This is a genomic window from Micromonospora sp. NPDC004540 (assembly GCF_040610095.1).
GTDB lineage: Bacteria > Actinomycetota > Actinomycetes > Mycobacteriales > Micromonosporaceae > Micromonospora.
This window is the reverse complement of record NZ_JBEXLR010000015.1, coordinates 1-91,354: the sequence shown is the minus strand read 5'-3', so window position 1 is coordinate 91,354 and position 91,354 is coordinate 1. Positions and strand designations below refer to the sequence as shown.

At 74.6% G+C, this 91,354-nt stretch carries 87 protein-coding genes, 1 pseudogene and 1 riboswitch; of the genes and pseudogenes, 52 read left to right on the top strand and 36 right to left on the bottom strand.

What is annotated here, in order from left to right:
• Positions 1 to 93: 93 nt before the first annotated feature.
• Positions 94 to 1,437 carry a glycoside hydrolase family 18 protein gene (locus tag ABZV78_RS08170; RefSeq protein WP_355636489.1) on the bottom strand — a complete coding sequence of 448 codons (1,344 nt, stop codon included), beginning with the start codon at positions 1,435 to 1,437 and terminating at the stop codon, positions 94 to 96.
• Between the two features lie 267 nt (positions 1,438 to 1,704).
• Here ABZV78_RS08170 and abc-f point away from each other — a divergent pair, with 267 nt between their 5' ends.
• Entirely contained in the window at positions 1,705 to 3,342 is a 1,638-nt protein-coding gene (abc-f, locus tag ABZV78_RS08165) for a ribosomal protection-like ABC-F family protein (protein ID WP_355636487.1), read from the top strand.
• 18 nt (positions 3,343 to 3,360) lie between these two features.
• Here the strand turns inward: abc-f and ABZV78_RS08160 are convergent, their stop codons facing one another.
• The 3 genes from ABZV78_RS08160 to ABZV78_RS08150 all read right to left on the bottom strand — a co-directional run bounded on the left by ABZV78_RS08160 (position 3,361) and on the right by ABZV78_RS08150 (position 8,401).
• The gene (locus tag ABZV78_RS08160) at positions 3,361 to 3,735 is read right to left on the bottom strand and encodes a transcriptional regulator (RefSeq protein ID WP_355636486.1); all 375 of its coding nucleotides are present in this window, start codon (positions 3,733 to 3,735) and stop codon (positions 3,361 to 3,363) included.
• On the bottom strand, positions 3,728 to 4,507 hold the full coding sequence (locus ABZV78_RS08155) for a hypothetical protein (protein ID WP_355636484.1): 780 nt from the start codon (positions 4,505 to 4,507) through the stop codon (positions 3,728 to 3,730). The genes ABZV78_RS08160 and ABZV78_RS08155 overlap by 8 nt, the downstream gene beginning before the upstream one ends.
• A gap of 126 nt (positions 4,508 to 4,633) precedes the next feature.
• Positions 4,634 to 8,401 carry a CHAT domain-containing protein gene (locus ABZV78_RS08150; protein ID WP_355636482.1) on the bottom strand — a complete coding sequence of 1,256 codons (3,768 nt, stop codon included), beginning with the start codon at positions 8,399 to 8,401 and terminating at the stop codon, positions 4,634 to 4,636.
• A 167-nt stretch (positions 8,402 to 8,568) separates the two neighbouring features.
• On the opposite strand from ABZV78_RS08150, the gene ABZV78_RS08145 reads away from it, so the two are divergent.
• Both ABZV78_RS08145 and ABZV78_RS08140 read left to right on the top strand, forming a co-directional pair.
• Positions 8,569 to 8,949, top strand: coding sequence for a hypothetical protein (locus ABZV78_RS08145; protein WP_355636480.1), 381 nt, complete (start codon positions 8,569 to 8,571; stop codon positions 8,947 to 8,949).
• A complete protein-coding gene (locus ABZV78_RS08140) occupies positions 8,946 to 9,893 on the top strand; it encodes a hypothetical protein (RefSeq protein WP_355636478.1) in 948 nt (315 codons plus the stop codon). Before ABZV78_RS08145 ends, ABZV78_RS08140 begins: the two co-directional genes overlap by 4 nt.
• Before the next feature lie 4 nt (positions 9,894 to 9,897).
• Here the strand turns inward: ABZV78_RS08140 and ABZV78_RS08135 are convergent, their stop codons facing one another.
• From ABZV78_RS08135 to ABZV78_RS08120, 4 genes are all read right to left on the bottom strand, one after another.
• On the bottom strand, positions 9,898 to 10,923 hold the full coding sequence (locus tag ABZV78_RS08135) for a tetratricopeptide repeat protein (RefSeq protein WP_355636476.1): 1,026 nt from the start codon (positions 10,921 to 10,923) through the stop codon (positions 9,898 to 9,900).
• 76 nt (positions 10,924 to 10,999) lie between these two features.
• Positions 11,000 to 12,586 (bottom strand): MDR family MFS transporter, encoded by a 1,587-nt coding sequence (locus tag ABZV78_RS08130; protein ID WP_355636474.1) that lies wholly within the window; start codon positions 12,584 to 12,586, stop codon positions 11,000 to 11,002.
• An 8-nt stretch (positions 12,587 to 12,594) separates the two neighbouring features.
• Complete coding sequence (locus ABZV78_RS08125; RefSeq protein WP_355636473.1) at positions 12,595 to 13,242, bottom strand: TetR family transcriptional regulator; 648 nt, start codon at positions 13,240 to 13,242, stop codon at positions 12,595 to 12,597.
• Positions 13,243 to 13,357: 115 nt separating this feature from the next.
• Positions 13,358 to 14,734, bottom strand: a complete 1,377-nt coding sequence (locus ABZV78_RS08120) for a DNRLRE domain-containing protein (protein WP_355636471.1) — start codon at positions 14,732 to 14,734, stop codon at positions 13,358 to 13,360.
• Positions 14,735 to 14,985: 251 nt separating this feature from the next.
• Between ABZV78_RS08120 and ABZV78_RS08115 the strand changes: the two genes are divergently transcribed.
• Positions 14,986 to 16,242 carry an MFS transporter gene (locus ABZV78_RS08115; protein WP_355636497.1) on the top strand — a complete coding sequence of 419 codons (1,257 nt, stop codon included), beginning with the start codon at positions 14,986 to 14,988 and terminating at the stop codon, positions 16,240 to 16,242.
• Positions 16,239 to 17,219: a hypothetical protein gene (locus tag ABZV78_RS08110; protein ID WP_355636469.1), complete on the top strand. Its 981-nt coding sequence runs from the start codon at positions 16,239 to 16,241 to the stop codon at positions 17,217 to 17,219. Before ABZV78_RS08115 ends, ABZV78_RS08110 begins: the two co-directional genes overlap by 4 nt.
• A 10-nt stretch (positions 17,220 to 17,229) precedes the next feature.
• Here ABZV78_RS08110 and ABZV78_RS08105 read toward each other — a convergent pair whose 3' ends face one another.
• A complete protein-coding gene (locus tag ABZV78_RS08105; RefSeq protein ID WP_355636467.1) occupies positions 17,230 to 18,405 on the bottom strand; it encodes a zinc-dependent alcohol dehydrogenase in 1,176 nt (391 codons plus the stop codon).
• Positions 18,406 to 18,673: 268 nt separating this feature from the next.
• Here ABZV78_RS08105 and ABZV78_RS08100 point away from each other — a divergent pair, with 268 nt between their 5' ends.
• The 5 genes from ABZV78_RS08100 to ABZV78_RS08080 all read left to right on the top strand — a co-directional run bounded on the left by ABZV78_RS08100 (position 18,674) and on the right by ABZV78_RS08080 (position 25,653).
• Positions 18,674 to 20,161 (top strand): glycosyltransferase family 39 protein, encoded by a 1,488-nt coding sequence (locus ABZV78_RS08100; RefSeq protein WP_355636465.1) that lies wholly within the window; start codon positions 18,674 to 18,676, stop codon positions 20,159 to 20,161.
• Positions 20,162 to 20,247: 86 nt separating this feature from the next.
• Positions 20,248 to 22,176, top strand: coding sequence for a glycosyltransferase family 2 protein (locus ABZV78_RS08095; protein WP_355636464.1), 1,929 nt, complete (start codon positions 20,248 to 20,250; stop codon positions 22,174 to 22,176).
• The gene (locus ABZV78_RS08090; RefSeq protein ID WP_355636462.1) at positions 22,173 to 23,285 is read left to right on the top strand and encodes a glycosyl hydrolase; all 1,113 of its coding nucleotides are present in this window, start codon (positions 22,173 to 22,175) and stop codon (positions 23,283 to 23,285) included. The genes ABZV78_RS08095 and ABZV78_RS08090 overlap by 4 nt, the downstream gene beginning before the upstream one ends.
• Complete coding sequence (locus tag ABZV78_RS08085; RefSeq protein WP_355636460.1) at positions 23,285 to 24,415, top strand: glycosyl hydrolase; 1,131 nt, start codon at positions 23,285 to 23,287, stop codon at positions 24,413 to 24,415. The genes ABZV78_RS08090 and ABZV78_RS08085 overlap by 1 nt, the downstream gene beginning before the upstream one ends.
• A gap of 74 nt (positions 24,416 to 24,489) precedes the next feature.
• Positions 24,490 to 25,653: a glycosyl hydrolase gene (locus tag ABZV78_RS08080; protein ID WP_355636458.1), complete on the top strand. Its 1,164-nt coding sequence runs from the start codon at positions 24,490 to 24,492 to the stop codon at positions 25,651 to 25,653.
• Position 25,654: 1 nt separating this feature from the next.
• Here the strand turns inward: ABZV78_RS08080 and ABZV78_RS08075 are convergent, their stop codons facing one another.
• Positions 25,655 to 26,293, bottom strand: coding sequence for a hypothetical protein (locus ABZV78_RS08075; RefSeq protein WP_355636456.1), 639 nt, complete (start codon positions 26,291 to 26,293; stop codon positions 25,655 to 25,657).
• A gap of 86 nt (positions 26,294 to 26,379) precedes the next feature.
• Positions 26,380 to 27,690 carry an aminotransferase class V-fold PLP-dependent enzyme gene (locus ABZV78_RS08070; protein WP_355636454.1) on the bottom strand — a complete coding sequence of 437 codons (1,311 nt, stop codon included), beginning with the start codon at positions 27,688 to 27,690 and terminating at the stop codon, positions 26,380 to 26,382.
• A gap of 123 nt (positions 27,691 to 27,813) precedes the next feature.
• Here ABZV78_RS08070 and ABZV78_RS08065 point away from each other — a divergent pair, with 123 nt between their 5' ends.
• A complete protein-coding gene (locus tag ABZV78_RS08065) occupies positions 27,814 to 28,470 on the top strand; it encodes a class I SAM-dependent methyltransferase (protein WP_355636452.1) in 657 nt (218 codons plus the stop codon).
• Between the two features lie 11 nt (positions 28,471 to 28,481).
• Here the strand turns inward: ABZV78_RS08065 and ABZV78_RS08060 are convergent, their stop codons facing one another.
• Positions 28,482 to 29,138 (bottom strand): response regulator transcription factor, encoded by a 657-nt coding sequence (locus tag ABZV78_RS08060; protein ID WP_355636450.1) that lies wholly within the window; start codon positions 29,136 to 29,138, stop codon positions 28,482 to 28,484.
• Positions 29,135 to 30,277, bottom strand: a complete 1,143-nt coding sequence (locus ABZV78_RS08055) for a sensor histidine kinase (protein WP_355636448.1) — start codon at positions 30,275 to 30,277, stop codon at positions 29,135 to 29,137. Before ABZV78_RS08055 ends, ABZV78_RS08060 begins: the two co-directional genes overlap by 4 nt.
• Positions 30,278 to 30,499: 222 nt before the next feature.
• On the opposite strand from ABZV78_RS08055, the gene ABZV78_RS08050 reads away from it, so the two are divergent.
• From ABZV78_RS08050 to ABZV78_RS08030, 5 genes are all read left to right on the top strand, one after another.
• Entirely contained in the window at positions 30,500 to 32,779 is a 2,280-nt protein-coding gene (locus ABZV78_RS08050; RefSeq protein ID WP_355636446.1) for an FAD-dependent monooxygenase, read from the top strand.
• Between the two features lie 5 nt (positions 32,780 to 32,784).
• The gene (locus ABZV78_RS08045; RefSeq protein ID WP_355636444.1) at positions 32,785 to 33,096 is read left to right on the top strand and encodes an antibiotic biosynthesis monooxygenase family protein; all 312 of its coding nucleotides are present in this window, start codon (positions 32,785 to 32,787) and stop codon (positions 33,094 to 33,096) included.
• Entirely contained in the window at positions 33,093 to 34,319 is a 1,227-nt protein-coding gene (locus ABZV78_RS08040) for a cytochrome P450 (RefSeq protein WP_355636442.1), read from the top strand. Before ABZV78_RS08045 ends, ABZV78_RS08040 begins: the two co-directional genes overlap by 4 nt.
• A 38-nt stretch (positions 34,320 to 34,357) precedes the next feature.
• On the top strand, positions 34,358 to 35,023 hold the full coding sequence (locus tag ABZV78_RS08035; protein ID WP_355636440.1) for a TcmI family type II polyketide cyclase: 666 nt from the start codon (positions 34,358 to 34,360) through the stop codon (positions 35,021 to 35,023).
• Between the two features lie 104 nt (positions 35,024 to 35,127).
• Positions 35,128 to 35,796: a DUF2238 domain-containing protein gene (locus ABZV78_RS08030; protein WP_355636438.1), complete on the top strand. Its 669-nt coding sequence runs from the start codon at positions 35,128 to 35,130 to the stop codon at positions 35,794 to 35,796.
• A 9-nt stretch (positions 35,797 to 35,805) separates the two neighbouring features.
• Here ABZV78_RS08030 and ABZV78_RS08025 read toward each other — a convergent pair whose 3' ends face one another.
• Entirely contained in the window at positions 35,806 to 35,973 is a 168-nt protein-coding gene (locus ABZV78_RS08025; RefSeq protein ID WP_355636436.1) for a hypothetical protein, read from the bottom strand.
• Between the two features lie 222 nt (positions 35,974 to 36,195).
• On the opposite strand from ABZV78_RS08025, the gene ABZV78_RS08020 reads away from it, so the two are divergent.
• Complete coding sequence (locus ABZV78_RS08020; RefSeq protein WP_355636434.1) at positions 36,196 to 36,579, top strand: DUF1622 domain-containing protein; 384 nt, start codon at positions 36,196 to 36,198, stop codon at positions 36,577 to 36,579.
• A gap of 119 nt (positions 36,580 to 36,698) precedes the next feature.
• Here ABZV78_RS08020 and ygiD read toward each other — a convergent pair whose 3' ends face one another.
• Entirely contained in the window at positions 36,699 to 37,568 is an 870-nt protein-coding gene (gene ygiD, locus ABZV78_RS08015; protein ID WP_355636432.1) for a 4,5-DOPA dioxygenase extradiol, read from the bottom strand.
• Positions 37,569 to 37,702: 134 nt separating this feature from the next.
• Here ygiD and ABZV78_RS08010 point away from each other — a divergent pair, with 134 nt between their 5' ends.
• The 6 genes from ABZV78_RS08010 (at position 37,703) to ABZV78_RS07985 (ending at position 43,288) form a co-directional block, all read left to right on the top strand.
• Positions 37,703 to 39,787, top strand: a complete 2,085-nt coding sequence (locus ABZV78_RS08010; RefSeq protein WP_355636430.1) for a heavy metal translocating P-type ATPase — start codon at positions 37,703 to 37,705, stop codon at positions 39,785 to 39,787.
• A 97-nt stretch (positions 39,788 to 39,884) separates the two neighbouring features.
• Positions 39,885 to 40,286, top strand: a complete 402-nt coding sequence (locus ABZV78_RS08005; RefSeq protein WP_091259071.1) for a MerR family DNA-binding transcriptional regulator — start codon at positions 39,885 to 39,887, stop codon at positions 40,284 to 40,286.
• A gap of 11 nt (positions 40,287 to 40,297) precedes the next feature.
• Positions 40,298 to 41,059 carry a molybdate ABC transporter substrate-binding protein gene (modA, locus tag ABZV78_RS08000; RefSeq protein ID WP_355636495.1) on the top strand — a complete coding sequence of 254 codons (762 nt, stop codon included), beginning with the start codon at positions 40,298 to 40,300 and terminating at the stop codon, positions 41,057 to 41,059.
• On the top strand, positions 41,056 to 41,856 hold the full coding sequence (locus ABZV78_RS07995) for an ABC transporter permease (RefSeq protein ID WP_355636428.1): 801 nt from the start codon (positions 41,056 to 41,058) through the stop codon (positions 41,854 to 41,856). Before modA ends, ABZV78_RS07995 begins: the two co-directional genes overlap by 4 nt.
• The gene (locus ABZV78_RS07990; RefSeq protein WP_355636493.1) at positions 41,838 to 42,914 is read left to right on the top strand and encodes an ABC transporter ATP-binding protein; all 1,077 of its coding nucleotides are present in this window, start codon (positions 41,838 to 41,840) and stop codon (positions 42,912 to 42,914) included. Before ABZV78_RS07995 ends, ABZV78_RS07990 begins: the two co-directional genes overlap by 19 nt.
• A gap of 95 nt (positions 42,915 to 43,009) precedes the next feature.
• On the top strand, positions 43,010 to 43,288 hold the full coding sequence (locus ABZV78_RS07985; protein WP_355636426.1) for a hypothetical protein: 279 nt from the start codon (positions 43,010 to 43,012) through the stop codon (positions 43,286 to 43,288).
• A gap of 24 nt (positions 43,289 to 43,312) precedes the next feature.
• Here ABZV78_RS07985 and ABZV78_RS07980 read toward each other — a convergent pair whose 3' ends face one another.
• Both ABZV78_RS07980 and ABZV78_RS07975 read right to left on the bottom strand, forming a co-directional pair.
• Positions 43,313 to 45,076: a sulfatase gene (locus tag ABZV78_RS07980; protein WP_355636424.1), complete on the bottom strand. Its 1,764-nt coding sequence runs from the start codon at positions 45,074 to 45,076 to the stop codon at positions 43,313 to 43,315.
• 195 nt (positions 45,077 to 45,271) lie between these two features.
• Positions 45,272 to 45,988, bottom strand: a pseudogene (locus tag ABZV78_RS07975) (CDP-alcohol phosphatidyltransferase family protein); the annotation flags it as partial.
• Positions 45,989 to 46,041: 53 nt separating this feature from the next.
• On the opposite strand from ABZV78_RS07975, the gene ABZV78_RS07970 reads away from it, so the two are divergent.
• From ABZV78_RS07970 to ABZV78_RS07940, 7 genes are all read left to right on the top strand, one after another.
• Entirely contained in the window at positions 46,042 to 47,019 is a 978-nt protein-coding gene (locus ABZV78_RS07970; RefSeq protein ID WP_355636422.1) for a zinc-binding alcohol dehydrogenase, read from the top strand.
• A gap of 4 nt (positions 47,020 to 47,023) precedes the next feature.
• Positions 47,024 to 47,422: a 6-carboxytetrahydropterin synthase gene (locus ABZV78_RS07965; RefSeq protein WP_355636420.1), complete on the top strand. Its 399-nt coding sequence runs from the start codon at positions 47,024 to 47,026 to the stop codon at positions 47,420 to 47,422.
• Between the two features lie 4 nt (positions 47,423 to 47,426).
• The gene (locus ABZV78_RS07960; protein WP_355636418.1) at positions 47,427 to 48,464 is read left to right on the top strand and encodes a glycosyltransferase family 4 protein; all 1,038 of its coding nucleotides are present in this window, start codon (positions 47,427 to 47,429) and stop codon (positions 48,462 to 48,464) included.
• Positions 48,461 to 49,273, top strand: a complete 813-nt coding sequence (locus ABZV78_RS07955; RefSeq protein ID WP_355636416.1) for an SAM-dependent methyltransferase — start codon at positions 48,461 to 48,463, stop codon at positions 49,271 to 49,273. The genes ABZV78_RS07960 and ABZV78_RS07955 overlap by 4 nt, the downstream gene beginning before the upstream one ends.
• A 52-nt stretch (positions 49,274 to 49,325) precedes the next feature.
• Positions 49,326 to 50,303 (top strand): lysylphosphatidylglycerol synthase transmembrane domain-containing protein, encoded by a 978-nt coding sequence (locus ABZV78_RS07950; RefSeq protein ID WP_355636414.1) that lies wholly within the window; start codon positions 49,326 to 49,328, stop codon positions 50,301 to 50,303.
• 69 nt (positions 50,304 to 50,372) lie between these two features.
• Positions 50,373 to 51,008, top strand: a complete 636-nt coding sequence (gene ribA / locus ABZV78_RS07945) for a GTP cyclohydrolase II (protein ID WP_355636412.1) — start codon at positions 50,373 to 50,375, stop codon at positions 51,006 to 51,008.
• Positions 51,005 to 51,694 (top strand): dihydrofolate reductase family protein, encoded by a 690-nt coding sequence (locus ABZV78_RS07940; protein ID WP_355636410.1) that lies wholly within the window; start codon positions 51,005 to 51,007, stop codon positions 51,692 to 51,694. Before ribA ends, ABZV78_RS07940 begins: the two co-directional genes overlap by 4 nt.
• 31 nt (positions 51,695 to 51,725) lie before the next feature.
• Here ABZV78_RS07940 and ABZV78_RS07935 read toward each other — a convergent pair whose 3' ends face one another.
• From ABZV78_RS07935 to ABZV78_RS07910, 6 genes are all read right to left on the bottom strand, one after another.
• The gene (locus ABZV78_RS07935) at positions 51,726 to 52,838 is read right to left on the bottom strand and encodes an FUSC family protein (RefSeq protein ID WP_355636408.1); all 1,113 of its coding nucleotides are present in this window, start codon (positions 52,836 to 52,838) and stop codon (positions 51,726 to 51,728) included.
• 628 nt (positions 52,839 to 53,466) lie between these two features.
• A complete protein-coding gene (locus ABZV78_RS07930; RefSeq protein ID WP_355636406.1) occupies positions 53,467 to 54,210 on the bottom strand; it encodes an amino acid ABC transporter ATP-binding protein in 744 nt (247 codons plus the stop codon).
• On the bottom strand, positions 54,207 to 54,986 hold the full coding sequence (locus tag ABZV78_RS07925) for an amino acid ABC transporter permease (RefSeq protein WP_107078063.1): 780 nt from the start codon (positions 54,984 to 54,986) through the stop codon (positions 54,207 to 54,209). Before ABZV78_RS07925 ends, ABZV78_RS07930 begins: the two co-directional genes overlap by 4 nt.
• Before the next feature lie 36 nt (positions 54,987 to 55,022).
• The gene (locus tag ABZV78_RS07920; protein ID WP_355636404.1) at positions 55,023 to 55,880 is read right to left on the bottom strand and encodes an ABC transporter substrate-binding protein; all 858 of its coding nucleotides are present in this window, start codon (positions 55,878 to 55,880) and stop codon (positions 55,023 to 55,025) included.
• A gap of 116 nt (positions 55,881 to 55,996) precedes the next feature.
• Complete coding sequence (locus ABZV78_RS07915; protein ID WP_255509826.1) at positions 55,997 to 56,128, bottom strand: hypothetical protein; 132 nt, start codon at positions 56,126 to 56,128, stop codon at positions 55,997 to 55,999.
• Positions 56,129 to 56,160: 32 nt separating this feature from the next.
• Positions 56,161 to 56,271, bottom strand: a riboswitch (SAM riboswitch).
• Between the two features lie 68 nt (positions 56,272 to 56,339).
• Entirely contained in the window at positions 56,340 to 57,815 is a 1,476-nt protein-coding gene (locus ABZV78_RS07910; RefSeq protein WP_355636402.1) for an NAD(P)/FAD-dependent oxidoreductase, read from the bottom strand.
• A 200-nt stretch (positions 57,816 to 58,015) separates the two neighbouring features.
• Here ABZV78_RS07910 and ABZV78_RS07905 point away from each other — a divergent pair, with 200 nt between their 5' ends.
• Genes ABZV78_RS07905 through ABZV78_RS07880 form a run of 6 tightly spaced genes read left to right on the top strand, consistent with a single transcriptional unit; the run spans position 58,016 to position 62,985 of the window.
• Positions 58,016 to 59,287, top strand: coding sequence for a hypothetical protein (locus ABZV78_RS07905; protein ID WP_355636400.1), 1,272 nt, complete (start codon positions 58,016 to 58,018; stop codon positions 59,285 to 59,287).
• Positions 59,288 to 59,330: 43 nt separating this feature from the next.
• Positions 59,331 to 59,462, top strand: a complete 132-nt coding sequence (locus tag ABZV78_RS07900) for a hypothetical protein (protein ID WP_355636398.1) — start codon at positions 59,331 to 59,333, stop codon at positions 59,460 to 59,462.
• Between the two features lie 31 nt (positions 59,463 to 59,493).
• Positions 59,494 to 60,030 carry a hypothetical protein gene (locus ABZV78_RS07895; protein ID WP_355636396.1) on the top strand — a complete coding sequence of 179 codons (537 nt, stop codon included), beginning with the start codon at positions 59,494 to 59,496 and terminating at the stop codon, positions 60,028 to 60,030.
• Positions 60,027 to 60,641 (top strand): GTPase HflX, encoded by a 615-nt coding sequence (hflX, locus tag ABZV78_RS07890; RefSeq protein ID WP_355636394.1) that lies wholly within the window; start codon positions 60,027 to 60,029, stop codon positions 60,639 to 60,641. The genes ABZV78_RS07895 and hflX overlap by 4 nt, the downstream gene beginning before the upstream one ends.
• Before the next feature lie 50 nt (positions 60,642 to 60,691).
• Positions 60,692 to 61,267, top strand: coding sequence for a PadR family transcriptional regulator (locus tag ABZV78_RS07885; RefSeq protein WP_355636392.1), 576 nt, complete (start codon positions 60,692 to 60,694; stop codon positions 61,265 to 61,267).
• Entirely contained in the window at positions 61,264 to 62,985 is a 1,722-nt protein-coding gene (locus ABZV78_RS07880; RefSeq protein WP_355636390.1) for an acyl-CoA dehydrogenase family protein, read from the top strand. The genes ABZV78_RS07885 and ABZV78_RS07880 overlap by 4 nt, the downstream gene beginning before the upstream one ends.
• Before the next feature lie 54 nt (positions 62,986 to 63,039).
• Here the strand turns inward: ABZV78_RS07880 and ABZV78_RS07875 are convergent, their stop codons facing one another.
• Positions 63,040 to 65,586 (bottom strand): hypothetical protein, encoded by a 2,547-nt coding sequence (locus ABZV78_RS07875; protein WP_355636388.1) that lies wholly within the window; start codon positions 65,584 to 65,586, stop codon positions 63,040 to 63,042.
• Positions 65,583 to 66,917, bottom strand: coding sequence for an SWIM zinc finger family protein (locus ABZV78_RS07870; protein WP_355636386.1), 1,335 nt, complete (start codon positions 66,915 to 66,917; stop codon positions 65,583 to 65,585). Before ABZV78_RS07870 ends, ABZV78_RS07875 begins: the two co-directional genes overlap by 4 nt.
• Positions 66,918 to 67,163: 246 nt before the next feature.
• On the opposite strand from ABZV78_RS07870, the gene ABZV78_RS07865 reads away from it, so the two are divergent.
• The 3 genes from ABZV78_RS07865 to ABZV78_RS07855 are packed head-to-tail and all read left to right on the top strand — an operon-like array spanning position 67,164 to position 69,500.
• Complete coding sequence (locus ABZV78_RS07865; RefSeq protein ID WP_355636384.1) at positions 67,164 to 68,441, top strand: carboxypeptidase-like regulatory domain-containing protein; 1,278 nt, start codon at positions 67,164 to 67,166, stop codon at positions 68,439 to 68,441.
• Positions 68,442 to 68,495: 54 nt separating this feature from the next.
• Positions 68,496 to 69,038, top strand: coding sequence for a GNAT family protein (locus tag ABZV78_RS07860; RefSeq protein WP_355636382.1), 543 nt, complete (start codon positions 68,496 to 68,498; stop codon positions 69,036 to 69,038).
• 51 nt (positions 69,039 to 69,089) lie between these two features.
• Complete coding sequence (locus ABZV78_RS07855; RefSeq protein WP_355636380.1) at positions 69,090 to 69,500, top strand: type II toxin-antitoxin system Phd/YefM family antitoxin; 411 nt, start codon at positions 69,090 to 69,092, stop codon at positions 69,498 to 69,500.
• Positions 69,501 to 69,546: 46 nt separating this feature from the next.
• On the opposite strand, the gene pgi is transcribed toward ABZV78_RS07855, so the two are convergent.
• A complete protein-coding gene (pgi, locus tag ABZV78_RS07850) occupies positions 69,547 to 71,181 on the bottom strand; it encodes a glucose-6-phosphate isomerase (protein ID WP_355636491.1) in 1,635 nt (544 codons plus the stop codon).
• Positions 71,182 to 71,430: 249 nt separating this feature from the next.
• On the opposite strand from pgi, the gene ABZV78_RS07845 reads away from it, so the two are divergent.
• From ABZV78_RS07845 to ABZV78_RS07830, 4 genes are all read left to right on the top strand, one after another.
• Positions 71,431 to 73,374 carry an ABC transporter ATP-binding protein gene (locus tag ABZV78_RS07845; protein WP_355636378.1) on the top strand — a complete coding sequence of 648 codons (1,944 nt, stop codon included), beginning with the start codon at positions 71,431 to 71,433 and terminating at the stop codon, positions 73,372 to 73,374.
• 78 nt (positions 73,375 to 73,452) lie between these two features.
• Entirely contained in the window at positions 73,453 to 74,502 is a 1,050-nt protein-coding gene (locus ABZV78_RS07840; RefSeq protein WP_355636376.1) for an aldo/keto reductase, read from the top strand.
• A gap of 102 nt (positions 74,503 to 74,604) precedes the next feature.
• On the top strand, positions 74,605 to 75,672 hold the full coding sequence (locus tag ABZV78_RS07835) for a hypothetical protein (protein ID WP_355636374.1): 1,068 nt from the start codon (positions 74,605 to 74,607) through the stop codon (positions 75,670 to 75,672).
• A gap of 41 nt (positions 75,673 to 75,713) precedes the next feature.
• Positions 75,714 to 76,253 carry an RNA 2'-phosphotransferase gene (locus tag ABZV78_RS07830; RefSeq protein ID WP_355636373.1) on the top strand — a complete coding sequence of 180 codons (540 nt, stop codon included), beginning with the start codon at positions 75,714 to 75,716 and terminating at the stop codon, positions 76,251 to 76,253.
• 11 nt (positions 76,254 to 76,264) lie between these two features.
• On the opposite strand, the gene ABZV78_RS07825 is transcribed toward ABZV78_RS07830, so the two are convergent.
• The 5 genes from ABZV78_RS07825 to ABZV78_RS07805 form a co-directional block, all read right to left on the bottom strand.
• Positions 76,265 to 77,536, bottom strand: coding sequence for a sulfite oxidase (locus tag ABZV78_RS07825; protein ID WP_355636371.1), 1,272 nt, complete (start codon positions 77,534 to 77,536; stop codon positions 76,265 to 76,267).
• Positions 77,537 to 77,659: 123 nt separating this feature from the next.
• Positions 77,660 to 78,163: an NUDIX domain-containing protein gene (locus ABZV78_RS07820; RefSeq protein WP_355636369.1), complete on the bottom strand. Its 504-nt coding sequence runs from the start codon at positions 78,161 to 78,163 to the stop codon at positions 77,660 to 77,662.
• 39 nt (positions 78,164 to 78,202) lie between these two features.
• Positions 78,203 to 78,730 carry a DUF2199 domain-containing protein gene (locus ABZV78_RS07815; RefSeq protein ID WP_355636367.1) on the bottom strand — a complete coding sequence of 176 codons (528 nt, stop codon included), beginning with the start codon at positions 78,728 to 78,730 and terminating at the stop codon, positions 78,203 to 78,205.
• Between the two features lie 10 nt (positions 78,731 to 78,740).
• Entirely contained in the window at positions 78,741 to 79,313 is a 573-nt protein-coding gene (locus tag ABZV78_RS07810) for an NADAR family protein (protein ID WP_355636365.1), read from the bottom strand.
• A gap of 66 nt (positions 79,314 to 79,379) precedes the next feature.
• Positions 79,380 to 79,709: a nucleoside triphosphate pyrophosphohydrolase family protein gene (locus tag ABZV78_RS07805; protein ID WP_355636363.1), complete on the bottom strand. Its 330-nt coding sequence runs from the start codon at positions 79,707 to 79,709 to the stop codon at positions 79,380 to 79,382.
• 83 nt (positions 79,710 to 79,792) lie between these two features.
• On the opposite strand from ABZV78_RS07805, the gene ABZV78_RS07800 reads away from it, so the two are divergent.
• Positions 79,793 to 80,158 (top strand): ADP-ribosylation/crystallin J1, encoded by a 366-nt coding sequence (locus tag ABZV78_RS07800; protein ID WP_355636362.1) that lies wholly within the window; start codon positions 79,793 to 79,795, stop codon positions 80,156 to 80,158.
• A gap of 56 nt (positions 80,159 to 80,214) precedes the next feature.
• On the opposite strand, the gene ABZV78_RS07795 is transcribed toward ABZV78_RS07800, so the two are convergent.
• The 5 genes from ABZV78_RS07795 to ABZV78_RS07775 form a co-directional block, all read right to left on the bottom strand.
• Entirely contained in the window at positions 80,215 to 80,856 is a 642-nt protein-coding gene (locus ABZV78_RS07795; protein WP_355636360.1) for an SRPBCC family protein, read from the bottom strand.
• Positions 80,853 to 81,215, bottom strand: coding sequence for a metalloregulator ArsR/SmtB family transcription factor (locus tag ABZV78_RS07790; protein ID WP_355636358.1), 363 nt, complete (start codon positions 81,213 to 81,215; stop codon positions 80,853 to 80,855). Before ABZV78_RS07790 ends, ABZV78_RS07795 begins: the two co-directional genes overlap by 4 nt.
• A gap of 109 nt (positions 81,216 to 81,324) precedes the next feature.
• The gene (locus ABZV78_RS07785) at positions 81,325 to 81,999 is read right to left on the bottom strand and encodes a peptidoglycan recognition family protein (protein ID WP_355636356.1); all 675 of its coding nucleotides are present in this window, start codon (positions 81,997 to 81,999) and stop codon (positions 81,325 to 81,327) included.
• A 97-nt stretch (positions 82,000 to 82,096) separates the two neighbouring features.
• Complete coding sequence (locus ABZV78_RS07780) at positions 82,097 to 82,843, bottom strand: lysozyme (RefSeq protein ID WP_355636354.1); 747 nt, start codon at positions 82,841 to 82,843, stop codon at positions 82,097 to 82,099.
• A 153-nt stretch (positions 82,844 to 82,996) separates the two neighbouring features.
• Entirely contained in the window at positions 82,997 to 83,707 is a 711-nt protein-coding gene (locus ABZV78_RS07775; protein ID WP_355636352.1) for an MBL fold metallo-hydrolase, read from the bottom strand.
• A 145-nt stretch (positions 83,708 to 83,852) separates the two neighbouring features.
• Between ABZV78_RS07775 and ABZV78_RS07770 the strand changes: the two genes are divergently transcribed.
• The 8 genes from ABZV78_RS07770 to ABZV78_RS07735 form a co-directional block, all read left to right on the top strand.
• A complete protein-coding gene (locus tag ABZV78_RS07770) occupies positions 83,853 to 84,203 on the top strand; it encodes a YciI family protein (protein WP_355636350.1) in 351 nt (116 codons plus the stop codon).
• Positions 84,200 to 85,420, top strand: coding sequence for a sigma-70 family RNA polymerase sigma factor (locus ABZV78_RS07765; RefSeq protein ID WP_355636348.1), 1,221 nt, complete (start codon positions 84,200 to 84,202; stop codon positions 85,418 to 85,420). The genes ABZV78_RS07770 and ABZV78_RS07765 overlap by 4 nt, the downstream gene beginning before the upstream one ends.
• The gene (locus tag ABZV78_RS07760; RefSeq protein ID WP_355636346.1) at positions 85,417 to 86,253 is read left to right on the top strand and encodes an SMP-30/gluconolactonase/LRE family protein; all 837 of its coding nucleotides are present in this window, start codon (positions 85,417 to 85,419) and stop codon (positions 86,251 to 86,253) included. The genes ABZV78_RS07765 and ABZV78_RS07760 overlap by 4 nt, the downstream gene beginning before the upstream one ends.
• A gap of 190 nt (positions 86,254 to 86,443) precedes the next feature.
• Positions 86,444 to 87,265: an ABC transporter ATP-binding protein gene (locus ABZV78_RS07755; RefSeq protein WP_355636344.1), complete on the top strand. Its 822-nt coding sequence runs from the start codon at positions 86,444 to 86,446 to the stop codon at positions 87,263 to 87,265.
• Positions 87,262 to 87,978 carry an ABC transporter ATP-binding protein gene (locus ABZV78_RS07750; RefSeq protein ID WP_355636343.1) on the top strand — a complete coding sequence of 239 codons (717 nt, stop codon included), beginning with the start codon at positions 87,262 to 87,264 and terminating at the stop codon, positions 87,976 to 87,978. Before ABZV78_RS07755 ends, ABZV78_RS07750 begins: the two co-directional genes overlap by 4 nt.
• A 28-nt stretch (positions 87,979 to 88,006) precedes the next feature.
• Positions 88,007 to 88,885, top strand: coding sequence for a branched-chain amino acid ABC transporter permease (locus ABZV78_RS07745; RefSeq protein WP_091258987.1), 879 nt, complete (start codon positions 88,007 to 88,009; stop codon positions 88,883 to 88,885).
• Positions 88,882 to 90,021 (top strand): branched-chain amino acid ABC transporter permease, encoded by a 1,140-nt coding sequence (locus ABZV78_RS07740; RefSeq protein WP_355636342.1) that lies wholly within the window; start codon positions 88,882 to 88,884, stop codon positions 90,019 to 90,021. Before ABZV78_RS07745 ends, ABZV78_RS07740 begins: the two co-directional genes overlap by 4 nt.
• A gap of 51 nt (positions 90,022 to 90,072) precedes the next feature.
• Positions 90,073 to 91,354 (top strand): ABC transporter substrate-binding protein (locus tag ABZV78_RS07735; protein ID WP_355636340.1); only part of this gene is annotated, 1,282 nt, incomplete at its 3' end.

The following is a 91,354-nucleotide window of genomic DNA, read 5'->3' as shown; positions in this document are numbered from 1 at the left end:
CCAGGCCCGTCCGCGCGCCGGGTGGGGACATCCGCAACCTACGCCCGGCGGCGGGGGGCGGGGACGGCCGGCGGCGGAGGCGGCGACGTGCCGCTAGGGCGTCGCGAGACCCGCGCTGATCGTCCGGGTCAGCGTGGCGTTGTCGTCGTCACCGTCCAGCGACCAGACCATCGCCCCGGCCAGGCCGGCCCGCCGGACGTAGAGCGTCTTCTGGAACACGACCACCGGATCGTCGTACGTCCAGAGGGTCGTGCCGTCGAACAACCAGGCGTGCCCGGCGCGCAGGTCGCGGTGGACGGTGTAACCCTTGCCGGGCAGGGTCTTGAGCTGCCGGTAGTCCTCGGAGCCGGCCTCGAAGGTGGCCGGCGCGGGCCCGGCCGCGGGCTGGAACAGCCCGTCCCCGCCCCCGGTCACGCCGGTCCAGCCGCGACCGTAGTAGGGGATGCCGAGGACCAGCTTGCCGCGCGGCGCGCCCCGGGCCAGCCAACCGTCGATCGCCACCTCGGCGGAGAAGTCCGGGCTGTCCGGCGCGCCCGCCGGCACGCGCAGCGCCGACTGCTGGTTGGTGACCGCGTCCCAGGAGCCGTGGAAGTCGTATCCCTGCACCGTGGCGAAGTCCAGGTACCGGAAGATCTTCCGGCCCTCGTAGCCGGCGTCCATGGCCGCCGGGTTGGCCGGCAGGAACGCGGTCAAAGCGTAGTGCTTCCGGGTCTGCCGGCCGTACGCGTCGAGTTGCCGGCGGAACTCGGCGAGCAGCCGGGTGAAGTTCTCCCGGTCCTCGGCGCGGACCACGTTGCCCGGCTCGCCCGGCCAGTTCGGCCACTCCCAGTCCAGGTCGATGCCGTCGAAGACATCGGCGGCGGCGCCCGGGCCGCCGCTGCCGCCGTCCAGGACCGGCAGGTTGCCCTTCAGGTAGAGGTCGATGCAGGAGGCGACGAACGCCCGGCGGGACGCGTCGGTGCGGGCGGCGTTGGAGAAGTACGTCGACCAGCTCCAGCCGCCCAGCGAGATCATCACCTTGAGGTCGGGGTGCCGGGCCTTGAGCTTGGCCAGCTGGCCGAAGTTGCCGTTGAGCGGCTCGCCCCAGGCGTCGGCCACGCCGTCGACGCTCTCCTCGGCCGGGACGGGGCGCTGGTAGTCGGCCCAGGCGTCGCCCTCGCCCGGCCTGCCGTCCACATAGCAGCGCCCGTCCTCGCTGACGTTGCCGAACGCGTAGTTGACGTGTGTGAGGCGGCTCGCCGCCCCGGAGGTGTCGAGCTTCTTCACCGGGAAGGCCCGGCCGTAGATGCCCCACTGGGTGAAGTAGCCGACCCGGTGGTATCCGGTCCGGCGGGACGAGCCGTCCGCGGCGCTCGCGGCGCTCGGCGGGGCGGCGGTGACCAGCATGGTCGACAGGGCGACGAGGGCGGTGAGACGGCGGTGGCGGAATGGTCGCATCGGCACTCCCACGAGGGACGGAGCGGGATTAGTTAAGAGACCTTTCTGATCGATGAAGCTAAGCCGGTCGCGATTCACGGTCAAGTTCCCGCGCCGGAGTTGCTAGGCTGGCGGGAGCGCGTCGAGAGACCGCGCTGCGACTCGAAGGAGACAGACATGACGGGCGACGACGACATCTCCGGGTGATCCCGGCCCACCTCGTCGCATCCCTGTCTCGTCATCCGGGCGGCCGTGCCGTGCCCGGCGCAACCCCTGAGGGTCTTCTCGATGTCCGACACCTGTGTCGTTTGCAGCAACCTCTCCTTCTCCTGGCCGGACGACACCCCGGTCTTCCAGAACCTGTCCTTCACCGTGCCGCCCGGCCGCACCGGCCTGGTCGCGCCGAACGGCGCCGGCAAGACCACCCTGCTGCGGCTGATCGCCGGTGAGCTCACCCCGACCGGCGGCGCCGTGACGGTGGACGGCGTGCTCGGCTACCTGCCGCAGAACCTGCCGCTGGACGGCGACCTGACGGTGGCCCAGGTGCTGGGCGTCGACGCGGTCCTCCGGGCGCTGCACGCCATCGAGGCCGGAGACGCCCGCGAGGAGCACTTCACCACCGTCGGCGACGACTGGGACGTGGAGGAGCGCAGCCGGGCCGAACTCGACCGGCTGGGCCTGGGGGACGTTCCGCTGGACCGGCGGCTGGCCACGCTCAGCGGCGGGCAGGTCGTCTCGCTCGGCCTCGCCGCGCAACTGCTCCGTCGCCCCGACGTGCTGCTGCTCGACGAGCCGACCAACAACCTCGACCTCGACGCGCGGCACCGCCTCTACGGGGTGCTCCAGGAGTGGTCCGGCTGCCTGCTGCTGGTCAGCCACGACCGGGCCCTGCTGGACCGGATGGACCGCATCGCCGAACTCGACCGCGGGGAGGTGCGGCTGTTCGGCGGCAACTTCACCGCGTACGAGGAGGCCGCCCGGGCGGCCCAGGAGGCGGCCGAGCGCACCGTGCGCGGCGCCGAGCAGGAGGTGAAGCGAGAGAAGCGCGAGATGCAGCAGGCCCGGGAGCGGGCCGAGCGGCGGGCCGGCAACGCCGCCCGCAACCTGGACAGCGCCGGCCTGGCCCGGATCGTGGCCGGCGGGCTCAAGCGCAGCGCCCAGGAGTCGGCCGGCCGGTCCCGGCAGTTGCATGCCAACCGGGTCAGCGAGGCCCAGTCCCGGCTCGACGAGGCCAGCAGGGCGCTGCGCGAGGACCAGACGCTGACCCTGGACCTGCCGGACACCACCGTCCCCGCCGGCCGGACCGTGGTGGCGGGGGAGCGGATGCAGGTGCACCACGACGGCCGGGCGGTCTTCGCCGGGGCCGGTGTGGACCTGAGCATCCGGGGGCCCGAGCGGATCGCGCTGACCGGCCCCAACGGCGCCGGCAAGTCCACCCTGCTCCGGCTGCTGCGCGGTGACCTCGACCCGGAGGGCGGCGAGGTGCGCCGGGGCGAGGGCCGGGTCGCGTACCTGTCGCAGCGGCTGGACCTGCTCGACCCGGACCGCACGGTGGCGGAGAACTTCGCCGCGTACGCCCCGGACCGGCCGCCGGCCGAGCGGATGAACCTGCTGGCCCGGTTCCTCTTCCGCGGCGCGCGCGCCCACCTGCCGGTCGGCGTGCTCTCCGGCGGCGAACGGCTGCGGGCCACCCTCGCCTGTGTCCTGTACGCGCAGCCGGCGCCTCACCTGCTCCTGCTGGACGAGCCGACCAACAACCTCGACCTGGTCAGCGCGGGGCAGTTGGAGAACGCCCTGGGCGCCTACCGGGGAGCGTTCGTGGTGGTGAGCCACGACGAGCGGTTCCTCGCCGAGATCGGCGTGCGGCGGTGGCTCCGCCTCGACGGCGGCCGGCTCCGGGAGGTGCCCGCACCCGACCTCGCCTGAGGCCTCCACCCGAGCCGGTCAGGTGACGCTGTCGCCGTCGGCATGGTCGGCGTTGGCGGCCCGCAGTCGGGCCACCAGCTGCTCCAGGGCGGCAACCTCGGCGCGGAGGGCCGCGCGGCCCTGTCGCGTGAGCCGCAGCCAGGTGCTGGGGCGGCGACCGTCGTAGGCCTTGATCACTCGGAGCAGCCCGGCCTGTTCCAGGACCCGCAGATGGCGGTTGAGGTTGCCGTCGGTCAGGCTCAACTCGTCACGGAGCGTGGAGAACCTGCACTCCTGCGTCTCGCTCAGCACGGTGAGGATGGCGAGTCGTACGCGCTGGTGCACAACGTCGTCAAGGGCCAACGCCGGGTGAGGTGGCGGCGGCGGCTCGGTTGGCAACGGTGAGTCAGCCATACCTGGACACCCGCCAGCTCTGCCAGCCGCGCGCCGCCGCGAACGCGACCAGCGGCACGGACATCAGGATCAGCCAGATCCCCGGGCGCCAGGCGATCTGGCCGCCCAATGTGTTCGGGACTCCGTCCAGCGGGCCGGTCAGGTCGCCACCGAGCAGGTCGGTGGCCCAGCCCGGCAGGTATCCCATCGGGGCCCAGCCGCACAGCCAGACCGTGAGGACGGCGATCCAGCCGCCCGCGACCGTCAGGGCCCGGCTGCGCTCCGCCCAGCCGAGGACCAGCACGGCCGCGGCGATCGGCACCAGTGGCGTCAGCAACCCGGGCAGCCAGAAGTGACCCCCGCTGGAATTCAGGGCGTCCAGTTGCTGCGGTTGCTGCTGCGGTACCGCCGCCAGCACGGCGAGCAGGAGCAGAATGCCGAGTCCGGTGCTGACGAACAGCGGCCAGGCCACCCGGAGGCCCGACGACCGGGACCGCCAGCGGTACCAGAGGCCGACGGCGGCGAACAGCAGGGGCGTGCCGAGGAACCAGAACAGGTACGACGCGAGCGGATCGCGCTGTTCGTCGGGCAGGCCCGCCCAGTACGGGGAGTCGACCGAGATGCCGTACGTCGAGGCGAACGGGCGGCGGTAGAGCGCGCTGCTCGCGAGCAGCAGCACGGCGATACCCAGGGCGGGCAGCCACGCCCCGCCGTGCGCCCGCACGCGGGTCCGCCGGCGAAGCCATCTCAGCTCGGTCAACGTCTGCGTCGCGTGTCCGTGGTCCGGGTTCACGGCGCTCCCCACTTTGCGTCAGCACAGCACTTTGCAATGCAAAGAGAGTAACGGTTGGCGGATCGCCGGCCAAGAGGCTCGGCCACATCACCCGTAGGAGTGTGCGATCACCGACGGCCGGGGTGCTCACAGCGGCCGGTTCAGTCCGACGTGGAGGTGGCCGGCCCACCGGGTCGGCGTCGCCGGGAACTCGTCGCGGACGGCCCGCATCGTGTCGGCGAGCACCCGGGCCGCCGCGGCGGTGTCCGGCGGCCGGGTGCCGCCGTCGGTCAGTCCGGCGTAGAACGCGGCGGCGACCCGCGCGCTGTCCGGGGTGCGCCACGTCGTGCCGATCACGCCCCGGAAGCCGGCGAGCTGGAACGCCGCGGCCAGGTGCAGCGGCTCGTCGGTGAACGTCGGGTGCGTCTCGGCGGAGCCGCACGCGGACAGGAAGGCCAGTTCGGCCCGCTCCAGCTGGTACGAGCCCACCCGGTGCGGGCTGAGCGTGCCACCGGCGCCGAGGCGCAGCCCGCCGGTCAGCATCGCGGCGACGCCGGGATCCGCCTCGCCGTGGCAGGCGAAGTGCGCGATCGGGTGCTCCCGCAGCGCCTCCGCGACCACGTCGAGCGCCACCTCGGTTCCGGCGAGCACCGTCGAACCGGGCATCAGCCGGGCGACCTGCTCGACCTCGGCGCGTACCTGGGACAGCGCCGGCAGGTCCCGGGCGGTCGGCACGCCGACGACGGCGGCCGTGGCGGTCGTCGGCCGTGGCGGCCGGTCCGCCCCCGCGTGGGCCAGGGCGGTGAGGGTCGGCGTCCAGGACGACACCGCACGGTCGAGGACGGTACGCCGGCGGCCCGGCTCGCGGTGGTGGCCGGCCGCGTGCAGCGGGAGTCGGGCCAGCGCGCCGACCGGGCACCACCAGATCCGCGGCGCCGGGTCGTCCACGGGGGCCAGCAGGTCGAGCACCGGCCCGGCGACGGCGTCCCACAGCCAGGCGAGGATGCCGTGCAACTCCTCCTGGGCGGCGGCGCGCCGGTCGAACGGCACCGCCGGGTCGGTCGCCTCGGCCACCGCCGCGTACCAGCGGACCACGTGCCGCTGGACCACGGTCGCGCGCAGGTCGGGCAGGCGCACCGGCCGCACCGGCCGCTCCGGGTCCGCCGGGACGACCAGGGCGTCGCCCCGGTCGCCGTGCGTGGTGACGACGACGACCGGCATTCCGGCCAGCCGCCGGCGCAGCAGCGGCATCGACGGCGGACGGAGGAAGTCGGCGAACCCGGGCAGCCGGCGGATCCGCTCGACCACCCGGTCCCGCTCGGCGGCGAGCTGCCGGGTCCGGGCCAGCCAGACCGGTCGGGGATCCCAGTCCCTGCTGGAGCTGGCCAGCACCTCGCCGGCCGCCGTCCGGCGTTCCACCTCGATGGTGAACTTCCGGACCTGCGTGTAGGCGTCCGCCTCCGCCAGTTCCCGGTCGACCCGGTCGAGCTCCGTGGCGAGCCGGGCGTCGATCGCGCGCAGCTCCAGCCGGCCGCCGCGGATCCCGAGGGCCTCGTGGAACAGCAGGCCCCGGCCGCGTTCCAGGAGTTCGACGGCGCGCTCGGCGTCGCCCGCCGCGAGCGCCGCGGCGGCGGCCTCGGTCGCCACCCCGCCCAGCGCGGCGACCGTGCCGAGCCGGCGGCGCCCGGACGACGACCGGTCGACGGAGGCCGGCAGCTGTCGCACCGCCCGCTCCAGGGCGGCCAGTCGGGCCGCGGGATCGCCGGCCTCCCGGGCCATCTCGGCCTGCTGGCGTTCCGCGTCGACCCGGGTCGCCGAGTCCACCCCGGACGACGCGGCGATGGCCGCGTACGCCGCGATGGCCTCGCTCCGCGCCGGCTCGGCGTCCGGGCCTGCCGACCGGGCCAGCTCGGCCGCGGCCCGGGCGAGCAGCCTGGCCCGCAGCGGCCACCAGTGGTGCCCGGTCGGGGTCTGCGCCAGTGCCTGGCGGGCCAGCCGGACGGCGTCGGCCAGCACGTCGAGGTCACCGCCGACCCGGTACCGCTGGTAGCGGGTGTCGGCGATCGCGCTGCCGATCCGGGGCTGGTCCGGGTGGTCCGGCGGCACCAGGGCGAGCGCCTCGCGGTACGTGCGTTCGGCTGCCAGCAGGCCGTCCTCGTCGGCCTGGCGCACGGCGAGGAGGGACCGGCTGCTCGCGTGGTTGTAGAGGAAGCCGACCCGGCGGGAATCGCCGGCGGGCAGCGCGTCGGCGGCCCGACGGCTGGTCTCCACGGCCTCGGCGAGCAGCGTGTCGTCGGGCGCCAGCGCCGCCCGGCGGGACAGCATGCTGGCGAGCCGCATGAGCCGCAGCGGATAGGTCTCGTGCCGCGCGGGCGTGTGCTCCAGCGCCTCCCGCTGGTGGCGCAGCGCCTCGTCCACCAGCTCCGGGTCCTCGGCCAGCCAGCCGGCGTGGGACAGGGTGCCGGCGAGCACCACGAGCTGCTGCGGACGCAGGTCCGGCTGCCCGTCGACCAGGTCCAGCGCCGCGCGCGCGGCCGAGACGGCGATCTCGACCAGCCCCTCGGCCCGCCCGTGCACCCCCGCCTGGGCGGCGGCGCCGGCCAGCAGGTTGAGCGCCGACCGCCGCAGCGGATGCCCCGGCCCGGTGGCGTCCAGCGCGAGCTGTGCCCAGGTCGCCGCCCGCGCCGCCCCGTTCAGGTCGCCACCGTGTTCCCAGCGGTCCAGCTCCGCCTCGGCCAGCAGGAGCAGGGCCCGGGGCCGCTCCGGATGGTCGCCGGGCACCGCGGCGACCAGCACGACGGCCGACTCGTGCCGCTCGGCCAGCGCCGGGGGAGCGGCGTCCACGGTGACCCGTCCGGCCCGATCCTCGGCCCGCCGCAGCAGCCGGTCGAGCACCTCCGGCTGGTCGGCCGCGGTGACGATCGCACCCGCCAGGTCGGGGCCGACCTCGCGGGCCAGCAGGTTGGCGACGGTGTTCAGCTGCTGGAGGGCCGGCGCCGCCGCCGGCCGGTCGGGCGCCGTGGCCCGGACCGCGTCGCGCCAGGCGGCGGTCGCCTCGAGCAGGAGCGCCACCGACGCCTGCTCCGGCACCTCGTGCAGCCGGCACAGCGCCGCGCCGAGCGTCGTCACCACCCCCGGATCGGTGGGTCGGCGTCCCCAGGCGAGCTGGGCCGCCCGGCGGTGGTCACCGACGGCGAGTTCCAGGGCCCGCGGGCCGGCGCCCCGGTCGAAGTAGCGTTCGAACAGGCGGCCGCGGCGCAGCAGCCGGTGCGGCCGGTGCGGGTCCCGCGCCGAGGTCGCCCCCACGGCCTGCGTCGCGGCGTCCAGGGCCTCGTCGTAGCTCCGGCCGTCCCCGGTCTCCTCGGCCAGCGCCGCCAGCGCCTCGGCGAGATCGGTGAGCAGCGCGGCACGGAGCAGGTCGGCCGCTTCGTCGCGCTCCCGGGACAGGTACGGCAGCCACTCCTGATACAGCGTGACGAGCATCCGGAGGGCCTTCCCGGAACCGGCCCGGTGCCGCTGTCGGAGACCCGCGATCCGGTCGGCCTGCTGCTGGGTGAGCAGGACGTCGGACAGGCGCGGCGCGCCGGCCCGGTCGCTCTCCCGGTAGTCGTCCCGGATCAGCTCGGGCACCCGGTCGGGGTCGTCGCGGCAGCCCTGCCGGAACAGCGTGACGGCCGCCCGGCGCTCCCGCAGGCCGGCCAGACCGGGCAGGTCGAGGTAGCGGTACCAGTGGAGCCGGGCGAGCACCTGCGCGGCGGTGCGGCCGGCGCCCCGGTCACCGGCCGCGGCGGCGAGCAGGTCCGTGTCCGGCCACAGGTCCGGTCCGGTGAGGACGGACGGGTCACCGGTGCGCTCGTACTCCGCGGTCACCGCCGCGACCCGCCGTACGGCGGCGCTGGTGGTCCGTCTCGACATCGCTACTCGATTCCGGTGCGCCGGCGTCGGCCTACGAGCTCCGTCGCCCATCCTGCCCGCCCCGGCCGGTGGGCGGAAGCGGGCCCACGACCCACCTCTGGGGACGGTGGGGCTTGCCCCGGTCGCTAATCTGGCAGCGGAAGCCAACCGGTGCCCGGGGAGCGGCCTTGGAACTCGTTGCGGAGCGCGTCGGCCGGTTGTGCCATCAGGCCGTCGGCGAGCAACTACGCGAGCATGCCGAGCGGTACGGCGTCGCCGAGGTGCTCGACCGGATCGCCGACGCCGTCGGCCAGGGCCGCCTGGACGACCGGCTCGCGGAGGACCTCGACCGGCTCGACGACGCCTTCGCCCGGCACGGCATCGACGGCCTGACCACCGGCGTACGCGGGTTCGAACCGTGGCTCGGCGGGGGCGGTCATCCCACGGTCGTCGCCTGGGGCTGCCCGAGCCCGCTGCCGTGCCCCCGCGTCGTCCCCGACGGCGACGGTGACCGGCCGGTGTGCGGGCTGACCGGCGTGCCGTTCGGGCAGCGCCGGATCGTGCTGTGAACGCCTTCCTCGCCGAGCTGGGCAAGCAGCTGCTGACCCGGTGGACGGCGGCGCTGCTGCTGCCGGGGGCGCTGTTCGCCGGCGCGGTGGTGCTGGCCCACGTTCTCGGCCAGCGGCACGCCGTGGATCAGCGGGCCCTGGCCACCTGGTGGGACGGGCTGACCGCCGGGCCGGCCGGTGGATCCGGAGCGACCCTGCTGATCGGCGCGATCGCGTTCCTGCTCGGCGCGGCGGCGGCCGGGCTCGTCGCGCACTCGGTGGGTGTGCTGGTCTCCTGGACGTGGAGCCTGACCGGGTCCGGGCCGGTGCTGTGCCGGCTCGCCGCCCGGCGTCGCCGCCGGTGGGAGCGGGCCGACACCGCGGTGCTGGCCGCGGAACGCGCGCTGCTCGCGGACACCGGCGACCCCGCGCTGCGCGACCGGACGCGCCGGGCCATCGCCCGCCGCGCGGCGATCTGCCTGGTGGAGCCGGCGCGGCCCACCTGGGTCGGCGATCGGCTGCACGCGACCGACGTCCGGGTGCACCGCAGCTACGGCATCGACCTGGCGAGCGGGTGGCCGCGCCTGTGGTTGCTGCTCCCGGACGAGGCGCGGGGTGAGCTGGCGGCCGCGCAGGACCGGTGCGGGGCGGCCGCCCGGCTGGTCGGCTGGGGCCTGCTCTACGCCGGCCTCGGGGTGTTCTGGTGGCCGGCCCTGGTCGTCGGGCTGGTGGCGCTGCTGGCCGCCCGGTATCGCGCCCGCCTGGCCGTGGCGGTCTACGCCGACCTGGCCGAGGCCACCGTCGACCTGTACGGCCGGGACCTGGCGGTCCAGCTCGGACTGCCCTGCCCGGACCGGCTCACCCGCGAGGTCGGCGAGCAGGTGACCGCGATCGTCCGCAAGGACGACGTCGTGCCGCGCGCCCGGCGGGCCGGTGCCGCCGACCGCTCGCCGCGCCGCCCGTGACCGGTCACGGTTGCCAGGACGGGTTGTGCAGGATGGCCAGGTTCTGCCGGGCGGTGACCGCCAGCGGGTCGTGGTGGGCGTCGGCCGACAGCGCGTCGAGGACCTCCCAGTAGCGCTCGATCGCCCGCCGCCGGTAGCCGGCCAGCGCCAGGGTCGCGGCCAGGTTGTTGCGCCGGCCCACCGTCTGCCGGCTCCGCGGCCCGTGCTTGCGCTCGCTGTGCCGGAGGTTCCGTTCGTGCAGCTCGATGGCCTGCGCGTAGTGGCCGGCGTGCTGGTAACCGATCGCCAGGTTGTTCCGGACGACGAGGGTGAGGTCGCCGTCGGCGCCCTGCGCGTGCTCGGCGGCGGCCGCCACCTCCCGCAGCACGTCCAGCCCGTCGTCGACCTGGCCGGCGGCCAGGTGAGCCTGACCGAGCGCGTTGCGGACGGCGAGGGCGTCGGTGTCGAGCGGCCCGAAGGCCGCCGCCGCCCCGGCGGCCAGGGGTTCGAGCAGGGCGACGGCCTCGGCGAACCGGCCACCGAGGCGATGGTCCTCGGCGACGCTGAGCCGGTATGCCAGCGTGCTCCGGTCGGGGACCGACTCGCGGCCGGCGCCGGCGGCCCGCCAGATGTCGAGGGAGATCCGCACCACGTCGACCGGATCGCGCACCTCGCGCGGCGGCGGCGGGGGCATGGCGGGCAGCGGCTCGGGTGGGCCCGCCTCGTCCGCCGCCCACGCCGCCAGCCGTTCCCGCAGCTCCGGTCCCGGCGTGCCCGGGACGTGCAACCGGCACACGCCGTGGTCGAGGTGCAGGTCGAGGTAGGCGCCGTCGTCGCGCAGGCCGTGCCCGTCGAGCGCCATGGTGAGCAGGCTCGGGGTGCGGATGTCCAGCCCGCGCAGGGTGGGCCAGGGTAGGCGCAGGAACCGGCGGATCGGCCGGCGCAGCTCGATGCCGGAGCGGTCGAGGACGGCGGTCAGGCCGGACGTCTCGCTCGTGCGACGCGGATGTCCACCGAGGAAGGTCACGTGCGGTAGCGCGAGCGACGACACCCGGTCATCCTCCCATCCGGAGCGGGTCCGCGCTGCCCCGGAACCGGTGGCTGCGCGGACCCGTCCGGACCGCTCGTCAGTGGGTGACGCCGGCGGCCTGTGCGGCCTCCTCCTGCGCCCGCCGCTCGTCGCCGCTGAGCGTGTGCAGCGGCTTCTCCTTGATGAAGAGGACCACGACCATCGCGAGCAGGGCCAGCGGCGCGCCGACCAGGAACAGCTCGGCCGTGGCGCTGCCGTAGACGTCCTGCACGATGCGCAGCACCGGCTCGGGCAGCGCGGAGAGGTCCGGCACGGCGGCGGAGGAGCCGCCACCGGCCGCGGCCGGGCCGAGCCGTTCGGTCATCAGGTCGGTGACCCGGTTGGCCAGGACGGCGCCGAGGGCGCTGACCCCGATGGCGCCGCCCATGCTGCGGAAGAACGTCAGCACGGAGGTGGCCGCGCCGAGCTCGTGTGCGGGCACGTCGTTCTGGGCCGCCAGCACCAGGTTCTGCATCAGCATGCCGACGCCGACGCCGAGCACCGCCATGTAGACCGAGAGGACGACGACGCTGGTGCCGGCGCCGATGGTGCCGAGCAGCAGCATCCCGGCCGTCATGACGGCGCCGCCGGCGACCAGGAAGATCTTCCAGCGGCCGTACCTGGTGATGAGCTGGCCGGCCACGGTCGAGGAGACCAGCAGCCCGAAGATCATCGGCAGGCTCATGAGACCGGCCACGGTCGGCGACTTGCCCAGGGAGACCTGGAAGTACTGCGACAGGAACACGGTGCCGCCGAACATCGCCACGCCGACCAGGACGCTGGCCACGGTGGCCAGCGAGACGGTCCGGTTGCGGAAGATGTCCAGCGGGACGATCGGCTCGGCGGCCCGGGACTCGACGAACACCGCCACGGCCAGCACCGCGACGCCGCCGGCGACCATCAGCGCCGTCCAGCCGGACGCCCAGGCGAACTTCTGCCCGGCCAGCGACGACCAGACCAGCAGCAGCGAGACACCCGTCGTGATGAGGGCGGCGCCGAGCCAGTCGATCCGCACCTCCCGGCGGACGACCGGCAGGTGCAGCGTCCGCTGGAGCAGGAAGATCGACAGGAGGGTGAACGGGACGCCGATCAGGAAGCACCAGCGCCAGCCGAGCCAGGAGGTGTCGACCAGGACCCCGCCGATCAGCGGCCCGGCGATGGTGCCGACGCCGAAGACGGCGCCGAAGATGCCCGCGTACCGGCCGAGTTCGCGTGGCGGGATCATGGCGGCCATCACGATGGTGGCCAGCGCGGTCATGCCACCGGCGCCGACGCCCTGCACGATCCGGCTGAGCAGCAGCACCTCGACGTTCGGGGTGAGGCCGGCGATCAGCGAGCCGATCACGAACAGGCCCAGCGACGACTGGATGAGCAGCTTCTTGCTGTAGAGGTCGGCCAGCTTGCCCCAGAGCGGCACGGTCGCCGTCATGGCCAGCAGCTCGGTGGTGACGATCCAGGTGTAGACGGTCTGGCTGCCGTTCAGGTCGGCGATGATGCGCGGCAGCGCGTTGGCGACCACCGTGGAGGCGAGGATCGACACGAACATGCCGACCATGAGGCCGGAGAGGGCCTGGAGCACTTCGCGGCGGGACATGCGGGCCGGGCCGACCTCGGCGGCGTCGGCGGGCGCGGCGGATACGGACATGCTGTTCCTCAACTCGGGGTGCGGGACGGGTGGGGCTTCGCCGCCGGGCCGGGATCCGGCAGGCCGGCGGCGAGGGTGTCGAACGCCTCGTCGACCAGGTCGGCGAGGGGCCGGGCGCCCGCGGTGGCGGCCCAGCGGAGCGCGGCGGTGCGGAACGCGGCGCCGGTGACGGTGGTGAGCAGGGCCGGGAACCCGTGGTCCGCGGGCACGCCCACCCGGGCGGCGACGACCTCGGTCATCGACCGCTCCGCCTCGACGCCCGCGGCGACCAGGCGCGGCAGCAGGGCGGGATTCCGCATGACCACGTCCATCCGGAGCAACCACAGCTCGCGGTCCTCCTGGAACTCCTCGATCACCTCGGCGAGCGCCGCGCGGATGGCCGCGAGGGCGGGCACCTCCGGGGGCGCCTCGGCGAGGCGTGCCACGACCCGGGCGTTCAGCGCCGCCTGGTCGCCGATGAGCGCGTCGTCCTTGCTCGGGAAGTAGTTGAAGAAGGTCCGGGAGGAGACGTCGGCCGCGGCGCTGATCTCCTCGACGGTCACCTGGTCCAGGCCGTTCTCGGCCACCAGGCGCAGCGCCGCGGTGGCCAGCGCCGTGCGGGTCCGCCGCTTCTTGCGGTCGCGCAGGCCGTCGGCGGGAAGGCTGTCCGGGGTCACCGGGCGATCCTACAACCGATCTTGCAGGCTGTGCAAAGTTTCGCGCCCTGAAGTGATCTGGCCGACAGGCCGGCCATGGCGACGCCACGGCCGGCCCGGGTCGAGCGGAGTACGGTCAGTGGCAGGCGCCGCTGCCGCTGTCGTTGTACGACTGCCCGGCGACCGGCACGAACTGCCAGTCGTAGCCGCTCGCGTGCAGGGTGAACTTCAGCAGGCCGTACGCCGAGGCGTTGCGCGCCTCGCTGTTGGGCTGGATGGTGCCGAAGCTGTAGTGGCTGGCGCCGCCCATCCCGGCGACGAAGCTGCGCAGGCCCCGGGCGGCGTCGTAGCCACCGTTCGGGTTCATCGGCCCGAACCGCTCGTAGACGTGGTTGTGGCCCCACACCACCACGTCGGCGTTGTGGTCGTACAGGGCCTGGTAGAGCGGGCGCGTCGAGGTCGACGGCGCGTGGTTGGAGCTCGACGTGAACAGCGGGTGGTGCCAGTAGGCCAGGGTGCAGGGCTTCGTGCTGGCCGTCAGGTCGGCCCGCAGCCACTGCTCCTGCGCCGACCCGGCGGACATGCTGATGTTGGAGTTCAGCGACACGATGTGCCAGTTGCCCAGGTCGTAGGAGTAGTAGCCGCGGCCGCTCGGGCCGGCCTGGGCGCCGAAGTAGCTGTAGTACGGCGTCGCGCCCGAGGTGTTGTAGTCGTGGTTGCCCGGGGACGGGCGGGTGCGTGCCTTGTGCCGGCCCCAGGTGGGCTCGTACCAGCTGTTGAACTCCGCGGCCGTGCCGTTGTCGTAGACGTTGTCGCCGGTGGTGAAGACCGTGCCGGAGATGCCGTCCAGCAGCGCCGCGGTGGCGCTGTCGCCGGAGCCGGAGTTGGCGATGTCGCCGGCGCCGACCAGGACCGGGTCGCCGGAGGGCGGCGCCGTGGTCCCGGTGGTCAGCACCAGTTGCGGCGCGTCGGCGCCGCTCTCGCGCGAGTCGTAGTACGCGCCGTCGCTGCTGGTCGAGGTCGCGCCGAAACTGTACGTGCCGTTGCCGGTGACCCGGGAGGTCACGTCGACCTCGTACCAGCCGTCGCTGCCCACGGCGCCGATCGTGCCGAGCGTGGCGCCGTCGATGGCCGGCTGGTTGTTCCAGGTGGTGCCGGTCTCCGACCAGGTCGTGTTGGACATCGCCTTGAACGTGCCGCCGGCGTTGCTGCCGCTGTTGCCGCTGATCGTGCGCAGCCGCAGCTTGGCGGCGGTGACCGTGCCGCTGAGCCCGCTCACCGTGAAGCGCAGGAACATCCGGCGGACGGGGGAGTTGTCCACCACGATCTGCGTCGCGGTGCCGTAGTTGGTGCCGGTGGTGTCGCTCTGCACGTAGGTGTCGGCGACCGGCGTCACGGTGACGGTGGCCGCCGCCGCCGGGCTCGCGCCGGTCACCACGACCGCCGCGCTGGCGGCGACCAGCACCGCGACCGCGCCGATCGGCGCCGGCGGCCGGGGGAGTCGAATGCCCATCCGGGAACCCTTCTGTGGGGTGGGTAGGGAGCGGATGGAATGTAGGAGCGTCGATGGGCCGGCCGGCGACGCCCGGGTGAACGGTCGGTCGCACCAGGCGAACGCCTCGCTGTTGCCACGGAGTTCACCGGCCGCACGCCCAACCGGCACGTCCGGTCCGTTGTGGCCGGTCCGGCGAGGCCGCACGATGGCTGACCGTCAGGTGCCGTCCGAAGGAGACGCCGGTGTATCTCTCGACCGTCTCGCGACCGGTGACCGACCCGCCCGATCCGGCGGGTCGGCGCGGCCGCCGGCTGGCCGTGGTCAGCGGCAACGTCGTCGCCCTCGGCACGGTCAGCCTCATCACCGACGTCTCCGCCGAGATGGTCACCGCCGTGCTGCCGCTCTACCTGGTGCTCGGGCTGCAACTGAGCCCGGTCGCCTTCGGGGTCGTCGACGGCGTCCACACCGGCGCCACCGCGCTGTTGCGGGTGGTCGGCGGCTTCGTCGCCGACCGGTTCCGCCGCCGCAAACTGGTCGCCGGGCTGGGGTACGCGCTCTCCGCCGTCGCCAAGCTCGGCCTGCTGCTCGCCGGCCGTTCGGTGCCCGCCATCGGCGCGGTCGTCGCGGTCGACCGGCTCGGCAAGGGCGTACGCAGCGCGCCGCGCGACGCCCTGATCACGCTCTCCACCCCGCCGGAGTCGCTGGGCCGGGCGTTCGGCGTGCACCGGACGATGGACAGCGTCGGGGCGTTCCTCGGCCCGCTGGTCGCGATCGCCGTCCTGGCGGCGGTGGGCGGCAGCTACGACGCGGTCTTCGTGGCCAGCTTCTGCGTCGCCGCCCTGGCCGTCGTGGTGTTCGTGCTGTTCGTCCGGGAGCGCCCGGCCGGGGCGGCGCCGGACGGGCCCGCCGAGGCGACGGTCTCCGTCCGCGAGGTGCTCGACCTGCTGCGCCGGCGGCCGGTCCGCCGCCTGGTGCTGGCCGCGCTGCTGCTCGGGCTGGCCACCATCGGCGACGGCTTCGTCTACCTGCTGCTCCAGCGCCGGGAGCACGTGGAACTCGTGTGGTTCCCGCTGCTCGCGGTCGGCACCAGCCTCGCGTACCTGGTGCTCGCGGCCCCGCTCGGCCTGCTGGCCGACCGGATCGGCCGGCTTCCGGTGGTGCTCGGTGGCTACGTCGCGCTCGGCGCCACCTACCTGCTGCTCGCCGGCCCGGTCGGCGGCTGGCCGCTGCTCGCCCTGGCGCTCGCGCTCTACGGCCTCTTCTACGCGGCCACCGACGGCGTGCTCATCGCGCTGGCCGGGCCGCTGCTCCCGCCGCGGCTGCGCACCACCGGCATCGCCCTGGTGCAGACCGGGCAGGCGCTGGCGTACCTGGTCTCCTCGGTCCTGTTCGGACTGGCCTGGCAGGCGTGGGGGCCGCAGGTCGCCATCGTGATCGCGGCCGTGGCCGTCGCCGGTGTCCTGGCCGGCACGGTGCTCCTGCTGGTCCCCGTCTCCCGTCCCGTCCTCCGGAGGGTGTCCCGATGACCGCGATGTCGACCCGCGTGAAGGTGGCGGTGGCGGCCGGCTCGGCCGTGCTGCTGGGCGCGGTGGCGGCCGGCTACGCCGCCGTCGCCGCCGAACCGGCCCCGCCGCCGGCCGCGGTCGGGGCGGCGACGGTCACCCTGGACGCGGGACCCCGGCTGCTCACGATCACCGACCGGCACGTCGCCGCGGTCGCCCTGGCCGACCCGGCCGGGACGCGGGCCGTCTCGACCGTGGAGTGCCTGCGGGTGTACGCCGCGGCCGGCACCGGCGTCTGCCTCGCGCCGGAGAACGCCTGGTCGTACCAGGTCGTGGTGCTCGACCGGGCGCTGCGCCGAACCCGTGCCTTCCGCATCCCCGGCCTGCCCAACCGGGCCCGGGTCTCCGCCTCCGGCCGGATGGTCTCCTGGACGACGTTCGTCGGCGGCGACTCCTACACGGCCAGCGGTTTCTCCACCCGCACCGGCATTCTCGACACCCGCACCGGCGCCACCGTGATGTCGCTTGAGGATTTCGCGGTGACCCGCGACGGCCGGCCCTACCGCAACGCCGACGTCAACTTCTGGGGCGTAACCTTCGCCGCCGACGACACCGTCTTCTACGCGACCATGTCCACCGGCGGGAAGCGGTATCTCGTCCGGGGCGACGTCGCCGCCCGCGCCGTGACGACGCTCAAGGAGAACGTCGAGTGCCCGTCGCTGTCCCCGGACGGCCGGCGGATCGCGTTCAAGCAGGCGATCGACGCCGACCCGGCCAAGGGCTGGCGGCTGTCGGTGCTCGACCTGGACACCATGCGGGTGCGGGCGACCGCCGAGCCGGCCAGTGTGGACGATCAGGCGGCGTGGCTGGACGACGGGACCCTGGCCTACACGCTGCGCGGGGACGACGGCCACCCGGACGTGTGGGCGGTGCCGGCCGACGGGACCGGCCGGCCCCGGCTGCTGGTGCCCGGCGCCGAGTCCCCGTCGCCGCTGACCTGACCGCCGGCGGTCACGGGACGGGCTCGAAGACGGCGCGGACGCAGCCGTCGAGCCGGTTCCGGAACAGGTCGTAGCCGGCCGGCGCCTCGTCGAGCGGCATCGTGTGGGTGGCGAGATGCTCGGTGACCAGCTCGTCACGGGCCATCCGCTCCAGCAGCATCGGGATGTACCGGTGGCCGTGCTGGTGGGCGCCGCGCAGGGTGAGGCCCTTGTCCAGCACGGCCCCGAGCGGGAACCTGTCCACGAGACCGGCGGACGCCCCGAGCAGGAAGACGCTGCCGCCCTTGCGGCAGTGGCGGACGGCCTCGCGGGCGGCGACGGGCGGTTCCGACTCCAGCCGCAGTTGTCGCTTGAGGCGGTAGTACCGGAACCGGGGGCCGCCGCCGCGCGGCGCCGTGCCGGCCGCCTCGACGCACACGTCCGGGCCCCGCCCGCCGCTGCGCTCCCGCAGTTCCCCGCCGACGTCCTGGGTCTCGTAGTCGAGGGTCTCCACGCCGAGGTGCCGCTCGGCCATCCGGAGCCGGTCGGCGAGGCGGTCGATCACGACGACCCGCTCGGCGCCCAGCAGCACGGCGGCTCGCGCCGCCAGTTGGCCGACGGCGCCGGCGCCCCACACCGCCACCACGTCGCCGGGCCGGACGCCACCGAGATCGGCGCCCATCCAGCCGGTCGGGGCGGCGTCGGAGGCGAACAGCGCCCGTTCGTCGGCCACCCCGTCCGGCACCGGGAAGGCGCCCTGGTCGGCGTACGGGATCCGCACGTACTCGGCGTGGCTGCCGGCGAACCCGCCGCCGGCGTGGGCCTGGCCGTAGCAGCCGCCGAGGACGAAACCCGGCGCGTGCTCGGCGAGGGCCGGTTGGGGGTTGCCGTTGTCGCACAGCGAGAACTGCTGCCGCCGGCAGTGCCAGCACCGGCCGCAGGAGACGGCGGAGCAGACCACCACCCGGTCGCCCACCCGGTGCCGGCGCACCTGTGGCCCGATCTCGACCACCTCGCCGAGGAACTCGTGCCCGAGCACGTCGCCGCGGGCCGTGAACGGGAGGTCGCCGCCGATCAGGTGCAGGTCGGAGCCGCAGGTGACGCTCTTGCGTACCCGGACGATCATGTCCTGCTCGTTGCGCAGCTGCGGGTCCGGCACCACGGTCACGGCGAGGTCGTCCACGCCACGCCAGACCAGCGCCTTCACCCTCGACATCGTGCCTCAGGAAGGTGCGGGATCCGCCCGGCCTGGGCGGCCTCCCCCGTCCGGGGTACCGGCTCGTCCTTTTCGTCGGCTATGAGAGTTATGTCGGGCGTGGCTCATTAGGCTCCACGGTGTCATCCAGTCCTCGACCCGGGGCTTCCGGTGTCGCCCGCGTCGCGCGGTCGCACCGCCGTGAGCACGCCTCCCTGGCGTCGCCTTCCCGGGCGGCTGGGCCTCGGTCACCGGCACCCACAGGGATGCGTGAGTCACGATGATGGACGCGGACACCATGGTCCTGCCCCGGCTCGAGCCGGCGGAGGTCGACGTCGAGGATCCCTGGGGCGAGGACCGCCCGCCCCGGCGGCGCCGGGCCGCCCCGCCTCGCCCCGCGACCGCCACCCCCCGATGGCGGCTCGCCGCGTGGCTGGTGCCGGCGCTGCTGATGGGCGCGCTCGGCCTCGTCGGGGCCGGGGCTCCAGGGCTGCGGACCGAGGAGTTGGCCACCTGGCGCGTCGCCACGTCCTCCTGGCGGGACGTCTGGGCCGGGCTGACCGTCGGCGAGGTCACGCTCGCGCCGTACCACCTGCTGATGCGCGGCTGGGCGGAACTGTTCGGCGCGGCCGACCTCACCCTGCGCGTACCGTCCCTGCTGGCGATGGTCGCGGCCGCCGCGCTCGTCGGCGCGCTGGCCGGACGGATCTTCGCGCCGGGCACGGGCGTGCTGGCCGGCGCGCTCTTCGCGGTGCTGCCGGCTTCGACCCGGTACGCGCAGGAGGCCCAGCCGTATGCGCTGGCCCTCTTCGCCGCGGTGCTCGCCACCTGGTTCCTGCTGCCCGCCCTCGACCGGCCGAGCCTGCGTCGCCTCGCCCCGTACGCCGGCGCCGTGGTCCTCCTGGGCCTCTGCCACGCAGTGGCGCTGCTGCTGCTCGTGGGCCACGGCTGGGTCGTGCTCGCCTTCCGGCGCGGGATGGCCGGGCGCTGGCTGGCCGCCGCGGTTCTGGGCGCGCTCCCCGCCGCCGCGCTGCTCTGGTTCGGGGTACGCGACGGCGGGCACCTCGCGTCCGGCGCGCGGCCCGACCTGGCCGCCCTGGCGGCGGCGCCCCGGGAGCTGTTCGGCGTCGCCGCGCTCGGCGCGGTGCTGCTCGGCCTGGCCCTGTTCAGCCTTCCGCTCCGCTACGCCGCGTCGGTCTGCACCGCGTGGGCGCTGGTGCCGCCGCTCGGGCTGCTGCTCCTCGCGCAGGCCGCGCCGGTCTGGTCCCCGCGGAGCCTGCTCTTCACGCTGCCGGCCTGGGCGACGCTGGGCGCGGCCGCCCTGTCCCGGATGCGCGCCCGCTGGGCGGTGGCCGGGCTGGTGGCGATCGCCCTGGCCGGCGCGCCGGCACACGCGGCCCTGCGGACGCCCGACGGGCACGGGCAGGACACCCGCCGGGTCGCGGCGATCCTCGACGGCCTGCGGCAACGCGGCGACGGCGTGCTCTACGGGGACCCGGGCGCCCGGACCCTGGTGGCGCGCTACGTCCCCGGGGACCGCCGACCGACGGACGTGCTCGCCGCGGCGCCGCCGCACGGTTGCGCCGGGTGCCTCGGCGAAGTCCGGCGGCTGTGGGTGATCCACCCCGGCGAGCGGACGGATCCGCTGCCGCCCGGCGACGGCCCGACGGAGCGGATGCTCCGGACGGCGTACCACGTGGCGCAGGTCTGGCGACCGGCCGGGTTCACGGTGGCGCTGCTGGTGAACGAGCGCGGAGCATCCGCCTAGGTCTTTCGCACCTTCTGTAGTTACTGCCGGATAAGGCTCGGCCACTGACGGGTTCGTGGCGAGTCTGAGTCAACCATGGGGGAAACGTGGCCGTCGCCGCCGATACACGCCTGTCCCGCGCCAGCACACCGGGGTCTCCGGGCCACCGACCACCCGGTGCCGCCCCGCCCGAACCACCCGCCCGCCGGGGTCCGGACCGCCGCCAGCTGAACATCCGGGCCCGCCTCGCGTACGCCAAGTGCGGCGCCACCGCCGGGCCGCTGGTCGCGCCGCGGCGTCCGGACGCGGCGGTGGAGTTCCGGCACGTCGCCTCGCCGGCGGCGCGGCTGGTGCTGACCCTGCTCGTGCTGGTCAACAGCGCGGCCGGGCTGCTGTTCGTCGGCTGGCTGCTGCTGCCCCAGCACGTGCCGGGCCCCGGCGTGGTCGGGCCCGGCGGGTGGGAGACGATCGCGGCCCGGCTGGGCTTCTGCGTGGTCGTCGGCGTCGAGTTGATCCGCCTGGCGCAGAACGTGGTGGTGTGGGTGTTCGCGTTCCGCGCCCGGGACCCGGTGCCGGTCGACCCGCCGGTCGGCCTCCGGGTGGCCCTGCTCACCACGATCGTGCCCAGCAAGGAGCCGCTCGACGTGGCGGAGCGGACCCTGCGGCGGCTGCGGGAGATCGTCTACTGCGGACGGGTCGACGTCTGGATCCTCGACGAGGGCGACGACCCGGCGGTCAAGGAGATGGCCGCGCGGCTCGGCGTCCACCACTTCAGCCGCAAGGGCCGGCCGGAGTACAACCAGCCCGGCGGGGAGTTCCGGGCCCGGACCAAATCCGGCAACCACAACGCCTGGCGGGCCGAGCACGAGGACCGGTACGACGTGGTGGCCAACGTCGACCCCGACCACGTGCCGCTGCCCAACTTCCTCGAACGCACCCTCGGCTACTTCCGCGACCCGGACGTCGCCTTCGTGGTGACCCCCCAGGTGTACGGCAACATGCACCAGAACTTCGTCGCGCACGGCGCCTCGGTGCAGCAGTACCTCTACAACGGCCTCATCGCCCGCGGCGGCAACGGGCTGGACGCGCCGCTGCTCACCGGCACCGGCCACCTCTACCGGCCCGCGGCCTGGCGGACCATCGGCGGCTACCAGGACTCCATCATCGAGGACCACCTCACCAGCATCCGCATCCACGCCGCGACCAATCCGGAGACGGGCAACAAGTGGAAGGGCGTCTACACGCCCGACGTGGTGGCCCTCGGCGAGGGCCCGACCTCCTGGGCGGACTACTTCAACCAGCAGAAGCGCTGGGCGGCCGGGATCTGCGAGATCCTCGTCCGGCCCGAGCTGCGCGCACCGCGCGAGCTGCCGTCCCGGCGCCGCTGGCAGTACCGCCTGCTCCAGTTCTACTACCCGAGCGTCGCGGTCAGCCTGCTGCTGGGCAACCTCGCCACCGCGATGTACCTGCTCACCGGGGTCGGTTCGGCGCAGCTCGACGTCGGCGTGTGGTCGGTGCTCTGGGGCTCGACCTTCGGCACCTGGTTCGTGCTGTGGCTCTGGCTCCGTCGCTTCAACATCGCCCCGCACGAACGGGAAGAGATCGGCCTGGTCGGCATGGCGCTGGCGTTGTTCGCCGGGCCCATCTACGTGGCCGCCGGGTTCACCGCGCTGCTGCGCCGCAAACTCGGGTTCGTGGTGACGGCCAAGGGGAGGCTGCGCACCATCGAGTCGTTCCGCACGTTCCGGCTGCACCTCTGCTGGGCGGGCGTCTCCGCCGGTCTGCTCGGCGCGAGCTTCGTGCTGGACAACAGCTCACCCCTGCTGCGGGTGTGGCCCGTCCTGACCCTCCTGACCGGTCTCGGTCCGCCACTGATCGCGCTCGTGTCGAACGTGCGGGCCCGCGGCCAGCAGGACGACGAGGTGGTCGTGCTCGCCCCCGCTCGCACGGAGACCGAGGAGGTCCATCCGCCCAGGTCACGGCGGGGCGCGCTGGACGAGGCGGCCGGGGTCGCGGCTGAGGAGGTTCTGCGATGATGCGACTGACCTTTCCGCGGATCATGATGGTGTTGACCGGCGCGCTGCTGCTGACCTATGCCTTCGCCGTGGCTCCCACCACCAGCGCCGAGCGCCGGGGCGGGGCGGTGACGGCTGAGGCGAAGGCGCCCCGACCTCGAGGACCCTTCCCGCCGGCGGGGAAGACGTTCATCGGTGTCATGACCGACAAGGGGCCCCACGACTTCGCGCCGGTGGACCAGTTCACGGCGGCCGCCCAGCACCGGCCGCAGGTCATGCTCTTCAGCGAGGGGTGGGCGTCCGCCACGTTCGACCGGGCGCTCTTCGACCGGATCCGCGACCGCGGCATGATGCCGATGCTGGGCTGGGAACCCTGGGACTACCGGTTGGATGAGCGGGCCCGGCAGCAGAAGCTGACCGCCGAGGAGATCGACCGGGTCCGGTCGGCTCAACCCAGCTACCGGTTGTCCCGGATAGCGGGCGGAGAGTTCGACACCTACGTGCGGTCCTGGGCGGAAGGGATCAAGTCACTCGGCTACCCGGTGGCCATCCGCTTCGCCCATGAGATGAACGGCTACTGGTACCCGTGGTGCGAGCTGGTCAACGGCAACCAGCCGGGTGACTACGTGAAGGCCTGGCGCCACGTGCACGACGTGTTCCGGGCGGCCGGGGCCACGAACGTCACCTGGGTGTGGAGCGCGAACGTCAGATACACCGAACTGACCCCCGCGATCTCCACCTACTACCCGGGCGACGACTACGTGGACTGGGTGGGCGTCACGGGTTACTACGGCAAGTACGACTTCGCGCCGTACCTCTCCTTCGACGAGGTCTTCAAGAAGACCATCACCGAGATCCGCGCCTTCAGCAGGAAGCCGATGGTCGTCACCGAGACCGGTGCCTCCGACCACATCGGGCGCAAGGCGGAATGGATCAAGGAGGCCTTCGAGACCCTGCCCAGCTACCCGTTCATCATCGGGCTGATCTGGTTCGAGGTGAACAAGGAACTCGACTGGCGGATCGTGAGTCCCCCGACCGTGGCCACGGCCTTCGCCCGGGCGGTCGCCGCACCTCGCTACCAGGTCACCTGGTCGCCGGACATGCTCCCGCGCACGAAGCTGGAGGAGTGATGAGGGTGACCGTTCCGCGGGTCCTGATGGTGCTGATCGGCGCGCCGCTGTTGACCTACGCGGTCGCCATGGCGCCGGCCACCATGTTCGGGGGCCGGGAGGACGGACGGTCCGACCGGCTTGCGAATGCCGACCGGGCCGCGCCGCCCCGGCCCGCTGTGGAACTCTTCCCGCCGGCCGGCAAGGCGTTCATCGGCGTGATGACCGAGAAGGGCCCGCGGGACTTCGCGGCGGCGGACACGTTCGCGGCGGCCGCGAAGTATCGGCCGCAGGTGATGATGTTCAGCTCGTGGTGGGGGTCCGACAGGTTCGACCGGACGCAGTTCGACCGGATCAGCAGCCGCGGCATGCTGCCGCTGCTGGCCTGGGAACCCTGGGACAACACGGTGGACGAAGCGGCCCGCAGGAAGGGTCTGCCGGTCCGGGAGATCGATCAGATTCGGTCGAACCAGCCCACCTACCGGTTGTCCCGCATCGCGGGTGGGGACTTCGACCCCTATCTGCGGTCCTGGGCGGAAGGGATCCGGTCGCTCGGCTACCCGGTGGCCATCCGGTTCGCGCACGAGATGAACGGTGACTGGTATCCGTGGTCCGAGGCGAGCAACGGCAACCGGCCGGGGGAGTACGTCCGTGCGTGGCGCCACGTGCACGAGGTTTTCCGGGCGGCCGGGGCCACCAACGTGACCTGGGTGTGGAGCCCGAATGCCCGATGGAACGACTCGACGCCGACGCTCTCCGGGTTCTATCCGGGCGATGACTACGTCGACTGGGTCGGCCTCTCGGGCTACTACGGCATCGGGTTCCATTTGGACTACCGGTCCTTCGACGAGATCTTCGGTTCCACCATCACCGAGATCCGCGCGTTCAGCAGGAAACCGTTGGTCGTCACCGAGACCGGTGCCTCCGACGCCACGGGGCGCAAGGCCGAATGGATCACGGAGGCATTCCGAGCGCTGCCGCGTTACCCGGACATCCTCGGTCTCATCTGGTTCGAGGTGGACAAGGAGCTGGACTGGCGCATCGTCAGTTCGCCGGCCGTGGCGCAGGCCTTCGCCACGGCGGTCGCCGACCCTCGCTACCAGTTCACCTGGTCCTCCGACATGCTCCCGCGCACGAAGCTGGAGGACTAGGCTTTCGGACATAACGGTGAAATCGGTATGTGCTGGTTCGAGGTTCGAGCGGGTGCGGTGGAGAAGGTTGTGACGTGGTACGGCTGACCAGGCCGCGGGTCCTCATGGTGGTGATCGCCGCGCTGCTGCTGGCCTACGCCTTCGCCCCGGCGCCGGTCTCCCCGAGCGGGGGCGGGACGGGCGCGGCGTCCGGCCCGCCGACGAAAGCCGAATCGGGCGCGGTGGTGCCGGCTGGTGCCGACGGCCCCGCACTCCAACTGGCCGCGGGACTCTTCCCGCCGGCCGGCAGGACCTTCTTCGGCGTGATGACCGAGAAGGGGCCGTACGACTTCACCGCGGTGGACCGCTTCGCCGCGGCGGCGAAGCGCCAGCCCCAGGTGCTGCTGTTCGGCGTGGGCTGGGAGTCCGGCACGTTCGACCGGGTGCTCTTCGACCGGATCAAGGACCGCGGCATGCTGCCCATGCTGGGCTGGGAACCCTGGGACCACCACGTGGACCAGGCGGCCCGGAAGCAGGAGAAGCTGACCGTCCGTCAGATCGACCGGCTCCGGTCCACCCAGCCGCGCTACCGGCTGTCGCGCATCGCGGACGGCGACTTCGACAGCTATCTGCGCTCCTGGGCCGCGGGCGTGAAGTCCCTCGGCTACCCGGTCGCCATCCGGTTCGCCCACGAGATGAACGGCGACTGGTACCCGTGGTGCGAGAAGGTCAACGGCAACCGGCCCGGCGACTACGTCGAGGCGTGGCGGCACGTGCACGACCTCTTCGAGCGGGCCGGGGCCACCAACGTGATCTGGGTGTGGAGCCCGAACGCCCGGTGGAGCAAGACGACCGCGAACCTCGCCCAGCTCTACCCCGGCGACGACTACGTCGACTGGGTGGGCACCACCGGTTACTACGGCACCGGGGCCTGGTCGGAGTACTGGTCCTTCGACGCCATCTTCGGCCCCACCATCGCGGAGATCCGCACCTTCAGCCGGCGGCCGCTGGTCGTCACCGAGACCGGCGCCTCCGACGTCGGCGGGCGCAAGGCGGAGTGGATCCGGGAGACCTTCCGGACGCTGCCGAAGCACCGAGAGGTCATCGGTCTCATCTGGTTCGAGGTGGACAAGGAACTGGACTGGCGGATCGCCGGCTCGCCCGCCGCCTCGGCCGCCTTCGCCGACTCGGTCGCCGCCCCGCGCTTCGACGTCCGCTGGTCGCCCGACCTGCTTCCGCGCACCGACCTGGAGGAGTAGGTCATCCGTCGCACCCGGCCTGGCGTCCGGAGCGGGGAAGCAGCCGCGCCACGACCCGCCGCAGCGGGCGGCCGCCCCCGGCGAGCTTCCTCATCCGCCGCCAGGCCGTACGCCCCGGGGGGCCGGTCGCCCCGCCCGCGGCGTCGGCCGCCTCCTGGAGCGTCCGGGACGGCGACCCCGGCGGGCCGAGCGCCTGCTGCACGGTCCGGCCCTCCTGGTCGACCGTGGTGTCGACGGTCCCGACCACCGCCTCGATGATCTGGGGGTTGCGGTCGACGGTGCTCAGGGCCCGGTCGAGGATCCCGTTCAGCTCGTCGAGCCGGACCTCCAGCAACGCCTCCGTCGTCATGCCCCGGAGGTCGATCCGGACCGTGCCCAGCCGGGCCTGCATTCCGACGTCCAGCTGGAGCAGGCTGCCCAGCCGGGCGCGCAGCGACAGGTGGGCGTCCAGGTCGTCGCCCTCGACGCAGACGTCGTCCATCCGCAGGTGAGGGACCTGGAGGACCACGTCGGGATCGGACATCGTCGGGGCGCTGTGGTGCACGCCGGCTGGCTGGCGCCGGTCGCCCTCCGCCGCCGCGCGCCGGGGATCGGTGGTCCCCGCCCGCGGCTCGCCCGGATCCTGCCTCCCGTTGCCCACCTGACCTCCGTCACCCGTCGCCGGTCCGCCGGCGTGCCATTCCCCGAAAGGGCGACGGCACACCTGCGGGCCGCGGGGGACCGGGCTCACACCAGGCCGCGCACCGCCTGCACCGCGGCGTCGACGTCCGCCTCGCTGTTCGCGATGGTCGCACCGAGCCGCAGGTAGGAAGGGTTGTACGGGGTGCTGCTGGCGATCACGTTCGCGGCGTACAGCCGGCCCACCGCCTCACTCAGCGGGATGTCGGGCACGTGGCAGCAGACCACCCCGGCGGAGAGCTCGGCCGCGCGCGGGGTGACCAGCCGGATCCCCCGGATGCCGGCCAGGCCCTCCTTGAGCCGGTCGGCCAGGTCCCGGACCCGCGCGGCGACCCGGGCCGGGCCGATCCGGTGGTGGAACTCGAAGGCGTCGGCGAGCGCCCACCGGTGCTCGAAGCTGTGGTAGCCGCCCGGCGTGTGCGCCGGCCCCGGCGGCGTCGGCTGCCCGCCCGTGCCGGCGAACAGCCAGCGGCCGATGCTGCGCCGGTCGAAGGTGGGAATCACCGGCGTCATCCGGCTCCACGCCCGGGCGCTGCCCCAGACCAGCCCGGTGCCCCGGGGCCCGAGCAGCCACTTGTGGCAGCCCGAGACCAGCACGTCGCAGCCGAGCTGCTCCGGGGTGGCCGCGTCGGCGCCGAAGCCGTGCACCCCGTCGACGCAGACCAGCGCCTCGGGGCTGCGCGCCCGGACCGCCTCGGCGAGCTGCCGGACCGGCAGCTTCACGCCGGTGCTGGAGTGCACCCAGGTCAGTGCGACCACCCGGGTGCGGGCGGAGACCGCCGCCGCGAGGTTGCCGACCATCTCGTCGACGGTGGTCACCGCCGGGTCCCGGTAGAGGCGCACCCGGCGGACGGTCACCCCGTCCCGCTCGGCCCGCAGCCGCAACGACTCGTGGGTGGCGTAGAAGTCGTGCTCGGTGGTGAGCACCTCCTCGCCGGGCCGCAGCCGCACCGCGGTGTAGACCAGCCCGAGGCCCATGGTGGTCGAGTCGGTCAGCGCGATCTGATCGGGGCGGGTGTCGAGGTGGCGGGCCGCCGCCCCGAGCACCGCGCCGTCGAGGCGTTCCTCGTTGGCGCCCAGGTAGCCCATGGCGTCCCGGTCGAGCCCGTCCCGGTGCCCGGCCACGGCGGCGCGCACCGGGGCGGGGTGGGGCGCGAAGACGAAGGTGGCCAGGTGCGCGCGGCCGCGGTCGAGCGCGAACTGCGCCCGTACGCTGTCCCAGCTCGCCGGGTCCAGGGCCGGTGTGTCGCTCGCCGCCGGCCCGGCAGCCTCGCGCCGTTCCGGCTCGCAGCCGGTGGCCAGGCCGGTCACGCCGGCCGCCGCGGTCACGCCGAGCAGGTGCCGTCGGGTGAGCTGCATCCGCCCATCGTCCACTGTCCACGTCACGGTCAGGTCACCGCGCCGGCCACCGGTGATTCGGTCTCCGGGAGGTAGGGTGCTGGTCGAGCCCGGGTTCCGGCGAGCTGGTTTCCAGGGGGTCTGGTGAGCGCACGCGACGCCGAGGCGCACCGCGACGAGCCCGTCCACGGTGACCACGGCTACGACGAGGTCTACCGCGACACCGCCGAGTCGGGCGGACCGCCCTGGGACATCGGCGGTCCGCAGCCGGCCCTCGCGGAGGTGCTCGACCGCGGGGTCAACGGCCCGAAGGTGCTCGACATCGGCTGCGGCACCGGCGATCTCGCGATCGCTCTCGCCCGGCGTGGCCACCAGGTGACGGGGGTCGACATCTCCCGCGTGGCGATCGACCTGGCCCGCGCCAAGGCCGCCCGCGCCGGCCTGCCCGTGCACTTCGAGGTCCAGGACGCCACGGACCTGTCGCTGCCCTCGGCGCCGTTCGACTCGGTGTTCGACTCCGGCCTGCTGCACAGCATCCACCGGAACGGCGGCGCCGTGGACCGGTATCTCGCGTCGCTGCCGGGCCTCGCCGCGCCGGGCGCGACCGTCTTCGTGCTGGTCGTGTCGCCGGCGGCGGGCCACGGCTGGGGCGTGACCGAGCCGGAGCTGCGGGCGGGCTTCGCCGGGCCGGAGTGGACCGGCACGGAGGTCACGGAAATCGACGTCGTCGCGGACACCGCCGGCCAGCGGCTCGTCCTGGCCGGCTTCCTCCTCCGTACGGTCCGGGCATTCGACGCCTGATCCCGCGCCGGTCAGCCGCTCTCCACCACGCGGTTCTCCCACGCCCAGGCGGCGACCTCGACCCGGTTGCGCAGCCCCAGCTTCGTCTGGATGCCGGAGAGGTGGCTCTTGACCGTGCTCAGCGAGATGAACAGGTCGGCGGCGATCTCCCGGTTGGTGCGCCCCCGCGCGATCGCCCGGACCACCTCGATCTCCCGCTCCGACAGGTGGGGCGTCGGCCTGCCGCGGGCCGGCCCGCCGGTCGCGGTGACGTGCTTGAGCAGCCGAAGGGTCACCGACGGCGAGACCAGCGCGTCGCCGTTGTGCGCGGCGCGGACCGCCTCCACCAGCAGCGCCGGCCCGGCGTCCTTGAGGATGAAGCCGACCGCCCCGTTGCGCAACGCGCCGTAGACGTACTCGTCCAGGTCGAAGGTGGTCACCACGATGACCCGCATCGGGTTGGGCACCCCTGAGCCGGCCAGCGCCCGGGTCACCTCGATGCCGTCCAGCCGGGGCATCCGGATGTCGACCAGGCAGACGTCCGGGCGCAGTCGCCGGGCCTCGGCCACGGCGTCGACGCCGTCGGACACCTCGGCCACCACGGTGATGTCCGGCTGGTCCTCCAGAATGAGCCGCAGGCCGCCGCGGACCATCGCCTGGTCGTCGGCGAGCAGCACCCGGATCGTCATCGTGCCGTCCTGGCGGGGAGGGGAAGGGTGGCCAGCACGGACCAGCCGCCGCCGGCGCGGGGACCGGTCCGCAACGTGCCGCCGAGGGTCTGGACGCGCTCGCGCATGCCGATCAGACCGTACCCGCCGCGGTGGCCCTTCCGGGCGGGGGCCGGCGGCGCGTCGTCCACCACCTCCACCGAGATCCCGTCCGCGTCCTGGCCGACGGTGACCGTGACCGACCGGGCGTGCGGGGCGTGCCGGGACACGTTGGTCAGTGCCTCCTGGACGATCCGGTGGACGGTGGTGGTCACCTCCGGCGGCCACTCCGCGGGCGGTTCGGCCAGGTGCAGCCGCACCGGCGGGCCGTGCCGGTTGAACCGCTCGACCAGGGCGCCGAGCTGCTCCGGGCCGGGCGAGGCGGGCGCCGCGTCCCCGGTGTCGCGCAGCAGCCCGACCACCCGACGCATGGCCGCGAGGGCGTCCGAGCCGGCCAGCTCGATCCCGGCGAGGGTGGCCGGCAGCTTCTCCGGGTGCCGGCCGGCGACCAGCTGGGCGGCCTGGGCCTGCACCACGATGCCGGTGATGTGGTGGGCGACCACGTCGTGCAGCTCGCGGGCCAGCTCCAGCCGCTCGTCCTGGCGTACCTTCTCGGCGGTGGCCTGGTTGCGGACGTCGACCAGGCGCAGCGAGAGCCCGACCCCGACGGCGGCCAGCCAGGCCAGCGCGCCCAGGGCGGCCACCGAGGAGATCCCGGAGGGGGAGGGGCGGGCGGCGAACTGGCTGCCCACCACGAGGGCGAGGCCGGCGGCGCCCACCGCGCCCGCCGGCACCGGCGGCAGGGTACGCACCGCCGCGCCGACCAGCACCGCCAGCGCGAGCGCCAGGGCCGGGCCCGGCTCGGCCGGCAGGTGGGCCAGCCGGGCGACCAGCACGGTCGCCGCCGCGGCGACGAGCCCGGCGACGGCCAGCCCGCCCCGGTGCCACCGGCGCAGCAGCGCGAGCACGCCGACCACCACGGCGGCGAGCCCGCCGAACACCCAGTACCCGGCGCCCCAGGTCTGCGCGACGGCGACGGCCTCCACTCCGAGCGCGACCAGGAACGCGACGGCGAACCCGAGGTCGGGGGCGGCGCCGGCGAGTCGGTTCCAGATCCTCACCCGGCCCACGGTACGGAGGTCCACCAACGACGGCTCGGGCCGCGCGCCGTCGTAGCGGCGTCCCGTCCCCGGGGCGTCACGGGGCGGGGACGTCCCGGGGGTCGCCGGTGACGGCGGGTTGACGCGGGCTCCGGCAGGGTCGCAGCGCGACGACGTGGTGATCCGGGTGGCACCGGGCCGCGACAGCTCCATCGTCTCCCGCAGGCCGTCGAAGGGGACCTCATGATCAGGACGATGCTCCGGATGCGCGCGCGTCAGGGCTGCGAGCCCGCCGTGCGGTCCGCGTGGCGGACGGTCGCGGGGCCGATCGGCGGGCTGGCCGGCAACCTCCGGCACGAGCTGCTGCTCGACGCCCTGGACCCGCGCGGGTTCGTCGTCGTCACCGAGTGGGCCGACGAGGCGGCGTTGCGCGCGTACCGGGACGGGCCGGTGGCCGCGCGGCTGGCCGAGCTGGTCCGGCCGCTGACCGAGCCGGGCGGCCCGGTCGACTACCCGCTGCTGCGGGAACACGGGGCGGGCGACTCGACGGTCTACGTGGACGTGGAGCTCACCGTGCCGGGGCCACGGCTCGCCGAGTTCCACCGCGGCTACCCGGAGGTCCGGGCGCGGATGGCCGGGATACCGGGGTACCGGCGCGAGCAGTTGCTGCGTGAGCCCGGGTCGGACGTGCACCACATCTTCGCCGAGTGGAACAGCGCAGCGGAGTTCCTCCGCTGGATCGCCGACCCGGCCCACGCCTCCGCGCAGGCCGGACCGATCGCGCCGTTCCTCCTCGACATCCGGCGCCGCCTGTTCCACGTCGTGCCCGACGGGGGCGGCAGGCGACAACCCACCACGCGCAGGGAGGCCGACGTGCACAGGACAACGGACGTACTCGTCGTCGGGGCGGGGCCCACCGGGCTGACCGCCGCCGTCGAGCTGGCTCGGCGCGGCATCGAGTGCCGGGTGATCGACAAGCTGGCCACGCCGGCCGGGCAGGCCGACAAGGCGATCGGCGTGCACTGCCGCACCATGGAGATCTGGGAGGAGCAGGGCGTCGTCCGGGAGGCCATGGACGCCGGCATCTGGCTGACCGGGAACATGGTCTTCGTCAACGGGGCGGAGACCCACCGGATGAGCTGGGAGCTGCCCGGCCTGCCGTACGCGCACCTCGGCCTGCCCCAGTACGAGACCGAGCGCATCCTCACCGCCCGGCTGGCCACCCTCGGGGTACGCCCGCAGCGCGGCGCCGAGCTGGTCGACTTCACCCAGGACGCCGACGGCGTGACGGCCACCGTCAGCACCGCCGACGGCGGCACCGAGACGGTCCGCGCGAAGTACGTGGTCGGCTGCGACGGCGCGCACAGCCGGGTGCGGGAGCTGCTCGGGCTCACCTTCACCGGCGGGCTGGGCCGGTTCCCGCAGCTGTTCATGCTCGGCGACGTCGACGTGGACTGGGACATGCCCGACGGCCACCTGCTGCGGTTCCTGCACGAGACCGACGGTCGGATGGACGGCATGCTGGTGTGCGTACCGCTGCGCGGCGAGCGCCGGTACCGGATCGCCACCCTGGCCCCGCCCCGGTTCTTCGCGCAGACCGGTGGGCAGGATGCCCCGCCCGGGTTCAGCGCGGAGCTGGGCGCGCCGACGCTGGCTGACGTCCAGGCCGCCCTCGACCACCTCGCCCCCCCCGGCACCCGCGCCTCGAACCTGCGCTGGTCGTCGGTGTTCCGGATCAGCCACGGCATCGTGGACCGCTACCGCGACGGCCGGGTGTTCGTGGTCGGCGACGCGGCCCACCTGCACCCGCCGGCCGGCGGCCAGGGCATGAACACCGGGATCCAGGACGCCTGGAACCTGGCCTGGAAGCTGGCCCTCGCCGTCCGCGGGCTCGCCGCGCCCGGCCTGCTCGACAGCTACGAGACCGAGCGGCGGCCGGAGGGCGAGGAGATCGTCGGGCGCGCGGTGCGGATGGCGTTCACCGACGAGCTGGACCGGGAGGACCTGAAGCGGCAGTTCCTCCAGGAGATGTCCATGCTGCTCAGCTACGCGGGCAGCCCGCTGGTCGGCGAGTGCGTGTCCGATCCGGACGCGCTGGGCGACGCCCCCCGCCCCGGCGACCGTGCCCCCGACGTGGACGGTCTGCTCCGGCGCGGCGTCGGCCACCCGCTGCGGCTGCGCGACCTGACCCGCGGCACCCGGCACACGCTGCTGCTCTACGCCGACGCGTCGGCCGACGAGGTGGCGTTGCGCGCGATCGCCGAGCTCTGCGCCGACGTGCGGCGGCAGACGGCCGAGGAGGTCGACACGTACCTGCTGCTCAGCCCGGACGCCGCCGAGCCGCGGCTGCTCGACCCGCCGGTGCTGTGCGACGCCGACGGCCGGTTCCGCGCGGTGTACGGGGTGACCGGCACCGGGCTGTACCTGGTCCGCCCGGACGGGCACGTCGGGTTCCGCAGCCAGCCGGTCGACGCCGACGCACTCCGCAAGCACCTGCACCTGGTGTTCGGCGGTGCCCGGTGACCCGGGTGCGCACGGTGCTCGCGATGCGTACCCGGGAGGGCTGCGAGGAGCGCTTCGAGGCGGAGTGGCGCACCGCGGCCGAGGAGATCCGCACGCTGGACGGCTGCCTGCACCAGGACCTGGTTCGCGACGCCGACGACCCGCGCAGCTACCTGATCATCAGCGACTGGGCGGACCGCGAGCGGCTGGACGCCTTCGGCCGCAGCGAGCACCGGGACCGGCTGCTGCGCATCATCCGTGAGCTGCGCGAATCCGCGCAGCGGCACACCTACCAGGTGCTGCACAGCGTGGGCAGCGCACCGGAGGAGGACCGATGACCGAGGACGCCGTGCCGGCGGGCGAGCTCTACACCGACGGGTTCGCCGCCGACCCCTATCCGACCTTCGCCCGGCTGCGCAGCGACCGGCCGGTGTGCCCGGTCAGCTCCCCGCGCTTCGACTCCTGGCTGATCACCCGCTTCGACGACGCCCGGGCCGCGCTGACCGACCCGCGCCTGTCCAAGGACCTCTACGGTCCCGGCCAGCACTACCTGCGGATCTTCGGCCCGAACTCGGAGGGTCTGAACCGCAACATGCTCAACTCGGACCCGCCGGAGCACACCCGGCTGCGCCGGGTGGTGTCCCAGGCGTTCGCGCCCCGGCGGATCGAGGCGCTGCGGCCGCGGGTGGCGCAGGTGGTCGACCAGTTGATCGACAAGATGCTCCCGCAGGGCGAGGCCGAGCTGATGCACGACTTCGCCATCCCGCTGCCGATGACGGTCATCTGCGAACTGCTCGGGGTGCCGCCCGCCGACCACGACCGGGTGCTCGACTGGACCCAGGTGATCCGCACCTCCGGGTCGACCCGGCGGCCGCCGCAGGAGGAGCGGGCGGCCGTGCAGGAGGCCCAGCTGCGCCTGCACCACTACTTCGCCGACCTGGTGCGGGCCAAGCGCGACGACCCGGCCGACGACATCATCGGTGCGCTCATCGACGCGGTCGACCGGGACGGGACGCTCTCCGAGGCGGAACTGGTCACCACCACGTTCCTGCTGGTGTTCGCCGGCCACCAGACCACCGCGGACTTCCTCGGCAACGCGGTGCTCGCCCTGCTCACCCATCCCGAGCAGCTCGAACTGCTGCGCGCCACGCCCCAGTTGCTGCCCGCGGCGATCGAGGAGCTGCTCCGGTTCGACGGCCCGCTGCCGGTGGCCAGCCCGCGGATCGCCACCGAGGACGTCGAATACCAGGGGGTGTGCATCCCCCAGGGGTCGATCGTCGGCGTGGCGATCAACGCGGCGAACCACGACCCCGGCCACTTCGCCGACCCGGACCGGCTGGACCTGCGCCGGGTCCGCGGCCCGCACCTGGGCTTCGGGCACGGCGTGCACTACTGCCTCGGCGTCTCGCTGGCCCGGATGGAGGCGCAGATCGCGCTCGCCGCGCTGCTGCGCCGGCTGCCCGGGCTGCGGCTCGGCGTGCCTCTCGAGGAGGTACGCCGGCTGCCGGCCGCGTCGCCGTTCCGCGGCCTGCTGGAGCTGCCGATCACCTTCGCCGCCTGAGCCCTTTCCCGCCCACTCGAATCCACCAAGGAGCAGCCATGGTCTTCCGGAACGTCATTGTCTGCCACATGGTCCCCGGCAGCGACAAGATCGTCGGGGACGTCTTCGGCCACTACGACCGGGCCACCCGGCCCCAGGACCTCGGGGTCATCGGGCGGATCCTGCTGTCCCACCACGACCTCTACATCCACGTCATCGAGCGCGAGCAGGACCCGAGGATCTCGGGCCAGACCCGGGGGCTGCCCGCGTTCCAGAAGATCGCCGAGGCCATCGGCCCGTACGTGACGCCGTACCCGCGGTACTGGAAGAACCCGTCCGACTCGGTGGCCAAGGAGTTCTACCACTGGGCGCCGGAAGGGGAGCCGCCCGCGGAGACCGCGCTGACCGTGATCGTCGGGCGGATCAAGCCCGGCGCCGAGCCGGACGTGGCCCGGGTCTTCGGCGAGTCGGACGCCGGGTCGCTGCCGACCGAGCTGGGCGTCACCGGCCGCTGGCTCTACTCGATCGACGACGTCTACGTCCACCTGCTCGAACAGAAGGCGCCGGTGGCCGAGGCGACCCGGAACAACCACGGCGCCAAGCCGCTCTTCGCGAAGGTGATGCAGGACCTCGCCCCCTACATCAGCCCGTACCGGCCGGAGGAGTGGCACGGCCCGCAGGATTCGTTGGCCACCGTGTTCTACCGCTGGCGGGCCGAGGACTGAACCGCGCGGCGGGGGCGTCGGAGGGCGCCCCGGCCGCCCGCTATCGTCGGCCTGTCCGGACGGCGTCGGGCCGCACCGGGTGAGACGTGAACAGGCGGTCGCCGGTGTCCCGAGCACGCAGACTCGTCCCGCCAGCGCTGCTGGTCCTGGTCCTCGCCGCCCTGGTGGCCTCCGGCATCCGGCCGTACGACCGGCTGACCTGGCTGCTGGAGACGGTCTGGGTGCTCGTCGGCATCCCGCTGGTGCTGGTCACCTGGCGCCGGTTCCCGCTGACCACGCTGCTCTGCTGCCTGCTCGCCGCGCACGCGCTGATCCTCGTGGTCGGCGGCCACTACAGCTACGCGCGCACGCCGGTCGGTGACTGGGCGCGGGAGGCGTTCCACCTGTCCCGCAACCCGTACGACCGGCTCGGCCACTTCGTCCAGGGCTTCGTGCCGGCGATCCTGGTCCGCGAGATCCTGGTCCGCCGGTCGCCGCTGCGCGGCAGCCGCTGGCTCGCCCCGCTGGTGGTCTGCGCCTGCCTGGCGTTCAGCGCCCTCTTCGAGATGATTGAGTGGTGGGCGGCGCTGGCCGGCGGGTCGGCGGCGGATGACTTCCTGGCCACCCAGGGTGACGTCTGGGACACCCAGTGGGACATGTTCCTGGCGCTGGTCGGCGCGATCACCTCGCTGGCGCTGCTCAGCCGCCTGCACGACCGCCAGTTGCCGGCCCCCGCGCCGGCCGCCGCCGTCGATGTCCGGGCGGCCCGGACCGAGCTGTCGCCGAAACCCTGAGCGGACGGCTCACTCGTCGCCGACGGGCTCCGTCTCGCCGTCGTGCTCGTACCGGGGCGTCAGGTGCTCGTCGGGCTGCGGCGCCTGGGCCAGGTTGTGGTGCGGGTCCCCGTCCGCGGAGTACAGGACGTCGTCGGTCTTCTTGCTCTTCTCCTGGTCCTCTTCCGGCTGCGTCACGTCCGCTCCTCGCCCGGTGCCGTCGGTGACCGCCCGCCGGGGCGGCGGGACGGTCGGGTCCGATTCCCACCCTAGGCGCGGCGGCGGGCGGTGGTAGGCGAATGCCGGTGAGCCCCGCCCCCGGGCGGACTCGGGCGAAAGCGGTCCGTCGGCGGCGACGATGCGACAGGGTGGTGCTGCGGGCGGCACGTGGGGGTGTCGCCGGCGGTACGGGGGTGTCGGGTGCCGATCAAGGAGATCGTCCAGCACGTCGGCACGCTCCTGGACCTGGCCGGGGTGCTGGCCATCGCGGTCGGCGTCGCGATCGCCACGGTCGTCTTCGCGCTGCGCTGGTGGCGCACGCGGCAGGTCGTCGACCACTACCGGGCGTACCGGCAGGGGGTCGGGCGGGCCATCCTGCTCGGTCTGGAACTCCTGGTCGCCGGGGACATCATCCGGACCGTGGCGGTGTCGCCCACCTTCACCAGCGTCGGCGTGCTGGCGCTGATCGTGCTGGTCCGGACGTTCCTCAGCGTCTCGCTGCAGGTGGAGCTGGACGGCCGCTGGCCGTGGCAGGGCAAGGGGCCGGTGAGCGGGGCGCGCGTCGGGGCCCGGCCGGAGGGCTGAGGTGTCGTACCGGCCGGGCAGGATGGTGGCCGTGACCCCGGATCGAGCCGCTGGTGGTCGGCACCCTCTGCGCCCGGGGCATCCCGGTCATCGTCTACGACCGCGACTGAACCTGCGGTTCAGATGTTGGCGGAGTCCGCCGGCACCCCGCCGGGCAGCGACGGCGCGCCGCCCGGCGGCTGCTCGCCCCGGCAGCGCAGCCCGAGGGTGTAAGCGGTCATCGACAGCGACCCGTACGCGTACCCGTCGACCAGCACCTCGGGGCGCTCCCCGGCGGCGCCGGCCAGCCCGGCGAGATAGAGCAGCGGGATGAAGTGGTCCGGGGTCGGCACCGCGAGGTCGAAGTCCCGGTGCCCGTCCAGCCGGGCCGCCTCGGTCGGCGCGTCCTGGACCTTCTCCCGGGCGGCGTCGTCGAAGCGGCGCGCCCAGTCGAAGCCCTCGCCGGCCAGCCGCGGGTCGACCCCGCCCAGGTTGTGCACGACGTTGCCGCTGGCCACCACGAGCACGCCGCGCTCGCGCAGCGGGGCGAGCCGGGCGCCGAGGTCGAGGTGGTAGTCGAACGGCTTGAACGCGTTGATGCTCAGCTGCACCACCGGGATGTCGGCGTCGGGGAACGCGTGGGTCAGCACCGACCAGGTGCCGTGGTCGATGCCCCAGGAGTCCAGGTCGGCGCCGACCCAGGTGGGGTGCACCACGTCGCTGACCTCCTCGGCCAGCTCCGGCAGCCCGGGCGCCGGGTAGCGCACGTCGAAGAGTTGCTGCGGGAAGCCGTAGAAGTCGTGGATGGTGCGCGGGCGGGGCATCGCGGTGACCGCGGTGGCGCCGATGTACCAGTGCGCGGAGACCACCAGGATGGCCCGGGGCCGGGGCACCGACCGGCCGAACGCCCGCCAGGCGGCGGTGTAGCGGTTGACCTCCAGCGCGTTCATCGGGTTGCCGTGCCCGAAGAACGCCGCCGGCAGCACCGTCCGGGTGTTCTGCTCGCTCATCTCGCTCCTGGGGCCGGCCCTGCCCCGAGGCTAACCCGCAGGCCCCTCGCGTGTCCGGTCACCGGTCGCGCCGGGACCGGCGAGTTGGCAGATACCCCCTGGGGGTATATGGTGGGCCGCGGAGGTGGAGTTCGATGCAACACGAACACGGGCACCACGGCGCGGGCCACGACACGCACGCGGAGCACGACACGCACGACAAGCACGCCGGGCACGACAAGCACGCGGGGCACGACCCCGAGCAGTTCCGCCGCAAGTTCTGGCTGAGCCTGGCGCTGACCGTGCCGATCGTGCTCACCAGCCACATGGTCATGGAGTGGTTGGGCTACTCGCTCGACGTCCCGGGCGTCCGCTGGGTCGGCCCGGTCCTGGGCACGATCGTCTTCTTCTACGGTGGCTGGCCGTTCCTGGTCGGCGGCGTCCGCGAGGTGCGCGACCGGGCGCCGGGCATGATGCTGCTGATCTCGATGGCCATCACGGTCGCGTACCTGGCCTCGGTGGCCACCAGCCTCGGCCTGTTCGACCTGGACTTCTGGTGGGAGCTGGCCGCCCTGGTCACCATCATGCTGCTCGGCCACTGGCAGGAGATGAAGGCGATCGGGCAGGCCCAGGGGGCCCTGGCCGCCCTCGCCGCGCTGCTGCCCGACGACGCCGAACGCCTCGACGACTCCGGTGCCCCGCACCCGGTACCGGTGGCCGACCTGCGGGTCGGCGACCTGGTGCTGGTCCGCTCCGGCGGCCGGGTCCCCGCCGACGGGCGGATCGTCGACGGCGCGGCCGAGCTGGACGAGTCGATGATCACGGGGGAGTCCCGGCCGGTGCCGCGCGCCGTCGGGGACCGGGTGGTCGCCGGCACCGTGGCCACCGACTCGGCTCTGCGGGTACGCGTCGAGGCCGTCGGCGAGGACACCGCGCTCGCCGGCATCGGTCGCCTCGTCGCCCAGGCGCAGTCCTCCGGCGGGCGCGCCCAGGTGCTCGCCGACCGGTTCGCCGCGCTGCTGTTCTACATCGCGGCGCTCGCCGGCCTGGCCACCTTCGTGGCCTGGCTGGTGCTGGGCAACACCGACGAGGCCGTGGTCCGGACCGTGACGGTGCTGGTGATCGCCTGCCCGCACGCCCTCGGGCTGGCCATCCCGCTGGTCGTGGCGCTCTCCACGGCGCTCTCCGCGCGCGCCGGCATCCTGGTGAAGGACCGGCTCGCCCTGGAGCGGATGCGCACCGTCGACGCGGTGCTGTTTGACAAGACCGGCACGCTGACCAAGGGGCGGCACACCCTGACCGGGGTGGCGGCCACCGGTGGGCTGGACGACGACGCCGCGCTGCGCCTCGCCGGCGCGGTCGAGGCCGACAGCGAGCACCCGCTCGCCCGGGCCCTGGTCACCGCCGCCCAGGACCGGGGCCTGCGGGCGACGGCCCGGGACTTCCGCTCCCTGACCGGCCGCGGCGTACGCGCCACGGTGGACGGCGCCGACTGGGCGGTGGGCGGCCCGGCCCTGCTGCGTGAGCTGGGCGTCGACGCTCCCGCCGAGCTGGTCCGGGCGGCGGAGGGCTGGTCGCGGCGGGGCGCCGCGGTGCTGCACCTCGTCCGGCTGCCCGACGCCGGCGGCCCCGAGGTGGTCGGCGCCTTCGCCCTGGAGGACGAGGTCCGCCCGGAGGCCCGGGCGGCCATCGCCGAACTGCGCGAGCAGGGGGTGAAGAAGATCGTGATGATCACCGGGGACGCCCGGCCGGTGGCCGAGGCGGTCGCCGCCGACCTGGGCTTCCGCCCCGGCGTGGACGAGGTCTTCGCCGAGGTGCTCCCCGCCGACAAGGACAAGGCGGTCACCGAGCTCCAGTCCCGCGGGCTGACCGTGGCGATGGTCGGCGACGGGGTCAACGACGCACCGGCGCTCGCCCGCGCCGACGTCGGCGTGGCCATCGGCGCGGGCACCGACGTGGCGATCGAGTCCGCCGGCGTGGTCCTGGCCTCGTCCGACCCGCGCGGCGTGACCGGCGTGATCCGGCTGTCCCGGGCGTCGTACCGGAAGATGCGGCAGAACCTGGCCTGGGCGGCCGGCTACAACGTGGTGGCCATCCCGCTCGCCGCCGGGGTGCTCGGCTGGGCGGGCATCGCGCTCAGCCCTGCCGTCGGGGCGGTGCTGATGTCCGCCTCCACCATCGTGGTGGCGCTCAACGCCCAGCTGCTCCGCCGGGTCCGGCTCACCCCGGCGGACGGCTGACCTACCGCAGCTACGGCCGGCGTGGCCCCTCGCTCCTGGCGGATGCGAGGGGCTACGCTGCTTCACACCCGCACCTGCAAAACGTTAGGGTGGCCGCGTGACGGTGTTCCGGATCGGCGAGGCCGCCGAGCTGCTCGGGGTCAGCGCGGACACGGTCCGCCGCTGGATCGACGCCGGGCGACTGCCGGCCACCCGCGACGAGCACGGCCACCGGGTGCTCGACGGTGCCGACCTGGCCGCGTTCGTCCGCGCCCCGGGCCACCCCGAGCTCTCCTCGGCCCGCAACCGGCTGCGCGGCATCGTGACCGCCGTCGTCAAGGACACCGTGATGGCCCAGGTCGACATCCAGGCCGGGCCGTTCCGGATCGTGTCGCTGATGAGCCGCGAGGCGGTCGACGACCTCGACCTCCAGGTCGGCTCGGTGGCCGTCGCCGTGATCAAGTCGACCACCGTCGTGGTGGAACGCGCGCCCGCGCCGAAGGGAAGGACCAACCCGTGACCGTACGGTGGATCCGCGCCGCCCTCGCCGGGGTGGCCGCGCTGGGCCTGGCTCTCACCGGCTGCGGCGCCGCCGAGTCGACCGCCGACAAGGGCGGCACGGTGACCGTGTTCGCCGCCGCCTCGCTCACCGAGACCTTCACGAAGCTCGGCAAGGATTTCGAGGCCGCCCACCCCGGCACCCGGGTCGTCTTCAACTTCGCCGGCAGCTCGGCGCTGGCCACGCAGATCACCCAGGGCGCGCCGGCCGACGTGTTCGCGGCCGCCTCGCCGGCCACCATGAAGACCGTCACCGACGCGGGTGACGCCGCCGGGACGCCGGCCGTGCTGGTCCGCAACCAGCTCGTCGTCGCCGTACCCGAGGGCAACCCGGACCGGGTCGCGAGCCTGGCCGACCTGGCCCGGCCCGGGCTGAAGGTGGCGCTCTGCGCCGAGCAGGTGCCGTGCGGCGCGGCGGCGAAGAGCGCCCTCGCCGCGGCCGGCGTGCGGCTCACCCCGGCCACCCTGGAACAGGACGTCAAGGGCGCGCTGGCCAAGGTGAAGCTCGGCGAGGCCGACGCGGCACTGGTCTACCGCACCGACGTTCGCGGCGCCGCCGGGCTGGCCGCCGTCGAGTTCCCCGAGTCCGCCCGGGCGGTCAACGACTACCCGATCGTGGTGCTGACGCACGCCGGCAACCCGGCCGGGGCCCGCGCCTTCGTCGATCACGTCCGCTCCGACGCCGGCCTGGCCGTGCTCACCGCCGCCGGGTTCCAGGCCCCGCCGAGCCAGTGACCCGACCCGCGCGCCGCCGGCAGCGGGTGCCGCTGGCCCTGCTCCTCCCCGCCGGGCTCGGGCTGCTGTTCCTCGTCCTGCCGCTGGCCGGGCTGCTGGTCCGGGCGCCCTGGACCACGCTGCCCCGGCGGCTGGCCCAGCCCGGCGTGCTCACCGCGCTGCGACTGTCGCTGGAGACCGCCACCGCCGCCACGCTGCTCTGCGTCGTGCTCGGCGTGCCCCTGGCCTGGCTGCTGGCCCGGGTCGAGTTCCCCGGCCGGCGGCTGGTCCGCGCGCTGGTCACCGTGCCGCTGGTGCTGCCGCCGGTGGTCGGCGGGGTGGCGCTGCTGCTGGTCTTCGGCCGGCGCGGGTTGCTCGGGTCCTGGCTGGACGCCACGTTCGGGGTGACCCTGCCGTTCACCACGGCCGGGGTGGTGCTGGCCGAGGCGTTCGTCGCCATGCCGTTCCTGGTGATCGCCGTCGAGGGGGCGCTGCGCGGCGCCGACCCCCGCTACGAGGAGGCGGCGGCCACCCTCGGCGCCGGGCGCTGGACCACCTTCACCCGGGTCACCCTGCCGCTGGTCGCCCCCGGGGTGGCGGCCGGCGCGGTGCTCTGCTGGGCCCGCGCGCTCGGCGAGTTCGGCGCCACCATCACCTTCGCCGGCAACTATCCGGGGCGGACGCAGACCATGCCGCTCGCCGTCTACCTGGCCCTGGAGACCGACGTGCAGGCCGCCATCGTGCTCAGCCTCATCCTGCTCACCGTCTCCGTGGCCATCCTCGCCGGGCTGCGCGACCGCTGGGTCGGCACGGCGTGACCACCCCGCCCCTGCTCGACGCGCACCTGGTCGCCGACCGGGGCGCCTTCCACCTCGACCTGCGGCTGCGCATCGGCGCGGGGGAGGTGGTGGCGCTGCTCGGCCCGAACGGCGCCGGCAAGACCACCGCCCTGCGCGCCCTCGCCGGGCTGGACCCGCTCAGCGCCGGGCACCTCACCCTCGGCGGCGCCGACCTCGACCGCCCCGACCGGCGGGTGTGGACCCCGCCGGAGCGGCGCCCGGTCGGCGTGGTGTTCCAGGACTACCTGCTCTTCCCGCACCTCAGCGCGCTGGACAACGTGGCGTTCGGGCCGCGCCGGCGGGGCGCGGACCGGCGGACCGCCCGGGCCCGGGCGCAGGGCTGGCTGGACCGGGTCGGCCTGGGCGAGCAGGCTCGGCGCCGGCCGCGCCAGCTCTCCGGCGGGCAGGCGCAGCGGGTCGCGCTGGCCCGCGCGCTCGCCGTCGAGCCCACCCTGCTGCTGCTCGACGAGCCGCTCGCCGCGCTCGACGCCCGGACCCGGCTCGACACCCGCGCCGAACTCCAGCACCACCTCGGCGCGCACCCCGGGGCCACCCTCCTGGTCACCCACGACCCCCTGGACGCCCTGGTGCTCGCCGACCGGCTGGTCATCGTCGAGCAGGGGCGGGTGGTCCAGGAGGGCGACGCGGCGACCGTCACGGCCCGCCCCCGCACCGACTACGTGGCCCGGCTCGTCGGGCTCAACCTGCACCGCGGGCACGCCGACGGGCACGCCGTCACGGTCGGCGGGCTCACCCTCACCACGGCGGACACCGTACGCGGGGAGGCGTTCGTCGCCTTCCCGCCGGCCGCCGTCGCCCTGCATCCGAACCGCCCGGACGGCAGCCCACGCAACGTCTGGCCGGCCACCGTGACCGGGGTGCAGCGGCACGGCGACAACCTGCGGGTCCAGCTCGCCGGGCCGGTCGCCGTGGCCGCCGACGTCACCCCCGCCGCGGCGGCCCACCTCGGGCTGCGCCCCGGCCAGCCGGTCTGGGCGGCGGTCAAGGCCGCGGAGACCCGCGCGTACCCGGCGTGACGCACGCCGCTGGCCGGTCCACCGGCGTCGGTGGGAGGTTTGACGTCGGCCCGCGCGGTCACTGAACAGGGGAGCGACCACGAAGGGGGAACGGGGTGCCCGACACGACACGATTCCGGTCCAGTCAGGACGCGGTCCTGCCGGACGACGTCACCGATCCGCTGCTGTGGCGGGCCGCGTACGACGTGGCCGCCGCGCACCAGCCCGACGCCACGGGACGGTGTCCCAGCCTGCTCTGCGCCGGGCGGAGCGCGCCCTGCGAGCCGATGGTCAACGCCCGCCGGGCCATGCGGCTGGCCCGGGGCGGCGCGCGGCGCGCCGGGTTCCGCGAGACCACCGGCCGGTCGGGCCGGGACCGGCGCCGGGCGGCCTGAGCCGGTCGCCCGCGGGGGCCCGGGTCAGTGGTCGGGGGAGAACGCGGCGAGGAAGCGGTCCCGGAAGGTGTCCATCCGCCACACCGGGGCCTGCGGGCCGGGGCGCAGCCCGTCCTGCCAGCCCCAGCCGGCGATCCGGTCCAGCACGGCCGGATCCTTCGCCACGATGGTGATCGGCACGTCCCGGCCGGCGCCCGCGCCGGTCACCGAGGCCGTCGGCTGGTGGTCGCCGAGGAGGACCAGCACCAGGTCGTCGCCGCCGTAGGTCAGCACGTACGACACCAGGGTGCCGAGGCTGTACTCGATGGAGTGCGCGTAGTCGGCGCGGACCTGGGCGGCGTCCCGCTGCACCACGTCCCGGCTGCCGCCGGTGCTGGTGGACGCCGTGTGGAAGATCGTGCCGTCGCCGACCGCGTCCCAGGGCACCGGCTTCGGGATCGCCGACCAGGGGGAGTGGCTGGAGACCAGCGGGATCTCCGCCATCAGCGGGGCGTGCGGCCGGTCCCGCTCCAGCCGCTGGAAGGTGGCCAGGGTGTACTGGTCGGGCATCGGCGCGTAGCTGAACTTCGGGCCCTGGTAGGCCAGCTTCTCGGCGTCGTAGTAGCGGTCGTAGCCGAAGAACCTCCCCTCCGGCCAGGGCTGGGTGGCGGCCGGCAGCACCCCGACGGTCTGCCAGCCGGCCCGGTGGAACGCCCCGTTGAGGGTGAGCCGGTCCCCGGCCAGCAGGTCCCGGTGGCGCTGGTCGTTGTCGATCCACAGTCCGGAGAGCAGGGTGGCGTGGGCCAGCCAGCTGCCGCCACCGAAGGTGGGCGAGGTGAGGAAGCCGCTGCGGGCGTCGTAGCCGGCGGCGCGCAGCCGCCGGTAGCCGTCGTCGAGCACCGCGTTGACGCCCGGCGCGAGCGCGGGATCCTCCACCGCGTCCCGGCCGTAGCTCTCCACGAACGTGACGAGCACGTCCTTGCCGCGCAGCCCGGTGAGCAGCCGGTCGCCGGGCACGTCCCGGTAGGCGTCGGCCGTCATCTCCCCGGCGAACGCCGCGCGGTCGCGCAGGCCGGCCCGCACCTGGCCGACGTGGGACGCGACCAGGGTGGTCGCCGTCCGGTCGGCGACCGGCACGTCGGCGGCGAGGCGCACCCCGAACAGGGCGCAGCCCAGCCAGAGCACGGCCAGCGCGGCGACCACCCGGACCGCGCCGCGGCGGTGCCCGGCCATGAGCCGGGCCAGCCGCCGCACGGCGAGCGCCACCAGCACGGGCAGGCCGACCACGAGCAGCACCGCCCCCGCCGCCGCGGCGACCGCGGCGGCCCGACCGGCCGAGTCGGTGAGGTAGCCGAAGCCGTCGTCGAACAGTCCCCAGTCGAGCAGCACGTCGAACGGCCGGTCCCGGGCCACGGAGAAGCCCGTGTCCAGCAGCCTGACCACGGTCAGCAGGCCCAGGATCAGGCCGAGGGTCACGGCGACCGGCCGGCGGGCCCGGGCCGGCAGGACGAGCAGCAGCGCCGCGCCGGCCAGGGCCTCCACCGGGATCCGCAGCACCGCGCCCGGCCCGACCTCGGCGAGTCGGTCCGGCGCGAGCAGCGCCGCCGCCACCAGCAGCGCGGCCAGCCCGGTGAGGACCGCGCCGGCCACCCGACGAGTACGCGCGGCGGGCCGCGCCGGGGCGGGGTCGCCCGCGTCGCCCGTCGGCGTGGCGTCCTCCGGCGTGCCCGGCGTCGGCACGGACGGCTCGGTGTCCAGGGCGGGGGTGGCCGGCCCGGCCGGCCGGCGGAGACGGATGCGCAGCGACACGGCGGGTCCTTCGGCGAGGGGGAGGGATCAGGCAGGCTGGTGGGCGACGATCCGGACGGCCACCGGCACCGGCCGCGCGGGCACGCCCGCGTCGGCCAGGATGCCCAGCGCGGGAAGTGCGGTCGCGGCGGGCATGGTCCCCACCGCAGGGACGAGCTCGACGGCCGGGGTGGGCACGGTGGCCGGGGCGGCCGGGCGGTGCCGCCACAGCCAGGCCACGTCGCGGCCGAACGACTCCACCAGCAGGGCCAGCGCGCCGACGACCAGCGCCGCGGTCGCCGCCGGCGGCAGCAGCCCGCTCGCGGCCACCGCGAGCACCACGCCCTGCGCCGCCGCGACCACCTTGCGCCAGTAGCGGGGCGGCAGTGTGCCGCGCATCCAGGGCAGGGCCCAGCCCGCCGCCACGAAGGCGTACCGCATCCCGCCGGTGACCAGCACCCAGGCGCCGACCGCCGGGGCCAGGTGGACGCTGAGCACCAGGAGCAGGAACGAGTCGACCTCCATGTCGAAGCGGGCCCCCAGCGCGCTCACCGTGCCGGTGCGCCGGGCCACCCGGCCGTCCACCGCGTCCAGCGCGAGCGCCACCACGGTGAGCGGGACCAGCACGGCCACCGGCGCCGGCCCGCCGTCGACGACCAGGGCGAGCACCCCGCCGACCAGCAGCGCCCGGGCCAGCGTCACCCGGTCGGCCGGGCCGAGCCGGTCCGCTCCGGCCGCCCGCAGGCCGCGCCGGAGCAGCCCGCAGAGCACCCCGGCGTACGTGAGGCCGGCGACCCAGCCCGCCACGCCGAGGCCCACCGTGCCGGCGAGCCCGGCCAGCAGGACGAACTGCACGATCAACCCGACCAACGGGCCATTTCGAACCGTGGACACCCTGCCTCCGTGTCTATGATCGACAACCCTGCCAGTCATCACGGGAAAATCGGCCGTCCGGTTCGGTCCGGATGCGGAAAAGAGGAGAATTCGTGACCGGTGCCGCCCGCGCCTTCTGGCTCCGCGCCCCCGGCGAGGGCGAACTGCGCCCGGTCACGCTTCCCCCGGCCGGCCCCGGCGAGGTGCTGGTCCGCGCCTGCTACTCCGGCGTCAGCCGGGGCACCGAGACGCTGGTCTTCACCGGCCGGGTCCCCGCCGACCAGCACGCCACGATGCGCGCCCCGTTCCAGGAGGGCGACTTCCCGGCCCCGGTGAAGTACGGCTACCTGAGCGTCGGCACCGTCGAGGCGGGCCCGGCGGAGCTGCGCGGGCGTACCGTCTTCTGCCTGCACCCGCACCAGACCGCGTACGTGGTGCCGGCCGACGCCGTGGTGGTCGTACCCGATGAGGTGCCGGCGGCCCGCGCGGTGCTGGCCGGCACCGTCGAGACCGCGGTGAACGCGCTCTGGGACGCCGCGCCGCTGGTCGGCGACCGGGTCACCGTGGTCGGCGGCGGGATGGTCGGCTGCTGCGTGGCCGCCGTGCTGGCCCGCTTCCCCGGGGTCCGCGTCGAACTGGTCGACGCCGACCCGGCCCGGGCCGGGGTGGCCGCGGCGCTCGGCGTCGACTTCGCGCTGCCCGCCGACGCGGCCGGCGACCGGGACCTGGTGGTGCACGCCAGCGCCACCGCCGAGGGGCTGCAACGCGCCCTGGAGCTGCTCCGTCCGGAGCGGACCGTGCTGGAGCTGAGCTGGTACGGCGACCGCCCGGTCACCCTCGCCCTGGGCGGGGCGTTCCACTCGAAGCGGCTCGGCATCCGCAGCAGCCAGGTCGGCACCGTGTCGCCCCGGCGCGCCGACCGGAGCTACGCCGACCGGCTGGCGGTGGCCCTGGACCTGCTCGCCGACCCGGCCTTCGACGCGCTGCTCACCGGCCGGTCCCGCTTCGCCGACCTGCCCGACGTGCTGGACCGGCTCGCCTCGGGCCGGCTCCCCGCGCTCTGCCACCTCATCACCTACGACGAGGAGTGATCTCTTGTTCAGCGTCACCGTCCGGGACCACATGATGGTCGCCCACAGCTTCCGCGGCGAGGTGTTCGGCCCGGCCCAGCGGCTGCACGGCGCGACCTTCGTCGTCGACGCCACCTTCCGCCGGCCGGAGCTGGACGCCGACGGGATCGTGGTCGACATCGGCCTGGCCACCGAGCAGCTCAAGGCCGTGCTCGGCGCGCTCAGCTACCGCAACCTGGACGACGAGCCGGACTTCGCCGGGGTGAACACCACCACCGAGGTGCTGGCCCGGACGGTGGCCGACCGGCTGGCCGACGCGGTGCACGCCGGGCGGCTCGGCGAGGGGGCGCGGGGCCTCGCCGGGATCACCGTCACCCTGCACGAGTCGCACGTCGCCTGGGCCAGCTACGAGCGGTCGCTGTGACCGGATGACCGTCGTGCACGTGGTGCTCCCGGGCGACATCGACGACCCCGCGAGCCCCAGCGGCGGCAATGGGTACGACCGCCGGGCCTGCCACGGGCTGGTCGCGCTCGGCTGGACGGTGCGGGAACACGCGGTGACGGGCGGCTGGCCGCACCCGGGGGCGGCGGACCGGGCCGCGCTGGCGGGGGTGCTCGCCGCGCTGCCCGACGGCGCGGCCGTGCTGCTCGACGGGCTGGTCGCCTCGACCGTACCGGAGGTGCTGGCCCCGCACGCCCGGCGGTTGCGCCTCGTGGTGCTGGTGCATCTGCCGCTGGAGGACGACGTCGAGGCCCGGGCGCTCGCCGCGGCGACGGCCGTGGTCACCACCAGCGAATGGACCCGCCGCCGGCTGCTCGACCGTTACCCGCTCGCCGCCGACCGGGTGTCGGTCGCCCCGCCCGGGGTGGACCCGGCGCCGGTCGCCCCCGGCTCGGCGGCCGGCGCCCGGCTGCTCTGCGTCGCGGCGGTCACCCCGCTCAAGGGGCACGACGTGCTCGCCGCCGCCCTGCACCGGGTCGCCGACCTGCCCTGGACGTGCGACCTGGTCGGCCCGCTCACCCGGGACCCGGACTTCGTGGCGCGGCTGCGCCGGCGGGTCGCCGACAGCGGCCTCGCCGGCCGGGTCCGGCTGGCCGGCCCGCGCACCGGCGTCGACCTGGCCGCCGCGTACGCCGCCGCCGACCTGCTGGTGCTGCCGTCCCGCCGGGAGACCTACGGGATGGTGGTCACCGAGGCGCTCGCCCGGGGCGTGCCGGTGCTGGCCAGCGACACCGGCGGCCTGCCCGAGACCCTCGGGCGCACCCCGGACGGCGAGCGGCCCGGCCTGCTGGTGCCCCCGGCCGACCCGGCCGCGCTGGCCGGCGCGCTGCGCCGCTGGCTCACCGACCCGGACCTGCGGGACCGGCTGCGCCGCGCCGCCCGGCAGCGGCGGGACACCCTCACCGGCTGGCCGGTCACCGCGCACCGGCTCGCCGCAGCCCTCAAGGAGGCCACGGCGGCATGACCACCTCACTGCTACCCCCCGACTTCGCGGACTGGCTGCGGCTGCGCGAACCCGCCGACGCCGCCGCCCGCTCCGCCGAGCTGGGCGACGCGATCCGCCACCGGCTGCCCGCCGACCGGCCGCTGATCGTGCACGACCTGGGCAGCGGCACCGGGTCGATGGCCCGCTGGCTCGCCCCGCGGCTGCCCGGCCCGCAGTGCTGGGTGCTCCACGAGCGGGACGCAGCCCTGCGCGCCCGGGCCGCCGCCGGGCTGGCCGTGACCGCCGACGGCAGCCCGGTCACCGTGCTGACCCGGGGCTCCGACATCACCCGGTTGGGTGCCGCCGACCTGGCCGACGCGCACCTGGTCACCGCCTCGGCGTTGCTGGACATGCTCACCGCCGAGGAGGTCGAGCGGGTGGTGGCGGCGTGCGCCGGCCACCCCACCCTCTTCGCGATCACCGTGCTGGGCCGGGTGCGGTTCACCCCCGCCGACCCGCTCGACGCCGAGTTCGAGGCCGCGTTCAACGCCCACCAGCGGCGGACGGTCGACGGCCGGGCGCTGCTCGGCCCGGACGCCGTGGACGTGACGGCGGCGGCCTTCCGCCGCCGGGGCGTGCCGGTGCGGGTCCGGTCCAGCCCGTGGCGTCTCGGCCCGGAGCAGGCCGCGCTGACCGCGGAGTGGCTGGTCGGCTGGCTGGACGCGGCCGTCGAGGAGCGGCCGGACCTGGCCGGGGTGGTCGGGGCGTACCGGGAGCGGCGGCTCGCCGAGGCGGCGGACGGCCGGCTGCGGGTGGTGCTGCACCACGCCGACCTGCTCGCCGGGTGAACCGAAGCGGCCGGCGGCACGTGACAACGGGTGGACCGAGGGAGGACCGCTCTTGTCACACGCCGCCGTCGCCGGGCCCGTCCCCGCCGCCGCGCCCGCGCCGGCCCGGTCGCTCTGGGCCTGGGCCCGCCCGCTCGCCGGGTTCGCGGTGCTCGCCGCCCTGGTCTGGTCGGTGGGCACCGGCCCGTTCCTGGCCGGGCTGCGGCTGATCGACGCGCCGGCGCTCGCCGCCGCGCTCGGCATCGGCGTCGTCACCACGGTCTGCTGCGCCTGGCGCTGGTCGCTGGTCGCCGGCGGGCTCGGCGTGCGGCTGCCGCTGCGGGCCGCGGTCGCGCACTGCTACCGGGCGGTCTTCCTCAACTCGACGCTGCCCGGCGGGGTGCTCGGGGACGTGCACCGGGCGGTCCGGCACGGCCGGGACGCCGGGGACGTGGCCCGGGGCGTCCGCGCCGTGGTCTGGGAGCGCACCGCCGGCCAGGTGGTCCAGCTGGTCATCGCGGTGGCCGTGCTGGCGGCGCTGCCCTCCCCGGTCCGGCCGTACCTGCCGGCGGTGGTCACCGGGCTGGCCGCCGCCACGCTGGCGCTGGCGCTGGCCGCCCGGGCCGTGCCCCGCTCCGGGGCGTCCCGCTGGGCCCGGGCGGCGCGCACCGCGGTCGCCGACGTGCGGGCCGGGCTGCTGGCCCGGCGCACCTGGCTCGGCGTGGTGGCGGCCTCGGGCGTGGTGGTCGCCGGCCACCTGGCCACCTTCGTGGTGGCGGCGCGCACCGCGGGCGCCGACGCGCCGCTGTCCCGGCTGCTGCCGCTGACCCTGCTGGCCCTGCTCGCCATGGGGCTGCCGACCAATGTGGGCGGGTTCGGGCCGCGCGAGGGGGTGGCCGCCTGGGCGTTCGCCGCGGCCGGTCTCACCGCCGCGCAGGGCGTCGCCACCGGCACCGTCTACGGGGCGCTGGTCCTGGTGGCCAGCCTGCCGGGCGCCGCGGTGCTGCTGGTCCGCCGGCGTCCGGCTCCGGAGCCCGGCGACTGTCGGTGATCCCGCCTACGGTGGGGGTGCGAGGTGTGCGTTGCCGGCGCGTCCGGCGGCCCGGACTGAGGAGATGCATTGGACGAAACGCTGCCCACCGCGACGGTCCGGACCCAGGTCACGGTGCCTCTGCGGTTTCCCGACGGGTACGTGACCACCGGCCGGGTGCACTCCTTTCACGGCCTGGTCGACGGTCGCGAGCACCTCGCGATCGGGCTCGGTGAGCGGCGTGATCCGGACATCTCCCCACCGCTGGTCCGCCCGCACAGCGAGTGCCTGACCGGCGACGTGTTCGGCAGCCAGCGCTGCGACTGCGGCCCGCAACTGCGGGAGGCGGTCGAGCGGATCGCCGACGCCGGCGGCTACCTGCTCTACCTGCGCCAGGAGGGCCGCGGCATCGGCCTCTACGCCAAGCTCGACGCGTACGCGCTCCAGGACGGGGGGCTGGACACCTACGAGGCGAACGTGGCGCTCGGCCGGGGCCCCGACGAGCGCGACTACACGGTGGCCGCGCAGATGCTCGCGGCGCTGGGCGTGACCCGGGTGGGCCTGCTCAGCAACAATCCGGACAAGGCCGCCCAGCTGGAGCGGCTGGGCGTCACGGTGGTCGACCGGGTGCTCACCGGGGTGCACCTGTCCCCGGCGAACGCGGGCTACCTGGCGGCCAAGGTGACCCGCGCCGACCATGCCCTCGACCTGCCCTTCGTGCCGTGACCAGCCGGCCGTACGTGCTGCTGAGCTGCGCCATGTCGATCGACGGCTACATCGACGACGCCACCGCCGAGCGGCTGCTGCTCTCCAACGACACCGACCTGGACCGGATCGACGCGGTCCGGGCCGCCTGTGACGCGATCATGGTGGGCGCCGCCACGGTCCGCCGCGACGACCCCCGGCTGCTCGTGCGCAGCGAGCGGCGGCGGGCCGAGCGGGTGGCCCGCGGCCTGTCCCCGTCCCCCGTGAAGGTGACCGTCACGGCCAGCGGCGACCTCGACCCGACCGCCCGGTTCTTCACCATGGGCGACGGGGCGAAGCTGGTCTACTGCCCGAGCGGCGTGGCGGACAAGACCCGGGAACAGGTCGGCGCGGTGGCCACCGTGGTCGACGCGGGCGACCCGGTGACCCCCGAGGCGGTCCTCGCCGACCTGGCCGGGCGCGGCGTCGGCCGGCTCATGGTGGAGGGCGGCGGCAACCTGCACTGCCAGTTCCTGACCGCCGGTGTCGCCGACGAGCTGCACCTGGTGGTCGCGCCGTTCTTCGTGGGCGACCGACGGGCGCCCCGGTTCGTCGGGGACGGCCGCTTCCCGTGGCACCCGGGCCGCCGCGCCCGGGTCGTCGAGGTACGCCAGATCGGCGACGTGGTGCTCACCCGCTACGCCCTCTCCGACCGCTGCGCCGGATAGCAGAGCGCCGGACAGGTGGGGTGCCGGCCGGTCAGGACGCCGGTGTCGGCAGGCCGAGGGCCTCGTCGACCCGGTTGAGCACGGCCCCGCCGTCCTCGCCGACCCCGCGCAGCAGGTCGATCGCGGTGGCCCGGATCTGTCCGACGATCATGACCACGGGCAGCGGCGGGTCGGACTCCAGCAGCTCGGCACCGATCCGGACCGCGGCCAGGGCGGCCTCGCCGGCCCGGGTGGCGTGCCGGTCGGCGTCCTGGCCGGTCAGGTCGGTGGCCAGCGCCGCCCCGGCGGCGCGTACCGCCTCGGCGAGGGAGCGGATCGCCGCGCCCAGCTCTGGTGGGGTGGCGGTGTGCAACCGGGCCAGGGTGGCCCCGTTGCGGGCCAGCACCCGGATGTTGCGGGCCGCGTAGTCGAGTTGGCGGACGGTCGCCTCGACCTGTTCGAGCTGGCCGAGGTGCCGGCGGCGGCGGAACCGCAGCCGCAGCGTCTCGGCGCATGCCCGCACCGCGGACCGCAGGCGTTCCACGCAGCCGTCCACCTCCCGGGCCTGGTCCAGCGCCGCCTGGGCGGCCTCGGCGTCACAGCGGTCCAGCGCGGCGTTCACCCGGTCGAGCAGGTCGGCGAGGTCGGCGTACGTCCGGCGGGCCTCGGCGACCAGCGGGGCAAGCGGGTCCCGGGCCACCACGAGTTGGCTCGCGGCGAGGGCGACCGCCCCGCCGATCAGCGCGTCGACGAAGCGGAACGGGGTGAACTCGCCCTTCGGCGCGGCGACCACCACCAGGTAGAGCGCGGAGACCGTGGTCTGGATGACCAGGGTGCTGCTCGCCCCGGCCGCCACCGTGCCGCCGAGGGTGAGCAGCAGGACGAGGAGCATGGTTGCCGTGCCGGGGCCGAGGGCGTGCACCACCAGGTCGGCGACGAGCACCCCGCCGGCCACTCCGAGCACCAGCTCGATGGTCTGCCGTACCCGGCGGCCCCGCGACTCGCCGAGCACCATGAGCGCCGCGCTCGGCGCGAAGAACGGGTCCGGATGGCCGATCAGCCGCGCGGCGATCAGCCAGGCCACGGTCGCGGCGAGCGCGGCCTCCACCACCGGCACCCACGCCTGTCGCAGCCGCCCCACGGCGGCCTTCCACCAGTTGCGCACCGGCGCCGTTCCTCCCCCTGACGGACCGGCGCACCCACGGGATCTCCGTTCCGGCCGTAGAGGTTCCCTACCCCCGAAGTTGATCGTCGTAACCGGACGATCCACCCCGGCGACGATCTCGCGTTGCTGGGCGACGCTACGGTCAGCCGCATGTCGCTGCACCGGAGCGGGGTCCCGCGGATCTATCCCGCGGTCCCGCTCGCCTTCCTGCTGCCGTGTGCGGGGATGGCGCTGCTGGGGCCCTTCATGGACCCGGAGCCCCACCCGCCGGCACCGGCCGGCGTGCTGGCCCCGGCGCAGGTCCTGGACGTCCAACGGGACGGGGCGGGGCGGCCGAGCGGCGTGCTGCTGCGGGTGGACTCGCCCGACGGTCCGGTGATCTGCGGCATCCCGCGGGCGTCCTTCGCCGACGGTAGGCTGCCCGACCGGCACGCGCGGATCACCGTCGACTACACGCCGACCGACTGCGCGCCGCCGCCGTCCGCTCCGGACCGGTTGCCGCCCTGGGCGGTGAGCGCCCTGGGCGCCGTCGGCCTGGCGCTGGCGATCTACTGGCTGTGGGCCGGCTCGGACCGGGCCGCCCGGCCGCGCTACCGGAGGACGAGGGAGCGGGGCCGGGCGGTCGCGGTCAGAGCACCTGGGACAGGAAGCGCTGCAGCCGCGGGTGCTCCGGCGCCTCGAACACGGCGGCCGGTGGGCCGGCCTCCAGCACGACGCCGGCGTCCATGAAGGCCACCGTGTCGGCCACCTCGCGGGCGAAGCCCATCTCGTGGGTGACCACGACCATGGTCATGCCGGCCGACGCGAGGTCGGCCATCACGGCGAGCACCCCCTTGACCAGCTCGGGGTCGAGCGCCGAGGTGGCCTCGTCGAAGAGCATCACCTGCGGCCGCAGCGCCAGCGCCCGGGCGATGGCCACCCGCTGCTGCTGACCGCCGGAGAGCTGCGCCGGCCGGACGTCGGCCTTGTGGGCCAGCCCGACCAGGTCGAGCTGGGCCCGGGCGACCTGCACCGCCTCGTCCTCGGGGAGCTTCTTGAGCTTGCGCAGCGCGAGGGTGAGGTTGCGCAGCACGGTCATGTGCGGGAAGAGGTTGAACTGCTGGAACACCATGCCGATCCGCTGGCGCAGCGCGTCCGGGTCGTCGCCCAGCACGCTGCGTCCGTCCAGCAGCACGTCACCCCGGTCCGGCTCGATGAGCCGGTTGATCGTCCGCAGCAGCGTCGACTTGCCGGAGCCGGACGGGCCGATCACGCACGCGGTCCCGCCCCGGGCCACCTCCAGGTCGGCGCCGCGCAGCACCTGGTGCCGCCCGAAGGCCAGGTGCACGTCCCGGACGGCCAGGCTGACCGAGGTGGCGGTCGCGGTGCTCATCGGGGGTCCTTTCCGGTCGGCGCCGGCGCGCCGGCGGGGTCGAGTTCGACGTCGAGGTCGGGTGCGGCCACCGCCCGGCCCTGCCGCAGCCGCCGGTCGATCCAGTTGACCGCGTGGGTCAGCGGCACGGTCAGCACCAGGTAGAACAGGCCGGCCAGCAGCAGCGCCGACTCGTTGCCGGTGGTGGCCGCGTAGTCCTGGCCGATCCGGAACAGCTCGCGCTGGCTGGCCACCAGGCCGAGGAAGTAGACCAGGCTGGAGTCCTTGATCAGCGCGATGAGCTGGTTGACCCAGGCCGGTAGCACACGGCGTACCCCCTGCGGGACGATGACCAGGCGCATCGCCTCGCCCCAGGAGAAGCCGAGGGCCCGGGCCCCCTCCAGCTGGGCGGCCTCCACGCTCTGGATGCCGGCGCGGAAGATCTCTCCGATGTAGGCGGCGGCGATCAGCGACAGCGCCAGCACGCCCAGCGGGTAGGGGTTCGGGCCCCACACCTGCATGCCCAGCGGCGCCAGGCCGACGCCGATGAGCAGGATGGTCGCCGCCGCCGGCAGGCCGCGGAACACGTCGGTGTAGACCCGGGCCGGCCACCGCAACCAGCGGGTACGCGAGATGCCCGCGACGGCCAGCAGCATGCCCAGCACCGAGCCGAGCAGGGCGGCGGAGACCGCCAGGATCAGCGTGTTGGGCAGCCCGACGGTCAGCATCTCGGGCAGCGCCTCGCGCATGGCGTCCCAGTCGAAGAAGGTCTCCCACAGGGTGCTCAGTGGATCCATGTCTCCGTCCGCCCCGCTCGTCTCAGTCGTTCCAGGTCAGGAGGCCGCCGACGGCGACGGCACGGCGACCGTGCCGCTGCCCGGCTTGAAGTCGGCCGGGACCGGCCGGCCGGGGTAGTACTGCGCCTGGAGCTTGCTCCAGGTGCCGTCGGCGATCACCTCGTCGAGGGCCTTGTTCAGCGCCTCGCGCAGCTTGTCGTTGCCCTTGGCCACCGCGTACGCGGTCGGGGCCGGGCTGAGCTGCTTCGCGGCCACCGTGATCTTGCCGCTGCTGTCCGCGGCGGACTTGTCGCCGATCTCGGCCGGGGCGATCCAGGCGTCGGCCGTGCCGGCCTTGAGCTGGTTGACCGCGCCGTTGTAGTCCGGCACCCGGACCGGGTTCAGGTTCTCCCGGGTGGCGTAGTCGTCCTGCACGGTGCCCTGCACGACGACCACCCGCTTGCCGGCGAGCTGGTCGAAGCCGCTGATCGGGGAGCCGGCCGGCACGTCCAGTCCGAAGTAGCCGAAGTCGTAGCCGTTGCCGAAGTCGACGGTCTTCTTCCGGGCCTCGGTGATGGTGATGGAGGAACTGCCCACGTCGAACTTGTGGTTGTTCACCTGGGAGAGCAGCGCGGAGAAGTCGGTGCCGACGAACTCCACCTTCAGGCCGGCCTTCGCGGCGACCGCGGTGAGCAGGTCGTTGTCGAAGCCGGTGAACTTGCCGTCTTTCAGGTAGACGTTCGGCGGGGCGTCGGTGAGCGTGCCGGCCCGCAGCACGCCGGCCTGGAGCAGGCCGTACGGGTTGGCGGCCTCGCTGGTGGCGCCGTCGTCGCCGCAGGCGGTGAGGGCGGTGGCGGCGAGCACGGCGGCGGCGCCGAACGCGGCGGCGCGGGTCAGGGCGGAACGGATTCGCACAGGTGTCTCCAGGGTCTCAGGCGGCGTGGGCGCACGCCACCGACGGCGCGCCCGGGGCGGGCGGGCCGGAAAGGGCTGGTGCGGAAGGGGTGGTGCGGAAGGTGGGGGAGTGGCGCTCAGCGCGCGTCGGCGCGGCGACAGGCGTCGCTGCACACCCGCATCAGGTCGACGTGCCGCCGCTTGACCAGCGCGAACCGCGCCGGGTAGGCGATGCCGTCGGCGGGCGGGGTGCGGAGCTGAGCAGACATGGTTCCCTCTGGTCGGTGATGACCTGGGTACCAGGCCACGCTTGCACCGGCGGCTGCCGGTGCCTGGTCCTCACCCGGGGCACCCCACCGCGGAGGAGGGTTGCCGGCCAGCGAGCCGGGGCTTGGCGCTGGCGCTCATGACCTGCCGAGAAGGCTAGCAGCAGCGCCGCCCCGGCCGTCCAGCGGTTATGACCACCCTCACGCCCGTGCCTTACCGGCGGGCCGGCATGACCGGGGCGTCCCGGCCGGTGCCGTGCCGCGACGGCGTCCGCTGCTCGTGGTAGTCCTGCTCGACGTTGACCGTCCAGACGTCGTGGCCGGCGTCGTGGGCGATGTTCTCGGCGGCCAGCATCGCGGTGAGCATCGAGTGGTCCGCGTTGTTGTAGCGGTGCATCCCGTTGCGCCCGACCGGGTGCACGTTCGGCACCTCCCGGGCCAGCCAGCCGCGGATCACGTCCACGTTGTGCTGGTACCGCTCGTCGTAGACCGGGTACGCCTTGGGCATGCGGACCACGTAGCCGGCCTCCACGCAGCCGGGCCGGACCAGGCCCAGCCGCTCCAGCTCGGCGGTGGCGAAGGCGACCAGGTCCGCGTCCGGGGTCCGCCACATCTCGTCGTCCTCGAACACGAAGTACTCCAGCCCCAGGCAGGTCCGCCCGTCCTTGACCAGGTACGGCGACCAGGAGCCGAAGTTCTGGATCCGGCCCACCTTGGCGGCCGGATCGTGCACGTAGATCCAGTTGTCCGGGAAGGAGAACTCCTCCGGCACCACCAGCGCGACGGTCAGGAAGTCCCGGTACCGCAGGTCGTCGGCGGCGGACCGCACCTCCGGCGGCGCCTCCGGGCGCATGGCCCGCACCAGCGCGGAGATCGGCATCGAGGAGATCAGGTGGTCGGCCGGCTCGGTGCGCTCGCCGTCGGCGTCGCTCACCGTGACGGCGGTGGCCCGCCGCTCCGCCGGGTCCCGGTGCACCTCGGTCACCCAGGTGTTGGTGCGGACCGTGCCGCCCCGCTTCTCCACCTCCTCGGTGCAGCGCTCCCACATCATGCCGGGGCCGTGCTTCGGGTACTGGAACTCCTCGATCAGGCTGGTCACGTCCTTGCGGTTGCGTCGGGGCAGCAGCGCGTTGAGCACCGCCGTGGAGAGCGACAGGTTCTTGATCCGCTGAGCGGCCCAGTCGGCCTGCAACTGGTCGGCCGGCATCCCCCAGACCTTCTCCGTGTACGTCTTGAAGAAGATCGAGTAGAGCCGCCAGCCGAACCGGGCCGAGACCCACCCCTCGAAGTGCGACTGGTCCTTCGGCGGGCGCAGCCGGGCCCGCCCGTACGACCCGACGCAGCGCAGCGCCTCCAGCAGGCCGAGGTTGCGCAGCGCGTTGCCGGCGTTGAGCGGGTAGTCGTAGAGGGCACCCCGGTAGTAGATGCGGCTCATCCGCGGCCGGAGCAGGAAGTCCTCGTCCGGCAGGATCTCGTGCCAGAAGTCCTCCACCCGGGAGACCTTGGTGAAGAACCGGTGCCCGCCGATGTCGAACCGCCAGCCGTCCCGCTCCACCGTGCGGCTGATCCCGCCGACCACGTCGTCGGCCTCGTAGACCCGGACCGGCTCGCCGTGCCGCAGCAGCTCGTATGCGGCGGTGAGCCCCGCGGGCCCCGCCCCGATGATCACGGTCCCGTTGCCGTCACCCATGCCGTCCGCGCCCCCCGCCGCCAGCCTGCCGATGCGGGAGCGCCCTTACCCGTCCTGCCCGCCGACTCACCTGCGCCCGCGATACGCGAACTGCGGGTCACCCGTTCGGGGTCGGGCGGGTGTGAACCGGGACGGAACGGGGATGCGCGGGCGGTTTCCCGGTCCGGGGGTCGGTCGCGGGGGCGACCGGTGGGAGCGGGATGGGAGACGAGCGGCGGGCCGCGACGGTCGGCGGCCGCGCCCCGGCGTGGCGGTCGGGCGTGCCCGCCCGGCTGGGCTCGGCGGGCCGGCGGCTGGCCGCGCGGATCCCCGCGCCCTGGGGCTTCGTGCTCGCCGTCTTCGCCGGCTCGAAGCTCGTGCTCAGCCTGGTCGGCGTGCTGGTGCTGACCGCCTGGGACGGGGTGCCCGGCGCGCCGCCCGCCGACGAGACGATGATGCGGGTCCAGCAGGACCGGATCTCGTCGCACCGCTGGATCTCGCTCTGGTTCGCCTGGGACTCGTTCCTCTACGACCACCTGGCCCGGGTGCCGCTGGACCGGCCGTGGACCGACTTCGGCTTCCCGCTGCTCTACCCGTTCCTGGCCCGGCCCCTCGCGCCGCTGCTCGGCGGGCACACCGCCTGGGCGCTGCTGCTGGTCGCCAACGTGGCGCTGCTGTTCCAGCTCTACCTCGCGTACCGGCTCGGCGGCCGGCTGCTCGGCGCCGACGACCCCGGCGAGGCCGGCGCGGACGGCCGGCGGGCCGTCCGGTACCTGCTGCTCCTGCCGACGGCGTTCCTGTTCCAGGCGGCGCTCACCGAGTCGCTCTTCGTCTGCCTCGCCCTGGCCGCGTTCTGGTACGCCGAGCAGCGCCGCTGGCTGGTGGTCGGGATCGTCGGCTACTTCCTGGCGATGAGCCGCTCGGTCGGCTTCGTGGTGGTGGTCCCGCTGGCCCTGGTGCTGCTGCGCCAGCACGGCTGGCGCCTCCACCCGCGCACCCTGCCGCGCTACCTGCGGGAGGGCTGGCCGCTGCTGCTGGTGCCGGCCGGCTGGCTCACCTTCATGGCGTTCTGTCGCTGGCAGGGCGGCGACTGGTTCGCCTACCAGCACGCCCAGGAGAAGGGCTGGGGGATCAAGGTGCAGAACCCGCTCGGGGTGGCGGGGTCGGCGCTGGTCGGCGACAACTCGGCCAACGCGTTCCGGGTCTGGATCGCCGTGGCCATGCTGCTCGTGGCGGTCGTGGGGCTGCGCCGGCGGGCCGACTGGCCGTACCTGGTCTACACGGTGATCGTGGTGCTGGTGCCGCTGTCGATGGGCCCGCCGGTCTACAAGAGCCTGCTCCGCTACCTGCTGGCGGCGTTCCCGGTGGCGTTCGTGCTGGCCCGCTGGGCCCGCCGGCCGGGCCTTGACGGCTGGCTCACGGCCGGGCTGGCGCTGCTCCAGGGCGCGCTGTTCGCGGTGTGGCTCACCTATTGGACCCACCTCATCATCTGACCGCCGCCGGGCGCGGTCGGCCGTCGGCCCGCAGAATGGCCGGATGAGCGACCGCCGGGTGAACTTCGACGACCTCGGCGCCTGGCTGATCAAGGGCAACGCGGAATTCGCCGCGCTGCGCGAGCACCTGCCCGCGCCACCCGGCGGCGGGCATGGTCCGCCACCGCCCGGGTAGATCGAGCCCCTCCAGAGGAATGGGGTGGGCGATGGCCGGGACGTGGCTGATGGGCGCGGGCGCCGCGACGGCGGGGCGGCGGCCGACCGCCGTCCTCGTGGCGGTGCATCCCGAGGACGGCGACGGGAGCGGCCCGGGGAGCGAGACCTCGCTGGCCGAGCTGACCCGCCTGGCCGACACCGACGGGCTCACCGTCGCCGACGCGGTGGTGCAGAACCGCCCGCGGCCGGACCCGGCCACGTTCGTGGGCTCCGGCAAGGTGGACGAGCTGGCCGCGGTGGCCGAGCGGACCCACGCCGACGTGGTGATCGCCGACGGCGAGCTGAGCCCCGGCCAGGTGCGCAACCTCGAGGAACGCACGGGCGTGCGGGTGGTCGACCGGACCGCGCTGATCCTGGACATCTTCGCCGAGCACGCCCGCACCAGCGAGGGCCGGGTGCAGGTGGAGCTCGCGCAGATCGCGTACCAGCTGCCCCGGCTGCGCGGTGACGGCCGCGCGCTGTCCCGCGTGGGTGGCGGCCGGATGGCGGGCGGCGCCGGCATGGGCGTCCGCGGCCCGGTGAGATGAAGCTGGAGACCCAGCGTCGCCGGCTGCGGCAGCGGGCCACCCGGCTGCGGGGCAACGTCGCCGAGCTGGCCCGGCGGCGGGAGCGCAACCGTGGCCGGCGGGCCCGCAACTGGGTGCCGTCGGTCGCCATCACCGGCTACACCAACGCCGGGAAGTCCGCCCTGCTCAATCGCCTCACCGGGGCGGACGCGCAGGTCCAGGACGTGCTCTTCGCCACCCTCGACCCGACCGTCCGGCGGATCTCCACGGGCGACCTCACCTACACCGTCACCGACACCGTGGGGTTCGTCCGGCACCTGCCCCACCAGCTGGTCGACGCGTTCCGCTCGACGCTCGAGGAGGTGAGCGGCAGCGACCTGGTGCTGCACGTGGTGGACGCCGCCGCGCCGGACGCGCTGGAGCAGATCACCACGGTGCACGGCGTGCTGCACGAGATCGGCGCGGGGGACGTGCCCGAGCTGCTGGCGCTCAACAAGATCGACGTGGCGCCCGCGGAGTGGGTGGCCGCGCTCTGCCGCGCCTGTCCCGAGGCCGTCCCGGTGTCGGCGCTGACCGGCGAGGGCGTCGACCGGCTCCGCGCCGAGCTGGCCGCCCGCCTGGGCCGCCGCTGACCGGAGCCGGGGGCTTGCTATGCAACTCGTTGCATAGCAGGATGGCCGGCATGTCGCTGGAGCACGCCATCCTCGTCTCGCTCCTGGAGCAGCCCGCCTCCGGCTACGAGCTGGCCCGGCGCTTCGACCGCTCGATCGGCCGCTTCTGGACCGCCACCCACCAGCAGATCTACCGCGTGCTCAAGCGGATGGAGAGCGACGACTGGCTCACCGCCGAGGAGGTCGGCCAGGAGGGGCTGCCGGACAAGAAGATCTGGTCGGTCACCCCCACCGGGCGATCCGCCCTGGTCGCCTGGCTGCGCGCCCCCGTGCAGCCGGAGGCGGTCCGGCACGAGCTGGCCGTCAAGATCCGCGGCGCCGCGTTCGACGACGCGGCCGGCCGCGCCGCCCTGGTCGCCGAGGTCGAGCGCTACCGCGCCGACCACGCGGCCACCCTCGCCGGCTACCTGGCCGGCGAACGCCGCGACTTCCCCGACCCCGCCGCCCGGGACGCCCGCGCGGCCCTCCAGCACGTCGTCCTGCGCGGCGGCATCGCGTACGAGCGGATGGTGCTGGCCTGGCTCGACGACGTCCTCGACACCCTCCGCGACCTCGACCCCGCCACCTCCAGGAAGGCGAACCCGTGACCGACCCGCTGCTGTTCCACCCGCACCGCTACGACCCCGCCCACCTCGACGAGACCTCCCGGCGGCTGCTGCGCGCCACCGTCGACTGGTTCGAGTCGCGCGGCAAGCGCGCCCTGGTGGACAGCTACAACCACCACGAGTGGTACGCCGACTTCCTCGACTTCGCCGCCAAGGAGGGGCTCTTCGCCACCTTCCTCACCCCGGCCGCCGACGGCGGCGGCGACCCGGACAAGCGCTGGGACACCGCCCGCAACGCCGCGCTCAGCGAGATCCTCGGCTTCTACGGCCTCGGCTACTGGTACACCTGGCAGGTCACCGTGCTCGGCCTCGGGCCGGTCTGGCAGAGCGGCAACGCCGCCGCCCGGGCCCGCGCCGCCGCGCTGCTCGACGAGGGCCACGTGATGGCCTTCGGCCTCTCCGAGCGGCCGCACGGCGCCGACATCTACTCCACCGACCTGCTGCTCACCCCCGACGCCGACGGCGGCTTCCGGGCCACCGGCGGCAAGTACTACATCGGCAACGGCAACGTCGCCGGGCTGGTGTCCGTCTTCGGCCGCCGCGCCGACGTCGAGGGCCCCGAGGGCTACGTCTTCTTCGCCGCCGACAGCCGGCACCCGGCGTACCGGCTGGTCCGCAACGTGGTCAACGCGCAGATGTACGTCAGCGAGTTCCGCCTGGAGGACTACCCGGTGCGCGCCGAGGACGTGCTGCACACCGGCCCGGCCGCCTTCGACGCCGCGCTCAACACCGTCAACGTCGGCAAGTTCAACCTCTGCACCGCCTCCATCGGCATCTGCGAGCACGCCATGTACGAGGCGGTTACCCACGCCCACCACCGGATCCTCTACGGCCGGCGGGTCACCGACTTCCCGCACGTGCGCCGCGAGCTGACCGACGCGTACGCCCGCCTGGTGGCCATGAAGCTGTTCAGCGACCGGGCGGTCGACTACTGCCGCTCGGCCGGCCCGGACGACCGGCGGTACCTGCTGTTCAACCCGATGACCAAGATGAAGGTCACCACCGAGGGCGAGAAGGTCATCGACCTGCTCTGGGACGTGATCGCCGCCAAGGGCTTCGAGGCCGACACCTACTTCGACAAGGCCGCCAAGGACATCCGCGGCCTGCCGAAGCTGGAGGGGACGGTGCACGTCAACCTCGCGCTGATCCTCAAGTTCATGCCGAACTACCTGTTCCGGCCGGCCGCGCACCCGCCCGTGCCGACCCGGCGGGACCCGGCCGACGACGAGTTCCTCTTCGCCCAGGGCCCGGCCCGCGGCCTCGGCGCGATCCGCTTCCACGACTGGCGGGCCGCCTACGACGCGCACGCCCACCTGCCCAACGTGGCCCGCTTCCGGGAGCAGGCCGACGGGCTGGTCGCCCTGCTCGCCGCAAACGCTCCCGACGAGGCCCAGCAACGGGACCTGGACTTCCTGCTCACCGTCGGCCAGCTCTTCGCCCTGGTCGTCTACGGCCAGCTGATCCTGGAGCAGGCCGAGCTGACCGGCCTCGACGCCGACCTGCTGGACGAGATCTTCGACCTGCTGGTCCGCGACTTCTCCGGCTACGCGACCGAACTGCACGGCAAGGCGGCCACCACCGAGGCGCAGGCCGCCTGGGCGCTCGCCCACCTCCGCCGCCCGGTCACCGACGCCGACCGCACCGCCCGGGTGTGGCAGCGGGTGGTCGCCCTCGCCGGCGCGTACGAGATGCATCCCTGACCGGACCGGCCGACCCTCGACACACACGCCGGGGGTCGGCCGCGTCGCCGCGGGTCAGGACAGGGCCGAGGCGAGCCGTCGGGCCTCGGTCACGAGTCGGCTGCCACCGCCTCGGGCCACCACGTCGGCCAGGCCCGGCACCTCGATCCGCACCCCGGTCGCTCCGGCGGTCTCGGCGGCGAGGGTGAGCAGGTCGGGGGTGCCCCGGGGCGGCGTCGGCGCGGCCAGCAGCGCCGGGAGGGCCCCGGCGAGCAGGCGCCAGGTGCTCAGCCGGCCGCCTGCCGCGACCGCGTCCCGCAGCGGGATCGCCGCCCGGGTCAGCGTCACCTGGCCGTCCGCCGCCAGCGCGCCCAGGTGCGCGCCCACGGCCGGCGCGTCCAGGTCCCCGGCGGCGGCCAGCATCAGCAGGGCGTCGAGCGTGGCCACCCGGTCGACCTCGTGGCGGGCGCACAGCCCGTAGGCCAGCGCCAGGTCGAGCGCGGGGCCGCCCGGGCCGGCGCACTCGGCCAGCACCGGCAGGACCGTGGCGGCCTCCCGGACGTCCTGCTGCGCGGCTCGGGCGACCTCGGGCAGCAGGTGCGCGGCGACCAGGCCACGGTGCCCCGGCAGCAGCGCCGGCCACAGTTCGTCGCCGCCGTGGTGCCCGCGGCCGACCGGCTGCGCCGGCACGGTGAGCAGACCGAGCGGGTCCGCCACGCCCTCGGGCGGGGTGGTCGCCACCACCGTGCGCCGGACCGGCAGGCGGTCGTAGCCGTAGTCGTAGCTGCCGATCCGGTCCCTCCTGCCGACCGTCACCACCCGCTGGACCGGCGTCGGCAGGGCGTCCCCGCGCAGCCAGCCGGCGAGCTCGTTGCCGGCGGTCGTGCCGAGCGCCGCCGCCTTTGCCGCGAGCGCCTCGTCCACGCCGGCGGGCAGCCGCAGCAGCGCCTGCGCCAGATCCCACCGCCACACCGGACGGTCGCCGAGGGCGGCCAGCCGCTCGTAGAGCGCGGTCGGATCGATGGCGCCGGTGGCCGAGGTAGGTGCGGCGAGCAGCCCCGGATCGTCCCGCCCGTCCAGGCGCTGCCCGATCTCGGCGAGCCGGGAGCAGTAGACCAGCGCGGGGGCGGACCGGCGGGCCGGCTCGACGGTCCGTCGGCGCCAGAACGGGCGCAGCTTGCGCGTCAGCGACTCGCTGAGGATCGCGGCCCACTGGTCCCGGCGGGTGGCCGCCTCGGCGGGCTCGGCGGCGGCCAGCAGCACGCCGTGCAACTGGACCCACACGTTGAACACCGCCCACGGGTGGTCGTAGGCGCCGACCTGCTGGCGGCGCAACACCGGCGACAGGGCCGCCTGGAGCCGCTCCCGGTCGGTGCTGGCCAGCCGGACCAGGCCGTCCAGCACCCGCTCGAGCGCCGACGCCGGCCAACCCCGGCCGACCAGCGCCGACACCTCCTCGACCAGCTCGTCCACCTCGGTGATCGGAGGCGGGGCGGCGGCTGCCGGCATCGGGGGCGGCAGCTCGTCGCCCGCCACCCGCACGGCGACGGACCGGACGGGCCGGTGCCCGTGGCGTTCCGCCAGCGCCAGCGCCCGGTCCCGGAGGTCCGCCGCCTGGTGGTCGGCGCCCGCCGCGAGGACCGCCGCGATCTCCGCCTCGCGGTCCGGCCGCTGCCGGGCGAGCGCGTCCAGCCAGGACAGCTGCGCCCGCACCAGGCCCTTCTCGGGCCGTGTCAGCACCGCCCGGGCGGCCTCCGCCAGGGCCTCCACCTCCACGGCGTCACCGACGCCGCGCAGCGTCCGCTGCGCCGTCGTGGCGACCGGGCCCGGCGCGTCGGCGAGCAGCCGCAGGTACGCGGTCGTCCGCGTGGTGACCTCGTCCGGCGTCGGTGCCAGCAGGTCGTGCAGGGCGAGGAACGGACGCAGCGCGGCCGGCCGGTCCCCGCGCAGCAGCCGGCCGAGGACCCCGTCCAGGAGCGCGGCCCGGTCGAGTCGGCCCTCCACCGCGAGGGCGGTCAGCGCCCGGGGCACCGCCTGCCCGTCACCGCCGAGCGACAGGTCGGCGCCGATTCCGTCCACCTCGAACAGGCGGGGCAGCAGCGCGTCCAGGAACGGGTCGGTGCGCAGCCGGTCGAGCAGGGGAGCCGCCTGCTGCCGGTCGCGCAGGGGCTGCCACCACATCGCGTGCGCCCAGCCGGCGACGAACGCGTCCCCGGTCGGCGGGGGCACGTTCTCCGCCCGCAGCAGCGCTGCCGTGAAGTGCCAGCCCTCCCACGGCTCGTCGCGGCGCATCCGCTCGGCCAGCCGCGACGCGAGGTCGGCCAGCCAGGTCACGCCCCGCTGCCGCGCCGCGGCGACCACCGGCTCCGGGTCGGCGTCCCGCAGCATCACCGATCGCCGGCCGAGCAGCGCCGCGGTCTTGGTCGCGGTGCTCAACGTGCCCACGGCGGCCACCGCCAGCGCGGTCGCCTCCTTCCCCCACCACCAGTTGTCCCGCCGCCGCCGGACGTGCGCGACCAGCTCCTCGCCGAGCGCCCGGCGGGCCGGCTCGTCGAGCCCGTCCAGCACCGACCGGACGGCCGGCACGTCGCCCCGGATCAGGGACTCGAAGAAGTCGGTCACGCCCCCACCTCCGCCGGCGCCGCGACCATCGACACGGCCAGGGCGTGCTTGCAGGGCCCGCGCTGCCCGCGGTGCCGCGCCCACCAGCGGCAGGTGCAGGCGTCCGTGCCGTCGGGGAGCCGGCGCACCCGGTAGACCTCCTCGCCGCTGCGGACCGTGGCGTGCTCGCCCTCGCGGAGGACCGCGCCCCGCTCGGCCAGCACCCGGGCCCCGACCAGGCGGGGGTTGTCCCGCTCGGCCCGACCCGCGTCGTACGGCATGACGCGGTGGAAGTACCCGGCATCGGCCACGTCGTAGCCCACCCGCCCGGCCGTGCCGAGCTGGGCCAGGGCGGCGCGGACCCGGTCGTCGGGCAGCCCCGACGCCTCGGCGAGCGCGGCGACGTCGACCGTCGGGTCCCAGGAGAGCAGCGCGCCGACCAGCTCGGCGTCGTCGACCACCTCGTCACCGGCGAGCGCGACCAGGGCCGCCCCCTCGCCGGAGAACCCGCGGTAGGGCTCGGGCGACAGGGTCAGCGACAGTCGCAGCGCTCCGGTGTCGAGTTCCCAGGTGCTCGGCACGGCGGGGGATCCGGGCCGCACCGCCGGCCCGTACACCCGCAGGACCCGCGCGTGCCGGAGCAGGCCGCGCAGCGCCGCGAGCCGGCCCGCGCCGGCCAGGCAGACGGCGCCCGGGACGGGCCGCGAGGTGAGCCGGAGCGTCCGCCCGGCGGGCACCGCCCAGAGCACCGAGCGGTCGGTGCCGCCGGGGAGCCGGCGCAGGAAAGCGGTGGCCTCCGCGGCCGGGATCTCAGCGCGCGGCTCGAACCCCGCGGTGAGCACCTGCACCTCCGCGAAGCCGCGCAGCCAGCGCCCCGGGAGGGGCACCTTCTTCTCCACCACGGCACCGTCCATGGTCGAGACGGTCAGGTCGTCGGGGCCGACGGCGGCGTGCAGCGGCTCGATCCCGCCCACCCGGGCCAGCGCCTCCCGCAGCGGCGGGTTGACGTCGACGTTGGTGGTGCCGTGGCCGACGACATCGCCGTCGAAGCCGGCCGGCAGCACGTCCATCCGGGCGTAGACGCCGCAGCAGCCGGAGAACGACTCGAAGCGCAGCCGGTCGCGGCTCCCGGTCACCACCGGATCCAGGCTCGCCGGGCTGACCGGCTGGTGGTAGCGGGTGCGGGCCACCTCGGCGACGGCCAGCAGCCCGGCGGCCGCGGCGGCGGGGGTGGTGAGGAAGCCGGAGAAGAACCGCGGGTTGGCCGCCGGGCCGCCGCAGGTCTGCAGGTCGAGACCGGCGGCGCGCAGCGCGGACGGTTGCAGGTATCGGTATGTCTGGACGGCGTTCACGGCGCACACGGTAGGGAGACCGACCGACATCCCGCTTCCCGGCCGCCGGGTTCCACCGGTCACCGCCGCCGCGCCGGACCGGGGCCGGCCGTCGATCGCAGCGTCCCGACCGGCGCAAACGTCACGTCCCACCACAGGCGATTGTCGACAGACAACAATTCCTCTCCGCCTCGCCGCCCGGCCGGCGGATCCGCCCTAGCGTTCGGCTGCCACCACCCGCGACCGCGGTGCGGAAGGGGAAGAGGGATGCGCCCGATCGTCCGCCGGCTCTGCGCCGTCACACTCACCGTCCTGCTCACCGCCCTGGCCGTGCTCCCGGCCACCCCGGCGTCCGCCGCGGCGGCGTCCATCACCGGCCACGTCCTCGACGCGCAGACCGGTGTGGCGCTCACGAACGGCGCCTGCGTCTACGCGTGGGAGGCCAACGGCGGCGGCATCGTCGCCGGGACGTGCGTCGACCTGCAGACCGGCGCCTTCACCCTCGACGGCCTGGAATCCGGGGTGGGCTACCGGATCGAGGTCAGCCCGGGCGGTGACACTTACCCGACGCATATGTGGTTGCCCGGCTTCCCGACGGTCAGTGAGGCAGTGCCCGTGGTCGCGCCCGCCGTCCTCGACATCAAGGTGCCCCGGGCCGGCACGCTGACCGGCACGCTCACCCGCTCCGACGGCGCCCCGGCCGCCGGCCTGAACGTGGCGGTCTGGCTGGCTGACCGCGAGGAGGCGTTCGGGGTCTACACCACCACCGCCGAGGACGGCGGCTGGACGATCGGCGGGCTCTATCCGACCGCGTACAAGGTCTCCTTCGACTGCTGCTGGCCGGCCTGGGCGTACGGCGCGACCGACTGGGCCGGCGCGGCCGTCATCGAGGTCGCCCCCGGTGCGACGGTACGGGTGGACGACACCTTCTACCTGCCGGCCACGCTCAGCGGCCGGGTCACCGACGCCGCCACCGGGCAGCCGATCGAGGGCGTGTGCATCGAGCTGCACAACGTCGATCCGGCCGGCGGCGGCGGGTACAGCGGCGGCTGCACCGACGCCACCGGCACCTACCTGGCCGAGTACGTCGTGCCCGGCCAGTTCCGCGTGATCTTCTACGACCCGCAGGGCCGGTACGCCGTGGCGTACCACGGCGGCGACGACCTCGCCTCGGCGACGGTGGTGACCATCCCGCGGGGCGGCCGGGTCACCGGGGTGGACGGCAGCATGACGCTCGGCGCCACGATCACCGGTCGGGTCGTCGACTCGCGCACCCGGCAGCCGGTGCAGTGGGTCTGCCCGCTCGCGTTCGCCGGCCGGGACGGCGACCACATCCCGTACCTGCAGCAGGAGTGCTCCGACGCCGACGGCCGCTGGCGGCTGTCCGGCCTGCCCGCCCGACCCACCACCGTCCGGCTCGACGGTGGCGACCGGTACGGCGTGGTGTGGCTCTACAACGCGGAGACCCAGGCCCGGGCGACGGTGTTCCAGCCGCGGCCCGGTGGCGCCATCACCACCCGGGACGTCCGGCTGACCGCCCGCTGACCGCCGGCCGGAAACCCGCTGCGGCGCCGCCGGTGATCGCACTAGGTTGCGGGGATGTTCGCACTTCCGCTGACCGACGACGCCGAGCTGCGGCAGCTGATGCCGTGGCACGCCGACGATTTCCTTGCCAACCTCGACCGGTGCCGGGAGCACATCGCCCCCTGGGTGGGCGCGTCCTTCGTGGCCACCGACGCCGAGTCCGCCCGCCGGGTCCTGCAGAACTACGCCGACCGGTGGGCCCGCGACGACGGCGGGATCTGGGGCATCTGGCAGCGCGGCACGCTGGTCGGCGGCGTCCTCTTCGTGTCGCTCAGCACCACCACGGGCGTCTGCGAGGCCGGCTGCTGGCTGGAGCGCGGCGCCGAGGGGCAGGGCCTGGTCACCCGCGCCGCCCGGGTGATCATCGACTGGGCGGTCCGGGAGCGGGGCATCCACCGCGTCGAGTGGGTGACCAAGGCCGGCAACGACCGCAGCATCGCGGTCGCCCGGCGGCTCGGCATGAGCCGCGACGGGGTGCTGCGCGGAGCCGCCCCGGCGCAGGAGGGCCGGGCCGACATGGAGGTCTGGTCGGTGCTGGCGCCGGAGTGGACCGCCTGACCGGTCCGCCGCGCGGCGGGAACTGTCGTACCCGGACGTCAACATGTGTCCATGGCTGCCCCCGCACTGGCCGACCGGTCCCCCCAGCCGCGCGCCCTGCCGCTGCGCGAGGTCCGCACCCGGCTCACCCAGCTCGTCTCCCTCGCCGAGCTGACCGACACCGTCACCGTCGTCACCCGCGACGGTGATCCGCGCCCGGTCGCCGCGATCGTGCCCGCCCCGGCGGCACGCACCGCGGCGCAGGCCCGGGCCGACGCCGAGCGGATCGCCGCGATCAGCGCCGGCTGGTCCCGCCGCCTGGAGGAGCTGCACCGGCAGAGCAGCCAGCGGCACGCCGCCGAGCTGCGCGCGCTCACCGACGCGCTCGCCGAGGCCTGGGCCGAGCTGGACCGCCGCGCCCCGGCCGGCGACCCGGCGCTCGCCCGGCTCCGCGCCGCCCACGCCGACCTGCTGCGCGGCTGACCGCGCGGCCTCCGGACCGGCTCGGGCCGGAGGCCGCGGGCGTACGTCAGTCCCGGCCGCGCTGCCGGCGGTAGCGGCGGATCAGCGCGGCGGTGGAGGAATCCACGTCGCCCAGGTCCGGCCCGGCCCCGGTGAGCTTCGGCGCGAGCTGGTTGGCCATCACCTTGCCCAGCTCCACGCCCCACTGGTCGAAGGCGTTGATGTCCCAGACGGCGGCCTCGGTGAACACGATGTGCTCGTAGAGGGCGACGAGCTGGCCCAGCGTCGCCGGGGTCAGCTTCGGCGCGATGATCGACGTGGTCGGGTGGTTGCCCGGCATCACCCGGTGCGGCACCACCTCGGGCGCCGTGCCCTCCGCCTCGACCTGCTCCCGGGTGCGCCCGAAGGCCAGCGCGGCGGTCTGCGCGAAGAAGTTCGACATGAACAGGTCGTGCATGTCGCCCAGGTCGTGGTTGGGCTGGCTGAACGCGATGAAGTCGGCCGGGATCAGCCGGGTGCCCTGGTGGATGAGCTGATAGAAGGCGTGCTGGCCGTTGGTGCCCGGCTCGCCCCAGAAGATCTCCCCGGTCGGGTACGTGACCGCCCGGCCGTCCCGCGTCACCGACTTGCCGTTGCTCTCCATGGTGAGCTGCTGCAGGTACGCCGGGAACCGGTGCAGGTACTGCGCGTACGGCAGCACGGCGTGGGTCTCGGCGCCCAGGAAGTCGGTGTACCAGACGTTGAGCAGGCCGAGCAGCGCCGGCACGTTCCGGGCCACCGGCGTGGTCCGGAAGTGCTCGTCCACCGCGTGGTAGCCGGAAAGCAGCTCCCGGAACCGGTCCGGCCCGATCGCCAGCAGCACCGACAGCCCGACCGCCGAGGGCAGCGAGTAGCGCCCGCCCACCCAGTCCCAGAAGCCGAACATGTTCTCCGGGTCGATGCCGAAGTCGCGGACCCGCTGCTCATTGGTGCTGACCGCGACGAAGTGCCGGGCCACGGCGCTGTCGTCGGCGTCCAGCCCGGCCAGCAACCAGCGCCGGGCCTGGTCGGCGTTGGCCAGCGTCTCCTGGGTGGAGAACGTCTTCGAGACCACGACGAACAGCGTGCTGGCCGGGTCCAGGTCGGTGGTCTTGTCGTGGATGTCGGTCGGGTCGATGTTGGACACGAACCGGCAGGAGATGCCCGGGTCCCGGTACGCCTTCAGCGCCTCGTACGCCATCACCGGCCCGAGATCCGAGCCGCCGATGCCGATGTTCACCACGGTGCTGATCCGCTCGCCGGTGTGGCCCCGCCAGGAGCCGGAGCGGACCCGCTCCGCGAAGGCGGACATCCGGTCCAGCACGGCGTGCACGTCGGCGACCACGTCCTGGCCGTCCACGGTGAGCGACGCGTCGCGGGGCAGCCGCAGCGCGGTGTGCAGCACGGCCCGGTCCTCGGTGGAGTTGATGTGCTCCCCGGCGAACATGGCGGCGATCCGGTCGGTCAGCCGGACCCGCTCGGCGAGCGCGGTCAGCAGGCTCAGCGTCTCGTCGGTGACCAGGTTCTTGCTGTAGTCCACGTGCAGGTCGGCGACGTCGCCGGTGAGCCGGTCACCCCGCTGCCCGTCCGCGTCGAACAGCTCCCGCAGGTGCGTGCCGCGCATCGCCTCGGCGTGCTTGCGTAGGGCCTGCCACTCGTCCGTGGTGGTGACGTCCACAGCCATCGGGTCGATCTTCTCCTTCACGACGGGTCTGCCGGCGGGCCGGCGTCGCCCCGCTGCCGGCGACCCCACCAGCCTGCCACCCGCGACGGGTACGCGCGACGCGACCCGACATCGCCCACCCTGTGGACCCGCCGCGCGCCGCCCCGGCGACGCGCTCTTGGGACACCTGTTCGACACGCCGAACACGGGGAGACACGCGCTCGTCGCGGATCGTAAGCTCCGAAAGCTGACCGTACCGGAGGAGGCCCCATGGCGACGGTGATCGGCCCCCGACCCCCGTCCGACGAGGACGAGACGGCGGAGGAGTCGCCCCTGCCGGAGCTGGCGGACGGCCACTGGATGAACCGGGCCACCGAGTTCGCGCACACCAGCTTCCGGGCGGTGGCCCGCCGGCTGCCCGCGCTGGTCCGCGAGGCCGTCGGCCTGGCCTGGGCGACCAGCCGCCGGGACACCATCGCCTCGATCGGGCTCAACATCGCCGCCGGGGTGCTCACCACGCTCGGCCTGCTCGCCACCACCGGGGTGCTCCGACAGCTCTTCGCCGCCGGCCCCACGCCCGACCGGATCCGCGCGGCGCTGCCCGCCCTGCTGCTCGCGGCCGCCGCGGTGACCGTGCGGGGCGCGTTGACCGTCGCCGCCGGCTGGGCGCAGGCCCGGCTCATCCCGCAGATCAACTACCAGGTGGAGCTGCGGCTCTTCGAGACCACCACGGCGGTCGAACTGGCTGCCTTCGACGACGCCGGCTTCGCCGAGGAGATGGACCGGGCCCGGGACCGCGGCATGGCCGAGGCGGCGTCGATCGTGGACCACACCGTCAACCTGGTCACCGGACTCGTGGGCGTGCTGGCCACCGCCGCCGCGGTGACGGTGATCCAGCCGGTGCTGCTGCCCTGCCTGCTGCTCGCTGCCGTGCCCGAGGCGGCCACCGCGGTGAAGATGGCCCGCCGGCAGTACCTCGCGCTGCTGGCCTGGATCACCCGGCGCCGCCGGATGTACCTGCTGGCCCGGTTGATGGCCGACCGGCACACCGCCGCCGAGATCCGCTCCTATCAGATGCGCGGCTTCCTGCTCGCCGAGTACCACCGGATGATGACCGTGGAGACCCGGGCCCAGCTGCGGCTGGCCCGCTCGCAGAGCGTCACCCGGGCGGTCGGCCTGTCGGTGACCGGGATCGCCGCGTTCGGCGTCTACGCCGTCCTCGGTGGCCTGCTGCTCGGCGGCGTGGTGGCGCTGGCCGCCGCGGCCACCGCGCTGCTCGCCCTCCAGTCCGCCCGGTCGAGCCTGCGCATGGCGGTGTTCGCCACCAACTCGCTCTACGAGGACGCGCTCTACTACCAGGACTACCGGGACTTCCTGGACCGGGCCCGGCACCGGGTGCCGGCCGGCGGCACGCGGCCGGTGGACGGCTTCGACCGGATCGACCTCGACCGGGTCAGCCTCCGCTACCCGGACACGGAGACCGCCGCCGTCGACGAGGTCAGCCTGACCATCCGGCGTGGCCAGGTGATCGCGCTGGTGGGGGAGAACGGCTCCGGCAAGACCACCCTGGCCAAGCTCATCGCCGGCCTCTACCGGCCCACCGCCGGGGTGATCCGCTGGGACGGGGTGGACACCGCGGAGCTGGATCCACGGCAGACCGCCGCCCAGGTGGCGGTGATGAGCCAGGACTGGTGGCGGTTCCCGTTCACCGCCCGGCAGAACATCCGGATCGGCCGGCACGACCGGGCCGGCGACGGGCTGGGGCCGAGCGTCGAGGACGCCGCCCGGGACGCCGCCGCGCATGACATGATCACCGAGCTGCCGTTCGGGTACGACACGCTGCTGGACCGCCAGTTCAAGGACGGCCAGGACCTCTCCGGCGGGCAGTGGCAGCGGCTGGTGGCCGCCCGCGGCCTCTACCGGGACGCCCGGCTGCTGATCTGCGACGAGCCCTCGGCGGCACTCGACGCGCGGGCCGAGCACGCCCTCTTCCAGCACCTGCGGCGGCACCCCGACCGGGCCGTGGTGCTGATCACCCACCGGCTGGCCAACGTCCGGCACGCCGACCGGATCCTCGTGCTGGACCACGGCCGGCTCATCCAGCAGGGCGGCCACGACGAGCTGATGGCCCAGGACGGCCTCTACCGGGAGCTGTTCGAGCTGCAGGCGGCCGGCTACCTGGCGCGGAGCGGAGAGGCCGGGGCCGACGCTTGACCTCCAGCGCGCTCAAACTCCTACGGTGACCGGACCGGCCGCCGCCCGGTCAGCGCGGCGTCACCCCAGGGAGCCCGTATGCGTTACCGCGTCCTCGGCGGCACCGGCATCCAGGTCAGCGTCCACTGTCTCGGCACCATGATGTTCGGCTCGGTCGGCAACCCCGACCACGACGACTGCGCCCGGATCATCCACACCGCCCTCGACCGGGGGATCAACTTCGTGGACACCGCCGACATGTACTCGGCGGGTGAGTCGGAGGTGATCGTCGGCAAGGCGCTGCGGGGCCGGCGGGACGACGTGGTCCTGGCCACCAAGGTGCACTTCCCGATGGGGGAGGGGCCCAACCGGGGCGGCAACTCGCGACGCTGGATCGTCCGCGAGGTGGAGGAGAGCCTGCGTCGCCTGGGCACCGACTGGATCGACCTCTACCAGGTGCACCGGCCCGACCACACCACCGACGTCGAGGAGACCCTCGGGGCGCTCACCGACCTGGTCCGGGCCGGCAAGATCCGGGCATTCGGCTGCTCCACCTTCCCGGCCGAGGAGATCGTCGAGGCGCACCACGTCGCGGAGCGGCGGGCGCTCGGCCGGTTCCGCACCGAGCAGCCGCCGTACTCGATCCTGGCCCGCGGCATCGAGAGCTCGGTCCTGCCGGTCTGCCAGCGCTACGGCATGGGCGTGCTGGTGTGGAGCCCGCTGGCCTCCGGTTTCCTCTCCGGACGCTACCGGCAGGGCCGCGCCGTCGACCTCACCGCCGGCCGGCCGGCGCTCACCCCGGCCCGGTTCGACCCGGCGCTGCCCGGCAACGCCGCCAAGTACGCCGCCGTCGAGGAGCTGGTCGCGCTCGCCGACGAGATCGGCTGCACGCTGCCCGAGTTGGCCGTCGCGTTCACCGTGGCGCACCCGGCGGTCACCTCGGCGATCATCGGGCCGCGCACCATGGACCAGTTGGAAGGGCTGCTCAAGGGGGCCGCGCTGGCGCTCGACGACGCCGTGCTGGACCGGATCGACGAGATCGTCCCGCCGGGCGTGAACCTCTACCAGCCGGACGGCGCCTGGTCCTCGCCGGTGCTCACCGACCCGGCCCGCCGCCGTCGGCCGCCGGCCGAGCGCGCCGCCGCCTGACCTCCGTCGGCGCCGCCGGGGTCGTCGGGCGGCGCCGGCGGCGGCCGGTGGGGCCGGGCGACTGGTTGCCGCCGGCCGTCGACCTCCGGCAGGATGCCCGGAATGGCCCGCCCGTCCGCCCGTCGCGCCACCGCCGTCGCGACCGTGCTCGCCCTCGCCGCCGCCGGCTGCTCCGGGCCGGACACCCCGCCGGCCGCCGCGCCGACGCCCAGCGGTGGGGTCACCGCCACGGCCGCTCCACCGGCCGGCCCGTCGCCCGTCCCGGCCGCCCGGGCCGGGCTCGGCGGCCGGCCGAGCCCGAGCGCCCGGCCGTGTGCGGTCTTCCCGGCGGACAACGTGTGGCACGCCGACGTCTCCCGGCTGCCCGTGCACCCGCGCTCCGCGGCGATGATCGGTGCGATCGGCGGCGGCGCGACGGTGCACGCCGACTTCGGCTCCGGCCGGTGGGAGGGCGCGCCGATCGGCATCCCGGTCACCGTCGTACCCGCCGGGCAGCGGCGGGTCCCGGTGACCTTCGGGTACGCCGAGGAAAGCGACCCGGGGCCGTACCCGGTGCCGCCGGACGCGGCGGTCGAGGGGGGACCGGACGGCACCGGCGACCGGCACGTGATCGTCTGGGACCGGGCGGCCTGCCGGGCGTACGAGCTGTTCGACGCGCACCGGGCCGGCGCCGGCTGGCGGGCCGGCTCGGGAGCGGTCTTCGACCTGCGGTCGAACCGGCTGCGCCGGGCGGGGTGGACCTCGGCCGACGCGGCCGGGCTGTCCATCCTGGCGGGGCTGGTCCGCTACGACGAGGTGGCCGCCGGCCGGATCGACCACGCCCTCCGGGTGACCGTGCCGCGCACCCGCACCGGCTGGACCTGGCCGGCCACCCACTCCGCCTCGTCGGCCACCGACCCGGCGCTGCCGCAGCTCGGCCAGCGGCTGCGGCTCAAGCGCTCGGTGGACCTGTCCCGGCTGCCCCGGCAGGCCCGGATCGTCGCCGAGGCGATGCAGCGGCACGGGCTGATCGTCGCCGACCACGGCTCGGCCTGGTTCGTCTCCGGCGCGCCCGACCCACGCTGGGACAACGACGCCCTCCACGCCCTCGGCGGCCTGCGCGGCAGCGACTTCGAGGTGGTGGACGCCGTCGGGCTGATGGTGAGCCCCGGCTCGGGCGCCACCCGCTGATATCCGTCGACGGTCGCCGGCCGGTGGGCCACACTGTCCGGGTGGATCATCGTGACCTGGTCCGGGTGAGCAAGCGGATGTCCCTGGCGCTGCGTCACCGCCCCGAGCGGTTCCGGCTGGCGCTCGACCGGGCCGGCTGGGTGCCGGTCGAGGACCTGCTCGCCGCGCTGGGGATCAGCCGCGCCGACCTGGACGCCGTGGTGGCCGGCAACGACAAGCAGCGCTTCGCCGTGGAACGCGGCCCCGACGGGGTCGACCGGATCCGGGCCAGCCAGGGCCACTCCGTCCCCGTCGACCTCGGCCTGACCCCGGCCACCCCGCCCGACCGGCTCTTCCACGGCACCAGCGAGGCGGTGCTCCCCGCGATCCGGGTCGAGGGGCTGCGCCGGGGCCGCCGGCACCACGTGCACCTCTCCCCGGACGTGGAGACCGCCCACCGGGTGGGCACCCGCCGCGGCGGCGCCGTGGTGATCCTCACCGTCGACGCCGCCGCCATGGCCGGCAACGGGTTCGTCTTCTACCGCAGCGCCAACGGCGTCTGGCTCACCGACACGGTCCCACCCGCCTACCTCACCCGCTGACCCGCACCGGGTCAGTGCGCGGTGACCGGGTGGTGGACGACGCCGTCGAACAGGTAGGCGAGGGTGTTGGCGGCGGCGCGGTCGGGTTGGGTGGCGCCGGTGCTGTCGGTGGCGCGGGCGCGGAGCATGAAGCGGCCGGGCGTCGGGGGGCGCCAGCGCGCCGTCCAGCGCTGCCAGGCCCCGCCGCGGTCGGCGGCGACCAGGTCGGCCGGGCGCCAGCCGTCGCCGGTGTCGACCTCGACCCGCTCGATCGGGCCGTTGCCCGACCAGGACCGGCCGTGCAGCAGCACCTCGGCGCCGGCCGGGATCCGGGCGTCCCAGGGCAGCTCGAACGCGCTCTTCACCGACTGCGCGCCCAGCACCGTGCCCTCGGCCGGGTGCCCCGGGCCGAACATCCGGTAGAACCGGGTGTTCCACGGGGAGAACAGGGGGGTGGTGGAGACCTCGACCGGGCCCACCCACTTGATCGAGGAGATGCCGATCCAGCCGGGCACCACCACGCGGACCGGGAAGCCGTGGTCGGCGGGGAGCGGCTCGCCGTTCATCTCGTACGCCAGCAGCACGTCGTCGAGGGCCTTGCCGACCGGCAGCGGGCGGCGCACGCGGCCCAGGTTGATCCCGCCGGTCACGTAGTCCGGGTCCAGCCCCTCGGGCATCACGTCGACCGCGTCGTCCCGCAGCCCGGCGAGGCGCAGCACGGTGCCCAGCCGGACGCCCCGCCAGCGGGCCACGCCGACACCGCCCAGCCCCCAGGCCACCCCCGGCGCCGGCTCGCCCTGCTGCTCGGCGAAGTACCGCCGGCCGTTGCCGGCGCACTCCAGCAGGGCGCTGCTCTCCTCGGCGGGCAGCCGGCGCAGGTCGTCGAGGCTGAACTCGACCGGGGCGTCCCGGGTGGGGGCGTCCCGCAGCCCGGTGCCGAACAGGCGCAGCCGCCAGGTGTCGGCGTCCAGCCTGGGCGTCACGGTGTGGTTGCGGACGAAGAACCGGTCGTTCGGCACCACGTACCCCTGCCCGGCCAGCGCCGCCCAGTGCATCTCGGCGTTGGTGTCCAGCGGGCGCAGCAGCTCCGGCGGCAGCGGCTTGGCGATCGGCGTGCCCGGGTCGACGCCGACCGGCGCCGACGCCACCGCGACCGGCTCGCGCTCGGCCGCCGCGGCGGTCAGGGCGGCCATGGCCGACCCCAGCTCCAGCAACCGGTCGCGGTCGACGCCCGCGCCGCGGGCCTCCCCGGCGAGCCACTGTCGGCTCCGGCGGGTGTCGTGGTCGGCTTCGGCGTGGGACACGGGTGACCTCCGGAGGCTCGGCGACGCTGCCTTTCCTATTCAATCAATAGGAGTTTTCGCCGCGTCGCCTGAGGTCCGGGTCAGGTCACCCACCGCGGAGCGGGCTGAGCGGGTGCCGGCCGGTCAGCCGGCGAGGAAGTCGGCGAGCACCCGGGTGTGCGTGGAGAAGGCCAGCTCGACCGGCTCGGTGAGGACCAGCCACTCGGTGGCCTCCTCGGTCGGCGCCGACGGGGGCAGGTCACCGACCGGCCGCTCGGGCAGCACGCCGAAGACCATCATGGTGCCGCCGGCCGGCGCCCCGTGCACCGCGAACAGCCGCGCCTCGTCGGCCTCGGCCAGCAGGCCGGTCTCCTCTCGCAGCTCGCGGACCAGCGCCTCGGACCACTCCTCGCCGTACTCGATGAAGCCGCCCGGAAGGGCGAGCTGGCCGCGGGCCGGCTCGATGTCCCGGCGGACCACCACCACGCCGAGGCCGTCCGGGGTGCGGACCGGCAGCACGGCCACCGCGACGGGCAGCGGGTTGCGCCACACCGTCTGCCCGCAGGCCAGGCAGACGCGTGGCCACCCGGCCTCCGCCGGATAGGCCGCGCCACAGAACGAGCAGTGCGCGTACGGTGCGGCGGTCACGCCGTTGCACGTTACCCGCCTCGTCGGCGACAGGCGCCCTCACCCGTGGGGGCGGGGTGTCTCCGGGTGCAGCACCTGCTCCGCAATGCGGCGGACATCCGCCGCCGTCATCCCGGTCCGCTGCGCCACCGCGAGCGGGTGGTCGGTCGGCTCCACCTCCACCAGCGGCTTCCGGCCGACCGGCTGGGTGTGCACATGTGTCTTGAGCTCCAGCGTGCTCCGGCCGTAGACCGGCAGCTCGGTCGACAGCCAGCCGAAGTAGGGCGGCTCCGACTCCCGGCCCGGGCGCTCCCACAGCTCGACCGTCCGGCCGAAGTTCGCCGCGCTGAGCGACACCCAGACGCCCCAGGAGAAGTTGCCCTCGGCGTCGCGCAGCGGGATGTCGATGGTGCCCTGGACGAAGAAGTGCTCGCCGTGGATGACGCACAGGTCCGGGGTCAGCTCGCTGCCGTCCGTCGCCGCCACCTCGTCGGACCAGTAGGCCGGGGCGTGGGTGCGGTAGGACAGGGGCAGGTCGTCGTGGCGCGCGCCGCAGGTGCCGCAGGTGTGACCGGGGGAGTCGTGCACCCGCGTGAATCTAGCCGAGGAGACCGGCGGCGTCGGCGCGGAGGGCGGCGCGGGCGTCCATCAGGGCGAAGCCGAGCAGGTTCGCGCCCCGCCACCGCGCCGGGTCCGCAGCGCGCGGGTCGTCGGCGGCCAGCCCGATGCCCCAGACCCGGTCCACCGGGCTTGCCTCGACCAGCACCCGCTCGCCGGTGCCGAGCAGGAACCGGCCCAGGTCCTCGTGCTGGCCGAACTTGGCCACGCTGCCGGCCACCACGATGTCGTAGCGGTGCGCCGCCCAGGTCGCCTCGTCGAAGCCGCGGACCTGCCGGCCGAGCGCCTTGGCCCGGTGCGGGTGCGCGGCTTCGAGGACCCGTCCGGCAATCCCGTCGTCGCCGAAGAGGGTGGCCTTGTGCCACATCATCCAGTGCTCGGCGGTGGCGTACGTACGACCGTCCACCGTGAACGGCGCGGGCCACCACTGGCTCAGGCAGCCGGCGCCGACGCTGCCGTCCCGCTGCGGGCGGTGCCCCCAGAAGTGCAGGTATTTCACCGGCGTTCCCGCGTGGACGGCGGCGGTCAGCTCGGCGACGGACCGGATCGGCATGATCGACAGTCTGCCGGAGGGCACCGACAGCGCGCTGCCGCATTACCCTGTGACCTCGAGCCCGGCTCAGCGGTCGTCGCCGCTGCCACCCAGCACGCCACGGCCCTGGCGGCTGGCCAGCTTGGCCAGGTTGGCCGTCGCGATGTCGTCCAGCGACAGGTCGAGGTAGTCGGCTAGCACCGCCACGTACCAGAGCACGTCACCGAGTTCCTTGGCGATGTCGGCCCGGTCGATCCGCGACTCGTCGCTGTCGCGGTCGCGGACCCACTTCTTGAACTTCTCGGCGATCTCACCCGATTCGCCGACCAGCCCGAGCACCAGGTGGAGCAGCTCGTTCCTCTTGTCTCGTGGAGCGGCGGTACGGAGGGCGCCACGCTGATACTCATCCAGGTCCATCACGGGCCAGTATGGTCGCATTCCCCCCGGGCCGGAATCCCCTCGCGGTGCCCGCGCCGCCGCCGGTAGCCTGCCCCGACCCGATGCGGACGGAGGAGACGGTGGAGACCATCACGTTGTGGCGGCCGACCGGGCCTGAGGAGCTGGCCCTCGTCGAGGCGTCCGGCTGGCGCGCGTGGCCGCCCCGCCTCCCGGACCAGCCGATCTTCTATCCGGTGCTCACCGAGGAGTACGCCGTCCGGATCGCCCGGGACTGGAACGTCCCGGCCTCCGGCGCCGGCTACGTGACCCGGTTCGCGGTGCGCCGCGACTTCGCCGACCGCTACCCGGTCCGCCAGGTCGGCGGCCGGGAGATCCGCGAACTCTGGATCCCCGCCGAGGACGTGCCCCTCCTCAACGCCCACCTCGTCGGCCGCATCGAACTCGTGCACGAGTTCCACCCCGCCTGACCTCGCGATCGTGCCCGTGCCGCACCGGCGACCCGGGCACGGTCGGCGAGACCAGATCAGGTGGTGGGGGCGCCGGTGTAGAAGGCGGTGACCCGTTCGCCGGCGGCGCGGGCCTCGTCGGCCGGGGTGCCGGCGGCGATGCTCGCCTCGGTCCAGCGGTCGCTGGCCTCCGCCATGAACCGGCGGCCCTCGTCCGAGCCCATCCAGGCGACGGCCTCGTCCGGGGTGATCCCGGAGCCGTCAGCCGCGAGGTGGGAGGCCAGACCGAGCAGCGCCCCGTCCCATCCGACGCCGACCGCGCCGGGCCCGTACTCGGCCCACCGCTCGTCGTCGACGTGCGCGACGTGCTCCAGCTCGAACCGGGTACGTCCGGCGCCGGCCTCGGTGAGCCGCACCTCGATCCAGCTCACCTCGCCGCCGAACTCCCAGGTCGCGGCGAAGCTGTGCGGCGGGTCGCAGCGCTCGACCGTGCCCTCGGCATTGCCCTCCAGTTGGTAGCGGCCGCCGACCTTCAGCTCGCCGGAGATCGGCAGGAACCAGCGGGGGATCCGCTCGGCGCTGGTGCAGGCGTCCCAGACGTCCTCCACCGGCGCGTCGTACGTCTGGCTGACGGTCATCACCCGCGCCTGGCCGGCGGGGAGCGTACGGCTGCCCAATCGGCGCTCGACGGCGCTGATCTGCCCGATTACGTCGATCATGATGTGGTCCTCTCGTCGGATTCGCCCTCGCGCAGCCGCCGTTCCCGCCGGCCCCGGGCCAGTTCGGTGGCGAGCGCCGCCAGCGGCGGCGTCCAGAACCGGCGGAAGCCCGCCAGCCACTCGTCCATCTCGCGCAGCGGGCCCGGGTCCACCGCGTAGAGGCGGCGGGTGCCCTGGGCGCGCACGGTCGCGAAGCCGTGCTCCCGCAGCACCTTGAGGTGTTGCGACACGGCGGGCTGGCTGATGCCGAACTCCCGCTGCACGGTCGCGCCGAGCGTGCCGGCCGGCTGCTCACCCTCGGCGAGCAGCTCCAGGATCCGGCGACGGACCGGGTCCCCGAGGACGTCGAAGGCGTGCACGTCTTCTTTCTATCAGATCGGGCTTATATAAGCGAGCGCTGTAATTCGGCAGGTCGCCGCGGCGGGTGAGAGGAGGGCGGGGCGCGCCGGGCGCCCCGCCCTCATCCGGTCAGCCGCCCAGGCGGGCGGCGACGGTGCTGCGCAGCTCCGGGAGGCGGTCGTGCAGCAGGCCGGGGCACTGAGTCGAGTTGAAGTCCTTGTGTCCGTAGATCTCCGTCGGCGGGATGCCGTACTGCTGGCAGGTGAAGGCGCAGAACCACACCAGGCTGTTCCAGAGCGCCTGCGGGGGCTGCACGTCGAGATAGATGCCGTCGTTCTCGATGCCGATGGCCTGGCTGTTCTGCCCGACGCAGTGGGCGCCCTGCACCATGGTCTGCCCGTGCAGCAGCCCGTACAGGCTGCCGTGCCGCCCCTCGGTGAGGTGGCCGCCCCGGCTGTTGGTGAAGTGCTGCCCGGAGTCGAGCCAGCCGTTGGTGTCCATGTGCAGGTTCTGGATGTCGCGCGAGTTCCGGTAGGCCTGCGCGAGGCTGTAGTCGGTGGTGTTCGGGAACGCGGTGTGATGGATGATGATCTTGTTGGGCCGGTTCTGCACCACGCTCACCGCGGAGGACGGCGGGCGGGCGCCCCAGGTCGCGCAGTTGGCGATGGTCGGCTGGTCGATCCGGGTGGCGACGGCCCGGGCGTCGCGGCCGGCGCCGAACTGGGTGATGGCGGTGGCGCCGGCGGCGGCGCCGAGCAGGACCGCGCCGCGCAGCACGGCCCGCCGGGGAACGGGAACGGACATCGGGGCCTCCTCGTCGGGGGACGGACGCCGCCGGTGGCGGGTCGCGGCGCGGCGTCGGACACGCCGAGCCGGACCGCCCGCCCGCCACCGGAGCTGGTCAGCAGGGTCCGTTGCAGGCCAGCACCTTGAGCCGGTCCAGGGTGCCGTTCCAGACGTTCTGGTCACCCGGGAAGACGCCCGAGGAGGCCCACTGCCAGAAGGAGTACGTCCCCCAGCCGGCCGGCAGGGTGCCCACGCTGCTGGAGTAGCGCGCGATCCACAGCGGGTTGTTCGCGGCGAACTGCGAGGTGTTGCCCGTGCAGGTGGTCCACCAGTCGGTGGTGGTGTAGATGGTGGCCCACCGGCCGGTCCGCGCGTGGTACTGGTTGACGAACGAGGCGATCCAGCTGCGCATCGAGGCCTGGCTCAAGCCGTAGCAGGTGGCGCCGTACGGGTTGTACTCGATGTCGAGCGCGCCGGGCAGCGTCTTGCCGTCCTTGGACCAGCCGCCGCCGTGGTCGACGAAGTAGTTGGCCTGGGTGGCGCCGCTCGTGGTGTCCGGCCGGGCGAAGTGGTACGACCCACGGATCATCCCGACGTTGTAGGACCCGTTGTACTGCTGGGCGAAGTACGGGTTCGTGTAGTACGTGCCCTCGGTCGCCTTCACGTACGCGAACCGCGCGCCGTTGTTCCAGGCGGCGGACCAGTTCACGTTGCCCTGGTGGCTGGAGACGTCCATGCCGGGCAGGCCGGCCGGCGCGGCGCTGGCGGGTGTCGCGCCGACGACGGCCGAGGCGGCCAGGGTGACGGTGGCGAGCAGGGCCGTGGCGGCCGCACGCAGCGCCGATCGAACGGGACGGTTCATGCTTCCTCCCTGGGGGTTACCGCTTGTGGCGGCGGGACGAAAGGAACTGTCAGTATTAGGTCACACGGCGAAGAATTCCTGCAATAGATACATGGAAGATTCTCGTTGTATGCGAACAGGACGGTGGGTGCGGCCCGGTGACGGGGCGTCGGCTCAGCCCAGGCGGCGGAGGAAGGCCCGGACCTGCTCGCGGGCCCGGTCGGTGAGCTCGGGACCGTGGGTGAAGGCGGCCACGTCGTAGTCCAGCTCGCCCAGCACGTGCGCGGTCCGCTGGGTCATCCGGAAGTCGGTGCAGAACGACCGCACCGGCCAGCGCACGCCGGCCACGTTGAACAGCGCGTCCCCGGTGACCAGCACCCGCGTCGGCTCGTGCAGCAGCGACACGTGCCCCGGGGAATGGCCCGGGGTGTGCACCACCCGCAGGCCGCCGCCGACCGGGAGCACGTCGCCGTCGGCCAGCGGCCGGGCCACCGCGACCGCCGGGAACCGGCCGCCCACCAGGCGGGTGAGGAAACGCCCGGCCGTGTTTCCGCCGCCCTGCGGCGGCACCCGGCCGGACTCGGCGTACGGCATGTCGGCCCGATGCGCGGCCACCGGTGCGCCGGTGCGCCCGGCCAGCTCCGCGGCCCCGCCGGCGTGGTCCGCGTGCGCGTGGGTCAGCACGATCCGGGTCACGTCGGCGGGGGTCTTGCCGATGGCCGCCAGCCCGCGCACGATGCGGGCCGGGGCGCGTCGCACCCCGCAATCGACCAGCGTGACCGAGCCGTCGTCATCGACGAAGGCGTAGGAGTTGACCATGGCGCGACCGACGGTGGGGATGCGCCAGACGCCGGGGGCGAGCGGAACCGCCGCGGTTCGTGCCATGCCCCGAGTGTCGGGCGTTGGCGACGGTCGATCAACACCTGGATCCGGGAAATCCGTCGGGCCGGCGTGTCGATCCGCGGGGCCCCGGTTCGTGTGGAGGGTGGAGGGGCCGGGAGAGACCGGCCGCCGGACGAGGAGGCAGCCCGTGAAGCAGTACCTGATCAGCCTTTACCAGCCGGCCGGTGACCAGCCGCCGGCCCCGGAGTTCCTCGCCGACGTCATGCGCAAGGTCGACGCGATCGGTCGGGAGCTGAGGGAGTCCGGATCCTGGGTCTTCGGCAACGGCCTGCACGCGCCCGAGACTGCCACCGTGCTGCGCCCGAAGGGCGACGAGGTGCTCGTCACCGACGGCCCGTACGTCGAGGGCAAGGAGTACCTGGGCGGCTTCACCGTCATCACCGCGCCCGACCTCGACGCCGCGCTCGACTGGGGCCGCCGTTACGCCCTGGCCACCACCCTGCCGGTGGAGGTGCGCCCGTTCCAGGGCGAGGGATGACCGGCCCCACCGACGTCGAACGGGTCTTCCGCGCGGAGTACGGCCGCGCCGTCGCCGTCCTCGTGCGCATGGTCGGCGACATCGACCTCGCCGAGGAGGCGGTCCAGGAGGCGTTCGCCATCGCGGTCGACCGGTGGGCCGTCGACGGGCCACCGCCCAGCCCGGCCGGCTGGATCATCACCACGGCCCGGAACCGGGCGATCGACCGGCGGCGCCGCGAGGCGTCCCGCGCCGACCGGCACGCCCAGGCCGCCCTGCTGTACGCCCCCGAGCCGCCCGCCGAGGAGGGGCCCGTGCGCGACGACCGCCTCCGCCTGATCTTCACCTGCTGCCACCCGGCGCTCGCCGTCCCGGCCCGGGTCGCGCTGACCCTGCGTCTGCTCGGCGGGCTGAGCACCGCCGAGATCGCCCGGGCCTTCCTGGTGCCGGAGCCGACCATGGCGCAGCGGCTCGTCCGGGCCAAGGCGAAGATCCGCGACGCCGGCATCCCGTACCGGGTGCCCCGGGACGCCGACCTGCCGGACCGGCTGAGCGGCGTACTGGCCGTGGTCTACTTGATCTTCACCGAAGGGCACACCGCCAGCGCGGGGGAGCGGCTGGTCCGGGACGAGCTGTGCACCGAGGCGATCCGGCTGGGGCGGCTGCTGGCTGAGCTCATGCCGGACGAGCCGGAGGTGCTCGGGCTGCTCGCGCTCATGCTGCTCACCGACGCGCGGCGGGGCGCCCGGACCGGGCCGGACGGCGCGCTGGTGCCGCTCGGTGCGCAGGACCGCAGTCGGTGGGACCGGGCGCTGATCGCCGAGGGGCAGGCCGTCGTGCGGCGCTGCCTGCGGCGGAACCGGCCCGGCCCGTACCAGATCCAGGCCGCGATCAACGCGGTGCACAGCGACGCGGCCACCGCCGCGGCCACCGACTGGCGCCAGATCCTCGCCCTCTACGACCAGCTCCTGGCGCACGCGCCCGGGCCGGTGGTGGCGCTGCACCGGGCCGTCGCGCTGGCCGAGGTGGCCGGCCCGGCCGCGGCGCTCGCCGAGGTCGACCGGCTCGACCTGGCCGGTTACCACGTCCTGCACGCGGTCCGCGCCGACCTGCTGCGCCGCCTCGACCGGCCCGCCGAGGCGGCGGCCGCGTACGGCGCGGCGATCGCGCGCACCGACAACGCCGCCGAACGGGAGTTCCTCCGCCGCTCCCGCGACCTGCTGAGGAGTGACGCGTGAGCGCACCGGAGATCCTGGTCGACGGGCTCGCCTTCGGCGAGTCGCCCCGCTGGCACGACGGGCGGCTGTGGCTGGCCGACTGGGGCGCCGGGGAGGTGCTCACCGTCGACGCGACGGGCCGGACCGAGGTGGTCGCCCGGGTCGACGGGCTGCCGATCTGCTTCGACTGGCTGCCGGACGGGCGGCTGCTGGTGGTGGTCGGCAGCGCCGGGCGGCTGCTGTGCCGGGAACCCGACGGCACGCTGCGCACCCACGCCGACCTGGCCGCGCTCGTGCCGCACGCGTGGAACGAGGTGGTGACCGACGCGCGGGGCAACGCGTACGTCAACACCATCGGCTTCGACTTCCCCGGCGGGGACTTCCGGCCGGGCGCGGTGGCCCTGGTCGCGCCGGACGGTGGTGCTCGGCTGGTCGCCGGCGACCTGGCCTTCCCCAACGGCATGGCGCTCGCCCCGGACGGGCGCACCCTGATCGTCGCCGAGTCCTACGCCGGCCGGCTCACCGCCTACGACGTGGCCGCCGACGGGACGCTCGGCGGCCGGCGGGTCTGGGCGGCGGTGCCGGGCTCCGCGCCGGACGGCATCTGCCTCGACGCCACCGGGGCCGTCTGGTACGGCGACGTGCCGAACCGGTGCGCCGTTCGGGTCGCCGAGGGCGGGCGGGTGCTCGACCGGATCGAGCTGGACCGGGGCTGCTTCGCCTGCGCGCTCGGCGGCCCGGACGGGGACACCCTCCACCTCGTCACGACACAGTGGAGCCCGGCCGCGCTCTCCGGCGGGCCGCGCACCGGCCAGGTCCGCACCCTGCGGGCGCCCGCCCCGGCCGCCGGCTGAGCAGGGCCGACCCTGCACGGCGGGTGCAACTCGTCGCGCGTGCCGGAATCGTGATCCCGTCGATATCACCACGGCCCACGCGAGGCATTGACGAACCCTCGCCGAAAAGTACACTCCCGGTGTAATAAGTTTCCCGCTTCGCCCGAGCCGCACCGCGCACCCCCACGCCGCGTCCTCTCCCGAGGTGAAGATGAGCCCACCCCCCACCCCCGCGGACGGCGTCGACCTGGCGCTGCACGGTGTCGGCGTCCGGTTCGGCGGGCTGGTCGCCCTCGACGACGTCTCTCTGCGGGTCCCGCCCGGCCGGATCGTCGGCGTAATCGGCCCCAACGGCGCCGGGAAGACCACCCTGTTCAACGTGGTCTGCGGCTTCGTCCCGCCGACCAGCGGATCGCTCACCCTGGACGGCCGGCCGTTCCGGCCCCGCCCGCACCGCCTCACCCGGCTCGGCATCGCCCGCACGCTCCAGGGCGTCGGCCTCTTCCCCGGGCTCACCGTGCTGGAGAACGTGGTGGCCGGCGCCAGCCACGCGGCCCGGGCCGGCTTCGCCACCGCCCTGTTCGGCCTGCCGCGCAGCGACCGCGACGAACGGCGGCTGCGCCGGGAGGCCCGCGACCTGCTCGCCGAACTGGGCGTCGCGGCGCACGCCGACGCCGCCCCGACCACATTGCCGTACGCGGTGCGCAAGCGGGTCGCCCTGGCCCGCGCCCTGATCGCCCGGCCCCGGCTGCTGCTGCTCGACGAGCCGGCCGGCGGGCTGGGCGCCGACGACGTCGCCGAGCTGGCCGAGCTGGTCCGCACGCTGCCCGAGCGGGCCGGCGGCGCCTGCTCGGTGATGCTCGTCGAGCACCACATGGACCTGGTCATGGCCGTCTGCCAGGAGCTTGTGGTGCTCGACTTCGGCCGGGTCATCGCCGCCGGCACCCCGGACGAGGTCCGCGACGACCCGCTGGTCACCGAGGCCTACCTCGGCGCCGACGTGCCGGCCGAGGCGGCGGGGGCGGGCTCGTGACCGGGGTGCTGGAGGTCGAGGCGGTCAGCGCCGGCTACGGACCGGTGCCGGTGCTGCGGGACGTGACGTTCGCGGTGCCCGCCGGGACCATCGCCGCCGTGCTCGGCGCCAACGGGGCCGGCAAGACGACGTTGCTGCGTACCCTGTCGGGTCTGCTGCGGCCCACCGGCGGCCGCGTCCGCTTCGACGGGGCCGACCTGCGCGGCGTCCGCGTCGAACGGCTGGTCCGGCGCGGCCTGGCGCACGTCCCCGAGGGCCGGGGCGTCGTCGCCGAGCTGACCGTGGAGGAGAACCTGCGCCTCGGCGGGCTGTGGCGCAGCGACCGGGCCGACGCCCGCCGCGCCCAGGACGAGGTCTACGAGCTGTTCCCGGCCCTGGCCCGCCGGCGGCGGCACGCCGGGCACCAGCTCTCCGGCGGCGAACGGCAGATGCTCGCGCTCGGCCGGGCGCTGATCGCCCGGCCCCGGCTGCTGCTGCTCGACGAGCCGTCGCTCGGCCTGGCCCCCAAGGTCACCGCCCAGATCATGGCGCTGCTGCGGCGGCTCTGCGACGAGCGGGGGCTGACCGTCCTGCTGGTCGAGCAGAACGTGCGCAGCGCCCTCTCCGTCGCCGACCAGGGCGTGGTGATGTCGCTCGGCCGGGTGGTGACCGCCGCGCCAGCGGGACGGCTGCGCGACGACGATCAGCTCCGGCACGCGTACCTCGGGTTCTGACGGCCCGGCGAGCAGGAAGGATCCGCGATTGGACCGGTTCTTGTTCCTCACCTTCGGCGGGCTGTCCACCGGCGCGGTCTACGCCGCGTTCGCCCTGGCCCTGGTGCTCATCTGGCGGGCCGCCCGGGTGGTCAACTTCGCCCAGGGCGCGATGGCCGTGGCCACCGCCTACGTCGGCTACGCGGTGGCTTCCGCGACCGGCTCCTACTGGGTGGGCCTGGGCGCCGCCGTCCTCGCCGGCCTGCTGCTGGGCGCACTTGTCGAACGGGTGCTCATGCGCTTCGTCGGGCACGCCAACCCGCTCAACGAGGTGATCGTCGCGCTCGGCCTGGTGCTGCTCATCCAGGCGGTGCTCGGCATGGTCTTCGGCAACGGCTACCGGCCGGCCGCCGCCCCGTTCGACACCGACGCGCTCACTCTCGGCGGGGTCGCCGCGCTGTCCCCGTACGACCTGTGGGTGCTCGGCGCGGTGCTGGTGGTCGTGGTGCTGCTGGCGCTGCTGTTCACCCGCACGCCGATCGGCCTGCGGATGCGGGCCGCCGCGTTCGCCCCCGAGGTGTCCCGGCTGCTCGGCGTCGACGTGAGCCGGATGCTCACGCTCGGCTGGGCGCTCGCCGCCGCGGTCGGCGCGCTCGCCGGGATGCTGGTCGTGCCCACCGGGCTGGGGCTGCACCCGCACGCCATGGACCTGGTGTTCGTCGTGGCGTTCACCGCCGCCGTGGTCGGCGGCCTGGACAGCCCGGCCGGTGCGGTGGTCGGCGGCCTGCTGGTCGGCCTGATCCTCTCGTACGTCACCGGCTACCTGGGCCCGGACACCACCCCGCTGGCCGTCCTGGTCCTGCTGCTGGCCGTCCTCCTGGTCCGCCCCGGCGGGCTCTTCTCCAGCGCGAGAGCGAGGCACGTGTGACCGCCACCCGCCCCTCCGCCCGGTCCGGGGTGGACCGGCCCGCCGGTCCGTCGCCGCTGCGCCGGCTGCTGCCCGGCGCGCCCGCCGCCGCCGGCCCGCGCGGGTCGACCCTGCTGCGCCACCTGGCCGGGGCGGTGCTCGCCGGCACGCTGGTCGTGCTGCTCACCAACCAGCTCGCGCCCTACCAGAACCTCCAGGTGGCCCGGGTCTGCGCGTTCCTCTGCGTCACCGCCGGCTACACCGTGCTGGTCGGGCTCAACGGCCAGCTCTCCCTGGGGCACGGGGCGCTCATGGCCACCGGCGCCTACACCGTGGCGCTGGTGCAGCGGGCGTTCGATGCCCGCGGGGTGCAGGGGCGGTGGATCCTGCCGTTGTCCCTGCTGGCCGCCGTGGCGGCGACCGCGCTGGCCGGGCTGGTCATCGGGCTGGCGGCGGCCCGGCTGCGCGGGCCGTACCTGGCCGGCGTGACCCTCGCGGTGGCGACGCTGGTGCCGGCCGTCAGCACGATCTTCACCGGGGTGTTCAACGGCGAGCAGGGGCTGCGCTTCCCCGCCGAGACCCCGCCGGCGGCCCTCGGCGCCTACTTCCAGCCGGAACGGTGGCTGGCCTGGATCGCGCTGATCGCCGCGCTGCTGACCGTGCTGCTCCTGGCCAACCTCGTGCGCAGCCGGTTCGGCCGGTCGCTGCGCGCGGTACGGGACGACGAGGTGGCCGCCCGGCTCGCAGGCATCCACGTCGCCCGCACCCAGGTGCTCGCCTTCGTGGTCAGCGCCGGCTGCGCCGGCCTCGGCGGCGGGGTGTACGCGGTGCTCACCGCCACCGTCGCGCCCGGCAAGTTCCCCCTGGAGCTGTCGCTGTTCCTGCTCATGGCGATCGTGATCGGCGGGCTGGGCAGCCTCGCCGGCGCGGTCTGGGGCGCGGTGCTGCTGGTCGCGCTCCAGGACCTGCCGGGCCTGCTCACCGAGACCTTCAGCCTGCCGGCCGGCCTGGCCCAGCGGCTGGAGGGCAACCTCGCGCTGGCCGTGTTCGGCCTCATCCTCATCGTCGTCATGCTCGCCGCCCCGGGCGGGCTGCACGGCGCCGCCCGCACCCTCGCCGCCCGGCTCCGCGCCCGCCGCCGCGCCCCGGAGCACTGACCACCCCGGTTCCACCCACCCGTTCGCACCGCCGCACCGGAATGGAGAACCATGCGTCCCACCACCCGCCGCATACTCGCGGCCGCCACCGGCCTCGCCCTGCTGGCCGCCGTGCCGGCCTGCGCCGACGACGCGAAGCAGGCCGCCGAGAACGTCCCCGGCGTCACCGACACCGAGATCGTCATCGGCACCCACCAGCCGCTCACCGGCCCCGCCGCGCCCGGCTACTCGAAGATCTCCGCCGCCACGAAGGCGTACTTCGAGCACGTCAACAGCAAGGGCGGGGTGAACGGGCGCAAGATCGTCTACAAGGTCATGGACGACGGCTACAACCCGGCCAACACCGAGAACGTGGTCCGCAAGCTGGTGCTCGACGACAAGGTCTTCGCGCTCCTCGGCGGGCTGGGCACCCCCACCCACACCAACGTGCTGGAGTTCGTCAAGACGCAGAAGGTGCCCGACCTCTTCGTCTCCTCCGGCAGCCGCAACTGGAACCAGCCCGACAAGTACCCGACCACGTTCGGCTGGCAGCCCGACTACACCGTCGAGGGCAAGATCCTGGCCACCTGGGTGAAGCAGCAGTTCCCCGGCGCCAAGGTCTGCCACTTCGGGCAGAACGACGACTTCGGCCGGGACTCCCTGGCCGGGGTCGAGAAGGTCCTCGGCGCGGTGGCGGCGAAGCAGACGTACACCACCACCAACCAGCAGGTCGGGCCGGCGATCGGCGCGCTCAAGGCGGCCGGCTGCCAGGTGGTGATCTCGGCGAGCATCCCGGGCTTCACGGCGCTGGCCATGGGCCAGGCCGCCGGGCAGGGGTTCCGGGCGCAGTGGGTGGTGTCCAACGTGGGCGCCGACTACACCACGCTCTCCAACCAGCTCGGCGACAAGAAGGTGATCCTCGAGGGCATGGTCGCCGACAACTACCTGCCCATGGTGGGTGACACGGCGAACCCGTGGATCCAGGAGTTCACCAAGATCCACCAGAAGTACAACTCGGCCAACCCCGTCGACGGCAACGCGATCTACGGCTACTCGATGGCGTACACCTTCGTGCAGGCGCTGCTCGCCGCCGGCAAGGACCCGACCCGGGAGAAGCTGGTCGAGGCCGTGCAGAAGGGCGGCTTCCGCGGGCCGGGTCTCACCCCGTTCCGGTACAGCGACGACGTGCACGCCGGCTACAGCGGCGTGCGCCTGAACAAGGTCCAGAACGGCGCGCAGGCGTACTTCGGCCCCACGTACAGGTCTTCGACAACGATGCTGCCGTGTTCGTGTGCCAGCCTGGTGGTGAGCTTGTGCAGCCCGTCGCGGCGCAGGTTCGCGACTCGAGCGTGGG

Coding starts and splice junctions, on each gene's coding strand:
- ABZV78_RS08170 (WP_355636489.1), bottom strand. CDS start 1,437: ATGCGACCATTCCGCCACCGCCGTCTCACCGCCCTCGTCGCCCTGTCG.
- abc-f (WP_355636487.1), top strand. CDS start 1,705: ATGTCCGACACCTGTGTCGTTTGCAGCAACCTCTCCTTCTCCTGGCCG.
- ABZV78_RS08160 (WP_355636486.1), bottom strand. CDS start 3,735: ATGGCTGACTCACCGTTGCCAACCGAGCCGCCGCCGCCACCTCACCCG.
- ABZV78_RS08150 (WP_355636482.1), bottom strand. CDS start 8,401: ATGTCGAGACGGACCACCAGCGCCGCCGTACGGCGGGTCGCGGCGGTG.
- ABZV78_RS08130 (WP_355636474.1), bottom strand. CDS start 12,586: ATGTCCGTATCCGCCGCGCCCGCCGACGCCGCCGAGGTCGGCCCGGCC.
- ABZV78_RS08120 (WP_355636471.1), bottom strand. CDS start 14,734: ATGGGCATTCGACTCCCCCGGCCGCCGGCGCCGATCGGCGCGGTCGCG.
- ABZV78_RS08110 (WP_355636469.1), top strand. CDS start 16,239: ATGACCGCGATGTCGACCCGCGTGAAGGTGGCGGTGGCGGCCGGCTCG.
- ABZV78_RS08100 (WP_355636465.1), top strand. CDS start 18,674: ATGATGGACGCGGACACCATGGTCCTGCCCCGGCTCGAGCCGGCGGAG.
- ABZV78_RS08090 (WP_355636462.1), top strand. CDS start 22,173: ATGATGCGACTGACCTTTCCGCGGATCATGATGGTGTTGACCGGCGCG.
- ABZV78_RS08085 (WP_355636460.1), top strand. CDS start 23,285: ATGAGGGTGACCGTTCCGCGGGTCCTGATGGTGCTGATCGGCGCGCCG.
- ABZV78_RS08070 (WP_355636454.1), bottom strand. CDS start 27,690: ATGCAGCTCACCCGACGGCACCTGCTCGGCGTGACCGCGGCGGCCGGC.
- ABZV78_RS08060 (WP_355636450.1), bottom strand. CDS start 29,138: ATGACGATCCGGGTGCTGCTCGCCGACGACCAGGCGATGGTCCGCGGC.
- ABZV78_RS08050 (WP_355636446.1), top strand. CDS start 30,500: ATGATCAGGACGATGCTCCGGATGCGCGCGCGTCAGGGCTGCGAGCCC.
- ABZV78_RS08040 (WP_355636442.1), top strand. CDS start 33,093: ATGACCGAGGACGCCGTGCCGGCGGGCGAGCTCTACACCGACGGGTTC.
- ABZV78_RS08035 (WP_355636440.1), top strand. CDS start 34,358: ATGGTCTTCCGGAACGTCATTGTCTGCCACATGGTCCCCGGCAGCGAC.
- ygiD (WP_355636432.1), bottom strand. CDS start 37,568: ATGAGCGAGCAGAACACCCGGACGGTGCTGCCGGCGGCGTTCTTCGGG.
- ABZV78_RS08010 (WP_355636430.1), top strand. CDS start 37,703: ATGCAACACGAACACGGGCACCACGGCGCGGGCCACGACACGCACGCG.
- ABZV78_RS07960 (WP_355636418.1), top strand. CDS start 47,427: ATGACCGTCGTGCACGTGGTGCTCCCGGGCGACATCGACGACCCCGCG.
- ABZV78_RS07955 (WP_355636416.1), top strand. CDS start 48,461: ATGACCACCTCACTGCTACCCCCCGACTTCGCGGACTGGCTGCGGCTG.
- ABZV78_RS07930 (WP_355636406.1), bottom strand. CDS start 54,210: ATGAGCACCGCGACCGCCACCTCGGTCAGCCTGGCCGTCCGGGACGTG.
- ABZV78_RS07925 (WP_107078063.1), bottom strand. CDS start 54,986: ATGGATCCACTGAGCACCCTGTGGGAGACCTTCTTCGACTGGGACGCC.
- ABZV78_RS07915 (WP_255509826.1), bottom strand. CDS start 56,128: ATGTCTGCTCAGCTCCGCACCCCGCCCGCCGACGGCATCGCCTACCCG.
- ABZV78_RS07910 (WP_355636402.1), bottom strand. CDS start 57,815: ATGGGTGACGGCAACGGGACCGTGATCATCGGGGCGGGGCCCGCGGGG.
- ABZV78_RS07905 (WP_355636400.1), top strand. CDS start 58,016: ATGGGAGACGAGCGGCGGGCCGCGACGGTCGGCGGCCGCGCCCCGGCG.
- ABZV78_RS07900 (WP_355636398.1), top strand. CDS start 59,331: ATGAGCGACCGCCGGGTGAACTTCGACGACCTCGGCGCCTGGCTGATC.
- ABZV78_RS07895 (WP_355636396.1), top strand. CDS start 59,494: ATGGCCGGGACGTGGCTGATGGGCGCGGGCGCCGCGACGGCGGGGCGG.
- hflX (WP_355636394.1), top strand. CDS start 60,027: ATGAAGCTGGAGACCCAGCGTCGCCGGCTGCGGCAGCGGGCCACCCGG.
- ABZV78_RS07885 (WP_355636392.1), top strand. CDS start 60,692: ATGTCGCTGGAGCACGCCATCCTCGTCTCGCTCCTGGAGCAGCCCGCC.
- ABZV78_RS07865 (WP_355636384.1), top strand. CDS start 67,164: ATGCGCCCGATCGTCCGCCGGCTCTGCGCCGTCACACTCACCGTCCTG.
- ABZV78_RS07860 (WP_355636382.1), top strand. CDS start 68,496: ATGTTCGCACTTCCGCTGACCGACGACGCCGAGCTGCGGCAGCTGATG.
- ABZV78_RS07855 (WP_355636380.1), top strand. CDS start 69,090: ATGGCTGCCCCCGCACTGGCCGACCGGTCCCCCCAGCCGCGCGCCCTG.
- pgi (WP_355636491.1), bottom strand. CDS start 71,181: ATGGCTGTGGACGTCACCACCACGGACGAGTGGCAGGCCCTACGCAAG.
- ABZV78_RS07845 (WP_355636378.1), top strand. CDS start 71,431: ATGGCGACGGTGATCGGCCCCCGACCCCCGTCCGACGAGGACGAGACG.
- ABZV78_RS07840 (WP_355636376.1), top strand. CDS start 73,453: ATGCGTTACCGCGTCCTCGGCGGCACCGGCATCCAGGTCAGCGTCCAC.
- ABZV78_RS07835 (WP_355636374.1), top strand. CDS start 74,605: ATGGCCCGCCCGTCCGCCCGTCGCGCCACCGCCGTCGCGACCGTGCTC.
- ABZV78_RS07810 (WP_355636365.1), bottom strand. CDS start 79,313: ATGCCGATCCGGTCCGTCGCCGAGCTGACCGCCGCCGTCCACGCGGGA.
- ABZV78_RS07805 (WP_355636363.1), bottom strand. CDS start 79,709: ATGGACCTGGATGAGTATCAGCGTGGCGCCCTCCGTACCGCCGCTCCA.
- ABZV78_RS07800 (WP_355636362.1), top strand. CDS start 79,793: ATGCGGACGGAGGAGACGGTGGAGACCATCACGTTGTGGCGGCCGACC.
- ABZV78_RS07795 (WP_355636360.1), bottom strand. CDS start 80,856: ATGATCGACGTAATCGGGCAGATCAGCGCCGTCGAGCGCCGATTGGGC.
- ABZV78_RS07785 (WP_355636356.1), bottom strand. CDS start 81,999: ATGTCCGTTCCCGTTCCCCGGCGGGCCGTGCTGCGCGGCGCGGTCCTG.
- ABZV78_RS07780 (WP_355636354.1), bottom strand. CDS start 82,843: ATGAACCGTCCCGTTCGATCGGCGCTGCGTGCGGCCGCCACGGCCCTG.
- ABZV78_RS07775 (WP_355636352.1), bottom strand. CDS start 83,707: ATGGCACGAACCGCGGCGGTTCCGCTCGCCCCCGGCGTCTGGCGCATC.
- ABZV78_RS07765 (WP_355636348.1), top strand. CDS start 84,200: ATGACCGGCCCCACCGACGTCGAACGGGTCTTCCGCGCGGAGTACGGC.
- ABZV78_RS07755 (WP_355636344.1), top strand. CDS start 86,444: ATGAGCCCACCCCCCACCCCCGCGGACGGCGTCGACCTGGCGCTGCAC.